This window comes from Pseudobacter sp. (assembly GCF_051955275.1).
Classification (GTDB): domain Bacteria; phylum Bacteroidota; class Bacteroidia; order Chitinophagales; family Chitinophagaceae; genus Pseudobacter.
In genome coordinates this window covers 1-100,236 of the sequence record NZ_JBQCGW010000305.1, presented here as the reverse complement: position 1 = coordinate 100,236, position 100,236 = coordinate 1, and the positions used below count along the sequence as shown (strand labels likewise).

The following is a 100,236-nucleotide window of genomic DNA, read 5'->3' as shown; positions in this document are numbered from 1 at the left end:
CGGCATCAGCCAGAAAGCAGGCCAGGAGCCACGTGCACGAGGAAGCTTTGCGCGCATCTCCGCTTTTCCATACAGGAATTCCATTTTACCAAGCGACACCAATCGTGCGGAAGACCAGGGTGCATTGGGATCACCGGTTGGAAAATCTTTTTTCCCGGTAATGATCAGGTTCCCATTTCTCACCCTCGCATTATCCCGTGCTGCATCGGTATACACCTGCTGCTCATTATTGATCCAGCCTTTCGGACGTGCATCGATCGACCATTTCGTTGGGTCCGGCAATCCATCCACTTCAAATTCATCATTATAGATCATCGTCCAGTCTGGATTTCCATCAAACACTACCGATCCCTTTGCATTGTATGCAGCTGCATTGGGGTTTTGTAATTCACTTCCATTTATGGAAAGAGAAAAAACAGTCCTTGAATAGTTAACCGCCGAATTACCTGCCAGTGTTATCCTGGCCATGGTATCATTGACCCTTGCAATACTGCCAACAGACACACCCGGTGGCAATGCAGAGCTGATCCAGCCAGCCGGATCAAGCACCGGCTTGAAAATATTACCATGCAGGTTCACGTCGATGAACTTCCCACTCTCCGCTCCCATGGGAATATTGGTGGGCGTGAAATACAGGCTGGTTGGGTTCGGCGCCTGGATCTGATCAAAATACAGAATGCCATTTGCCTTCTTACCATCGATAAACTGAATGGCGATCCTGTTCAGGTCTGTCCGGTTATTGATACCTGTGAATGTGAACACCGCTTCTTCCCATTGATTCACATTCTTTATACGGTAAGTCTGAAATACAGCCTGCGTATAATCTGTGCCGGGCTGGAGCTTGAACATCACATCTTCTTTCACATTGCTGTACACCATCATCCGGAAAGTGGCACCGGCACTCAGATCGAGCGGAGATGATAGCGTAACAGCTGCCGCCATATATGGCGAGCAGCTGGTATCTTTTGTAAATTTTGCTGTGTGTGAAGTTGAGTTTACAGAGGATGGACCTGGATTGGGCGCATTGAAGATCACAGACCCTGTTGCACCGGAGCCGGCATTATAGATCCACATACCGGATGCAGGCCCGTTTCCCTGCATATCATCAATCAACAAAAACTGTGCATCGAGCTTGTCTATGCATGCCAGGATGCAAAGACAAACCAGGAGTAAAATCTTTCTCATATGGCAATTATTTTATGTTTCTGACGAAGGAGTGAGCAGAAGCGCCTGCTCTACTGTGGAATGAACAGTATGGCATCAGCCGGAAGATATCCGTCTGCATTGGCATTACTGATCTCAATATATCCTTTCTGATCTTTTGAAAATTTATGTATGCCCAGGCTTACCCATTCACCGGAGGTCTGTCCTTCAACGATGATCTCGGCGGGTTTTATCACCATGCTTTTATTTCCAGATGCACCATTTATCTGAATGGGGATCTGAGAGCTCATTTCCTTTAATTTGGGAATGTAGATATACACCTGGTAATCGCCATCGGTGGAAATGGAAGGCGCAAACTGAATGGATTTCGCTTCTTTTCCCTTGCTGCTGTCAACCAGCATGGAGCTGCCGTAAGCACCTTTTTTCAACACCTGCCAGTTACCAATTACTGTAACGCCGGTCTTATCATCATTGTCTACCAGTACTTCCGGAACTTTTCCATTCATCAGCGGATCTGTCTTCAGTTTTGCCTGCAGCTTTTTAATATCCACCTGGTGTACGTCATTTCCATTTTCTATCGCTAAAGCAGCGGCAATAGCAGCAGACTGGCCAAGCACCATGAATACAGGTTCCATACGGATGGAGCCGTAAGCAATATGAGAAGCCGACAGACATACCGGCACCAGCAGGTTATCGCACTCTCCTTTCTTCGGGATCAGCGAGCGGTAAGAAATAGGGTACGGACCGAATCCCCCGATCTCTACATTTCCTTCATTCTTCACCATACCATTCACCACCAGTCGCTGACAGTTATGAGAGTCCATGGTGTAAGCAGCCATACCTACAGCATCTTCCGCCACTTCGCGTCCTTCACAGTTGTGCTGCGTCATCACATAAGCACCTACCATGCGGCGTGATTCGCGGACATACATTTGTAGCGACCAGTTGCCGTTATCCGTATATTCATCTTTTGGATAGCCCCATTGCAGCATCTGGTTTCTCAGGTGCTCAGGCATGCGTGGATCATGGCCGATGAAATACAGGAGGCCTTTTGTATAGTCTTCATGCTCTTTCTGGATCTTTTTCCTGGTGGCATAATCCGCTTCGGGATAATTATGGTTATAGCCGATCATATCTGTTGAGATCGGTCCATTATTATTGATATCCGTTTTATTATTCGGCATCAGGTCAAACTTCAGAAAACCCCAGAGGTCACCGGGCACTTTCTTTTGCAGGTAGCGAAGCAGTAATTCATACCGCGTACTATCGTAATTATCCGGACGGGTAATTTCAACCCGGTTCTCCGGTTTATTGCTCAGACAGATCCTGAAATTATAGGCCTGCACTTTTTTATCGCCGGCTCCTCTTTCAGCCAACTGCCCATCACTTACACCCCAGACCAGACCGCTTGACGAGTCGCCCGGAACTTTATACGGATCGATCCCATCCGGGAACTGGTGACCTTCCAGCAATTGCACGCCATTATAGGTTTCATTGTACAGACTGTTCGCTTCGCGACCCACAGTGTAAGTAACACCTGCGCGCGCCATCACATCGCCTTCGTAAGAACAATCGATGAACATGCTGGCAGCGATCTGCTTACTTGCGCCATCTTCTTTCTGAACTGTTATGCTGCTGATCTTCGTTCCTGTCTTTTCCACTTTTTCCACGCGGTGGCCATAGATCACCTGCACGCCTGCCTCCTGGATGTATTGCTTCATCACATCTTCAGCTACGCTGGGCTCGAAGATCCATTGTTCAAACTTGCCATAGTGTTTTCCTATGCGGCGATACACATCCAGCGAAAGGCCGCTGATCGCGTACTTATTGCCGATATCGGTATAACCCAGTCCACCGGTGGTCAATCCACCCAGATGAAAACCAGGCTCTATGAGAATAACTTTCTTATTCATCTTTACAGCGGTGTATGCAGCAATCACACCAGCTGCATTACCGCCATAGATACATATATCTGTTTTATCTTCTCCGGTTTTACAACCTGCTATAGATACTACTATTAAACTGCAAACAGCAAACAGAACTGAATACTTCATGATCTTCTTTTTTATTCAATACACTGGTTAGTAGCCGGGGTTCTGATCCACGGTAGGGTTCAGCGCGGTATTTCCATTGAACTCCCGCGGAGGGATCGGCCATAACATATGTTTGTCTTTGAGTACCAGGTTTTCCACCTGCTGAATCGTTTCTTTCCAGATGCCCAGTCTTTTCAGATCAAACCAGTGTTTCCCTTCTCCTACTGTTTCATATCCACGCTCCAGCACTACACGTCTCACAAAGGAATTAAGGTCCGGATAATCGGCCAGTTTCAGGTCAACAGTTGCATCAGGTGTATTCACCGGTTTACCATAAGCCCTGCGGCGGACCATGTTCAGCTTTTCAAGCGCGTCCGCCGTAGGTGCGCCATTCATGCTGGCTTCAGCTTCTGCGTAAAACAAAAGAAGATCTGCATAACGGTATAAAGGATAATCATTATTTCCCTGAGCAATGGTTGCCGAGCGGTCACTGAACTTCTTAACCAGCACCGTTGATTTGGCAGTTACACCAACATCAGAAGGATACCAGGTAAAATAATAGCGCAGATCGTTACGGTCCCAGTTTGCCAGGAAGGGATTCAGAGAATCACTGTAAATAGTACTGAAACCTCCCGGTGGAAAATGCGTGGTCTTTGCCGCATGCAGGTATGCCAGGTACTGGTAGCCCTGTCCGGATACCTTGGAGGAATACTTGAAGTAGAAGATCTCTTCTGAAGTATTGTTGGCATCCCGTCCGAATATCTTTTCAAAATCATCCCTTACAGTCACATTCACCAGTGAGTATTTCTTTGAATCGATCACTTCCCAGGCGGCTTTTCTGGCCAGATCATATTTCTCCAGTGTCAGGTATACTTCAGCCAGCACGGTTTTGGCCGTCCATTTGGAAGGCGTACCAACAAGCCGTGGATTGTCAGGAAGATTGTTCTCAGCAAAAACCAGGTCCTGCTGAATCAGGTCATAGATTTTGGCAGCACTGCTTTTAGGTACATTGATGGAATCGATATTATTCTCATCATGCAAGGGTACACCTGCCCAGTTCCTTACTACGTGGAAATAGAACAGGCCTCTCATGAAACGCGCTTCAGCAACATATCTCGCTTCTTCGGCATCCGTGATCTGTTTGGCCAGCGGCGCCTTTTTTATAATGATATTCGCATTGCGGATGCCCTTGTAAAAGTTATTCCAGGTATCGGTGATACGACCAACATTGGTATTGTCCAGTCCATCATATGCATTCATCGGGGCGAAGCTGCCACGGCCATACATATATTCAGTATTGATCTCATGCTGGATGGTATAGAAACCACCAAAGGTGGAGAGGTACCGGACCGTTTCATAGATAGCATTCAGGCCTGCTTCCATTTCCACCGGAGTATTGTAAAAATTCTCCACGGCAATCTGCTGTGGATTTTCTTCCAAGAACTTAGAGCAGGATGTAAGCGCCAGCGCACAAACAACTGCCAATCCAAAAATATTTTTCATATCGAAATGATTTAAAACTTCTGATTAAAATCCGCAACGGAAACCAATGGTAACAGACTTGTTGTTTGGATACACTGTATAGTCAACACCCTGTGCAATGGATGTTGAAGAGCCATAGGCATTCACTTCGGGATCATAGCCGGAGTAATTGGTGATCCTGATCATATTCTGCGCGCTCACATAGAGCTGGGCAGATTTCACATGTTTGATCTTCCAGTTCTGAACAGGAAGTGAATAAGCGAGCATGATATTCCTGAGCTTCAGGTACGATCCGTCTTCTATGAATCTTGTGGACACGTTGCCATTGATCTTACTGGTTGGCTTGGGATATTTTGCATTGGTGTTTTCGGGCGTCCAGTGGTTTGTATACACATCTTCGGGCTGGTTCAATCCCCATCCCATATCCAGTGTGCTGGCTTTATTGAGGTTGAAGATGTCATTGCCCTGTGAGCCCTGGAAGAACAGGGTCAGTTCAAAATCCCTGAAACGAGTAACCGAGTTCAGCGCATAGATGAAATCAGGGTTGGGGTCTCCGATGATGCTTCTGTCGAGCGCATTGATAGACCCATCCGCCACCTTGTCTTCGTATTTGATCAATCCGTTATCTGTATAACCGATCTCTTTATATCCATAAAATGCAAACACTGGCTCACCCTCACGCAGGATATTCACATAATCATTTAGGTTGCCGGTGAAGATATTGGAGCCTACAATGTCCTGGCCTTTGTACAGTTTCTCCACCCTGTTGCGGTTGAATGCGATATTACCGCCCAGCGTCCATTTCCAGTCGCTGTTATCCACCACAGTGGCATCGATCCCTATCTCCACACCACGGTTGCTGATCTCCCCTACGTTCTGCAAGGCATCTTCATAGCCGAAAGAAGTGGGCAACTGCACCTTGTTCAGGAGGTCGGTGGTTCTCTTGTAATAATAATCGGCGGTGATGCGCACTTTGTTATTGAACAGTCCAGCATCGATACCAATATCTACCTGGTCCGTCTTCTCCCATTTCAGGTTTCCGGGATATTCCTTGCGTGGCGCATAGCTGATAACCAGATCATCGCCAAAGATGGTATTATACACCTGGAGGATATTGAGGGTCTGGTAAGCATTGATGGAAGTATTTCCTGTACGGCCGTAGGATGCTCTCAGTTTCAGATCTGACACGATGCGCGAGTTCTGCAGGAACGGTTCATTGGAAACCCTCCAGGCAATGGCCGCTGAAGGGAAATTCTGCCAGCGGGAATCTTTGGAATAGGCGGAATAACCATCGCGGCGGAAACTGAAAGTCAAAAGATAACGCTGGTCAAATGCATAGTTCACACGGCCTACGAATGAAGACAAAGCTGTTCTGGAATATCCTGAATTGGGAAGGCCAGGTACGCTGGCCGATTGCAGGTTTCCTGTGTTGACGGTGTTGCTGAGAAAACCCTGGGCATTGCCTGAGCCCATATTCGAAGCTTTGTCCAGCTGATTGGCCACGCCGGCCACCACATCCAGTGCATGTTTGCCCGCAATCGTTTTTTTATAGTTGACGATATTCTCATTGAGCAGGCTGGTGAACTGGTTGGTGTTCACACTGGCATACCCTGCTGAGTTCAACGCGTAAGGCTCCCGGTTAGTGAAGTTATCATTGCGGGTATTATTGTTCATTACGTTGCCGGATACCCTGAACTCAAGGTCTTTCAACAGTTTCACACGAAGGTTCAGGTTGGCTACAAAATCATCTGATTTTGTGCCGGCAGACGCTTCATTCTTTGTTGCAACAGGGTTGATAATGGCGTTGGAAATAAAGGAATAGAGCGTATTCAATCTTACATAACGGCCATTGGCATCATAAGGACCTACAGTTGGCGGAGCGAACAACATACCTCCGAACATATCACTTCCCCTGTTACCCGGTGTGGATCCCTGGTGAGTGCGGTCACTCCTGGTATAAGCACTGGTATACGTTACGCTGAAAACCTTACTGATCTCATGGCTAAGGTTCACTCTTACTGAATACCTGTTATAGTCTGAATTAGGAATGATCCCCTGTTGAGAGAAGAGGCCGCCGGAAAGGAAAAAGCTTGTTTTATCATTTCCACCCGCAACACTCACGTTGCTGGTGTAAACAGGCGCATTGCGCAACATCAGGTCCTGCCAGTCGGTTCCCGGCATATTTTTAAAAGAATCCAGTTGTGCCTGGGAAAAATAAGGGGCTATATTATCATTTTTTGCCTGCTCATTATACAGCGAGGCATATTGGAACGGGTTCAGCAGTTTCATTTTTTTTGTGATCGACTGCACGCTATAACCCATATCCACATTCACTCTTGTCGGTTGATTCTTTTTACCGCCGCGCGTAGTGATGATCACAACACCATTACTGCCTCTTGATCCATACATGGCAGTTGAGGAGGCATCTTTCAGAATTTCCATCGATTCGATATCCGCATTCTGCAGGTAAGTGGGTGTGCTGGGAAAACCATCTATGATATACAATGGTTCATTTCCACCCAGGATGGAGTTGGCGCCGCGGATCCTCACGCTGACAGGCGCACCGGGCAAGCCACTGTTCTGCATCACCCTTACGCCGGAAGCACGGCCACTCATGGCCTGCAATACATTGGTAGTGGGAAATGAACTGAGGTCCGCTCCTTTTACCTGGGAAACGGATCCGGTAAGGTCGCCTTTCTTTACCCTGCCATAGGCCACAATAACAACGTCCTCCCCTATCTTCTGATCAGGAGTCAGAGTAATTTCGATAGAAGTACGATTCCCAACAGCAATTTCCTTTGATTCAAATCCGATAAAGGAGATCACGAGAATATCATTAGGCTGCGCTTCTATGGAAAACCTTCCTTCTGCATCAGTACTGATACCTGTCTTTTTATTTTTCACTACCACAGAAGCCCCGGAAAGCGGCTTGCCCTGGTCATCCAGTACTCTGCCGGTCACAGTGAGCGGTACTGGTGCATCTGCTTCAGTCACCTTCTCAACAGTTTTTTTTCTTATAACGATAGTGGTACCTACGATTATATATTCAAGCGGCTGATCTTTTAAACAGGCTTTCAGTACATCTTCAATGGGTGCGTTGGAAAAATGTACATCTACCTTTTTTGTTTTTGCCAGCTGATCCGCATCGAAAAAGAACACATAATTCGTTTGCTTTTCGATGGTCTGAAAGATCTTTTTCAGCGGCGCATTTTTCTCTGAAACGGAAATAGACTGACTAATGCCTGTAGCGCTTACCTGCAAGCAGGCCACCAACATGAGAAAGGCAATCAATTTCATAATAAGCATCGATTTGGCTATCGGGGATCGCTGCAGATGCCAGCGGCCCGACAAAAGATTAATTTGCATACATTTGACTTGTTTAGTGTATTAGAAAGTCTACCCCAGAATGGTGGCTTCAAAGCATTAAATGTCAAGCTGGAAGTGTTCGCTGCACTTCTGGCTTTTTTAATGCCTGAGCTTTTTTATATTTATTTGTTGATAACGGTGATTGTTTTTCCTTCGACCCTGAATTTCACATCGCTTAATTCCAGGATCCTGAGAACATCATTTAAAGGGCTCAACCTGGAGATCTTTCCGCCGAATTTTCTCTCCGGCACAGCGCCTTCAAATTTTACGGATACATCATACCAGCGTTCTATCTGACGCATTAACTGATCGAAGCGATCTGCATTGAACTGGAAATAATCATTCTTCCAGGCCAGTGCCTGCTGTATATCAGCATCATTGACCATCTTCATGCTTCCATGTTCTCCCTGCAAAGCCTGTTGACCGGGCTTCAGCAAAAGCTGCCGGGATGCTGCGCTAACACGCACTGCGCCGTCCACCAGCGTTGTTGCGGTGATGGTTTCATTTTCATAGGCCATGATATTGAATCGGGTGCCGAGAACATCCACTTTCAGGTCTTTTACTTCCACCAGGAAGGGCTGTGCAGCATTGGAAGTCACTTCAAAATATGCTTCTCCTTTCAACACCACTCCGCGCGTTTTTCCGGTAAATGCGGTTGGATAACGGAGGCTGCTTTCAGCATTCAGCCAAACTTTGCTGCCATCGGGAAGCGTCAGCCGGTATTTGCCACCCCTGGGCGTTGCGATGGTATTGAACAATACTTCGTTTGCCTGTTTATTATCTGCCTGGTATGACAATTCACCATTGTTGAGTTTGACAACGTTCACTCCCCCCTGCGTAGCGAGCACACCATCCTGCGCATCATTCAGGGCTACCACGGAACCATCGGCCAGCGTGAGCATGGCCTTATTACCACCGGGCTGGATCTCAGTAGAACTGAGTACTGAACCGGATGGCTGCTCTGCAATAGTTTGAGCGCTGTTGCTGATCACAAACCGGTAAATGCCCAAACCTGCAGCTATAAAGATTGCTGCGGCTGAGGCATATTTCCACCAATTTCTTTTAAATGAAGAGGTAATAACAGGCGCGGGAGATGTTTCCGGATGCTGATGAAGCTTTTCCCATATTTCTTTAAATGCATCGCCGGAAGAATATTCAGCGGAAATTTCCTGTTTTTGTTCGTAAACGGAATTGAGCAATTCCGGAACAAGACTGCTGTTGTCTTTATCATTGATCAGCTCTTTCAACTGCCTGAGCTCAGGAGCAGAGAGCTTTTGATCCATTACATATTTGTCCCAAAGCAGTCGTAGGGTTTCTTGTTTAGTCATATGGCTTCGTATGCGTTAAAGCCGGATTTTCCGGCAGCATGCAATCAAATGACGGATGAAAAAGAAAGAGGAATGCGTCTGTTCAAAAAAATAATTCAGGAAAATAAAAAGATGGCAATCCAGCCGGTAAGTGATTCATACTGATAGTGTGAGAGGTATTTGCGAACGGCAGCCAGTGCTCTTACCATGTATGATTTGGAAGTAACGCGTGTGATATTCATGCGCTCAGCAATTTCAGCATGACTGAGCCTTTCAAACCTGCTCAGCCTGAATACCTGCTGCATCTGTGGGGGAAGATTGTCCACGGCATTGTGAAGGAGCTGCTCCAGTTCCCGGTATTCGGCATCTTCGCCAGGCGTGGCGGCATCTTCAGCGAAATAGCCGGTCAGGTACTCTTCGTTTTCAGTGGTAAAAACCTTTTTTCGCAGCAGATCGATAGCGAGATTGCGCGACACCACATTCAGATAAGCGGAAAAGTTTTTGACTTCTTTCAGTTGTTCACGATGGTGCCACACCTTCATGAATGTGTCCTGTACAAGGTCTTTAGCGAGCTCGGGGGACTTCAGTATCTTGAGGCCTACGGCATGGATCTGCCCGGAATGCCGTTCAAAGATCACTCTGAACGCATATTGATCACCTTCAGCGAGGCGTTGGATCAATACAACTTCATTATATGATGGAAGTACAGACAAGCAGCAGCATCGTTAGTGCACTAAAGTAATAAAAAAATTAAGGTTACAAAAAAATAAAGGACCGCACCACTGCGGTCCTTTTCAGGGTTTAGGGGCCTATCGTGCAGGTCAGGGAATCAATACCCTGTACGCCTTACCTGCAACAACACATTGATAAATACCTTTACTGAGATGTCCTACGGACAACTGATGCGTGCCTGCAGACAATTGTTGCTTCAGCACCAGTGCTCCCTGGCTATTGAATACTGTTACAGGACCAGTTTGCTGGATGGTCAGCGTAAGCAGTCCACCTGTTGCTATGGTAGTGACCTTATCAGCATTCCTGCCAGTGCTCTTTACTGACACTATGATTTCTTTACTCAAGCTTGAATTATTATCAAGGTCACGCTGACGCAATCTGTATGTATTATTACCAGCTACAGGATCGGCATGCACAAAAGCATACCGCTTCACGGTATTACTTTGGCCTGCTGCAGCCACCGTTCCGGCAAGTGCCCAGTCGCGTCCTTCAGCCCTGTACTCTACCAGGAAATCACGTGTATTACTTTCAGCCAGTGTTGACCATTCCAGCAGCACTTTATCATCTTTCAGTTTGCCGGTGAAATCGCCCCAGGTGAGTGGCAGCGGGCTGTTGAAAGACATCACAGAAAACGGAGAGAAGGTTCCGGTGTAACCGGTCAGTGTCATTTTATTGGTGCCTGACACTGAGGTCCCTTCGGCTTTCACCCAGCCACGTCCGTTATGGTGCCACACCAGGGGATCAACAAGCGTAGCCGCTTCACCTTCGTTCCAGTTGAACTCAAAATCAACTCCTGCGCCGCCATTGGCAGTTTCCTTATTGATATCCCAGGTCCTGCGCACTACCATGGTTGTTTGTGCAATTCCTGATACACCATTGGGATATACACCATCGGCAACGTTCACGCTGAAATAATCTGCTGCTCCTGAATTATTGGTAATAACAAGAGGATTGTATGCAGACCTTCCGACAGGGAAAGTGGTTGCGGTACCGTTTGGCACCAGGAATCTGAACCTGCCATTGGGACCTGTACTGATGTAAGAGGTGCTTGTAAAGTCTGGCATTTCTGTGAGCGTGAGGGTACCATTGTACACCGTCAATGGATAGTCTTCACTCAACGTCAGTTTTCCTGTAATGGTAGCATCGCCGTTTACCTCATAAAAGGTTCTGTTGGCCAGCACAAATACTTTTTCTGATCCGAAGTCAGGGGGATTGTAACCACCGGATGATCCGTTTGGATTGGCCGTCCAGTTACTCAGCTGCGCCAGGTTGGTAAATCCTGTAGTAGGATAAAATGTGGGCGGGCTCTGGATGGTGTTTTTATATAACCTTACACTATTCTCACCAGGGTAGATCCCCAGGATATCCAGCGCGCCATCTCCATTCATATCCCTTACATGGAGATCAATCAGGTTATGGCCGGATGCAGTAAGCGGCACTACTTCAAAACTAAAATTTCCTGCCCCGGTGGAAGTATTTTTCAGCATCACCAAACCTGAAATACCGGAAGTGCTCAACACGATATCCGGTTTTGAATCATTGTTCAGGTCTCCGATGGCGAGGCCTGTTACAACTCCGAACTGAGCCGCAACAATATCCAGGCGTGTTCCCAGCGTAATAGTTCCGGAAGTACTGAGATTAGGGAAAACATTTACGGTAGCGTTGGAAATATTTCCAAGAATGATATCATCTTTTCCGTCTCCATCAAGGTCGGCTACTTTGAGTTCCCGCGTTCTGTTACCGGAAATGGCCACTCCATTGGATACGGTATAAGTAAAATTAGCAGCAGTGGCATTGGCAGTGGTGGTGTTCCTGGCAGTGAACAGCAGGGCATTATTGTAACCGCCTCCGATCACCAGGTCCATTTTGCCATCTCTGTCGAGGTCGGCCACACGGCCTACTTCCCATGAGGCCGATTTGCTGTTGCTTTTATTGGCCGCTGCAAATGAAAGATCATTGGCAATATTGGTATTGGTGTTTTCCAGGGCATAGATCTGGTCCTGCACACCGTACAGGCCCATCACATCTATCTTACCATCGTTATTGAAATCAACAGGATTGGGCGAAAAAGTATAGGAAGAGCCGGTAGCCACAAGATTGCCAAGCACAGGGTTTCCATTGCTCAATCCATTATTTTTCAGGAAACCGGAACCTGCGTATCCGGGAACGGCCACCATATAGTCCAGGTCGCCATCACCATCCCAATCGGCGGCGGACATGCTACCGATATTCTGGGAGGAAGTGCTGGTGAAGGTCACATTTCTTTGAGTGGACCCGCCACCCATATTTCCAGTATTAAAAGTGAGATTATTGAATCCACTGGGGATCACAACATCCGGCAGGCGGTCATTATTGATATCGCCAATAAAATATTTGTTGTTGGGAACGTTGGTATTCATCGTTCCCTGGGCGGGGAAACTGCCTGTGAGCAGGAAGGTGCCGGGCGTATAATCATATCCCCTTGCAGAGGTAAAAGTGATCAGGAATTTCCTGGAAGAATAACAGGAATTGGTGGTGCCAGTATTGGTATAATGAAAAAAATCCCATTCGGCATATTCAGGTACAGTAACAGTGAGTGAGGTTGCTGAAGCTGATGTGATGGTACATCTCATGCCCCCGAGCCAGACAATATTCCGGGAAGCAGTGGTATTGAAATTGGTACCGGTGATGGTGACAACTGTACCGGCGGGACCCGATAAAGGAGTAAAAGAACTGATCACTGGGATCTGGGAAATAGCGGAGAGACTGCATAGCAGTAAAAGAGCCGTGTAAAGTTTTTTCATAAATAACGAATTAGCAGGCTCACTAACGCAGACAGCTTGTCAGCAGTTCAGTGAACGAGGATGGGTGAAATATCAGCCGCAAAGATATTTTCACGTATCCGCTATCGTTATAAGTGTGGGGTTCTGTTGGTAGCGATTTTGTAAATCCGCACCAATGAAAAGGTATTCACACAATCGTATCCCCTTTGTCCACGGTACCTGTGTACCTACCAGGCGTATCTCCTGTAACTTTTTTGAAGGCTTTGAAGAAAGATGATTTGGATACGAAACCGGACTGTTGTCCGATGGCTTCCAATGTCAATTCGGCAGCACGGCCGGAACTGATGAGCTCTTTAGCATACTCTACGCGCAGCCCGTTCCGGTAATCATTGAAAGGTTGCTCCCTTACTTCCCTGAAATAAAAGCTGAGATGATGCGCAGGGATATTGATAAGATGAGAAAGTTTCAAAAGATTGAACTCGGGTTCCAGGAATGGTTGCTGTTGGTGCATGCATGTATCGATGGCATCCCCGATCTTATCGAGATAGGATTGTTCCAGTTGCAGCCCGGACGGTCTTGATCCATCAGTGGTTTCAATTTCTTCTTTTTCTTCACCGGGTTGTTCATTTTTTTCCGGAATAGCCGGTAACGCCGCTCCTCTCCTTTCAAAGTCAGGCAGGCCATAGAGCACCTGCGGAAAAAGGAAGGGGGTCAGCAGCAGGCCGATCAGCGCAAAAGCAGTGACGAATTCAAGGTCCGTCACTTTCAGGAACTGCAATGCGGTGCTGCCCGGCCAGCGCGCGATGAGGAAGAGCAGGAAGCTCATGAAAAGCATGAACTGAAAAATGATGAACAGCCAGATCCACCTGTTCATGATCTTTTGCTGTTTTGCCAGGTATCTTCCCGCCGCATGTTTACGTTGATGCCGGATGAACAGGAACAATATGTAAACCGTATATAAAACAGCTATCAATGGCCGGCTGATGAACACCACCTGGAGGCCCAGCCATTTGGCAAAATAATTCACGTTATGCTCAGCCATGAATTCCACGTTGGCAACAATCTGCTCAGCAATGCCCATTTTATGGGACCAGGGTGTTATCACGTAATGGAAAGCTGCCGAAAAATGGATAATGGCTGGCAAAAAATGCCAGCAGTCTTTCCACCGCAACCTGGCATCATCCTTCAGCACACTCCGTACATAAAAATAGGCCATGGGACCTGTGAGATAAAACACACTGGCCAGGTTCACATACAAAACGGCAATCCAGAAAGCGGATTTCTCGTAAACAAAAATATGATGGTAGAAAGTATATAAGCTGACCAGGAAGAAGAATACACTCAGGTAAATTGAAGATTTATATCGCCTGCCATTGAAATAAAGCAATAATAATGATAATAGTAAACCGAGCAGGGACAGATATAAAAGCATTCACATAGGTTCTGGCCTGCAAATATATTGTTGTCAATTGTATATCAGGACTATTTAATAAGTTTTAATGCAACCCTGAGCCACCAGTGAAGGGTTCGTAGCAAATAGCCTTTTAAACAATTGACCACTAGTCATATATTCATTAAATATTTGTTGGTTATTATAATAAAATACAGATTATTCCGTTCTGACATATATAGACTTACTCTCAGTTTACTGTAAGAGTAAATATCTAATATTCAATTTGTACCTTATTAATTAACCAACTATTACTGCCAGCGATAGTATTAATCCAGTATCGTATGAAGAAGCACCAGTTGTCAGCACTCCTTTTTTGCATTCTATTTCTGAACATTTACTTCAACGGAAAAGCTCAATCCCTCTCTGCAGGAGATGTTTCATTCATCTCACTGACGGCAAATATCACCCCCAAACGATTCGAGTTTGTAATCTGGAAAGACCTCGGTGCGAGTAAAGAGATCCGCTTCACCAATTGCGGATTCACGGACAACACCGGCAACACCGTTCGCTGGATGGAGCAATATGTTATCTGGACAGGACCTTCCACCGGGCTTGCGAAAGGAACGGTTGTAAGGGTAGAAGGCAATACGGCCAACTACGGCTCCGTAGCTACATACAACTGCAGCGGAAGCGGAACACCTTCGGGGCTGACCCTTGGAAATTCTACGGGGAACCAGATCTTTGCTTTTGAGGGTACGGGAGGCGCCTCTTATGCATCTTCCACCTCTTTCAGCGGAACACTGCTGGCAGGTATCCAGTACCAGTCCACCGCCGGATCTCCCTACTGGGTGACTACCCCGGGGACCGTCATTGCTGCAGCTACTTCGTTTCTTCCAACGTCGATCTCCAGCTATGCAATGGTTGTGACGGGAGCACCTGGTCCTAACGAAGGAGTTTACTCCGGACCGAGAACCGGATTTAATACAGTCAGCGACTACCGTTCCCGCGTGCTTAACATCAGCAACTGGAGTGTTCAGGGTGGTACCACCATCAATCCGGCCATGAAGGATAATACACCGTTTACTTTCGCTGCACCTCCAGGTATTACAGGACACCCATCCAACAGCACTGTTTGTGCTGGTTCAAATACCACTTTTTCAATTACAGCCTCCAATGCTACCAGCTATAAATGGCAGGTGAGCACCAACAATGGCGGTAGTTTTAGTGACCTGAGTAATACAGCCCCTTATTCGGGAGTAACTACAACCACATTAACCATCACAGGTGCAACAGCCGGTATGAACGGATATCAATATAAATGTATAGCATCCGGATCTGCCTCTCCTGATGCTACCTCCAATGCAGGGACACTGACAGTAAACCAGCCAGGCACCTGGCTTGGCGTATCCAGTTCATTATGGTCTAACACGGCTAACTGGAGTTGCGGCATATTGCCAACGGCCAGTACCAACGTTACCGTCAGCAGCAGTGCCCCCTACATGCCTGTGGTAGATATTACAAGCGCCATCTGCAATGATATTCTGATTCAAGCAGGTGCTTCTGTTTCCATCAACAGCGGCCAGACATTGACCATCAAAGGATCGGCTACCAATAACGGAACGTTCTCTGCTGTTGGAAAAACAACTTTTTCAGGAAGCAATCAAACCCTTCCTGGAGGCAGCTATGAAGACCTGGAGATTTCAGGTACCGGCACTAAAACACTTGGCAATTCAGCTACTGTGAGTGGTACGTTTACAATTACTTCCAGTAAACTTCAACTGGGAAACAATGACCTTACAATTGGTGCAGGTGGTGGCATTACCGGTGGCAATGCCTCCAGCTATGTTATTACCAATGGTTCAGGATCATTAAAGCAGCAGGGCATTGGCACAGGTGGAACAACAAGCCCGGTCATCTTTCCGGTAGGCACCGCTACTTCCTATGTACCGGTTACGCTCACCAATGCAGGTACATCCGATGCATTTGGTGTTCGTGTGATACAGAGTGTATTTGCTTCATACGATGCCAATGATATACCAACCGGGGTTGCAGAAACACAACACAGTGTGAGTAAAACATGGATGATAACAGAAGGCACTCCCGGTGGTTCCAATGTTACGCTGACCTTTCAGTGGAACAGTGGTGATGAACAATCGGGCTTTAACAGAACTGCGGCTTTCCCATCCCACTACAAAGGAGGAGCATGGGTTAAAGGTGCTACCAGCGCAGCAACAGGTTCTGATCCTTATACCATTTCCATGAGTGGCATTACCTCTTTTTCTCCTTTTGGCGTAGGAAGCACAGGAAGCCTGTTGCCTTTAACACTGGTGTCTTTTACGGGTAAAGCAACAGCTGCCGGAAATACATTGCAATGGGTTACTACAAGTGAGATCAATGTGGCTTCTTTTATTATTGAGAGATCAGTGAATGGTGCAGATTTTTCAACTACCGGTAATATACAGGCTAAAAACGCGTCAGGTCAGCAACAATATCAATTTATTGATACCGATGTGAAAACAACTACTTATTACCGTTTAAAAATGATTGATAAAGATGGCACCTTCAAATATTCACCTGTCATTATAATAAATAACGCAGCTACAACAGGACAATTGAGTATTTATCCTAATCCCCTTGTGGGCGCTGAATTGAATATCAAAACAAGCACTACGCAAAAGGAAGATATCATGTTTACCATTACTGACGCAACAGGCAGACAATGGCAAACAGGAACCCTGTCTGCAAGCGCTATCAATAGCGGGAAAGCGCGTGTGATAGTAAGAGCACTGCCTGCAGGTTTATATTATGTACAAGCGCAAGGCGTTAAGAGCCAGGCAATAAATATTCTGAAGTTTCAAAAGAAATAATACACTCCATTAAAACAGAAAAGGGTGCCTCAACAGGCACCCTTTTTCTACATTATCTCCCTGATTATGATAAAAATGATACATTTAGGCCGCTGAATCTGATCTACCCGCTATAATAACAGGTCATTTTCAACCATTGAATCTCCAAAATGATGCACCATTGAAATGGATTTCTCCTGATCGCTTTTACATCCGTTTAGTCTTGGTTTTAATACTTGTTTTTGCAGACAGGCATGAACTCGAAGCACAACCTGTTCAATACAGGTTCAACACCATCGGGCTCAACCAGGGATTATCCAATACCCGCATCACCGCCATCATCAAAGACCAGCAGGGTTTCCTCTGGTTTGGTACCGCAGACGGCCTCAACAGATACGACGGTTATACGTTCAAAGTTTTTCTGCACAAAGAACGGGACAGTACCACCATCAATGATAACTTCATTGACAAGATAGTTCCCGGCCCGCTGCAATCCATCTGGGCATACACACCCAAAGGATGGAATAAATATGATCCAAAGACGGAACAATTCGTTTCCCGTCCCAAACAATTTCTTCATTCCATCGGCATTCCGCATGAATGGTTCTCCAGCATCGTGCCGGACCAGCAAGGAAATTTCTGGTTTATTTTTCCGCACGATGGCCTGTACCGCTACAATGCCTCCACCGGTAAAACCGATCTCTTCAATGATAAGCAGGGAGCCTGGCCCCTCTTCTCCAGCAATGTAACCGCCATTGCCTTTGACAGGGATGGCAACTACTGGATAGCATACGAAGAAGGAGTTTTTGAAAAAAGAAACTTCACTAGCAACCAGTTGCTCCACAGGAACAAATCATTACAAAATATCGCCCGTGGCAATGGCCAGCAGTTCAGATTATTCATTGATAAAGAAAATGAGGTATGGCTCTATATCGCCAATCAAAAACACGGTGTATGGTGGTACCAGCCTGAATCTGACAGGCTCACGGCCATCAACAGCAGTTCCGGCTCATTCAGGCTGAACAACGATATTGTAAATGGTATCATCCAGGACAACAGGGGTAATATCTGGGTAGCCACCGATCACGGAGGCATTAATCTCATCGATAAAAAGAACAATACTGTAAACTATCTCTACAGCAACACAGGCGGCAACAGCAATAATTTCGAGAATGCCATCAATGCCATTTATAAAGATGAGCTGGGTACCATCTGGATGGGAACTTTCAAAACAGGCATCAATTATTTCAACGAGAATAAATCTTCCTTCTTACTCTTTCAACACAATGCCTCCAATGCAAAAAGCCTTCCCTTCAACGATGTAAATTGTTTTGCAGAAGATAAAAAAGGAAATCTCTGGATCGGAACCAATGGCGGCGGCCTTCTCTATTTCAACCGCACCACCAATACTTACCAGCAATACCTGAACAATCCGGCCAATAACAACAGCCTTTCCAACAATGTAATCACCAGCCTGTACCTCGATAAAGAAAACAAACTCTGGATCGGCACTTATTTCGGAGGACTTAATTGCTTTGATGGAAAAAACTTTATCCGCTACAGGCATAACGACAATGACACGTTCAGTCTTTCAGACGACAGTATCTGGGAGATCTATGAAGACAGCCAGGGCCGCCTCTGGATCGGTACTTTAACCAATGGCCTGCAATTATTCAACAGGCAGGAAAATAAATTCTACAGCTATCGCACACAGCATGCCTATACCCTCAGCACCAATTCCATCATCGAGGACAAATATGGCAATATATGGGCAGGAGGGTCCGCCGGTATTGAGTTATACAACAAACAGGCAAAACTTATCAGGCAATTCACTTATGATGAGAACATCCCCAACAGCTTAAGCAATACCACCGTGCTGGATATCCTGCAGGATACCAGTGGCCTCATCTGGATCGGTACCCGTGACGGACTGAATATGTACAACCCGCAGCTGGACCAGTTCACACGGTATCGCACAGAAGACGGCCTTCCCCATAATACCATCCTGAGAATCTTGAAGGACCATAACCAGAACCTCTGGGTAAGCACCCCCAACGGCCTCTGTAATATCAGCATCACGAAAAATGGAAATAACATTGTTCCCCAGTTCAAAAACTACGACGAGACCGATGGCTTGCAGGGACGTGTATTCAATGATGACGCTGCCTTCGTTACCAAAGCAGGCGAACTGGTTTTCGGAGGAAGCAATGGTTTCAATATTTTCTTTCCACCAACGCCGGTTGCCAGAACTTTTCATCCTCCTCTTGTATTTACTGACCTGCAATTATTCAATAACAGCGTTCAACCGGGCAAAGAATATGGTGGAAGGGTGATATTGTCTCAAACCATCGCGGCCACTCAGGAACTTGAGCTCAGGCATGATCAGAATGCGTTTGCCATTGAGTTTGCTGCATTGCAGTTTGTGGATGCAGGCAAGATCAAATACATGTACCAGTTGAAAGGTTTCAATGATACATGGATCAACACAGATGGCAATAACCGTAAGATCAGTTTTACCGGATTGAATCCGGGTACCTATACGTTATCCGTCAGAGCCCGCAATGAGAACGGGGTGTGGCTGCCCGGCACCGCCGATCTTCAAATCCGTATACTGCCGCCTTTCTGGCGCAGTACGCTTGCTTACTGTCTTTATGCCTTGCTGATCACCGGCGCTTTATTGTTTGGCCGCTATCGTATTATCCGCCGCACAAAACTGACATTCAAAAAAGAACAGCAGGAACTTGAAGCCAGGCGTAACCAGGAACTGAACGACATGAAGATCCACTTCTTCACCAATGTAAGCCATGAGTTCAAAACACCGCTGTCACTCATCATCTCCCCCATTGAAAAACTGATGCAGCAGCAGCACCCGGAAAATGACAACAAACAGTTCAAACTGATCCACCGGAATGCCCGACGCCTGCTGAATATGGTGAATGAACTGCTCGATTTCAGAAAACTGGAATTGAGCGAACTGAAACTCCATAAAAAACCAGCCGATATCTTCCTTTTCTGCAAAGAGGTGTTCGATTCCTTTTCCGATTTGGCCGAAAGGAAAAATATCCATTTCTCTTTTCATGCTGAACAGGAAAACCTGGTGATGGCCTTCGATGCAGACAAACTGGAAAGGATCCTTTTCAATCTCCTGTCCAATGCCTTCAAATTCACGCCGGAAGGCGGTTCCGTTTCTTTACAGGTCAGCCGGGATACAGCGGATTTTATCGAAATTAAAGTACAGGATACCGGCATCGGCATCCCAGCCGATAAACTGGATAAAATATTCGAGCGCTTTTTCCAGAATGAATTGCCCACCTCTATCATCAACCAGGGAAGCGGCATCGGCCTGAATATCTGCCGGGAATTCGTACGCCTGCATGTAGGTACTATCCATGCCGAAAGTGTACAGGACGAGGGATCTGTATTTATTGTAAGGCTGCCAGTGCAACTGCCGGAAGATATTACTGTAAATGCGGCCACTCCTGCAAGCGCTAAGCGAAACAGTCCCACAACCAAAACCATCCTCCTGGTAGAAGACAATGAAGATTACCGCTTCTACATTAAAGACAATCTGAAAGAACATTTCACCGTCATTGAAGCCTCCAATGGAAAAGAAGGATGGCAGAAAGCATTGTCTGAGCACCCCGACCTCATCATCAGCGATATCAATATGCCCGAACTGACCGGCATAGAGCTCTGCGAAAAAATAAGGAACGATAAGCGGACCAGCTTCATTCCGGTGATCCTGCTCACCGTGCTCAGCTCAGAGATCAGTCAGCTCAAAGGATTGGGAACAGGCGCCAATGATTATATTACGAAACCCTTTAATATAGAAGTATTACTGTCGAAGATCCGGAACCTGCTGGCGCAGCAGGATAAGTTCAGGGAAACCTACCAGAAGCAGGTGACCGTTGCCGCCACGGAGATAACCCCGGTTTCCACGGACAGGGACTTTGTACAAAGAGCACTTGCCCTGGTAGAAAAAAATATGTCGAATCCCGATTTCTCTGTGGAAGAACTGAGCCGGGAATTATTACTTGGCCGCCCCACCCTCTATAAAAAACTCTTCAGCCTCACCGGCCAGACACCCATTGAATTTATCCGGACCATCCGTTTGCAACGCGCCAAACAGATGCTGGAAACCGGAAAATGGACCATCGCCGAGATCGCTTATGAGGTTGGCTTCAATGATCCGAAATACTTCACCAAAGTGTTCAGAGAGAACTTTCAGCTGACGCCTTCCGCCTACCAGGAGACATTCAAAAACCAGAAGGATTCTTGAATTCTAATTGATTATTAACCATATACGCTCCCGCAGGAAACATTTCACCCCCTATTTTGTGCAGAATTTCGCCCTTCCCCCGTGCAGGTGAATTTAATTTTGACCCGTTCTATCCCTCGCGATTTCCTGGGATAATTCCGTTTTATTATCATTCTAACTGATTAGATTATGATCTGCTTGCCAATCGACAGTCCTCCCCCCTGTCCATCAAAGGTTACTATACCTTTTATGAAAAAAGTGCTCTTTTTATGGCTGCCCTCCCTGCTCCTGGTTACCATGGCAATGGCCCAGAACCGGGTCAGCGGAAAGGTGACCGACAATCAGAACCGCCCGCTGCCCGGGGTGAATATTACCGTAAAGCACAAAGGCACTGCCACCTTTACGGATACCCTGGGCCGTTACTCGCTGGCCGTTTCCCTCAACGACACATTGGTATTTTCTTCCATCGGTTACCTGAAACAGGAAGTAAGGGTAAGGTCCTTCGATGGACTGAACATCCTGCTTTCCCCGGAAAGTATCCAGATGGACCAGGTAGTGGTGATCGGTTACGGAAGACAAAAGCTTCCCACCGTTACCGGCTCCGTGAGCGTTGTAGCCGGTAAAGACCTGGCACAAACGCCCGTTGCCAACGTCACCAATATGCTGGTAGGTATGGCTCCCGGTATCACCGGTATCCAGAACAGCGGTGAGCCCGGACAGAACGGTACCACGCTCCGCATCAGGGGCCTTGCCACTCTCAATGGCTCCAACCCACTGGTAGTAATTGACGGAGTGCAGCAACCGGCAGAGAACCCTTTCACCATGCTGAATGCCATCGACGCCAATGACGTTGAGAATATCAGTATCCTGAAAGACGCCTCCTCCACGGCTGTGTACGGTATCCGCGGCGCCAACGGCGTGATCATCGTCACCACCAAAAGAGGCAGGTCCGGCCGCCCCTCCTTCAGCCTCAATATGAACAGGGGTTTTACCAGTCCAACTTCCCTGATCCCCCTGACCAACTCTCACGACTTTGCACAATCGAGAAATGAAAGCATCAGGAAACTTCAGTCCTCCGGAAACGGTGCCTATAATAATATGCTGTTCTCGGAAGACGAATTATGGAAATTTCAGAACAACAGGGACTATACCCCCGGCGAAGTGGATGCCATGAGCAACCTCAGCGCAGAACAGAAAGAAGCGCTGAAAAACAGTCCGGCACTGTATTATACCAGCCACGACTGGTATAAAGAACTCTTCAACGGTACCGGTATTCAAAACCAGTATAACCTCAGTGCCTCCGGTGGAAATTCCAAATTCAGGTACTCCAGCTCACTCGGTTATTTTGATCAGACAGGCATTCTGCGATACACCAAAGCGGCTGGTGCGGATGTAGAACCGAAATTTTCCCGCTACACATTCAGGAACAACTTCGATATCAATATCACCGGTAACCTGCAACTGAGTGTGAACCTCAGCGGACAGTTCCTGCGCAACAAAACCGCCAATCCCAAATCAGATAACTTCAGCAATGTTGAATCAGGTGATCTGGCCGCAAGGTACCAGGCCATCCTCTTCAGCCTTGGATACGGGCCATTCATTTCTCCCGGCATTGTAGATGATCGCATCGTATTGCACTTTGTTGGGTCAGACGGCAGCCCCACCAACCCTATCGGAACCATCAGAGGCGGAAACGGGGGTTATCCCAGCCAGGTGATCAACCCGTTGAACCTTGTAACCAGAGGGTATGGCATTACGCAGGGAACCAACCTCAGCTCGCAGCTGGTGCTGAAGCATACTATGGATTATTTTACTCCCGGATTGTCGTCACATGTTACAGTAGCTTATGACGATAACTACAACAAGGGATACGCCATCACGCCGGGAGTGCCTACCTATGCGGCTTACAGGGATCCCAACAATCCAGGCAAAATAGTGTACATCGGTGGTGCGGTGAATGCGGATAACAGCATGACCGATTATCTCTTCAACTCCAACTTCCGCAGAACTTATTATGAAGCAGGACTGGATTATGCAAGAAGTTTCGGAGGCCACAACGTATCCGGACTGATCCTGGGCAATGCGCAGAAATATGTAGACAACAGACTTGCATTCAATACCCCATCAGGGCTGATGAGCCTGGTTGGTCGCGCTACCTATAATTACCGGGAGCGTTACCTCGCAGAGTTCAACATGGCTTACAACGGTACAGAGCAGTTTGCTCCCGGCAGCCGTTTCGGTTACTTCCCGGCCGTATCTGCTGGCTGGATCATTTCCAATGAATCATTCTTCAAAGAAAACCGCTGGCTCAGTTTTGTAAAACTCCGTGGTTCTTATGGAGAAGTAGGTAATGATCAGATCGGCGCAAGACGTTATCTCTACCTGCCCAATTCCTGGAATATGGCCGATGGTGGAAACGGATATTATTTCGGCAATACCAACGGCTCCAATGCCAATCCACTGATCTCCGGCGCAGTGGAGTCTTCCCTCGGAAACCCTGTGGTGACCTGGGAAAGAGCGCAGAAGACCAACCTACAGCTCGACCTGCGGTTCCTGGAAAACAAACTCTCCTTTTCGGGTACCTATTTCAGTGAGAAGAGAAAAGATATCCTGGTGCAACCATCCATCATCCCAGCCAGCTTTGGCGTTGCAGGAACGCCTGTTTCCAATGTAGGCATGGTCAGCAATAAAGGATGGGAATTTGAACTGGGGTGGGATGATAAGATCGGAAAAGACTTTGGCTACTTCATCAAAGCCAACTTCTCTTATGCCCGCAACAAGATCGATTATATGGCCGAAGCACCTTTCCCTTACTCATGGATGAACCAGACCGGTTTCATGATCGGCCAGCCCAAAGGATTGATCGCCGATGGCTTTTACAATACACAGGAAGAATTGTCGAACAGACCTTACAACACTTTCAGCAACCTGGTTGATCTGGGTGATCTCAGGTACAGGGATATCAATGGTGATGGAAAGATAGACAACAGTGATATGGTGCCAATCGGTTATCCAACCTTTCCATTGATCGCGTACAACTGGCGCGTAGGGTTCTCCTACAAAGGATTTGATGTATCGGCCCTCTTCATCGGAACAGCAAAAGGCTCCTATGATATCAGCAGGACCTACTACGGTGGTAACAGGATCGTACAGGCGGTGAATGACGGAAGATGGACGCAGGAGAAATACCAGAAAGGAGGCGAGATCACCTACCCTGCCATGAATGCCATCGATGGAGCGTCGCAGGCTTCAAAAACCGTGAGCAGTTTCTGGCTCAGGTCCACCGATTTCCTGCGTCTTAAAAACCTTGCAGTAAGCTACACCTTCCAGCAGAATGCTTTATTCAAAAGAGCTGGGATCAGGGGAGTCAGCCTGTTTGCGAACGGAAATAACATCATTACCTGGACCAACCTGGTAGAAGGTATCGACCCCGAGTCAACCAGCCAGAACAGCAATGGTTACATCTTCCCGTTGATCAGGACATTCAATTTCGGTCTTAATGTTTCATTTTAAAAACCTGCACAATATGACTAACAATAAAGAGCAGCGTTGGTACAAAAGATTGTTTGCCACAGCAGGAATTGCCTGTGTGATAAGTTTTGCATCCTGCGAAAAAGAATTTCTTCAGGTACCTCCCGGCGGTAGCCCCACCATAGATTCAGTATTCAATCGTTCATCGAACGCATACAACGCCATTGCTTCGGCGTATTTCTCCTGTCTGCGTCAGGGCCTGAACTACACCGGTTATTACTCGCCCAGCACAGATGATCAGCTGGCTGGCAGCCAGGCTTTCTGGGTGCAGATACCCGGTAGTGTGGCAGCTGTATCCATTTTAGGAGGAGGTTTTACACCCAACTCCAACAGCCAGGATATGGGCTCCAACGGCGGATACGGCAATGATGGATACACCGATAACTTTCAGTGCATCAGGAAAGCATATCTCGTAAAAGAAAATATCGACAAGGTGCCCGATATGTCCGATGCGGACAAAGCCATTGTGAAAGCAGAAATGCAGGCGCTTGTGGCTTACCGTTATACGCAGATGTTCATCATGTATGGCGGCGTTCCGCTGGTCCCTGAGAGCTTCCCGCTTTCTTCCCTCAATGATCTTGCATCACTGGCAATACCACGCGCTACTGTAAGGGAAGTGCTGGACGCCATTGTAAGATGGTGTGATGAATCCGCCAGTGTACTGCCATCACAATGGCCCGGCAACTCGCTGGGGAGAATGACGAAGAGCGCTGCACTTGCCATCAAGGCAAAAGCACTGATGTACGCAGCACGACCTTTGTTCAACTCATCCACTCCTTACCTGGATCTGGGTGCTAATAATCAGATGATCTGTTTGGGTTCTTATGACGCCAACCTGTGGGACAGGGCGCTGGCAGCCAGCGAAGCAGTGATCACAGAAGCAGAAGGCCCCGGCGGACTTGGCATCATCGATACCGGCAATCCGCTTGCGGATTACGGCACAGCCACTTCCACTCCCAGCAACCGGGAAGTGATCCTTGCATTCAAACAGCAGGTTTCCTCTACAGGAGGTCAGGGCCCTTACAATATCTTCAACGTCACCAACTACCACTACCAGGCCAACGGCGCGGTACTCGCCAGCAGCATGCTGGAGAATTACTACAAAGCCGACGGCACCAATCAGACATGGCCAGGCATTGGTCAGACAGAACCTTTCTCCTCCTACACTACCAAATTCCTCGACATGGAGCCCAGGCTACAGGCCGACTGGAACGGATGGGAAATGCAGGCAGCCAACAACCCCGGCGATCCTAACTGGCATATGACAGCGCACTACAAAGATGTGAATCACTTTGGCGCCGGTCAGCCTACCAAATTCTGGTACCTGGCAGGCAGCAGGCAATGGTTCGACTTCCCCATCTTCAGACTGGCGGCTTATTACCTGAGCTCCGCAGAAGCATACAATGAAAAAGGCCAACCGTCGCTGGCGCTCAACAGGCTCAACAAGATCCACGAGCGTGCAGGTCTTCCTCCTGTTACAGAAACAGATCAGGCTAAACTGAGGGCTATCATTCACAGGGAATGGGCCATTGAGTTCATTCAGGAGAAATACAGGTTCAACGACCTGAAGCACTGGAAAGACCCCAACATCAACAATGGCATTATCGGTGGCCCGATCAGATTCCTGGCCTTCAACAATGGTGGAGATGCATTGCCCACCGGCAATACAAACTTTACCACCATCGTACGGTATGATGGATTCTGGCATCCCAGGCAGTTCCTCAATCCTTTCCCACAGGGTGAGGTAAACAAAGGATACCTGATCCAGAACCCGGGCTATTAATGTGCACACTTATAACTATAGAAGACTAGCTATATGATAAAACATTTCACAACAAAAGCAGGTTCCATTCTGCTGGCAGCATTGACAGGATGTATGCTGTCCGCCAGCGCCCAGACTGCTTCCAAAGATACTTCCGCTGATACCGGACCGGTGTACGAACCCGGACCACTCTTACTCCTTTCCAAAGAAAGGTCCATCACCTCTTACTCCACCACTACAGGAAATGTGCTGGGTAAAACACCCGTTGCCAACCTCACCAACACCCTGTATGGAAGACTCAACGGGTTAACGGTGATGCAGAATAACGGACAACCCGGTTATGATCAGGCCTCGATGTTCATGCGCGGCAGAGGCACATACGATAACCCGAATATCGTTTGTTACGTGAATGGATTCCAGGTGGACATTTCCTTTTATTTTCAGTACCTGGCCGCCGGTGAAATTGAGAGTATCACGCTGCTGAAAGATCCTGTATCGCTGGCAACATTCGGTATCAAGGGCGCCAACGGTGTATTGTGGGTGACTACCAAACGCGCCGGCTCCGGAAAATTCAAAGTGGATGCACAGGTGGTTTCCGGATTCCAGCAGGCCATCGATATTCAGAAGCCTTATAACTCCTACGACTATGCGCGTTTGTATAACCAGGCAATCAGTAACGACAACTATTCATTGAATGGTCATCAGTATGCCTGGACGCCAGCCTACAGCGACGCACGCTTACAGGAATACCAGAATGGTACCGGCACCAATGTGGACTGGTTCAAAGAGGCCCTGAAAAAAACGGCCCGCTTTACAGAAGCCAATGTAAACGTACAGGGCGGCATCGCAGAAACAGCCAAATACAACCTGTTTGTGGATTACATGAACCAGACCGGTCTGTTCAATGCGCCGAAGGACGGACTGCTCGGCAGCAATACAGGCTTACAACGTTTTACCCTTCGTTCCAATATCGATCTTAAGTTCTTCAAAATATTTGAAGGCAAGGTAGACCTGGGAGGAAGGATCGAGAACTACCGTTATCCATTCAGCAATAACACCTATGATAATGCAGCGGCTTACTGGAGGCAACTCTCTACCTACCCTGCCAATATCTACCCGGTAAAAGATCCTGCTACCGGCAACTGGTCGGGCAATACGCTGTATCCCAACAACCCCGTTGCACAACTGAATGCACTGGGCAATTATACTTCGCACGACAGGACCCTGCAGGGAAATTTCCAATTGAAAGAAGACCTCGGATTCATCACGCCTGGTTTCTACATGAGCCAGTCGGTTTCCTTCAATACATGGTCAAGGGTCATTCAGAATAAAACGGCTACCTACGCGCGCTTCTTTGGAGGCAGTCAGGCTACTGCAGACAGGACCACGCAGATCAATTTCGGCACCAACCAGCCTTACGGCCAGCTGACCTGGCGCCAATCCAACCTGGTAGCGGGTTACGACAGAACCTTCAATGACCATGCGATCTCCGCAGCTGTCAACTACTACGCCAGCGATATGATCCCCGATGCCAATGAAGATCCTTCCAGGATCACCTACCGCTGGCAGAACCTGGGCGGGCGGGCCAACTATGCCTACAAAGGAAAATATACCGGTGAGATCGGCTGGGGTTACAGTGGCTCCGACAACTATGCGCCGGGCAACCGCTGGAAATTCTATCCGGCAGTGTCACTGGGCTGGATCATTTCCGATGAATCTTTCCTGAAAGAGAACAAATGGATCAGCCAGTTAAAACTGAGAGCAGCTGCCGGTAAATCAGGCAACGACCAGACTTACCAGGGCCGCTATCTCTATCAGCAATACTATCGTTATGTACCGGGAAGTATAACGGGCAACAATAGCCTTAACTACAACAATGGCCTCAGCCTTGGCAGGATCGCCACTCCGGATATCACTGCCGAGCAAAGCACGAAATATGAAGCAGGCTTCGATCTTTCTTTGTTGAATAAGATCAGCATCAACGCCAGCTGGTTCCTCGACAAACGCAGTGGTATCATTTCCCGCAACAACCTCATCCCCGGTTACCTGGGATACACGGGTTCAGATATGCTGCCTTTGCAGAACATCGGCAAGGTTACCAACAGGGGTATTGAAATGAGCATCAGCTACGCAGACAAAGCAGGAGAATTTCATTATGCAGTGGATCTCATGGGCACCTATGCGAGCAACAAGATCAACTACCAGGCAGAGATCCCCAACAAGAATAATTTCAACAACACTACCGGCCTTCCTATCGGTACCCCCATGGGATTGATTGCCGACGGCCTTTACCAGCTGGAAGATTTCAATACAGACGGCACACTGAAAACCGGCATTCCTGTTCCCGGTTTCGGTCCGGTGCAGCCTGGTGATATCCGATACAAAGACCTCGACAATAACGGCGTGATCGATAACACGGACATCACCAAGATCGGCAACCCCGGTTATCCGAAATTCTACTACTCTTTCAACCTGGCCTTCTCTTTCAGGAATTTCGATTTTGCAGCATTGTTCCAGGGTGCATCCGGTATGAGTGTAAACCTGCTGGGAGCAGCCTACAACCAGGTGGTGCCATTTGTTGGCAATACCACCATCTATCCCATCGCAGGCAATGCCTGGGCCTATTATCCTGATCAGGGGATCGATACACGCAATGGAGCAACGTTCCCAAGACTTACCACAGTGAGTAACGCCAACAATTACACCAACTCCACCTTCTGGATGAAAGATGCCAGCTTCCTGAGATTGCGCTCTGTTCAACTGGGTTACAATTTCCCTGAAGCAATGATAAGAACCTTGCACCTCAGCAAACTCAGGGTCTTTGCCTCCGCCGTGAATCCTGTGCTCTGGTCTTCTTTCTACAAAGAATACAACCTTGATCCGGAAACTCCTGCCGGTTATCCTGGTATCAAATCATTCAACGCAGGGATTTCATTATCCTTCTAAAAACAGCAGTCATGAGCTTACTATATAAAAGATCATCAATAGCAATCGCAGCCCTGGCTTGCATCGGGCTAACTGGCTGTAGCAAAACATTCCTGGATACAAGGTTGGATACGCAGCCTGGCCAGCATAATGTGGATGAGAACTATACCACACTGATCCAACTCTCCAATGCACCTTACGCATATTTCCAGCAGGTGAATGAATTTTCCATCCTGGATGGGAACCTGTTCGCCGCCGTGACCGATGAAGCGGTACAGACCAATGGCGTGGGCGATGTCTATCTTTTCAACAATGGCAACTGGAACCAGTTCAACAATCCTGCAGACAGGTACAATCATTATTACGCCGGTATTTATTCTGTCAATTTCTTTTTAGAATACCTGGCAAAAAACGGAGGTGATTACAGAACCCTGCTCGCTACCAACCGGGATACCATCACAGCGGACACCAGGCAGAACTACCTGAATGATGTGGCGCTGATGGCCCGCGCCATTCCTGAAGCACATGTACTCCGTGCCTACTTCTATTTTGAACTGGCAAAACGTTACGGCGGTGTTCCATTGATCAATAAAACGTATGCAGCATCGGAGAAGCCTGCCATTCCAGCTTCCAGCTTTGATGAAGTAGTCACATATATCATCAGTGAGATCGACACTTACAAAAACGATTTACAGCCCAACTGGAAAACCTCTGCCTTTACAAACCAGGATGGTCGACTTACCGTTGGCGCTGCGCTGGCTTTGAAAGCGCGTGTATTGCTCTATGCAGCAAGTCCCCTGCATAATCCTGCCAACAGTGCAACTAAATGGCAGGCCGCCGCTGCTGCAGCCCGCGAAGCGGTTGTATTTGCACAACGCACGGATGACGCAGGCGGTAAGAACAGTCTTGATCCTAACTACCGGAATTACTTCCTCAGCAACAATACCATTCTGAGCAATGAAACCATATTAGCCATCAGGTACCCGGCCAGCAATGACCTGGAGCGCGTCAACTATCCCATTGCCACACCCGGCGGTAATAGCGGCATCACGCCTACTGATGACCTGGTAAAAGCATATGAATATACCGGCGCTCCTGTACCGGGTAATCCGTATGCCAACAGGGACCCGAGACTGGAATCAAGCATTGTAACCAATGGAAGCAGCTGGAATGGCCGCATGATCAACCAGGCACCCGGCGGCAGTGACGACAGAACAAGGGTCAACGCCAGCAAAACAGGTTATTACCTGAAGAAATTCCTGAATGACAATGTTGACCTCGTCAACAATGCCCTCAACCCTCATAACTGGCCTGTATTCCGTTACGGGGAACTGTTACTGGTATATGCCGAAGCGATGAATGAAGCATACGGTCCGGATAACGATAATGGTACCGGGCTCACTGCCCGTCAGGCTTTGAATATGGTGCGCGCCAGACCAGGTGTGAACATGCCGGCCACCACCGCAACAGCACAGACAGCATTCAGAGACGCCGTAAAACATGAGCGCAGGATAGAACTGGCTTTTGAAAATTACAGATACTGGGACCTCGTTCGCTGGGGCGATGCCGTTACCGTTCAGAACAAACCGGTAACAGGTGTTGAAGTGAACCAGAGCAGTCCCGGTGTATTCACTTACACGCCCAGGAATGTGCAGAACAGGGTATTCATCGCACCAAAGATGAACTACTTCCCTTTCCCGCAATCTGAGATCAATATTTCAAATGGAGCGCTGATACAGAATACAGGCTGGTAACGGTCACACGATTTGTAAAAGCAACTAAAAAAATTTGGTTATGAACGCTACAAAAACAACAGCTTCGATATTGATGGCATTAGCCGTATCATGGCTCCTGCCTTCCTGTGAAAAGGACGACTCGGCCAAAGAATATGGGAATTCCCTTATTTACATGCCGCAGAGCGTGAACGTATCGCTGGGTCTCAACGCGGTTTATCCCGTACCCAGTTCTTCCAATGGCACCAGTCCCACCGGTTTCAATTATGTGGTGGACGAAAAGAATGGAAAAGTGAATATCATACTGGGTGCTGCACTGTCCGGCACTTCAACCGGATCTTATACTGTTGATATAAGAGTGAATAACGATACACTGCAGCAACTGCTTACCAACGGAACATTCGGCCCTGACTATGTGGCCATGCCGGCTTCCGCATTCACCCTTCCAGCAAAACTGGAAGTGCCGGAAAATGGCGCAACCACTTTCTACCTTGCAGTGGACAACAGTGTGATCGTTGATCCTGCTTACCTGGGCAAGCACCTGGTATTGGCGGTGGAGCTCACCAACGCCAGCAGGTATACCATCGATAAAGCAAGGGCCACTACTATTGTTGACCTGAATATAAACGGCCTGTTCCCTTCCGCAACAGCCACATCAGAATTGAATGTAACCGAAGGCGTAACGGTAACCTTCAGTGGTCAGAACCTGGATAAAGTAACAGCGCTTAATTTCTCGGGCACCACTATCAACATTCCCATTGTATCGCAAACCGCTACCAGTTTAGTGGTCACCATGCCCGCCATGGATGCCATCAACAGGAGCAAAGTGGATCTGGTAACGCCATTCGGCACAACACAATCCGCATTTGAACTGACCAATGTAAACAACGCCTACCAGGTATTCACCGAGAATTATGGCACCAATATCGGCCCCAATAATGATGGTGATGATTATGGTTCTTCCAAAGCCATCTCCAACACGGTTTCCAAACGTGGTACCAGTTCGCTGGCCATCACCTACTTTGGCAACAACTACTCTCCCGGCGGGCTTGTGAACTCCATGAACTTTGTTGATGACAATTACCAGTACATCACATTCTGGGCCAGGAGCACCACTAATGGAACAGGGAACGAAGGCATCCAGATGTCGTTGATGGGCGATGGTATGCCCGAAGGGTATGGAAATGATTTCGCGGGAGTGGGAATCATCGTTTCTCCTACCTGGACCTACTACAAGATCCCTATCGGATCCACTGCCGGCAAGCCAATGTGGAGTAAAGGAAATTCATTCAGGAAGTTCGGCTGGAGACTGAACAACTGGAATGTGCCCAATAATGAAGTGGTTTATTTCGATGATATCCTCTTTGTAAAATAGTTATTCAAGGAAGCAAGATTTGAAAATGAAAGCAGCAATAACACCCGTAATTATGATAAAACTATTTCTTTCCGTGCTGGTTGGGCTCGGTGCATCCAATTGCAACAAGAGCGCCGCAACACCATCAACACCCGAAGTACAGTTACTGAACGGAACTGCCGTGGTAGTGTCTTCCGATCCTGTGGCTGGTACTGCCTTTACAGGAAAAATGTACATTTCCTATTCAGGAGGGAACGGCGCAGCATTTGAGGCAGGTAATGAAATACCCTCCAGCAATGTTACGGGGCTGAAAGCAGTGTTACAGAAAGGCGTGCTGGAGCGCGGCATCGGACATCTTGTTTACAGTATCGCAGGCACGCCCGGTGCAGCAGGCAATGCCCGTTTTGACCTGACTTTCGGAGGCAAGTCAGTAACAGCAAGCATCAAAGTAGCGGAACAGCAAACCACTACAAAAATGTTCTGGGGTTTCTTCGATGACTCAGGCACACCCATGTCGTTCTATGACGGATTCGGAAAGAAGCCGAGTACCGTGATGATGTTCAATCTCTGGAATGAGACCGGCAGCAGGGACTTCCCCATCGCATTCTGCAATAACGCAGATGCAGCAGGTTACCTCCCTTATATCACCCTGGAGCCCATGATGGGACTGGCCGAGCTCACCTCCGGCAAATACGATAGCGATATAGAAAAGTATGCGCAATCTATTGCAGCATTCGGCAAACCCATCCTGCTTCGTTTTGCACATGAGTTCAATGGCGACTGGTATCCCTGGAGCATCTTCAACGGCACACTGGTCCCATCATCCACTTATGTACAGGCCTTCAGGTATGTGCATGATAAAATGAAAGCGGCGGGCGCAACCAATGCCCGCTGGGTATGGTGCCCCAACAATGCCAATGGCACCAACAATCCGCAGACACTGGATACTTACTATCCCGGTGATGCCTATGTTGACCTGATTGCCATGGATGGATATAATTTCGGAACCTCACAATCATGGTCCAGGTGGCAGAGTTTTTCAGAATTGTTCGGAAATGTATATGGCTGGATAACATCCAACCATCCCGATAAACCTCTCTTCATCGGAGAGATGGGAAGTTCTTCAACCGGTGGCGATAAAGCGGCCTGGCTGAACGATATGTTCTATCAGCTGGAAAACAACTTCACGAAGGTCCGCTTCTTTGTATGGTTCAATATCAACAAGGAAACCGACTGGAGATTTACCGATAACACCGGCAACACCGATGCTTTCAAAGCCGGTCTGGGTAATTCTCGCGTGCTGACCGACCGTACCTTAGGAGGAATAATAAAATAAAAACAATTGAGAAACATGATGAGGATCTTACCCTTTGCTTTGCTGGTTTGCACAACGGCCTTCGGCCAGTCAGCAAAGAAAGCAGCCTACCAGCGCAATGATATAAAAACAGAAGAGCGCGTAAAGGACCTGCTGAAGCGAATGACCATTGAAGAAAAAGCCGGGCAATTGAATCAGTGGGCAGGTGATCTGAATACAGGTCCAGCTTCCGGCAATGCCGACTGGAAATATAAACTGGAATCCATCAAAAGTGGAAAAGTTGGTTCCATGCTGAACGTGGTGGGTGCAGCAAAAACCCGCCAGGTACAGGCTGCAGCCATGCAAAGCAGACTCGGCATCCCATTGTTATTCGGATATGATGTGATGCATGGATATAAGACCATCTTCCCTATTCCACTGGCAGAAGCCTGCAGCTGGGATCTGGAGCAGGTGGAGCGCAATCATATTGTTGCCGCCAATGAAACGTCTTCCGCAGGTGTTCACTGGACCTTCGGACCGATGGCAGATATCAGCACAGACCCACGCTGGGGCCGTGTTATGGAAGGCGCTGGTGAAGATCCCTGGTTAGGCGCACAGCTCGCTGCAGCGCGTGTAAAAGGCTTTCAGGGCAACCTGGACTCTAACCATATTCTTGCCTGTGTAAAACACTTTGCAGCTTATGGCGCTGTAGAAGCCGGTAAAGAATATGCATATACCGATCTCTCCCGCGAAGCATTATGGAACAAATACCTTCCTCCTTACAAAGCCGCCGTCGAAGCGGGCGCTGCCTCTGTAATGAACGGGTTCAATATTTTTGAAGGCATCCCCGTTACCGGAAACAGATACCTGGTAACGGATGTGCTGAAAAACAAATGGAACTTTAAAGGATTTGTGGTGAGCGACTGGAACTCTATCGGGGAAATGGTGAACTGGGGTTATGCCACCGACAATAAAGATGCAGCCTTCAAAGCCCTTGCCGCAGGCAGCATGATGGATATGGAAACGAATGCTATCGTTAAGTTCCTTCCTGAACTGGTGAAGGAAGGAAAAATAACCATGAAGCAGGTGGATGATGCAGTGGGCAGAATACTCTACTACAAATTCAAGCTTGGCCTCTTTGATAATCCTTATGCTTATTGTAACGAAGAAAGAGAAACCGCTACTTTATTCAACGCAGCAAACAGGAAACAGGCGCTGGAAGCTGCAAAGCGATCTGTAGTTCTGTTGAAGAACGACAGCAAAACACTACCGCTGAAAAAAGATGGCCGCAAACTGGCGTTGATCGGACTCTATGCAAATGACAAAGCACATATGTTTGATTTCTGGAAAGGCCAGGGTAATCCGCTGGATGCAGTTTCTCTGAAAGAAGGTTTGACTGCTGCTTACGGCGAATCAAACATAAGTTTCAGTGCAGGTTATACCGTCAATCCGGCCACTATGGATCAGGTATTGATCGCAGAGGCCGTGGAGCGTGCCCGTGCTGCTGATGTTGCGGTAGTGAATATCGGTCTCTCCGGAGACCTCGCAGGGGAAGACAGGGCCCTGGCTAATACAGCCATTCCACCCAATCAGGTTGCATTACTGAAAGCATTGAAAACAACCGGCAAACCGGTGATAGCCGTAGTATCAGCAGGCCGTCCGATGATCCTCACGGATATCACGGATCTCTGTGATGCAATTCTTTACACCTGGATCTTAGGCACTGAAAGTGGCAACGCCATCGCACAGGTGTTGACAGGAGAATACAATCCGTCCGCCAAAACAGTGATGAGCTTTCCAAAAGCAACCGGACAAATCCCTGTTTACTATAATCATTTCAAAACAGGCCGCCCCAACCCTACGGATGGCAATGGCAACTGGTACAGCCGGTACCGGGATGTTGAGAATCATCCGTTATATCCGTTTGGTTATGGTTTGAGCTATTCTCATTTCACATACAGCAACCTGACGCTGAGCGATAGCAGCATGACAAAAACCGGCACCATAAAGGTGAAGGTTACAATCACAAATGATGGTGAATATGATGGAGAAGAAGTAGCCCAGTTATACATCAATGACGTTACTGCATCTTTGATCCGCCCTGTAAAAGAGTTGAAAGGTTTCAAAAAGGAGATGTTGAAAAAAGGAGAATCAAAGGTGATTCAGTTTACTCTTACAGGGAAAGATCTTTCTTTTTTTGATGGATCCGGGAATAGCGTACTGGAAGCCGGTACTTTCGAAGTCTTTGTTGGCGGTAATTCAAGAGATGTTCTAAATGCAAAATTCCGGCTGAAATAATTGACACGGGGATAGCGCAAAAGCGCCCCTGATGGATTCTGAAAATCTATCAGGGGCCTTTTTATGTAATGCTGTTTATTAAAAAAGCCTGACCTCCACCAGTGATCTGAAATCTAAAAGCTCCAGAACAGATTGGCAAATAAATCCCTTCCCATAGCCGGTAAACGGTTCCAGTCGGTAAAGTCGCTGTAACGCTTTTCCAGTAAATTTCTGCCCGGTTTTCGCCAACAGGGAATGCTGTCTTATCAAGAACAGCTGTTATTTGCTGGTTGGAGTTGTAAGTTTTTGAAGTCTTTTTTCTTCTTTCTCGATATTTTTTCTGAGTTTTTTGAGTTTTTTCTCAGATGAGTTCACGGAGCTTTCAGCCTTCCTTACTCTTTTAGCGGCTTTCCTGGCGGCGCTGCTGGCTTTATCCGCTCTTCTGGAAGCAGCTTTGCTATGGGCATCGCGCTGGAGATTTTGTGCATGCTCATAATTCTTATCAGCCAGGCTCTGCGATTCAGCTCTCAGTTTATTAAGCTCAATTCGTTTTTCCTGAAGGTCTGTTGCCACTTTAAGGGAATCGGTTCTATACTCAATGATCCGTTCTTTCATTTTCAGGATTTGCTGTTCTTTTTTCACTGCGGCGAGTGAATCAAGAGGGGAAGTTTGGGCAAAAGCGCACACTGATAACACCAAAAGGCACAGAACAACCAGAGTAGTTTTTTTCATACTTGTTATTGATTGATTTACAAAGATGAGGATAAGTAAGCGTCCGGTTGTCAGGGAAAGTGGGTAAAATTTTACATCCGTTATTACGGCCCAAATTCCTTCACTCCCTTAACATGTTATTTATCAGCAATTTACCATTATTTTTTTTGCCGAATATAGTTTTTGAAAGTGGTAAATGTGACTGAAAAAGGATCCAATATAAAAAGAGGCTAGCCAAGTACGGCTAACCTCGTTGTCACTTATCTTCAAACTCAAACTTGCTATAATCAATGTATCAGCAGCTTTCCATTTTCAGCGGAGAGCCTTGCTGATTTCATGTGTTCTCCACTACCATTTTGCTTCATTTCAACCTGCATACCTTCCAGTGATTGATAAACCAGATTCTTCATTTCTTCAAGACTGCCACTTCCAGCTTTATTTTCAGCCAACCCATCAATCCTCAGTACATACCCGGCATCTTCCCGGAAACAAATCCCTTTCAAAGATATATTCAACTCCACCGGCGCAGCATTGCTCTCCTTCTTAACAACCACTGGCAAACTGAGACTGAAGTTTTGCGCTTCATCTATTTTCACCTGCATTGATTTATTCAAATAAGCAGCAGACCAGTTACCTGCCATATCATTCATATCAATCTTATTGAGTTCTCCCCCGTTCTTCTTACAGGAAAAAAGGGAAAGCATTACCATTAAAAGCATTATTATATTTTTCATTTTACTCAGTTTAATTATTGACAATCGATGAATTCAAAGCTGGTATATCCACCTGAAGCCGGCAGTTTAGACTGTGTTACCCAACTACTCATATCTTTATAACTCACACCTATCGTACTGCTTAAAGATGTAAACGCAGATCTGTTGATGCTCAGTTCCGTTACCGTCTGCGATTTATTCACAGTCACTGTTGCAGTCACTCCGGTCCAGGACCAGCCACCTGAGCCTGTATACCTGTACAACGCGCCATTCTCTATCAGGTAATCCGCACCGGAATTGGAATACGCAGCATCCTGGTAACCGGTTGCAGTATTATTATCTGTATTAAGGAATATCTGGTATTGCGTATTATCCATGCCGCTACCTGCTATTCCGAAGAAGATCGATTGCGAGTTGTTTGTCATCTTCAGGCTCAGTGAGGTCTGGCCGCTGGCGGTAGCAATGGCTGTTATGGCACTCCAGTCTGACAAATTTCCATTTATTGTAATGGACGGACATGGATCCAGTCTGGAGGCACTTCCGGTTTCGTCCACACCAATATCAACACGGGAACCGATCAGCCTTGCCTGTCCGTCATAATCCACTTCTCCCGTAAATGGCGTAAACCCTATTTTTCCTGCATTGATACCGGGAGAGCTTCCGGTGAGATGCGGATCAGGGCTGGTTTCGCTGGCGCTGGTGATCAGCGGGTCTGTAAACACGGATTGATCTGTGCCGTTATCATTGGTGAGAGTTTTGAAACTGGCCAGGTTTATACCCGTCCAACTGCCACTAACATACTGGCTGGTAGAAAAAGAACCGGTACTGTTATGATAAATATTAGCGCGGCAGTTGATAGTTGATGCCCCCGAACCATATGTGAACATCTGCGTATATCTTCCATACACCACATTGCTGAACACATCGATATTGTTTGCATTCTGCAGTACTATCTCACTGGCCCACTGACTGGAAGAGGCATTTTTGATAAGCGTATTACCCGTTATAGAACCGTAAGTGACCATACCCTCCGTACTTCCATTATTCACGCCATTAGAGCCATACTGAATGCCTGCCAGGGAATTATTGTAGATCAGGTTGTTCCTTACATGTATACCGGTGGAATTCGCGTTCGGCTTATTGATCTGGTTCTCGCATCCAATGGTGATGCCATACTTATTGTTATACACTTTATTATTACTGATCAGAACATCTATAGCTCCATCTGCGTAAATAGCACCATTGTCTGTATAGTTACAAATACAATTGTTAGCTATATTGTTCTTAATGGTTCCGTTAGACGGCTGGTTATTGGTACTGATATTCGGATAATCCGCCAACCCTAATGCATCGATCCCGATATTGGTGATATGATGCACATTATTCCCTTCGATATTGAAATTGGTTACATTGCCCTTGAATGCAATTCCCTCACTCCAACCGGTGATGCAATAGCTCACTTCATTATTGATAACAGAAATATTGGTAAGTGATGAGGAAGCATTATCGCCAATCACAGCAATGGCATTGGCCCCAACTCCACTGCCACCGGGATTATCAGTGGGGTCCCAGCTTTTATTCACATAGGAGATCTCCGTAACCTTGTTACCGGAAATTGTAATACCGCTGCCAGCACCGATAACAGTGATGCCTGTTGACCAGGCCTGTTTACGGCTGTTCTTGACAGTTAAATTGGAAATAGTGAGGTTACTGCAGTTCTCCACATAAATGGTATGTACGGAACTGCCATTGCCCGCAATGGTAACCGTGCCATCACCTGCACTGGTCAATGTAATACCCGTTTTACTGGCAATTACAAGTGCCTGGTTATAAGTTCCAGCATGAACGATTACTTTATCGCCTGCGCTGCAGGAATCGATACGGGACTGAATGGAAGCGGGAGCATACACATGCCTGTCTGTTGCAAACAGGTGCAGGCAAAGCAATAGCATGGCCGCAAGAAAGGAAAGTTTCCTTTTTTTCATATGACAATGATTTAGGTTAATGATAAATTATCCAACTGATCAATCGGGTATGATCATACTACGTTTGCCGGGATGGGCATCCCCCAAAGCAAGGGAAAACTATTTTGACCTATTTCCTTAGCAATGTATACCAACAGTTCAGCAAACTAGTACACACTTTGGGTGAACCGGAAACCTGTAACGAATTATCACTATTTACTTTTGAAGATTAATAAGTTATACTGGCAATGAAACAACAACTTTTTATTCTCATATTCGGATTAATGCCTTTTTGCGGTTTTACGCAAATAGCTGCAAACGCTGAAGAATGGAGCGGAACAGCAAAATTTATCAGAACTACAGATAGCGAAAACAGTGATGGCCGAAGCAAAACAACTTACACCATAGATATCAGCATCACGAAAGGATATGGAAAAGCATCTGTCTCCTATTCTGTGGACAGAAGAATTGCCTATAAGAACGCAGGCTCTTATACTGAAAGAGGAGTTTGTTACAACGCTGAATATACAGAACTGGCATTGACCTTATCGAATGACGGAAAATATTACGACATATTGATGGCTGTACCCTATGTTGAGGGGATGATGGATATCAATAACGATGGCAGTATCTCCAAAAAAGTTTTCGGAATGGGAGAAACCGTTTTCCAGCTGGAGCATAAAGAAAGAGGCGAAGATATTCATGTTCTATCCGGCGAGGAAACCACCAAAGTACCTGTGGAAGGTGGCTCCAGCATAGAAACGTATATTTGGCATTTCACTCGCGGAACCATGCCTCCTGATCTATTGGTCCTCAGCCCGGAATATGAAACCTGGATGCCGGAACCCGGAAAAGATGAAAAGAACTTTGGAAATGTAATTGCAGTTGGACTGGAGCTGAGGCGGAAAGACGGGAAGCCGCTGGATGTTAAAGCAAAAGAATTCTTTGTACAACTGCTGAATACTTCCAGAGAACCTGGAGTTACCATCAACTATCCAACCAAATCAATGCTCCAGGGAGCATACGATATGTCTCTGATGACCGAGAAAGTGAAAATGGCTCCTTACTTCGATGGACAAAAATTCACGATTCCCAGTGAAGATGGAAAATCAGGCGGCTTTTATATCGCCTCATTTGATGGAGGCGGATATACTACCCTTGAAGTGAAAGCCATTATGGAAGACGGTTCTGAAATAAAAGGACATTATGGAAAGCCGGGAGGCCCTACATCCATTCCCTATCCCTACAGAAAGGCCGGCAGTAAAATCGCTAAAGCGTGGCTGGATGCAAATGGAAATCCGAATGAAACGGATGATAACGAAATAATACCTGGCTCACCCGAAAAGGGTGATGGATTATCTGTTTATGAAGAATACAGGGGTGTACAGTCTGAAGGCGTATTCATGCGGCTCAGTCCGAGACTACAGGAATTGGGAATACGGGTAGACAAAGCGAACATGCCGCTCTTCACGGAAGGCATTTCGCTTTTTTCTTCATTCACCAATATAGCCCCGGTCATCTGTTATGCGGATGAGATGGATGAGTCGCGCATATTCAATGCAAACAGCATGACGCATAAAACCGGCAGCCAGTATGGCCTCTACCTGAAACCCAAAAACACGGGTAATGTAAAAGGAGAAATACTTCCGGCGTCGGATTTTAAAACAACCAGGAACTCGGATGTGATAAATATAAATACTGTTGGTATCATGAAACTATACGACAGTATGGCCCTGATCAAAAAATTACCCTACAGTGCAGCAGATGATCTCAACAGCACCGTAGCACATTATTTATGCCGGGGCGTAGGCATGCGTCCACACGGCGCTTCTGGCAAAGGAGAGATCATTGAAGCCACCACTAGCCTCAGTGTAAAATACCTCCAGGAAAACGGCACACCCATTACTGCTGTACCCAAATTCATTCCACACCTGGTAGGTGGCCAGGCCAATGATGCCAGTGGCGATGCAGCCTGTATCATGTGCATGAACAACAAATATGAGTGGGTATATATCAGGAACGGGAATAATATCACTTACAGAAAAGTACCGATCCTGGCGCCCGGTAAAAAACTATGCACATCTGCACTGGGAACCATGATCAACAATAACGGGGAATTCTTCGGAAACGCACAATCCGGCAGAGGCAACTGTGCGTCACATATGAAAATAAAAAGCTGGTAAGGCTCTGTTTAACAATACAGCCCCTTCGATCAACGGGAGATCAGGGGCTGTATTCACTGAAACGGGATCAGGCTAAGGCTTATCTGTTCATGGCTGTTACTTTCCCGGTGCGTTATTTTTATTGCTGATCAGTTCCAATGTATAAGTCACTTCCGGGTCCTGGCTTTCCCGGACATAACCCACAAATTTTTCGATGGGCATTGATCTGTCGGGCAATACCCCGCGGCCATTATCACTGCTGGAATTGAAGAAATACAATTCAGACATGGGCACCGTGAGTATACTCCTGGTCTTCGGCAGTTGATAGGTCAGGAACCAGGCCGCAGTAGTGGATTGCTCGCCACTTCCGGTTTCCTTGCCCACGATCAGCCCTCTTTTATTACGTTGCACGAGTGCTGCAAAATAAGTGGCGGCAGAAACGGTGCCACCACCCGTGAGAACATATACATCTCCTTTGAAAGCATCTTTATCAGGTGGGAAGTTTTCCAGTTGTCCTTCTTTAAGTCGCGCATTGCCGATGTAGAATCCGGAAGTACTGTCTTTATCAAAACGCTGATACAGGAAATTCCTGTTATTGCTGATATCTTCCTCGCTCATCCTCCTGCCCTGCGCTACCGCATATTCAGCATAGCTCATATCGATGGTGCGTGTACGGTAGTTATATTCATTCCGGAAAGACTTATCCGAGAGGAATGAATACAGCAGTGCAGAGATAGCAGGATTACCGCCACCATTGCTGCGGATATCGATGATCACATTTTTATACTTCAGCTTGTTCAGTTCTTTGAAGAACTCGCTGAACTCCTTGTAAGCATAAGCTTCCTGCAGATTGAAGGAATTGACGGTAAGGATACCAGTCTGCGTTGCCGGTTGAAAATCGCTGTAAATGAAATGCGCCCTTTGCAGCTGGTTCAAAGGCATTATCGACTGCCTGCCTGAATTGAACGCCTGCGAAGGTGTGGCTGAAGGCATAGTTACTTTCTTTATATTCTTGCTGCCGGGAGCCAGGAAACTAACCTCATGATTTTCCTGTTGTACATTTCGCAGGCTGAAACGGGTCTGAAAATCAGCATAACTCCTGTCGTTTCCGGTATTGATCCAGCCATCGCTGTAACTGAGATTGGTGGCGAAACGGATCAGTTCTTCTGTTTTGAGCCCGTTTATACTGATGATCTCTGAACCGAAAGGCAGTTGCAGTCCTTTTGCATTCACCAGCATCTTATCCCTTTCAATGATCACAGGAAAGGGAAGAAATCTTATCTTACTGTACATATCCCGGCTGCTCTCATCAGAATAAGCAAGATTAGTGTGAACGTCGCGCAGCAGGCCTAAAGGCGAATACTGGTTGCAGGCAAATACATCAGACTGCTCTTCCATTTTCCGCAGCAGAGAATCCGATTTTCTCTGATAAGAAACAGAGTCGATGAACTTATAAGGATTGGGGTGTTGCTTTTTCAGGATTTCCATCGCTAACTTCATATCATCGATCAGATCCTGTTTAGAGAATTTGGTGAAGCTTTTGTCTTGTGCCGATACAGTCATTGCCATAGAAAGCAACGCTGCACCAAAACTGAATTTGAATATAGTATTCATGGCTTTTTAATTATTGATTAGCTCCAGGATGCCTTCATTACGGATGATCATCATACCCTGTCTGTCTTCCGTAATACCGCGTTTCAGTTTATAAGTGTATTGAGGAACCGCCCCTTTCATCACAGTAGGCATATAGGTGAGCTGAACATTACTCAAGTTCATTAACACCTCTCCTACCTCAATGATATGGGTACTAACAATGAACAGACAGTTCTTATATTCAGCGAATGCTTCCGTAACTGCCAGTGTGCCATCATAAGCATCCTTTACATTGGTGCCTTTGAAAAGCTCATCAAACATCAGCAGCAGGTGCTTGCCCGTGGCTGTGGCATCTGCCGCGTTTTTCACCCGCACCACTTCTGCATAAAAGTGGCTGTAACCAAGCCCGATATTATCAGCTACGTTGATGCTGGAATAAATGCCTTCTCTAATGGAAAATTCCATCTGCTTCGCAGCCACGGGAAACCCTATATGCGCCAGGTACATACCAATGCCGATCGATTTCATCCAGGTGGATTTGCCAGCCATATTGGCTCCCGTAAGGAAGATCATATTGCTGCCGGCTTTCATGTCAAGGTCATTGCCCACAGCATTGCTGATGCAGGGATGTTTAAGATCGATAGCATGGAAACAGTTGGCAGTGCGCGGCAATGCTTTCGCATAGGTGAAGCCCCTGCTGGCGGCCACATTACCCACTGCTATGTACACATCGGCTTCTGCAATGAATCTGATAATCTCATTGATATTATTGTTCTGGCTGTTGCGCAGCAGGTGATCATAACGGGCAATGGACCCCAGAGAAATGCTGCGATAGATATCTATGTTCAGCAGGTCCTGCAATTCAGGCGAATCGAGGATCTTTTTGATAGCACTCACGCGTTCAGCAAATGGTCCGCCTAAGGAATGCAGGGTGATCACGAAGCCATAACATTTTTTCAAGGTAACGATGGTGGCCTGCAAGCCCTGGATGATGGCCTTATAACGTTCATCGCGCGTGATCACGGAAAGTGATTTCTTCAATATAGTATTGAAGTAAGTAGCGGGTAATCCGCTTCCGTTGCCTGCATCACAGAACTCACGCATCAGCGTGTACTGCTGCACATCAAAAGGGAAGCTCAACCGGGCCTCCTGGAAGAACCGGAAGATAGCAGTTCGGTCATTGATGCTGGTTTCATCCGTGAGAGGTTTTTTGAACAGTTCATCCAGCAACTGTTCTCCACCGCGCGTTTTCACGGTATTGAAGAGATTGTACACGGAACCCTGCCGGAATTTTCCGGGCAGGTTCAATTCTTCCTGGGATTGCCTGTCTATATTGAAACTCATAGTCTGATTTTTATCAAAGTGTGCACACGCTGCGGTTTACGCTTTCTTACCGTTTTTCAATGTTTCCAGGATGCCTTCATTCCTGATGATGATCATGCCATGGCGATCATCAGTGATGCCTTCTTCCAATGTATACGTGTACTCGGGCGTGGTGCCGTTCATGCGGGTTGGCAGGTAATGGAAACCTATATTGGGTTTCTGCCGCAGGGCATCACCGGCTTCCACGATATGGGACGAAATGATGAACATGCTGTCCTTCCTTCCCGCAAATGCATGCGTGATAGCCACGGTTCCTTCATGTGCGTCCTTTACATTGGTACCGCGGAACAATTCATCGAATAACACAAAGAGAGACCTGCCCAGACTCAGTTCTGCAGCCATCTTTTTTACCCGTAATACTTCCGCATAGAAATGGCTGGCACCAATGCCTAAGTTATCAGGCAGGTTGATAGTAGTATACAGACCATCCATCACGGAAAATTCCATCGCACTGGCCGCTACAGGGAACCCCATATGCGCGATGTAGAGCGCTGTACTGAAACTGCGCAGGAAAGTGGATTTACCCGCCATGTTTGCACCTGTAAGGAACACCACTGTTTTACGATGATCCATGGTCAAACTATTGGGCACAGGCTTCTTCAGTTCCGGGTGATAAACACCTTCCAGTTTCAGAATGCCTGTTCTTTTAGGGTGTGCCGACGGGAATACGAATTTCCGCTGACTGGCAACCGTTGCTACGGACATATACACATCCATATCGTAAATAAAATCCAGGATCTGCTTCAGTTTTGCACGCTCCCTGTTACGGAACAGCAGGTCATAAGCGGTAACTGCTCCAAATGAAAGTTTATTATCCGGTTTCTCATTAAAAACCGGTGTGAACACAGGATCGGCGAGCAATTCAATGATCAGCTTCCTTTCGGCGGAGAGCTCAGGTATATTCCTGATCTCCCCATCTTCTGTAAATGACTTCACGGAATGCATCAGGGTAATCACTCCGCTGACGCCGTTGCTGATCTCTTTTTCTCCCATCACAGGTTTATGGCCATCTGTTTGCTCATTGGCCTGCGACATATATTTTTCCACCGTATCCAGCATACCTCCCTGGAAAGGGAATTTTGCACCGGAGGCAGCAAATGCGCTCAGTATTCTTGCCCTGCGCATGATGGCATCACGGTCGGCGAGCGGGTGCCGGAACATTTGCTCCAGCACTGCTTCGCCTCCACGGGTTGAGGTGTTGTTATAGATATCGTAGATGCCAGGCTGATCGCGTTTGGAGAATAACCGGAGATCTTCGATGGTTTGTTCATCTGTGTGTAATAGCATATCTCTCTTTTTTATTTGCGCTTCCTGCGGATCAGCAGGATGATGCCCGTAAGCATTATAATGGACGGAATAATGTAAATGAATATGGGTTTCAGGATCTTCCCGGTTTCTTTACTCACGGTCATGAAGTTGTCTTTGGGAACAGGCTTCGGATGATACACCGGGTATTCATTCCTCATGATCCAACTGTAGCCGGCATTGAAAAGGGAGCCTCCAAAAGCACGCTGGTTGCTCATGAAGTCCGCATCACCGGAAACGATGATCCTTTGTTCCCTGCCATTGATCTGCCTGTACATCTTGATGCCCGTGATATACCTGTCCAGTTTAACATCGCCTTCTTCCGCTGAAAAGACCGGTGCTGCGGAATCCACCACCAGGATGCCCTTCTCTATCCATCTGTCTTTCCTGCCCGGCAGGTTGAGGATCGGTTCAATATGAAAACCATCGATGGCCTCGTAGTTCAGGTTCACACTGCCTACGTTGTTAACCACTAACTGCATATCCGCTCCATTCTGTACCATGAACAATGGATCTTCTTTTGCCAGCCAGATGGCAGTATCTGTAAGGATACCAGAAAAATAATGCGGCATTTCCTGTTTATTGAGGGTAACGATCATTCCCTTTTCTGCAGTTACACCAATGGTTTGAAGGATAGGCTGCAGGATTTCCTGTTTACCAGGCTCAGCATAGAATACAGCGTCCCTGCCCTGTTGCAGCCAGTTGATGATCCTGTTTTGTTCGGCGGGCTCAAATGCCGACTTGGGATCTGCCACTACCAGGATATCTGTTTTGGAAGGAATATCATTATGCAACAGGGAAACAGTATCGATGTTCACACCTTTGTTGATCAGAGACAGCCGGGTACCTTTATCAGTGGTATGTCCTGCATATTCACGCTCCCCTCCTTTATACGGGTTTCTTTCGTAATGGCCTGTGGTGAATACCACTTCCGGTACCGCGCTGCGGGTCAGTCTTCTGATGGTGCCCGAAACATGGTTCTCGCTCGGCCATATTTCCGCATCCGGGAAAGTCCGGAGAAATTCCTTCTTTCCTTTGTATTCCACCTGCATTACCAGTCCGTAATCCTCTCCGCTCAGGTCTATCTTCTTTCTCATGTCAGCCGGTTTCTGGAAAAAGGAGAAATCCACTCCTGCGTATTCCGCAAACTTGGCCGCTCCCGAATCCAGGTCTTTTACACGGAAATAATTCATCAGGGAACTGTCTCCATCCTTTACATCATAGTAATACTCATATTTCAGATCGACATTAGGATAGAATCTCACGATCTTATCCCAGAAATTCCATACGTAATTATTGCGTGCATCGGGCATCCCCGCTCTCAGGTTCTTTCCCACCAGGTTGGTATACAGGGTTACGGTAATGGGAGAACCATCCAGTTCCTTCACTACTTCCTGTGTTGCCGGATGCAGGGTATTGAGTTTCCTTTCGGTGATATCCAGGTAGCCGATGTATCCCGGGCGTGAACTTAAATACCCCAATGCAAGCACCACCATAAAACAGCCCAGGTACCGGAAAAAAGAAACGCGCCAGTGCTTCGACTCCTGTGTACTCTTCAGTTTTATCAGGGCAAAGGCCAGGAAGAGCGCAGTGATCAGGATGAAGTAAGCAATATCGCGTGTGGTGATAAGGCCATATAATATACTTCCCGTTCTTCCTGAAATAGAAAGGAACCAGGTGAGGTCCCTTATAAAATCATACTGTTGCCAGAGCCCCTGAATAGCGTACAGGATAAAGAACACCACAAAGGTGATGATACCGGCCACTATCTGGTAATTGGTGAGGGCGGAAATGAAGAGCCCGATCGCTGCATAGGTGTTGGCCAGCAGAAAAATGGCAAACATAGCGGACAGGAACCATTTCCACTCCGGATTGAGGATGGAAAAATAACCGGTGAAAAGGAGTATTCCCACGCAAAGCAGCAATACGCAATTGAATACTACCAATGCCAGGTATTTTCCGAAAACGATATCGCGTGTGCGGATGGGACTGGAGTAAAGCAGTTTGATGGAACCACTCTGCATTTCCCGGTTGATGATACCCATCGTAAGCAGGGGAATGAAGAGATAGAGTTTATCGATCATCTGGCCATAGCTGCCGGCAAAAAGATCCCAGCTCAGCCCTACGTCAAAGCCATGCCAGCTGGGATCGGAATCCAGCATTACATGTTGTATACGGGAGAAGTTTTCGATAGGTGACACAAACTGAAAACCGCACAATACAAAGAATACTACGGTCAGCAACCATGCGATAGGGGAATAGAAGAGGTTGCGCAGTTCCGCCTGCGCCACTTTAAATATGATATACATGGAAATTTATTGTTGTGAGTGGTGAGACAATTGTTTGAAAACATCGTCGAGCAGCGACTTCTCAAGGCTGATCTCTGTCAGGGCCCAGTTGTTTTCAATACTGGCGAGGATTATTTTCTGCGTGATGCCGGAACTGCCGCTGAAATACAGGCGGCAGGAGTTATCTGTAAGGATCTCTGCTTTGGTGATGCCGGGGATCTTCAGCAGTTCAGCTGTTGCGGGCATATTATCCATTTTCACCAATACGGTTTGCGGTTGTGCATAGCTGTTGAATGCATCCATGGAATCAGCGAACACAATTCTTCCACCTTCGATCATGATGATCTCCCGGCAAAGCAGGTTGATCTCGCTCAGTACGTGAGAGCTCAGCAGAACCAGGTGGTCAGTGGCGATCTCGCGGATGAGTTTTCTCGCTTCTATCACCTGGTTGGGATCGAGTCCGTTGGTGGGCTCATCCAGTATTACCATGGCTGGTTTATGGATGATGGCCTGCGCAATACCTACCCGCTGCTTGTAACCACCGGAGAGATTTTTGATCAGCCTTGAACTGAAATGGGTAATGCCAGTTTTATCCATGGCTTCGTCCACCGCTTTTTTAATGCTGGTCTTTTCAATGAAACGAAGTGTGGCCGCATAGGTAAGGTACTCATTCACGGTGAAGTCCGCGTACAGCGGCGGTGTTTGGGGAAGGAACCCCAGTTGCCTTTTAGCGCCCCTGGGATCCTCTCTTTTATTGATGCCGTTCACATATACTTCTCCTTCAGTCTGGTTCAGCACGCCACAAATGATATTCATAGTGGTGGATTTGCCGGCTCCGTTGGAGCCGAGCAAACCTACCACACCGCGCTGGTTGATCTCGATATTGATATCCCTGATGGCCCAGGAGGCGGAGTACCGGTGGGAAAGGTTTTCTACTTTTAATAATGTACTCATATGGATCTGTTCTTTATGAAATCGGTTATGGGTTATTGTTACTGGTAAGAAACGGGGGTGAGCCGCTGCATATCCTGGCCTGTTCCCCCGGGTTTGCCGGTAAGCACCAGTGTGATAGCCCTGTGCAGGTAGGAATTGCCATTGATATAGAGGTTCATATCAATGGTGGTATGTTCCGCTATCAGATCACCGGTGGCCGCATTTCGCACCTGATACGTAATATTGTTGACAGTACTGTTCATAGGAATTTCTGCATAAGATGAAATCCCCTTGAAGTTAAGACCGTTCACCAGTGAGCCATTGGGCTGCCCTTTGATGTTCACGCTGATTGCAGGTCCATTGCCCATATTTGCGAAGCGCATGTAGGTAACACTGTCTGCTTTGAAGCCGGGAACATTTTCCTCCTGGAAAACATGTTCCCCTTTATTCGATCCGTTCACAATGAAGAGGCTGTAGATCTTCCCTCTCTCCAAAGGCAGATCACCACTCCAGACAGGCGCATCAGCGGGCATCGTGTCAGCCGATGCAAAGAAGGCAACGGGCTGAACGGCCAGATCCGAATAAACCTTACTATAGTTACGGGCCTGCAGCGGCAATGCCGTGATGTATTTGATGGGATGACTGCCTGAGAGATTTGCTCTTACCATTGTACCGTTCTCGAGGGCATTGAATAAAAATATAGTGGCCGGATTTCCTTCCGGTGTTTTCTGTTTGGTACAGGCGCTCATCAGTACTACAGCAAGCAGCAGTAAAATGAAACACTGCCTGTGTTTGAGGTGATGTATGAATATTACTTTCATAGTTTCTTTTTTTTAACGATGGAGTTGTTTACAGGTTGGTATACCCTTCGTTCTGTTTCAGGTTCGGGTTGTCCCTGAGATCATTTACCGGGATGGGGTAAAGCAACTGGTAATCTCCCTTCCATGGCTGTTTGTATGAAATTGCAGAAAGCACTTCCGTGGCCTTACCCGTACGTTTCAGATCCAGCCAGCGATGACCCCATTCCGCGAATAACTCCCGCCGGCGCTCGCTGGCAATAGCTTCCGTTACCTGCGCAGCCGTAAGGTCATCAGGAAACAGCGTGGCATTGGACCTTCCTCTCAGTTCATTCAGATCATTGATGGCGCTGGTGGTATTGGATGCAGAGAGCAGCATGCTGGCTTCTGCACGGATCAGGTAGAGCTCAGACAGGCGCATCACCACATAATATTCATTCATGTTGTTATACGCATTGTATGGCCCGAGTTTGTATTTGTCGGGATACCAGTTATTATTCTCAAAGCGTGTCCAGGATATCTTCCTTTTATCATTTGCCTCGAAGCTGTTTATCAGGCTCTCAGGCAATGTAAACGTGGTTCTGATACGGTATCCTTCCGGAGTGGCATAACCATACCCACTTTCAAAAGTTTGCTTCAGTTGCAGGATGGCTTCTTTGCTGGTGTTGAAGAAAGCGTTGGCCGGGTCTTCCAGAGAATACAACTGCGTATGACCTATTACAGCACCGGCGCTGGTGATGGCCTGCTGGTAATCGCCGGAATAGAGGCTGACCCTCGCGAGCAAGGCTTCGGCAAACCACCTGTTGATACGAACGCGCTCCGATTTACCGGCGGCATAATCCGTTTGCAACAAAGGGATGGCCTGTTTCAGATCGGCGGTGATCTGTTCGTACACTTTGTTCACCGGACTGCGGCTAAGGCTGGCCGTTTTGTTGAAATCGGGAGAGAGTGCCAGCGGCAATCCGCCATAAAAGTTCACCAGGTAGAAATAGGCAAAGGCACGGATGGAGAGCGCTTCCCCGGTGAGCTGCCTGCGGGCGCTGTCTGTCAGGTATTGCCCTTCCGATGCTGCTATTCCTTCTATGATGGCGTTGGCATCAAAGATAGATTTGTACGCCGTGGTCCAGAGAGGCACCGTGATGCCGGCCTGGAAAATATTGAGATTATTGGTGCTCACGAACCTGTAGTCCACGGTGTTCGCAGGAGGTTGCAGATCGTCGGATGACAAACCGCCCAGGATGGTGCATAGCCCCGAAGAATAATTCGCTTCAGCCACTACGGTATAGTTTCCGCTGAAAAAACCATTGATCAGTTTGCTGTACAAACCTGTCACAGCCCATTCAGCTTCTTTATTGCTGGCAAATATCTGTTTGGTGGTGATGGTATCCACCGGTCCGTCGATCTCAACCAGTTTCTTACAACTGATGAGCAATACCGCCGGCAATATGATGAAGAGTACAGGGGTTATAATTCTTTTCGTATACATATTACCGTTTTTTAGAAGTTAAAGGTGAGGGATGTGCTGATGACTCTTGACAATGGCGTTGCACCCAGCAGGCTCTGCACTTCCGGATCGATGCCTTTGTAAGAAGAGATCACGAACAGGTTCTGCGTATCTGCAGAGAACCTGCATCCATTCATTTTTATCTTTTTCATCCACCTGGCCGGCAGGTCATAACTGATGCTGAGTGTATTCAACCGCAGGTAAGAACCATCTACCCAGGCCCCATCGGAATTGGAAAACGGACCGAGGATACCGCCTGTAGTGTACCTCGGATAAATAGCCTGGTCTCCGGGTTGCTGCCAGTGGTTGTTCTTAATTTCATCAGGCATTTCAAAATTCACCATAGTACCTACCATCAGGTTGAGGAAGGGATCCTGCGCGGGCTGTTTCTTGTAAACGAAATTCAGGTAGAGGGAGAAGTTCTTATAATTAGCAGTGGCGCCAAATCCGCCCTGCCATCTGATGGCGCGGTCGAACTCGATGTACCTGTCGTCTTCCTCATTAACCGGTACTTGTCCGAAGCCCTGCGAAACCCATCCATCTTTGTTGCGGTCTTCAAAAGTGTAACTGCCGGTTAGCGGATCAATACCCGTATAGCGGAACAGGTAGCTTGTGGTCAGTGGTTTACCCACCTTGTAAGTGGAAGCATATGATGAGTATTCGAGCCCGGGATAGGAATGCAGCTTGTTACGGTTCCTGCTGAAATTGGCATTCACGGAAACAGTCCAGTCTTTGGTATTCAATACGCGACCGGTGACGTTCAGTTCCAGCCCGGAATTCTGAACTACTGCATCCCAGTTAGCCGTTACTGAAGGCCAGCCGGTATATGAAGGAGTGTTCACAGGCGTGATCTGATTACCGATGCGGTTCCGGTACCACGACAGATCAACGCTCAGCCTGTCTTTGAAGAAAGAGATGGTGGAAGCCAGTTCCAGTTTGTTGGCAGACTCCCAGCCATATTCCGGGTTGATGGACCTGGCTATACTGAAACCACGGCCCCCATTGTAATCATATATCCTGTCGTAACCATTGAGGTCGTAAGAGCTTGCCCAGCGCGTGATATAACCATAATCCTCACCTGCATCCTTTCCGGTTACCCCATAACTGCCACGAAATTTGAGGAAGCTCACAAAATCAGGCAGGAAGTTCTGTATCCATTTTTCTTCAGACGCGATCCATGAAAGTCCTACCGATCCGAAATTCCCGAACTGGCTGCCTGGACCGAACCTGGAAGAACCATCCCTTCTGGCACTGAGGTTAAGAATATATTTATTGTCCCAGCGGAAATTGATGATGCTGTACACACCGTGTTGTTTATATTCGCCCCATGCATCTCTGGGTTCCTTGATCAATGCATTGTTCACACTCTTCATCATATTGTCGTTAGGAAAGCCCATGGCCAGTGTGGTGAGGCTTTTGGCAAACGCACGGGAGGCATTGGCGCCCAGGATAACACTCAGGTTGCCTTTGCCGAAAAGTGCGGTGTATTGCAACTGCGGTTCCACGATCCAGTTGTTGTTGTTCGAATTCCCATAATACGCCTGGCTCATAGCGAAAAATGCAGGGTCCATCGATGCCTGTGGCGAGTACGTGGCATTGTTATTCTGCGTTACATTGTACCCTACAATAGTAGAAGCAGTAAGCCCCCTGAAAAGTTCATATCGGATATTCACGGACGTATTCAGATAAGTGGTTTTGCTTTCGCTTGGTCTTTTCAGTCCAGCCAGCGGGAAATTAGTCCCGAACTGTCCTCTCCAGAGTTCCCATTTAAAATCACCATTTTCATCGTAGATGGCAGGTGCATTGGGAGGAAGGAATGAAACCTCACTCACCCTGTATGCATTGATTTCGGAGAGGCTCAAAGTGCTGGACACATCCACAGAGAGCTTTTGATTGAGACCGGTATGATTGATGTTCAATTGCAGGCCGCCTACATTATTCTTGCCGCCATTGTTCATGATCTCCTTCCGGGTACGGTAGTTGGCTGACAGGCTATAGGAAGTACCAGCCACACCACCGGATAAACGGGCGTTCAGGGTAAGCAGGTTGCCGGTACCGATGAGTTCACGCTGCCAGTCGGTATACCTTGTCTGGTCCCAGATGGTAAGATCAGGCGCCAGTATTTTTTCAGGCTCCAGCCTGTCGTTACGGTATGCTTCCCTGCGCACGGCCAGGTATTCTTCCGTGTTCATCAATTTCATTCTTCTCGGCATCATGGTCACGCCATTGTTGATGGTCATATTGAAACGAGTGGGGCCCGTCTTTGCTTTTTTGGTAGTGATGAGTATCACACCATTGGCGCCGCGGGAACCATAGATGGCGGTAGCATCTGCATCTTTCATTACCTCAACACTCTCGATGTCTCTTGGATTGAGGAATAACAGCGGACTTTCTCCTGGCGTGTTCACCAGGCCGCTCTGGATAGAGCCGGTAGATACATCACCTCTTTTAGTGTATGGTCCGATCTCGAGCGTGGTGAGCGGAACGCCATTGATGATATAGAGCGGCTCAACCAGTGCACCGGGATTGATGGAGCTTCTTCCCCTGATCTCAACTTTTACGGGCGCAGCGGAGTTACCGGACAGGCTGGTGATGGTCATGCCGGGCACCTTTCCTTCCAGCGCCTGTAACACGTTCATCACAGGTTGTCTTTCTATATCTTTCGCTTTGATACTGGTGATGTTACCGGTGGCAAAACGTTTGGAGGTTTGCCCGTAAGGAATGATCACCACTTCATCCAGTTGTGAAGTGGAGCGTGCCATCATGATGAAAAGGCCTTCTTTATTAGCGCCCAACAGTTGACTGGCAGGTATTTTACCGGTACTGTCTGGCTGCATATTGCGTGTAACGGATCTTTCCAGTGGTACAACCTGGAACTGATCTCCGTTCAGTTTTATAGCAAGTGGTGCAAAGCCTACAGCGGATATATCCAGGATTTCTCCATCCTTCACTTCAATGGAGAAGTTTCCGCTTGAGCCGGAGGTGACGCCTTTTTGGGTGCCCCTGATCCGGATGCTCACATTGACCAGGGCCTGATCACTCATATCCCTGATCACCCCCCTCACGGAAGGCGCATCCACGATCAGTCTTTCAAAAACAACCGGTGCAACTTCCCGTTGCGAAAGAATGATGGTCTTTTCCTGGATGGTAAAACTCACCGGCTGGTCTCTGAACACCAGTTGCAGCAATTCCTGCAATGGCATATTGTAAGCCGAGAGTGTTACAGGCTTTGTGTTGTTGAGGATCTCCTTATTGTAGAAGATGCCATAACCTGTTTGTTGTTTGATGGCCGTGAATACGGTCTTCAGCGGGATCTCCTTTCCTGAGATCGTTACATTTTGTGCAGTTCCAGCAGCATGTACCTGCAGGAAAAGAACGGTCATAAGCAGGGCGGTTAATTTCATAACCAGCAGAATTTTGGTGAAGGGGCTCAGTCTTCCCCGCTGGCCGAAAGGCATAAGCGGACAGGATCCGGACCCGGAAGCAATTTTTTGCATACCTTTAGTCGGAGTTTTGGTTGGTGAACAATAAGGAATAAGCGCCATGTTGAAGCCAATGAAACTTGCTGCCGGGAGTGGTACAAACACTTCCGGCTTTTTATTGGCCCCGGTAAAAAATCATCAGGAAAGTTTAATGGTTGCCGGAATTGCACCGGCTCTAAGTATCAATGAGGAAAGGTTCAGATGTTTATCCAGGCAGGTGGTATTAATGTATTTATTCAGGCAGCACTATCAGTCTTCTTCCTTCCAGTTTGTACCGGATCCCTGCTTTCTCAAGGGCTATCAGCACACCGCTGAGCGACATATTCCGGGTAAACTCCCCACCAAATTCTATTGCAGGAATTCCATCGGCATATACTACTTCAATATCATACCAGCGTTCGATCTGCTTCATCACTTCTTCCAGTGAAGCGCCTTCAAAATTGAAGAAGCCGCGTTGCCAGGCCATCACCTTATCCGTATCTGCATTGTTTACAACCCGCACCATATCTGTTACCTGGGCTTGCTGCCCGGGTCTGATGACGGTACCGTTCACTTTTACGGAGCCATCGATCAAAGTAGTGTTGAGGCTTCTATCATTCTTGTAGGCACTTACATTGAAACTGGTTCCCAGTACTTCTATTTCAGATTTTTTCCGTGCATCTACAATGAAGGGCTGCTTCGCATTCTTCACTACTTCAAAATAAGCTTCGCCATCCAGTTCAACTTTTCTTATAGTACCGGTGAACGCGGTGGGATAACGGATGGAGCTGGCTGCATTGAGCCATACATGGGAACCATCAGGAAGCGTGATCTCGAATTGTCTTCCTCTTGGAGTGGTCATGGTATTATAGAGCACCTCTGTTTTGCCCGCTGCTGCAGGATCATAAACAAGGCGGCCATCCTGCATGATCACTTCTGAACCGTTCTGCTGTGCCAGTGAGCCATTATTCAAACTGTCCAGCACAACCTGCGAGCCGTCCGCCAAAGTGAGGATGGCGCCGGATCTGCCAGGGGTAATGGTGGAATCAGTGGTTGCTGATACTACCTGGTGAGGAGTTGGGCCTTCACTACGGTTCAGCCATATATATGTTCCTATTCCCAATACTACCACCGCCGCAGCAGCATATCTCATAAAGCCCCTGCGCAGGAATGGGATCCGTGGAGCAGCTTCATCAGCTACGGGCCCCGCCAGCTCAGGGATCTGTTCCTGTATTTTGGCATAGATGCTCTCCCCTGCCCCGGTTATCAACTGCATTTCCCGGGCAATCACCGCAGGGTCATCCAGTTTCTGAAGCATGCTCCTGTTCTCTTCAGCTTCGGCAAGCCATTGCTCCAACTGCACTGTTTCTTCAGTGGTCAATGGCCCCTGCAGGCGTTTTTTAAGCAGCGATACGATACTATCGAATTGTGTAGTATTCATGGTTGATAATGTAAAACGACAGTGGGATCATTTTGTATTGATGAAAACCAGGAAAAAAGAAAAAAGATTTTCCTTTTTAAGGATTTCCATGCGGAGTGTCTTGAGGGAACGGGCCAGGTGGTCCCGTACAGACTGGTTATTGATGCCCAGTTTCTGAGCGATCTCTTCATTGCTGAACCCATCGATATACCTGAGTTTGAAGATCTCTTTTCCCCGGGGGGGCAGTTGTTCTATCTGGTGGTAGATCTCCTGCAATAGCTCCGCATAGATGTCGGCTGCGGTAAAGTCTGCCTGCGGGTAAGTATGTGCGGCTATTTCAGTTTCATTCCGGCTTATTACTGATCTGTGCTTCAGCAGATCAAGAGTGGCATTTTTAGTGGTGCGCCTGAGCCAGGAGGCTGTTTCAGGAAGGGAAGTGAATTGCTGGCGGGATTTCCAGAATTTGATAAAAGTGTCGGCTACAATGTCTTCGGCTTCAGCTTTATTGTTCAGCAACTGAAAGGAAAGATGGAAAAGGGAGGGAAACATCTTTTTATAGAAAAATGCGAAAGCCTGCCGGTCAGCGTTTGCAATCAAAGGGAGCAAGTCCTCTTCATGATATGGTAAGGGGCCGGACAAATCGGGGTTTGTTGTGAATAGTTCCCCGCAAACTAAGGAAAATTCCTAAATGAGCGGGAAAACTGTGTTTCCAATGAATAGAAACACAGTTTTCTTTTTTTCCGCTAAAGTGTAAATGCTGATTTATGCTTTACATGTCTTCTTTCCTTCTCCATTATATTAATGCAGCACCTCTTCCAGCTTCTTCTCCAGATCTTCCCCTTCAATATTTTTGGCAATGATGATGCCGTTGGGATCTATGAGGAAATTGCGGGGGATGGCTTTGATCCCATAAGTTGCTGCTACTTCGTTCTTAAACCCTTTCAGATCACTCACCTGGATCCAGGGCATGGCATCCTGCTCAACGGCGCGCAGCCAGGGCTCTTTCTTATCATCCAGCGAAATGGCCACTATCTCAAAATTCTTTTCTTTGAATGCTTTATACGCCTGCAGGATCATCGGGTTCTGCGCCCGGCAGGGACCGCACCAGCTTGCCCAGAAATCAACCAGCACAAACTTGCCCCGCAGGGAAGAAAGCGTAAATGATTTTCCATCGATGGTCTGCTGTGTGAAATCGATGATCGGTTTACCAATATCAGTTAGCTTTGCGATCCTGAGCGCTTCGCGCAGCTTCAATCCTGCGGCTGAATTTTTCAATGAAGCTGAAAGCCCTTCAAACAAAGGCTCAAAACTATCAGGCTGTATATGTGTCTGTCTCTCCAGCAGCAGATCCAGACTCACATAAGAGTTGGGATTGGTCCTGATAAAACTATCCAAGGTCACAGTCCACGCAGTATTAATGACATCCATCTTTTTGAACAATATACTGCGACCCGCAGTATCAGAACCTTTCATCATTTTTACCAGCTCGCCGGTAATTGGAGCACGTTGTGCTTCCAACGGTCTCAGCCTGGTGTTCAACCTGTTTAAATCGGACTGTGCGGGACCTCCCATGATGCTGGCGCTTTTCATCTTCTTACCGGCCACTGTGATAGTTCCTGCTTCCAGAAAGAACTGCTGTCCATCCCATGCATCATAACCACGAACTGGTCTGGACGTTTTTATTTCAAGCGAAGCTTTTACAGGTCCTGAAATAGTTCCGCTGAAACTGAAGGCACCGTTCTTCAAAACTGCAGAATCCGTTACATTAACATCATTCTCCCTGTGATAGAAGAATACTTTTGAATTGGGTTCCGCAACTGTGAGTTTTCCTTTTATAATAAACTTCTGTTGAGCCAATGCAGTGGCCATCACCAGGCAAAATGCCATGGTGGAACAATATTTTTTATTCATTCGGATTATTTTATTCCCGTTAAGGAGTTATGGGCATATAAGGATTGAAAATGGTAGCATATAATGGTATCTGCAAAGTATACCTGGGGCTTTTCGGTGGAAGCGTTGCCAGTAATTTCCCGAATTGATCATAGCGGTTCACTGCCGCCATTCTTCCTTCCATATCCAGCCGGCGCATATCAAACCAGCGAAGCCCGTTGAGCGGCATCTCATGACGTCTTTCGCGCAGCACCCAGTCCAGCACTTGCTCCTGGCTGGAGGAACTCAATGGCTGATAATCTGCCGGGGCAAACCGCTTGATGCGGATCTCATTCAATTGCTGCAGCGCATCATCCGGAAGATTATTCCTGGCAGCATTCTCTGCGATCATCAGTTTCATCTCAGCAACGGTAGTACCCACTTCCGAATCATAATAACCATTTCCGAAGGCTGCGAAACGCACGTAGGTAGAAGGAATCACATTCTCATAATCAAAATCACCAAACCCGTATTGGCCACCGTAAAAGAACATGCCCGTTCTCAGGTCTTTGGGTGAATAGGTTTTGATAAAGGCGCTGTCGGCAAATCCCAGCATGGACCCGGCTTCCGGATCACTGCCACGTGCATAGATCATTTCGTTGATCCGGGTATCCCTGGGAAACGTTCCTTTGATCAGACCATTATAATCTGTCACAGAGGCGCCGCCCGGCCGCTGCAAGGCCATTGCTGCATATTTCGCAGCCTCGCTGTAATTGCGCATATAGAAATAAGTACGCGCCAGTACACTGTATGCCGCATGCACCGATCCGCGAAAACGGTTACTGGCATTGTCCTGCGGCAGATCCGTAACAGCTGCATTTAGATCACTGATGATATGATCGTAGATCTCCTGTACGGTAGCCCTGGGTGGTGTGGCAGTGGTGATATCTGAAGAACTCACAAAAGGAATTGCCAGGTCTTTAGCCGCAGTAGCCGCATCGTAAGGCTTTCCGTACAGGTTCACCAGGTAGAAATATTCGTTGGCCCTGCCCAGTAAGGCCTCCGCCTTTAACTGCTTTTTCTGCTGCTCACTGCCGCCGGAAGCAGCATCTATATGCTCCAGTACGGTATTGAAATAATAGATATGATTATAAGCACCCGATAACATCCTGGGAGATGTAGTTGCATCTGTCAGTTGTTCCATCCACAGATAAGCCCGTTCATTTTCCCCGATGCTGGCATCTTGCCAGGGGATCTTCTGAGCATGGTCAGTCAGCCAGCAGATCTGTGGGATGCCACTGATCTCACAGAGTTTCTGATTGCTTAGCCAGAGATCGAAATCCCCTACTGTATTCAGCGTGGTTTTTCCTTTAGGGGCTACATCCAGGTATTTATTGCAGGCGGCCAGTGTGAAGCAAAGCAACAGTACAGGCCAGCTTTTATATTTTTTCATGCGTTTCTTTTTTGTTGGATACAAGCTCCATTAGAAATTGGTAAAAAGTCCGATGGTATAAGTAGGTGTGAGAGTGCGCTTGAGGTAACTGCCCGTAGCCACACTGTATTTCTCCCTGTTAAAACCGACAGTATAGATATTACTCGTCTGCAGCTTCACCTCAAAATTGCTGAACCCGGCTTTCTGTATCGCCGCCAGCTTGTTCAGGTTGTAAGAAACAGTGATATCGCTTACAGATAAATACCCGCCATTCACAACATAGCGGTCAGAGTTTGCCAGGTGTGAACTACCATACACACTCATATAGAACACGGAGGGCAGGCTCACACTGGTTTCATCTCCCTGTTTCTTCCAGTAATCGCCCGCACCCTGAATGGGCCTGGGATCAGCTGCGCTGGGAATCGGAAGCCTCACCACAAAACCTCCGTAATAATTGATCATGCAGAACACATAGAAATTACCGATATCGATCCTGTTGCTCAGGCCAAGATTGGTGGTAGGAATGGAAGTGCCCCTGCTTGTCAGGGAAGCAAAACCTTCATCATTCTGGGAGTTCAGCTGCACCTTATTGTCCTTGCTATCATAATACAATGCATTGCCATTATCGCTGATGCCTGCATAGCGGTATGTATAAATATTTCCTACCGGCTGCCCTTTCATATATCCTTTGGCAGCAGAAGCAATAATGGTTTGAGAGAAGCCATCCCACACTGAACCATCTTTCAGCTGGGGTACATAAGCCTCCAGCACCTTGCTGGTATTGTAGGATACAACCAGTCCGGTATTCCAGTTGAATTTCTTTCGCCTCATCCAATCTGCATTCAGCGTGAACTCAAGTCCTTTATTGCTGATGCTTGCCTGGTTCACCAGTGCGGATGTAACACCTTTGAATGGATCAATATCGATATTACCCAGCACATCCGTACTGCGCTTGCTGTAGTAATCGATATTACCGGTGATATTCCTGAAAATGGTAAAGTCCAGCCCCACATTGAAGTTGTCTGTTTGCTCCCAGCGTAAGCCGCTGTTGGCTGGTGATAAAAGAATGAGTGATGGTTCCGGCGTAACCGGCACATCGTTCAACCCGAACTGTGAGATCACCTGCGGAAGGCTGGCCTTGGATATATTCCCGTTGAAGCCACGGGCAATACGCAGTTTCAGCATATTCACCCAATCGGCCTGCATGAAATGCTCGCGGTCGATATTCCAGGCTGCACCAAGCGACCATAAAGGCTTGTAGCGGTATTTAGGATCTGTGCCGAATAGATTCGACTGATCTATCCGGATACTGCCTGTCAAAGAATAACGGCTCTTGTAGGAATACACTGCATTCATATAACCAGACAAGAAGCGGTCATCGTTGTAAGACTGCCCGAAGAGATCAGCATATTTCAGCCCCGGGTTGAAAAGGAAGCTGTAATTATAACGGGTACCTGAATTCAGCAATCTGTTATAGTCAACGGGTAATTGCAAAAGTGTTTGATCATTGTACCCGAAGCTGGCGGATTTGGAACCCTCCGTTACAGCTTTCCTGATCTCCGCACCAAGAATGGCATTCACAGAATGATTAGATGCGATGGTCTTATTATAATTCAATTGCGCTCTTGTGGTATAACTTCTCAGTTGTCCATACTGCTCCTGCAGGTAGCCGCCTTTGGGAAGATGGTAGATGGCCGCTGCTGAACCTGCTGCCGGCTGTACAAATCTATTGATCAGCGTTTTGGCGAGAGATGAATGTTCACTGGCAAATCGACGCTGCTGTGTCAGAGAGCTTTCATAGATACCGCCCATTATAACATCAAAGCCAGCTCCTATTTTGTATTTCAGATTGGCCGTGATCCTGTAATCCGTTATGCGGAGTTTGGTATTCACTTCATTCATTTCCGTTACAGGCCTCAGCCGTTGGTCTAAAAAGCCCATCGGTAAGGTTGCATTGGTAAAGAGGCTGCCCACTTTGGAAGAACCTGTTACTACCGGCAACGTTTCTCCGTTCTGATCAACAAAACGTTCATCAGCATAAAGATCGTTGATATCAGGGATGGGAGCTGTATTGCCGCTGGATTCATTGTAATCTGTCAACAGTTCAAAACTCAGTTTGGGGCTCATCGCCAGGTTGAGGCGACCAGAAAGTTGAACTTTATGATTCTGGTTGTTCTGCTGGTTCAAACGGTTGCCCAGGTAATTACCGGTGAGATAATAGATAGCGTTACTGTTGCCACCTGAGATATTCAGGTTGTACTGCTGAGTAACGCCGGTGCGCAGGAAATACTTTTCATAATCCTTTGCATTATTATATGCTGACAATTCAGATAATCCCTCCTCCATCTGCTGCTGGCTGATCTTTCCGAGGAATTTGTCCACCAGCAGGCTGAGTGCCGCATCGGATGAATTGCCTGACAGATAAGGTAATTCCCCCGTCACTTCGGAATTAACATAATAATCCAGGCTTGGATCATTACCATCCATCCACCGGTCTCTGAAATAATTCATGGCAACCGATCCATCTTTTTCATAACGATACCTGCTGTAATTCTCGTGTGGCTTTACACTCACAGTGGAACGGAAAGCGAACTGCGGTTTACCCGCCACTCCTTTCTTCCTGTCGATGATGATCACGCCATTGGAAGCACGCACACCATAAATGGCCGCTGCAGCTGCATCTTTCAGAATAGTAACAGTTTCTATTTCGTTGGGATTGACATCTGTCAGGGCTAGGTCCGTTGGATAACCATCCACCACTATCAGGGGTTTGGGATTGCCCGTCATGGTAGAGATACCCCGGATCTGGAAGAGATTGTTTCCCTGGAATTGCACATCGTTATTGATCAGCAGACCGGGCAAACGGTTTTGAAGCCCGGATAAAAAATCAGTGCTGATACGGGATTCAAAGGCTTTTGTTCTGATCTGGGATACAGCGCCTGTTACCTGTTGCGGAAGAATTCGCTGGTAACCTGTGTTCACAACAACGGAGACAGTAACGGAATCGATGGAAGCATTTTTTTGCTGCATAGTGATCACCAGGTTGCTTTCATTTCTGATGGTGATTTCCTGGTTCTCATAACCAACATAACTCACCACCAACACATCACCTCTGTTAGCAGTTAAATTGAATACCCCTTCATCATTGGTGGTTGTATATAGTTGCCTGCCTTTGATCCGGACAGTGGCGCCGGATAACCGTCTGCCATCAGCCCCCCGAACGGTTCCTGTGACAGGGAATGGGAGATCTGCTTCACGTAAAGCCAGCTCATTACTGCCGGTCTTGTTTGCAGGCTGCTGCGCAATGATGATGGTAGTACTTTCGATGGTGAAGCTCAGCCCCTGCCCTTCCAGTATTTTACGGAGAAATTCAGTCAGCGGCTCATTGACGGCTTTTACAGACACCGGTTTGGTTTTGTCCAGCGCTCCACGTTCATACGCCACAAAATAGCCCGTCTGCTTTTTGATGGCCTGAAAGACCTCCTGCAGCTTCACATTCTTTCCGGTGAAGGTGACTTGCTGCGACAGGCCTTTGGCCTGAACCGTGAATAACCCCAGTAAAAGAAAAAAAACAGTCAGTTTCATAACCAGCAAACTTTTGGTTAAGAGATAGTATGCCGCTCTACCTGGATTTTGCTGTTGGATGCCAGTAACAGAGAGCCTGCAACCATAAATGGTTTTTTGCATAAATTGCATCAGTTTTGGTAGTTAAGAATTGTGCTCAGAATACATTTTTTATCACCTGAACTATCCGCCGGGGATGCGCTAACATTCCCGGTTTTTTATTCAGCTGATCACATCTTTTTTTGTAGTGTGAATGGTTTTAAAGTGATGAATGAATTACAGGAGGAGGATAAGGTGGTTATCAGGGTAACACTGTCAGCTTTCTGCCTTCGAGCCTGCAGTGTATCTGCATTCTATCCAGCGCCCTGATACATTGTGCAAGGCTAAGGTTCATTCCAATTTCACCTTCGAAGGTTCTTGTCTGAACAGCTCCTTCATAGATGATCTCCAGGTCATACCAACGCCCGATCTGCCGCATCAGTTCCGGAAGTGTTTTATTATTGAGATTGAAAGCTCCGTTTTTCCAGGCAAGGTCCTGCTCCAGATCGGCTGTGATGATCTTTCCATTCATCAATGCCTGTCCGGGTTGCAGACGGGTATTATTCACGTTGATCGATCCCTCCACCAGTGTCACTTTGGAAGAAGGCTCATCAGCATATACATTCACATTGAAACTGGTGCCCAGCACCTCCACCTGCATGCCATTGGCATGAACGATGAATGGTTTTGATTTGTTCCTCGCTACTTCCAGGTACACTTCACCGGTAACCGTCACGGTACGTTCAGCACCGAAGGCTGCCGGGAAACGGATGCTGCTGGCGGCATTGAGCCAGACCTTACTGCCATCCGGCAGGCTGACCTGGTATTGCCCTCCTTTGGGAGTGGAAATGGTATTGAGCAGTGCTTCGCTTTGTTGGTTATCTTTCACATCATACCTCACTGCTCCATCGGCGAGTTTGATGATACTGGCATTTCCCTGCCGGGCAATGGCCCCATTGGCGGCACTGTCCAGCGTGATCATGGAACCATCGGCCAGCGTCAGCACCGCTTTTTCTCTGAACGGAATGATGTTGGAGGAATCGGTTGTTTGAGACAGGGGCTGAGGATCAGATATTGGTTTGTTTTTAGTGAGGAGGATAGCGGTAATTGTTCCGATGATCAGTACGGCAGCGGCTGCCCATCCGCCCCAGCGCCGCAGGAAATGCACCCGGTGTGTATAGTTACCCGAGCCGGTATCATCGCTGGAGGCTGACACTGTTTCATGATCCGGAATACGCTGGTCCCTGAAGCCTGCAGCCTGCATGAATTGTAGTAGTGCCTTATCATTCTTGTTCTTATCGGAAACGAAAGCCTGGTATTCCGCAAGCCCCTGCTCCCAGTGGCCTTCACTCATAAAATGCCCTTCCCGCTCCGCAGCACTGAACCACTGCTCTAATGCGGATCGCTCCTGCTCAGTTAATTCCTGCCGGCTGAGCCGCTTCTGAATGATATGAAGAATATGTTGTGGAGTTGCCATGGGCTGCGTCCTTTAGATATATGTCAGTTGAGCTTGGCGTTTCATCACAGGAAATAGAAAAAAAGTATATAAAGAAGACGAAAAGCTCGCCAGTCAGCACTTTTCTCAGCCGTTCGATAGCCCGGGCTTTATGATTCCTGATATTATTATCGGTAGTATTCAACCGCTCTGCTGCTTCAGCTACAGACAGTCCTTCGTTATAAAGAAGCTGTACAACCTGCACCTGTACGGGTGTCAGGTGGTGGAACTGACTGCTCACGCGATGGTAAACTTCTTCCCTGAGGGCCAGTTCATCCATCTGCTGCTGCCATTGTTCCTGCGTATGCCTGATCACCGATTCTTCTTTCTGCGCCAGTAGTTGCTGCCTTTCCAGGTAATTGATGCAGCGGTTCCGTACCATGCGGTAGAGATAGGCCTGGATATTTTCAGGAACAATATCCTTACCACTGACATTCAGCCAGAAATTCAGCAGGGCTTCCTGTACAATATCCTCGGCCTGCTGCAGGTTCCCGGTGATCTTAGAAGAAAAATAATGAAGACGGGGATAATACAACCGGAAAATCTCCTTCATGGCAGCTTCATCTCCCAGTTTGAGAAGCCTGATCAGATCGCGTTCATGATGAGTTTTATTATCCAAATAAAAGAGGTGTAAATATCAAACTTAGAATAAATTTCTCAATCCGGTTTACCGGTATGATTCCGGGAGGAAAAACCTCTCTTAAAAGCCGATATCATCTCCCCGGGGTTTTCACTTTGGTCCTGTCTTTATTACGAAAGCCTTCAATTCGGCCATCTTTCCATCCCGGAACCGCCAGACATCGCAGTAGGCATAATCCACCATCTCTCCATCGGCATCCTTCATACTGATGGTACCGATGGCCGTTACAAACTCATCGCCGGCAATCAGGTTTTCCACCATGAACCGCGGTGGCTCCAGGTAGGTGGCTGCCATATATTGTCTGACTGCATCTTTTCCCTCTAAGGTTTGGTCACCAACAAATATCCATTTTACATCGTCTGTACAAAAAGACAAAAAGCCTTCATTGTCGCCGGCAGCCACAGCGGCATTCGCCCTTTCCAGGATTTCTTTATTATTTATGTTCACAGCATTTCCCATTTTATAAAGTTTACAGCTAATCAGGCAAATCTCATACCTCCGTTGCCCACACTAAATGCAGCGTCCTTCATCCATGGCAAACCATTGTTCGTCAAAAAAACATTTCCGTAAACTAACTGAAAGGCAAACTTTGGCAATACAGATCCCTGGCAATAATTATACGCCTGGAAATAAAAAATCGACAATCCGGACTGATACCAGTTACCTTTGGTGCCTGTTTTAAGAAAAAAGAATGATAAAGAAGTGCAGGATATGATAAGTTTTGTTTTAGGGAAAGTGTTCAAGTACCGTTTAAGTGTATGTACCCAGAACCTTTCAAGGTCTTTTCCGGATTACACCTATAGAGAGATCCATGTATGTACGGCAAAGTTTTATAAGAATCTTGGCAGGATAGTATGGGAAACTTTATTCCCGTCAAGAGCGAAGCTGGAGATCCACCAGTCTGCCAGAAATAAGATAATGGACCTGAGCAACCGTAAGCGCCCCACCATATTTTTACTGGGGCACTATGGGAATTGGGAAGTGCTCAACAAACTCCCGCAATATACAGCTGCTCCTGTACAGGCATTGTATAAACCTTTAAAGAATACACTGGCCGATTACCTGGTCCGTAACAGAAGAACCAGGTACGGAGTACAACTCCTCAAATCCGGGCAAGCTCTCAGAACATTATTGAAAGAAAAGACCAACAATTCCATTATTCTCTTTGTCGCCGATCAATACCCCGGAAGCGACAACGGAATACCCGTGAATTTTCTGAATCAGCAAACCCATATGTTTAGCGGCGCGGAACAACTTGCCAAACGGCTCGGAGCTTCTGTTGAATATGCAGAGCTGTCTTCAAAACCCAATCATACCTGGGAATTGAATATTCAGGGCATCTGTGAAAATGCTGCCGATACAACTGATGGGTATATCACCAGAACTTATACCAGCATGCTGGAAGCAAGCATACATAAAGCGCCTGCATTGTGGTTATGGTCTCACAGGAGATGGAAATGATTTTGAAGATTTACAGACAGGTCAAACATGAAACAGATCAAATAATCAGACATTTCCGCTCAAAACATTTAAACATCATTTGTTTCCTCCTGCTTTTCAACTGCTAGTACGGCTTTTTACTAACCTTCTCCCATTTCTTGATTTTGGCTGAAGCCCTTCAGCCAACTCCACTATAAAGCCTACGCGATTATTTTTACTGGCACCATGAAGTATGTATTTACTCTTATCCTTGTGACGACTATGATTTCCGGAAATGCTCAACCAATATTCGGCTGGGCCAGAACCATCGGGAGTACAGCTAATGAATCTGCCAGGACAACTGCAAAAGATGCAGCAGGAAATGTATATGCCTGCGGCACTTTTCAAAGCGCCTACCAACAATACACCACCGGATACCTCAGAAAAGAATACAGTTTTAAAACCGATGGCACTTACACTTTTCGCAAAAAGAACTTTCTATCCAATTCAATAGAAATATATTTTGTTTATGAAACCGGTACTTATACCGTAAACGGCAACCAGCTTACCATCACGCCCCAAAAAGGAAGCACCGGATTCTGGAACAAACCAAAAAGTTTAAAAAACAATGAATGGGGCGGTTTTGTAAAGCCGGAAAACCATAAACTGGAAAAAGTCACCTACACTTTTGATTTAACAGAAGACCCTAATTACAGCAACAGCATCGTTCTTAAACCAGGTAAAGCAACGGTTAGAGACGGAGGGCAATTCAATGCAACGGATGATCCGTATAAATTCCATTATTCCTTTCGCAAGCAGGATTCACTCATTGACAACCCGCCGGGATTCAAGAAATAACATCAACAGTATGCATGAAAAAGGACCGCCTTTTGAGCGATCCCTCTTTCTTCAATCCATGGCTATTCCGGATAAGGATTCAGCGGTTTATATGCATTATTTTCTTTTTCTTCTTACCAGTATAAAGATCCCGGTCAGCAGCATCAGCCCGGGAATCACATATACATATGCATACCACATCAGTTTTGCGCCATTCTTGCTCACGGTAAGGAATTTATCCTGCGCAAATTTCAATGTTTTATATACAGGGTATTCATTATACAACAGCCAGCTGTAGAAGCCCAGTTCTATTTCCTGTCCGTTTCCACGCGCCCTGCTCATAAAGTCCGACTCACCCATTACCACGATCCTTTGCTCTTTGTTGTTGATCTTACGTGTGATCTTTACGCCGATCACGTAATGATCCCTGCGCTGGTCTCCTTCAGCAGCATTGAAAGTGGAAGCTGCAGAATCGGCTACATAGATTCCCTTCTCTATCCAGGCAGACTCCCGCCCGGGAACTGAAAACAGGGGCTCTATCCTGAAGCCATTGGTATCCTTGTAATTCAGCACACAGGCAGTAACAAACCCAGTTGGTGTTGGCGGCATACCGCTTAAAGACGCAGCCTGCATGGCGTCTGTCCTTGCCATACCATATGCAGCAGGGGTCATTGGCGTTAAAAACTGATCGCCGAGCGCATTCCTGTAGTTCATCAGCAATATGCCAGGCTCCAGGTCAACGCCCATGGTGTGCAGAATGGGGTTCAGCATCTGTTGTTTGCCTGGCTCGGCATAGAAGATGGCATTGCCGCCATCCTGGATGTAACGGATCACTTTTTGTTGTTCGGATTCCTGCAGGGCAGACCTTGGATCCGCCACCACCAGCAGGTCTGTTTTGGCAGGAATGTCTTTATCCACCAGGGAAATGGTATCGCTTTCCATGCCATGGTTGATCATGGCCTCCACTTCAATGGTATTGTTGACATGATTACCATATTCCCTTTCTCCATTACGCCATGGACTGCGCTCATAATGCCCTGACAGGAAACTCACTTTCGGCATTTCCTTCCTGGCCAGCTTTCTGAAAGAGGCAGACACATTCGGTTCTTTGGGCCATATAATGAAATCGAATGTGCGGAGCAGTGCCTTACTGTCTTTATACTGCATGTCCATGATCAGTCGCAACGGCTCGCGGCTCAGGTCTACCATACTGTTGATGGTACCGGGCTTTCTGAAATCAGCCAGGTTCACTTTGAACACCCTTCCTACCTGCCGTGCAATATGATGGATGCTTTTCCCTTTGAAGCCTTTGTACAACAGGCTGTCACCTTTTTGAATATCGTAATAGTATTCATACTTGAGTTTGATATTCGGATAAAAACGGACATACTTATCCCAGAACTGCCATACATAGATATTCCTTGCAGAAGGCATGCCTGCCTGGTAATTATACCCCAGCAGGTTTGCATACAGGGTAACGGTCACAGGTGAGCCATCCAGCTCTTTCAAGGCAGCCTGTGTGGCGGAATCGATGGTATTGATCTTGTTCCTGGTAACATCCAGGTAACCAACATATCCTGGTCTGGATGTAGCATACCCCAGCATCAGGATCAGGGCCAGCCATGCCATATTCCGTCCCGCGGGCACTGTCCATTTCTTTGTTTCCTGTTTACTCTTCAGTTTGATGATGGTGAAGCCGAGGAAAAGTGTGATGATCAGCAGGAAGTAGCACAGGTCCCTGGTAGTGATCAACCCGCCGATCATGGACTCTGCTCTTCCGGCAATGGCCAGGAACCAGGTCAGGTCCCTGATAAAATCATACTCCTGCAATAAAGAGCCGCAGATACTGAGCAGGAAGAACACCATGAATGTAACGATGGCAGCCACTATCTGGTAACTGGTGATACAGGAAATGAAAAGTCCGATCGCCAGGTAAGCGCTGCCCAGCAGGAAGAATCCAAGCAGCATGCTGAGATACCATTTCAATTCCGCATGCTGGATGCTGAAATAACCGGTGAGCAGCATCAGGGCAAGTGCGCCCATCAATGCAAGGTTGAAGGCCTGCAGGCCCAGGTATTTTCCGAGCACAATTTCCCTGATCCTTACCGGAGAGGAGCTCAGCAGTTTCATGGAACCCGAATTCTCTTCCCTGCTGATACATCCCATGGTGATCAGCGGAATGAAAAGGTAGAGATAGGTCCCTACCTGCTTTAATGTACCGAGGAATATTTTAAGCGTCAGCGGTCCCATGAAACCTTCCCAGTTGGGCTGATTCTTCTGGGATACTTCCTGTACCCGGGCGCCATCCACCAATGGACCAACAAACTGTGTGGCGCCGATCACAAAGAACACCACCATCACTATCCAGGCAACGGGTGAGTAGAACAACGTTCTGAGTTCGGCCCTTGCTATTTTAAAGATTATTTTCATCGCAGATCTTATTACGAGTGATACAATTTTATTGATAAGGTAACGGTCACTAATGACCGATCATTTCAAGAATCCCTTCATTTCGGATGATCATCATACCCTGCCGGTCTTCCGTAATGCCTTCACGTAAACGGTAGGTATACTGGGGAACACCGTTCAGGATAGTGGTAGGCATAAACTGGAAACTGATATTCTTCCTGCCTTTCAGCGACTCTCCCACTTCAATGATATGCGTGCTCACAATGAACAGGCAATTCACGTATTCAGAAAAGGCTTCCGTTACAGCCAGCGTTCCATCGTAGGCATCCTTTACGTTGGTGCCTTTGAATAATTCATCGAACATCAGCAACAGGTGCTTTCCGGTAGCAGTAGCGTCGGCAGCATTCTTTACACGTACCACTTCCGCATAGAAATGGCTGTAGCCAAGCGCGATATTATCCGCCACATTGATACTGGAATAAATGCCTTCGCGAACAGAAAACTCCATGCTGGCGGCGGCTACGGGAAAGCCCGTATGGGCGAGGTACATGCCAATGCCGATGCTCTTCATCCAGGTGGACTTACCGGCCATATTTGCGCCGGTGAGAAAGATCACATTGCTGCGTTCGCGCATTTCTATATTGTTGCCCACTGCCCTGTCTATGCAGGGATGCCTCAGGTCTGTAGCCTTAAGCAGGTTCATACTTTTAGGCAACGCCCTGGCATATGTGAATCCCCGTTCCGCTGCCACAGTACCCACAGCGATATACACATCCAGCTCATAAATGAATTGAAGTATATCCTTTACCTGCTGGTTGTATTTATTGCGAAGCAGGTAATCATGTGCGGCAATGGTGCTTACGGAAATACTGGAATAGATATTGGTGTTCAGCAAAGCTGACAGCTCTCCTGTATTGAGCGTATTCACTATTTCATCCACTCTTTTTCTGAATGGACCATCCGCCTGCTGCAGCATCACTGCCGTATGAAAACATTTTTTCAGGGTAACGATGGTTGCCTGCAATCCCTGGATCAGGGCTTTGTAGCGGTGATCCCTTGTGAGGGAACTCAATGTTTTCTTCAGCAGTATATTTACATATCCACTGAGTTGCCCCTGCGCCGCTGCTGCATCGATGTATTCCTGCATCAATGCCACCTGCTGCGGATCGAAAGAAAAGGGCCAACCTCCATGCTGGAAGAACTGAAAAATGGCGGCACGTTCATTGATGGCCTGATCATCCATCAGTGGCGATTTGAACAGTTGATCCAGCAGGTGTTCTCCTCCCCGCGTTTTCACACGATTGAAGAGATAATATACAGATCCCTGCCGGAATTTACCCATCAGGTTCAGTTCATCCTGGGATTGCCTGTCTATATTGAAACTCATAATTTATTGTTTTATCAGTGTGCGCCCAGTCGCTCGCGTCCCCGCGAGTGACGTTTATTCCGTCGCCTCCGGCGACACGGTGTTCGCCGGAGGCGAACCAATAGAAGTCACTCGCCATAGGCAAGCGACTGGGCACACACTGCGGTTTATGCCTTCTTCCCGTTCTTCAGGGTCTCCAGGATACCCTCATTACGGATGATGATCATACCATGACGGTCATCTGTGATGCCTTCCTCTAACGTATACGTATATTCGGGAACAGTGCCGTTCATCCGTGTAGGCAGATAATGGAAACCGATATTCGGCTTTTGTCTGAGCGCATCACTGGCCTCAACAATATGCGATGAAATGAGGAATAGACTGTTCTGCTTGCCGGCAAAGGCATGGGTAATGGCAACCGTTCCTTCATGCGCGTCTTTTACGTTGGTTCCCCTGAACAGCTCATCGAATACCACGAAGAGGGCTTTGTTGGCGCCGAGCTCTGCAGCTACTTTCTTTACACGCAATACTTCGGCGTAAAAGTGACTGGCCCCGATGCCCAGGTTATCGGGCAGGTTGATGGTGGTGAAGATGGCATCCATTACAGAGAACTGCATGCCGGCAGCAGCAACAGGGAATCCCATATGCGCAATATACACGGCTGTGCTGAAGGCCCGCAGGAAAGTGGACTTACCCGCCATATTTGCACCGGTTAGGAATACAACGGATTTAGCGCTGTTCATTCCGAGCGTGTTGGGAACCGGGTTCTTCAGCTCGGGATGATACACTCCATCCAGATGCAGCACATTGGTTCCTTTGGGATGTACCACCGGAAAAATGAATTTTCGTTTTGTGGCCACCGTGGCTACAGAGATAAACACATCCATCTGGTAGATGAATTGCAGGATGCTTACCACTTTATCCTTTTCCTTTACACGGATCAGGATATCGAAGGCAGTTACTGCGGCATAACTGATCTTTGCACGGGGCTTTTCTTTCTGTACAGGCTCCAGGGCAGGATCCTGCAACAGGGCCATCAGCTTATTCCTGTCATCCTGCAGTTGCTGCACATTCACGATAGTGCCGGATTGCAGGAAGTTCCGTACAGCATGAAACAACTCTATAAAAGCGCTCACGCCGTTGCTGATCTCTTTTTCTCCCAGGCTGGCGCTGCCACTCTGCCCATGCTCCTCTTTCTGTGTGATATATTTCTCCACGCTGTCCAGCAAAGCCGCTTCAAAAGGAAATATAGCCTGCTGGCCGGCAAACGCTTCTATGATGGCAGCCCGCTTGCGAATGGCATCCTTATCTGACAATGGATTCCTGAACATTTCTTCCAGCAACCCTTCTCCGCCTCGTGTAGAGGTATTGTTATAAATATCGTAGATACCGTTTCTCTCCCTTTTGGCAAAGAGCCTGAGATCTTCAATGGTTTGATCATCCGTTTGGAGGAACATCGTAATTGGGTTTATTTTCTTTGTATGCTTTTCTATTTCCTTTTCCTGCGCACCAATAGTATGATGGCTCCCAGTATCAGAATGGCCGGTACCAGGTATACCATTACCAGCTTTTGTTTGATAGCATAAGAGCTGTTGATATTCAGGAACCTGTCAAATGCCTTGGGATAGTTGGCGTATACGGGATACTGATTGTACAGCCCCCAGCTGTAAAGGCCCAGGTTCAGGCTGCTATTCACCATTCTGCGCAGTCCCATGAAATCGGCATCGTAACAAACCACAATCCGTTGTTCTTTGTTATTGATCTTGCGCGTGAGTTTTACGGCCACTACATATTGCTCTTTCTGAATATCTCCCTCTGCTGCGGAGAAAACAGGCGCTGCAGAATCCACTACCAGTGTTCCTTTCTCCAGCCAGGTTTTGTGATCTCCGGCCTGTACAATAACAGGTTCAATCTTAAACCCGTTAGTGTCTTTGAAACTGATATTGCCTGTTCCTTCATTCTGTACTGATGCCCCCATGATATTGTAGTCCTGGAACACCTGCATTTTCGGCTCCTTTGCCATAAAGTTTCCTGCCCTGGTAAGCAGGTTACTTGAAATATGAGGCATTTCATGTTCATTGGGAGAAACGATGATACCATTATCCAGGTACACGCCCAGACTATCGAGAACAGGCTGGAGAATGAAGTTCTTAAGCGGTTCCGCAAAGAATATGGCATTGCCTCCCTCCCGGATGTATTTTGAAATACGCGCCTGTTCCTCTGTGGTGTATGCCGAACGAGGATCGGCGATCACCAGCAGCCTGGTATCGGAAGGGATACCGGCATTCAGCGAGATGGTATCTACATCCACCCCTTTATTGATCAGGGCTTCCTTTCCTGATTTACTGGAAAGATGGCCCGCATAATCGCGTTCACTTCCCTCCAATGGATTTCTCTCAAAGTGGCCGGATACAAATTTCACCACTACATCCTCTGTGGCCAGCAATCGCTTGAGAGTGCCTGAAACATTCACCTGGTCCGGCCATACTCCAGGTGGCTTGTATGCCCTGAGCAGTTCCTTCTTTCCTTTGTATTCCACCTGCATCGTCAGTCCCATGTCTTCCTGCGACAGATCGATCTGGTTTTTGATCTCATCAAATGGCCTGAACAGAGACGGGCGGACATTGAAGATCTCAGCATGAATATCCACGATCTGCTTCAGCGTTTTTCCGGGATACTGCCGGAACACTGAACTGTCGCCCGGTTTCAGGCCATAATAATATTCGTATCTGAATTTTATATTGGGATAGAAGCGTAAATAGGGTTCCCAGAAATTCCAGACATATTCGTTACGGTTCTGCGGAAGTCCGGATCCGGAGCTTCTTCCGAGCAGGTTGGTATACAAGGTCACTGTCAGCGGCGATCCGTCGAGCTGCCTCAGCATACCCTGCGTGGCAGGATGCAGCGTATTCACCTTATTGCTGGTAACATCGGCATAGGCCACAAACCCGGGCCTTGAGCTGATATATCCGAGCAGGCTCACTATTACCAGCAGTCCCGCATACTTCAAAAAGTTCACTGTCCATTTTTGCGGTTGCTGAGTACTTTTCAGTTTGATCAGTGCAAAGCCCAGGAACAGGATAATGATCAATACAAAATAGATCACATCCCTGCTGGTGATCAGTCCACGCAACATGAATCCAGCCTTGCCATTCATGCTGAGCGCATACGTGATATCGCGGAAGAAATCGTATTGCTGCCAGATAGCTGAAATATGGTTCAGCACAAACAGCACCGCAAAAGTGAACACCGCGGCTACGATCTGGTACTGGGTCAGACAGGATATGAACAGGCCTATAGCAGAAAAACTGTTGATCAGTAAAAAGAAGCCCAGGAACATGGAGAAGAACCACTGAAACTCTGCGCCACGGATATTGAAATAAGCGATCACCATCACCACAGCAGTAATGGCAAGCGTCATCATATTGAACAAAACCAGGCCCAGGTACTTTCCTAATACGATCTCCCTGGTGGTAACAGGTGAAGAATACAGCAACCTGATGGTGCCATTGCTGATCTCCCTGTTGATCACTCCCATGGTGAGCAGGGGAATGAACAGGTAAATATGTTCCGCCACCTTATCGATGATGGGATTGAGCATGAGGTTACACAGGCTCTGGGCAAAGCCCACCCAGTCCGGTTGTTCTTCCAGGTATACTTCCTGCACAATGGCATATCGCTCTACCGGAATGGCAAACATGATGGCTGCAAAAAAATAGAACAGTATCAGCACCAGCCAGGCTATGGGAGAATAGAAGAGGTTCCTCAGTTCCGCCCTGGCTATTTTAAGTATTATTTTCATGGATAGCAGGTTTAGGATTGCCTCGATAATTGTTTGAACACATCATCCAGAATTGATTTTTCCAGACTGATCTCCTGCAGCTGCCAGTTGTTCTGGATGCTGGCCGTAATGATGGCCTGGTTAACAGGTGCATTTTCATTGAACCAGATGCGGCATTGCTTATCGGTTACCCATTCAATTTTGGTTACACCGGGTATCCTGAGCAACTCCGCTTCAACAGGAGGATTGTCCATCCGAACCAGCACGGTGGTGGGTTGCAGGTAGTTGTTGAAACTTTCCATGGAATCCGAGAACACCATTCTGCCCCCTTCGATCATTATGATATCCCGGCAGAGCAGGTTGATCTCGGAGAGCACGTGTGAGCTCAGCAGAATGGTATGGTCCACTGCAATTTCTCTTATCAGTTTCCTGGCTTCGATGATCTGGTTGGGATCGAGGCCATTGGTAGGCTCGTCGAGGATCACGATGCTGGGCTTGTGGATGATGGCCTGTGCAATACCTACACGCTGACGGTAACCACCACTGAGGTTTTTAATGAGCCGGTTATTGAAGTGGCTGATGCCTGTTCTTTCCATCACTTCCTGTACCGATCTTTTGATCGACTTTTTTTCTATGAAGCGCAGATCAGCAGCATAGGTCAGAAATTCTTCAACGGTGAAATCTGCGTATAATGGTGGCTGTTGGGGCAGAAAGCCCAGTTGCCTTTTGGCCAGCCTGGGATCTTTCTTTTTGTTGATGCCATTGATATATACTTCACCTTCTGTCTGATTCAGAACGCCGCAGATGATATTCATGGTGGTGGACTTACCTGCACCATTGGAACCAAGCAGGCCGATAACGCCTGATTGGCCGATCTCGAAGTTCAGATCACGGATAGCCCAGGCACTGGAATACCTGTGGGAGAGGTTCTCCACTTTCAATACTGTACTCATATGTGTTTGCTAAATATTAAGAATAAAGTTTACTTGCTTTACCTGTTGTTCATTAAGTACACCACCTGCAGGTTGGTGCCCGTTCCGCCCTGTTTGCCGGTAAGCACCAGGGTGTTGGCCCTGTTGTACCAGCGCGTTGTAAAACTGGTTCCGCCAAGGCCATCGAACTTGTCAGCGGTATACGTGGTGATGAGATTGCCATTCGCCTGGTCCCTGATCTCGAATTCATATCTGATCACTGATTTGCGGGCACTCATTTCTCTGAAGACTGAAAAACCTTTTGGCGGAAGGTTCTGGATGAAAGAGCCCGGTGCTTCTCCTTTGAGATTCACGCTGATGGTCTGACCATCACTGAAGTTGGCGAAGCGGATATGAGTGGTACTATCTTCCTGGTTGAACACAGGGATCTCATCCTTGTGCAACACATATTGCGGAGCCGCATTGCTGCCTGAAATAAAAAGCGAGTACAGCCCACCTTCTTCCAGCTGGAGCCTGGTATCCACCAACGGCCCCTGATGACTCAACGTATCCGGAAATGCAAACAACTGTAATGGCTGACTGCCGTTAAGTGTGGAATACAGTCCGGTGGTAACGGCGTAGTTTGCTTTGTTGTTGATCCTCCTCAGAAAGCTGAAAGGGGCCGGACGGGTTGTATCCCAATGTGCGAGCAGTACAATACCATCGTCCATGGCATTAAAAACCTGGCAGGTGGCCGGGATACCGGCAAAGGGCTGATTCTTTTTGCAGGAACTGATCACTGCGGTCAGCAGCAGGCAGCAGGCAATGAGCAACCCGGCCCGGCACCTGCTGGTGCGGTATAATAATGGAAATACCATAAATGAGTTTTATTGAATGATGATAATATTTATGTCTGTATTGTCAGATCAATAGTTATTATATTCAGGATTCTGCAACAGAAAACTGTTGAACTGGATTTCCTGCACGGGGATTGGATATAACAATTGAAAATCTCCCACCCATGGTTGTTTGGCAGCTATCTGCGACAACACCTGGGAGGCTTTTCCGGTGCGTTTGAGATCGAACCACCTGTGGCCCCATTCAGCAAACAACTCCAGCTGCCTTTCTTTGGCAACCGCTTCCACCACCTGTTCTGCAGTAAGTGATTTACTGAGCTCATCTACATCGGCCCTTCTTCTCAATACATTGATATCATCGATGGCATTGTCTTTATTGCCAGGCTCTCCCAGCGCAATGGCTTCTGCGCGGATAAGATATAATTCCGCCAGGCGCATCACCACGTAATATTCGTTTTGCGGCCCCCTCACAACACTGTTGTACTGCGAGATCTTATACTTTGCCGAAGTGAAAAGTGATGCATAGGGTGAAGTCCAGGAAGCCTTGCGATTATCACCTGCCTCAAAGGCATTCAGGAGCTCATTGCTGAGACTATAAGGGGAAGGCAGGGTGGCTGACGGGAAGCCCAGCGAGCTTAGTCTGTAGCCTTCCGGTGTGGCATTCCTGAGTTGTGGATTTTCATTGTTTGGCTTCAGCTGAAAAATGGCTTCTTTGCTGCCACTGAGGAATACATTGGCAACATTTGGCTCAATGGAGAACATGCTGGTTTGACTGATCACGTTCGTAGCATGTGTGATGGCCTCGCTGTATTCTTTCGTATACAGGTAAACGCGGGCCAGCAATGCTTCAACAAACCACTTGTTGATCCTCACCCTTTCTCCCTTGCCTACAGAGAAGTCCGCAGCCAGCAGAGGAAGTGCGTTCAGGAGATCCGTTTTGATCAGGTCATAGATTTTTGAAACAGGAGAACGGCTCAGCTTGTTGGTCTTGTTGAAATCAGTGGTAACTACCACGGGCAGTTCTCCGAAAAAGTTTACGAGATAAAAATAGGAGAAGGCACGGATGGTCAGGACCTCTCCCAGGAGTTGGTTGCGGACACTGTCAGTCAGGTTCCGGGCTGCATCGGATTGCAGTCCTTCTATCACGGCATTGGCATCATAAATGGTTTTGAAACCGGAATCCCACAGTTCCCCTGAACCGCCGGTATTGCGGACGGAGAGCTTGTTCTGATTGACAATAACATTGATATCCCCTATTGCTCCACTGGTGAAGAAATCATCAGAAGACAGACTGCCCATGATGGTAGACAAGCCTGCGGCAAAAGACCTGGTAGCCGAGCCTGCCGGATTCAACGCATCCACACTGTGGATCATCTTGGTATATATGCCGTTGACGGCCAATTCAGCCTGCTTATTGGTAGTAAACATCTCTTCCGTGGTAATGGTACTGATAGGCGGATCTACCTCCAGGAACTTTTTGCATCCGGATAAAAGAAACAGACCGGACAATGTGCAGATCATATATCGGAATAATCTTGGCATAGTTGTTTTTTTTAGAAATTAACACTCAGGTCCAGCGTGATGATCCTTGGAATCGGGCTTGTTGAAGCCAGGTTGGTAATGTCCGGATCATATCCTTTGTAGTTGGAAAAGGTGAACAGGTTAGCGGTACTTACCGACAGTGTGGCCCTTTTCATTCCTGCTTTCTTGTAATATTTTTCCGGTATCTCCCAGCCCACATGCAGGTTAACCAGCCGTAGATATTTGAGGCGGAAATATGCAATGTCCGAGTCTGCAAAAGGCCCCAGGGAAGTCGGATCATTGGTATAGCGGGGGAACAGGGCAATATCACCCGGCTTCTGCCAGTGGTTGTTCCTGATCTCGTCCGGCAGGATAATTGCGCCCATCCTGCCCGGTATTACAGTAAAGAGGGGGTTCTTATCCATCCTGTTTACAAACTGCCAGCCCGTGCTTACAGAAATGCTCTTGTAATATGCATTCAGGCTCAAGCCCCCGGTATATCTCGCATTGGTATTTACAGCGATGTAACGGTCATCCTCATCCGAATAAGGGAGTTCTGCACCGAAGACGGATATTTTTCCATCTTTGTTATGATCTTCAAAAGTGAAATTGCCGGTGAGCGGGTCTATTCCTGTAAACTTCAGCAGGTATTTAATATCCAGCGATTGACCAACCCTGTACCTGTTCTTATCCTGCGAATATTCAAGGCCCGGATATTGTACAATCCTGTTTCTGTTGGTATTTAAATTGAAGGACGCACTTACTCCCCAGCTCTCTTTCTGCACCAGTCTGGCAGACAGGGTAAAAGAAAGCCCTTTGTTCTCTATAGCTGCCATTGAATTCCCCACAGCGGATGTAAACCCTGTGTAAGAAGACATGCGGATCCCTCCCAGCTTGTCTTTGGAAAGGTTTTTGTAACCATTCACCAACAGCGTGATCTTGTCTTTCAGGAAGCCGAATTCCACAGAAAGATTGGTCGCCTTATTGTCCTCCCAATGATAATCCTGGTTCAACGGCTTCAACACATGAAATACACTCATCCCATTATATTTCAGCAATTGTGTACCGCCTGCTGAACCGGTGCTGCCCCATTGCGACAGATACTCATAATCTCCCACACCATCTCCTCCGGATACACCGGTATTACCGAACAACTTCAGGTAGGACATCCAGGAAGGCATTACCTTATCCATCCATTTTTCGTCTGAAATATTCCATGCCAGTCCAACAGACCAGAAATTACCGAATTGTTTTCCGGGACCGAACCTGGAAGAACCTTCCCTCCTGCCGTTAAGACTGAGGATATATTTATTTTCCCAGTTGTACTTGATTACGCCTGCACCCGAAATGGTCCTGTATTGTTTGGCAACATCCTGGAACTGCCTGGTGTCTGCATTATTGGCGCTTTTCATCAATGCCTCATTGGCAAAATTCACTCCCGTGATGGTATTGGCTGCAGTGGTAACGCTGTTGGCTGTACCAATCAGTGTAGCCGTCAGATCACCTCTTCCCAGTCGCGTGTTATAAATAAGTGTTGGTTCAACCTGCCATCCCTTATTGCGGGTGGTACCGAATACGGCAAAAGAAAAACTGTTGTAGAACGGATCTGCTGCCGATGCGGGCGACAGGTTCATGTTTTCATTATTATCGAAATTATAACCAGCATTCAGGTTCACACTAAGCCCCTTCAGCAGGGCATATTCAAGCCTGATATAGGACTGGGAACTGGTAGTGTTACTGTAGCTTGGCTTCTTAAAGGCACTGAAAGGGAAATTGCTGTTGAATTGCCCGCGGTAAGGCACAAAATTAAAATCGCCCTCTTTTGTGTAGATATCCGGCGAGTTGGGGGCCAGTCCGTTTGAAATGGAACCAAGCGCATAAGCCTTGACATCGGTGAGGGAAAAGTTACTACCCACCGAGAGTTTGAATTTCTGATTGGGGCTGGAATGGTTTAATGATATCTTGAAATTGCCCATGGTGTTCTTACCACCATTGTTCAGCAGTTCTTTGGATGTTCTGTATGAGGATGACAGGAGGTAGGTCGTCTGCCCCGTTCCTCCGCCCACAGATGCATTTATATTCATCACATTTCCCACACCTGAGAGCTCCCTGTTCCAATCCGTGTATTTTGTAGAATCCCATAATTTCAGGTCCGGCGCTGTATAAATATCCGGATCGATACCGTCATTTCTGAAAGCCTCCCGCCTCACGGCCAGGTACTCGGCAGTTGCCACCGTTCTGGGAAATTTCTGATTGAATTTGATCCCGTTGTTTATGCTGAACCCAAAGCTGGTAGGACCCGGTTTGGCTCTTTTAGTGGTGATCAGCACCACGCCATTTGCACCACGGGATCCGTAAATAGCCGTTCCGTCGGCATCCATCAAAACATCTATACGTTCAATATCCCTCGGGTTTATGCTGAGCAATGGATTTTCGCCAATGGTATTGGTCAGACCACCCTGTACAGCGCCTGTGGAGAATCCCAGTCCGCTTGTAGACGAGGATGCATTCAATACCACCAGCGGGATGCCGTCCACTACATACAACGGATCCTGCGGCAACCTGGGATTCAGACTTCTTTTACCCCTGATATCTACCCTCATAGGAGCTGCACCATTACCGGACCATTGCTGGATCACCACTCCCGGTACCCGGCCGATAAGCGCATCCAGCGCTGTAGTGGCCGGCATCTTTTCAATATCCTCTCCCTTGATGGTAGCAATATTACTGGTGGCCAGTCTCCTGGAAGTTTTACCATATGCTGTCACCTGCATTTCATCCAGCTGGCTCACTGCTTTGGCAAGTTGGATCATCAGGCTTATCTGTCCGGGGGTATTAGTATTGGCTACAAAATGCAGCTTTCCTGCACTGGAAACGCGTAATACGTTATCTACCTTTTTTATTATGATCTCGCCGCCATCGTACCCGATCATACTCACCTGGAGAACAAATGATTCATCATTGGTCTTGAAAGAGAACTCCCCCTTACCATTCGTACTGGTTCCGTTTGACTTGCCCTTCACACTTACAGACACCCCCGAGAGGTATTCTCCCTGGGCGTTCCTGATCATACCATTGATCACCAGCGATACCTGCTCCGCCTGCAGGAATTCGGACAGCGGATTATTGATAACAGCTTTCTTTTCAGAAAGGATAATGGTTTTGTTTTTGATGCTGTATTGAATCGGCTGATCCTTCAATACCAGGTTCAGTAATTCTTCCACATCCACCTGGTGGACGGTAAGGGATACTTTGTGCGCTTTGGTCAGAAAACTTTCATTGGAGAAAATAACATAATCCGTTTGTTTCTCGATGGCTGCAAACACCTGTTTGAGGGTGATCTCCTTGCCTGAAAGGGTCACCTTCTGGGCATAGGTGTTGGCACGTGCCTGGAAGAGCGCAACAGAGAGCAGAAATATAGCCAGTTTCATGACTAAAGTTTTGGTTAGTGTTCCGGACCATCCGCTCCTTGTTTGCTGACCGTTCTCATCATGGGGATGATACGGTGGTAAGGACAAATGATTCCCGGGCTCAAAAGCAGTAATTGTCATACCTTTGGTAAGTTTGGTTTGAGAATAATGTGAACGCGATTTCTATTTATGATCAACTGAACAACCTCCGGGAGTGGTACGAACACTTCCGGTTTTTTTTGATCATTTCATAAGCAGGGCTACTTCTATAATCAGCAATTTTTTTATGAATAATTATTGTTTTACAGTCAGTGTCTTTCCATTCAGTTCAAACTTAACTTTCGATTTATCGAGCGCTTCCAGGAGATCCTTCAGGGAAAGGTCTTTCCCCATCTTTCCGTAGAACCTGATGACCGGAGGTTTTCCTTCATACACAACATCTATATCATACCATCTTTCCAGTTCTTTCATTACCTGCACCAGGCTCAACCCTTCAAAATTGAAGATGCCTTTTTTCCAGGCGGTTATTTTTTCTATGTCTGCATCCTGTTCCAGCGTTATGGCAGGAGATAATGAATTGTTGCCGGTGGATACAATAGCCTGCTGGCCTGGTTTCAGCACCAGTTCTTTATTGACCGCTTCCGGTATGCCCTGTGAAATATTCTTCACTTTCACCATACCATCTTCCAGTGTGGTTCTGATATCGCCTTCATTTGAATAGGCATTGATATTGAAAGCTGTGCCCAACACCTGAATTTCAACCTGTTTATCCACTGAAACAATAAAAGGTTTGCTCACATCCTTCGCCACATCAAAATAAGCTTCCCCGGAAATATACACCTGCCTTTGCTTTGCCTTGAAGGTGGTGGGATACCTGATTGAACTGGCAGCGTTCAGCCAGATCTTTGTACCATCGGGAAGCGTGAACTGAAACTGCCTTCCTTTGGGTGTGGTCATGGTATTGTAAACAATTTTGTTATCTGCTCCTTCTTTTGCCTGGTATGTCATGCTACCGTTGGAAAGATGGATGGAGCTTCCATTCTGGTCAGCGATCTTTCCATTTTTCATGGAATCCAGCACCAGTTGGGAACCGTCTGCCAGCGTAAGGATGGCGCCTTCTTTTCCGGCAGGAATATCCACTGCAACAGCAGCAGCAGGAGCTTTTTCCGTTTTGTTGTCCATGGAAAAATAGAACATCCCCGCTCCTGCCAGGATGATGGCGCCGGCTGCAGCCCAGTACCATGGCCTGATACGGCGCAGCGGTACAATGGGTACTGACTCAGACTCAGGCTCATCAATTCCTTCACGCATTTGCTGTAATACCTGTTCACGGATGGCCAGGCCGGCAGCTTCATCTGGCTCCAGTTCAAAACGTCCGTTCCTCAATTCCTCTTCAAGGATTGACCTGAAAGCATTGGCATGCTGCTCTTCATTCAGCATATTCGCCAGCAAGGCCTTATCGGTGGCTGTGATGCTTTCATCCAGGTAACGTTCAATCAGTATTTTAAGCTGGTCTGTTTGCATTGATAAGAGGGAATATGAGTACCCCTGCTATTAAAGTACCATTGCTGGCGCAACAGGGTTACTCGTTGAAAAAAAATTTCAAAAAAAGATAAAACGGGATATGCGTGCGGATATATATACGGAGAAAAGAGAGGGCTTTCACCATCTGTACCTTTACGGTTTCCCGGCTGATGCCCAGCTGTGCGGCGATGGCTTCATAAGTAAGGCCTTCATTCCTGCTCATTTCAAAAATACGTTTGCGTTGGGGCGGCAACTGACTAATGGCCGTTTGTATGAGCGTATTGACCTCGTTGTGATCAAACTGCCTGTCAGGCTGAAGATATTGCTCCGCATAGTATTGCTGAATATTATCAGTAAGCGGCTGCGCAATTTTCTTCCGCACTTCATTGAAGATTTTGTTACGGGCTATTATGAAGAGATAATCATCCGGACTTTCCACCGAACCTAACTTTTCCCGGTTCTTCCAGATGGCCAGGAAAACTTCCTGAACTATGTCCTGTGCTTTGAATTTATCCTTTAAATAGGCCAGGGACTGGCTGTAGAGCAGGTTCCAGTATTTGTCCATCAGCAACGTAAAAGCAGCTTCATCCCCTTCCGCTATCTGGAGGAACAATTGATTGGGTGTGTATAGGGTGCCGTTGCTCAAAGCAGTCAGTGATTGCTTAAAAATGGAACAATAATTTGATGGAAACGTACAGGAAAGGTTGAGAGCCCTTTGCCTTCCTGCCCGGACTGAGGTTGGCGGCAAATGGAAAGGAAAAGTTGAAAACAATATTACGGGATTTAAATAATATTCTCTTTTATTATTGCCAGGAAGCATTTCAGCGGAGATCACTTGCTCGCTTCAGGCTGGTGTGAGATACATGTTCGCCTCTGGCGAACCCTGGGCCCGCCGGGAGGCGAGCCTACAGAAGTCACTCGCGGACACAAAAGCCCACGGGCACAGCAAAAGAAAGGGGTTGACCTTTGATGTGCCCCAAAAAGTCAGACAATTTTGGAGGGGCACATCACACAAGGTCAACCCCATTAATAGCAGATATTATTACAAAGGATTCTGTTCTGTGATCTTCGGATTGTAATTTAACTCGATGGTCAGCGGGATCTGAAGAGTGAACAATTTCCCGGGCGCCACCACCAGTTGATTGGTATGATTGGCTGAACCGGCGCGATTCACACCTATCCCCCATCGCTTATTGTCGAAGAATTCAAATCCACCTTCACCCCAGAGCTCGATCCTGCGCTGCAGTTGGATCTCCTTCAGCAAGGCATCGCCGGTGCTGGTGGATTTCACATAAGCGGCATCTCGCTCATGGGCCAGGATATAGAGTGTTGTCTGCGCATCTTCATCCTGTCCTGCACGGGCCTGGGCCTCTGCTTTGGTGAGGATCATTTCGGATGTACGCATATAGATCTCGTCCTGGTTGTAATTGGGCGTATTGGCATCAATCGGGGGCGCTGCAAATTTGTAGCTGAAGTATTTGTAGTGTTTATCCGGCTGCTGTGCACTGGCATATTTGTATTCTACAAAATCGTCCTGTACAAAATTCTTCTTTCTGTAATCAGTGGCAGCGATCTGATCATTCAAGCGCTGATCGATGGCCAGCCAGCCACCCTGACTTCCGCCATAACCACCTTCACCTTTGATATTCACCCAGCCGGGGAATGAGCTGTTGCCTTTACCGGTGGCCGTTGAAAAGTCATATCCGAATATGGTTTCGGGCAATGAAATATTGCTCATGCCCATAGTGGTGTACTGCGTTTCGTTGATGAGCGTGGGATATTGCTGCATTACGTAATCCGCAGCGCTGATGGCTTTGGGCCAGTCGCCAATGGTGAGTGCTGCACGCGCCAGCACCACTGATGCCACAGATGCATCGAAATCCGTTTTGCTGGCGGTATTCAACAGTCCTGATTTCTTGAACAGGTCTACTGCTTCCGTTGCATCGGCAATGATCTGGCTCCATACTTCCTGTGAAGGCGCACGGTCTTCTTCTCCGGCAACTGTGGTGTAAAGCGGCACTCCTGGTTTGGCGTTTCCGCCATGCATATAATCATCCTGGTAAAGCCACATCAGGTAGGTATAACTCATGGCGCGCATAGTGAGTGCAGCAGCCTTGTATTTCATGATGAGCTTGTTCACATCCGTAGCCTGATTGGGATCAAAGTCCGGAGGGATCAGATCCAGGATCTGGTTGGCAAAGAAGATCCATTTGTAATAAGTGCCCCAGTAAAGGGTAACACGCCCCTGCGCTTCCTCCCGGTAATTCAGCATCTGATAATCCGAGACCATCCAGCCACCATTGGGCTGTGCCAGTACCATATCGTTGCCTTTGAGATTGAGCAGTAGATTGATCACTGAAAAATTTCTGGAGTCAACAGAATTCGCATAAGTGAGACCGTTAACCTGTGCCACCATACTGGTAACCATCGGCTCCAGTACCGTTGCTGGTTTGGTTTTGATGATCTGCTGTAATTCTTCCCTGGTCATGGCTCCGTTCGGGTCAATGTCCAGTTTTTTGGAGCAGGAGCTGAAGATGGTAAGTATGCTCCCTGTTATGATGAGTAATTTTTTCATGATTTTCTTTTTAGAGTGTCAGGTTAAGACCCAAAGTAATGGTACGCGTTTGTGGAAAACCAAAGGCCGACAAGGTGGTGCCTCCATCAAATGATTGCCTGGGGTCCAGTCCTTTTTTGGCAGAGAACAAATGGAGATTGTCTACGCTGAAGAAAAGTCTTGCAGCTACAATACCATTTCTTGCTGCCATCGCCTGTGGCAACCTGTAGCCGAAGGTCACGTTCCTGATAGCTAAATAAGAAGCGTCGAACAGGGCCCAGTCAGAGTACTGGCCGGCAGCACCGCCAACGGGTCTGCTGAAATAGTTCTGTGCACCCACCTGGAACATCGGAATATTGGAGTTGGGATTCTCAGGGCTCCAGCCATAGGCCAGGTCTTTATGGATACCACCGATCCTTTGTTGCGTGAGGTTCTGATAAGTGAGAGAGATGGTCTTGCCACCGATCTGCCAGCTGGTAAGTACGGACAGATCAAAGTCTTTGTATTGCAGCGATGTATTGAATCCTCCCACCAGGTCAGGAGATGCAGTGCCGAGTTCAAACTTGGTACCATCATTTCCTTTTGTGGTAACGATATCCCCTACTTTTTTACCGGGATAGTTGGCCAGGTTATCGGTTGCTTTCAACTCTTTGTAAAGAAGTCCTTCACCTGTATTGGGATCTACACCGGCATATTTGTACATGTACAGATTGTAGTAGTCTTTGCCTTCTCCACGGAGGAAGTTACCTTCCTCATAATTCCCATTAAGTGCTTTAGAACCTACGCCTGGTGGAATTTCCAGCAGTTTGTTCTTATAGTGCGAAGCGCGGAGGTTTACCGTCCAGTTAAGATCTTTTTTACGGATCACATCCACCCCTAATTCAATTTCATAACCGGTATTCATCAGGGAAGCGATGTTCTCCAGTTTGGATGCCTGTCCGGTTGAAGCAGGTAATGGTTTTGCCCAGATCATATCGATGGTCTTGCGGCGGAAATAATCCACAGTACCATAGAAGCGATCGAAGACGCGGAAGTCGATACCTGCATCCCAGATATTATTGCTTTCCCAGGTGAGGGCTGTATTTCCCCATGAGGTTTGTGCAATAGCCAGCACGGGATTATCGAGCGTGCCAGCATTGGAAACACTGTAGATATCTGTCCAGCGGTTGGCGCCTACATTCTGGTTACCGAGGGTACCATAACTGGAGCGGATCTTCAGTTCATTGAGCCATTTGGAAGTACTGCTCATGAACTTCTCTTCTGTAACACGGTAAGCACCGCCTACAGACCAGAATGTACCCCATTTGTTATAGCGGAAATTGGAAGAGCCATCCGTCCGCACACTGGCAGTGAGGTAGTATTTACTATCGTAATTATAAGCCAGTCTTGCCAGGTATCCTTCCAGCGCTGTGCTGTTGCCGTTACCTGTCAGGCTTTTGATGCGGATGGCATTAGCCATGTCCGGATCATTGGGTGCAAACATGATACCTTTTGTTCCACTCATATAATCGCCGCGTGTCCAGCGGTATTCATGACCAGCCAGTACATCGATCGTGTGAACCCCGATCTCCTTGAAATAGTTTACTGTTTGAATGGTGTTGATGGTCATTCCCTTTGCCCAGTAACCGGAAATAAGGCCCTGGTCATCCCTGGCGGAAGTACCGCTTTCGTTATTGCCGTAGGTTTTATTGTAGGTATAAACATTATCCATGGAGAAGTCCAGCTTTACCCGGAAATCTTTCCTCACAGTGGCTTCGAGGAAAGCGCGACCGGAGAAATCATCAGAGGTTTGCTCGGCAAGGTCTTTCTCAAAATAAATCGCGGGGCTGTACCCAGTGAAGCTGGAACGCCTGGTGGCTCCGATGGGGCTATAGGTTTCACCGGTACCCAGGTCATACATGGGCCTTCCATTGACATCATATTTAATACTGCCATCCTGGTTATGTGCATATAGCGCGTAAATGGGCGCAAAGAAATCTTTGAACACAAATACGTTATTGTTTACAGTACCACCCGAGTAGTTGGGAACATTTGAGTAGCGGCGTGTATAGCTCAGGTTCATACCGGCTTTCAACCAGTTGGTAACTGCCGTGTTCACTTTCAGACGGGCGTTATAACGGTTGAAATCCGATCCCATCACGTAAGACGGATCGCTCATATAACCTGCAGAGAGGAAGTAATCAGTTTTTTCATTTCCACCGCTGAGGCTCACATTGTACTGCTGGCTCAATGTTTTTTTGATGAAGTAATCATTCCAGTCGTCATGATACAACAGTTGAGCGTCAGGCCTCATTTTGCCGGTAGCAGGATCAATCAGTGTAGTGCCATCGGGAATTTTGTAAGGCATGTAGTTGCCGAGATTGTTAAACGCGCCGAGCGTTGAGCCGTTTGCCCTGAAAAGATTGTTGCTGGCATATTGCCTGGCATCCGCATCATTGAGGCGTGGAGCGGTAGCATCGTTGCTGTAGCGTACATAGTTATAGATCCCTTTCCAGACAAGTTCATAGAACTCCTTCGGATCCTTCACCATATCGAAGTCCGGTACCCCCTGACTATTCTGTCCTACTCTTATATCGAAATTGATCTTCGTTTTACCCTTTGCTCCCTTCTTGGTGGTTACCAGGATCACACCATTGGAGCCACGGGACCCGTAAAGCGAGTTGGACGCCGCATCTTTTGAAACCACAATAGACTCGATATCTGAAGGGTTATAAGAGGCCAGCGGGAATGCAGTGGGCACACCGTCCACCACTACCAGCGGATCAGAACCTGCAGAGAGGGAGCCGAGACCGCGGATGCGGATCGCTGCTTCGCTGCCAGGCTGCCCTGAGCTGGTTACCAGCTGTACACCGGATACCATGCCTTCCAGGGCCCTTGACACGGTGGATACGTGTTGCTGGCTGATGGTCTGGGCACTCATGGTACTCACAGAACCGGTAAGGTCTTTTTTCTTCGCTGATCCGAATGCCAGTACCACCACTTCATTCAGAGCGGCAGGCAATGCTTTCAGCTGGATCACGAAACTGGCTCCTGTTTTTACGATATTATTATCACCTACCGGTAAACTACCAGCATCAGGAATGGCTATCAGTTGCGATACACGGACCTCCAATGGCGTGAAGCCAACAGAGCTGATCACAATGATAGCCGATTCCGGAACATTGGACAGGGTGAACTGTCCCGTTGCTGTAGTGGTTGTACCTTGTTTTGAATTCTTTACTGAGATGGACGCGCCGTTGATGGGCTCCTGCGACTCTGCGCTCAGCAGTTGACCGGAGATGGTCACTTCCCGTGCCATCACACTGTCTGCGGGCTTCCCGTTTACAGAGAGCTTACGCATCAGCACGATGGTTTTGTCTTCAACGATATACGACAATGCTTGTCCGCTGAGCACATTTTTCATGAATTCCTGCAACGGCATATTGTTCGCTTCTATGGACACCGGTCTGGTATTTACCAGCAGGTCCCTGTTGGCAAAAACGATAAAGCCTGTCTGTTTTTTCACAGCAGAGAATATTTTCTCCAGGCTCAGATTTTTACCGCTGATTGAAACGGTCTGTGATTTGGCATTGGCGGACACCTGCAGACAAAATGCAAGTGCAAAAATTGAACTTAGTTTCATGACCTTGATGATTTTGCTTCCTGTACTGCCGGAGGAATGGAACTTTTCCGGCAGCAGGCAGAAAATCCTTTTCAGGAAGCTGTTAGTACGCTTCATGGGAGGATAGGCAGTTTCTTGCATAGCTTACGAGAGTTTTGGTGGTTAAAAAGATCCGTTAATCCACTATTTATATACAACCAGCCGGCGCCCGGCCTGGATCTTGAAATGCACTTCGGATACCTTTAATGCCCTGATCAGTGCGTCCAGGGTCATATTCCTGCTGATGCCTCCATAGAAGCTGAGATCAGGCACACCGTTCGCATAAACTACTTCGATATCATACCAGCGTTCCAGTTGTTTCATCACTTTTTCAAATGACATATTCTCCAAATGGAAATATCCATTTTTCCAGGCTGTAGCGGCCTCACTCTGGTTTTCGAGCACGGCCATTGATTGCTTACGATTGTCGAGCATTGCCTGTTGCCCCGGCCCTAATATGGCATACAATTGTTTGCCTGTGGAAAGGGTCACTTTCACACTACCCTCCACCAGGGTTGTCTGTTCTGCAGTTTCATTACTGTAAGCATGAACATTGAAGCCTGTGCCCAATGCCTGCACCACCTGATGCTGCGTTTGCACCAGGAAAGGCCTTGCCTGGTCTGCGGCTACCTCGAAATAGGCTTCGCCCTTCACCTCCACCTTTCTTTCTGTTCCACGGAATGCAACAGGATAGCGGATGCTGCTGGCTGCATTGAGCCACACACGGGAGCCATCGGGCAACAGTAGCTGAAACTGCCTGCCTTTGGGTGTGGACATAGTATTGTATGTAATGGTGGCTGAATCCATATCATCTCCGGCCTGATAAATAAGTTGGTTGTTCTGAATTGCGATCTCTGTTTTACCCTGTGTGGCAAATACTCCATTATTTGTACTGTCGAGCAGGATCTGCCTGCCATCAGAGAGGGTGAGGATAGCCCCATTCCGGCCCGGCGCTATTACTTCCGGTACCGGCGCCACTGTTTTTTGTACTAGTTCTGTTGTATCCTTGTTGGTGAATTGCCAGATGGCTACGCCGGTCAGCAGTATAACCACAGCGGCTGCAACCCAACGCCAGTAAGGGATCCGGCGCCGTATACGGATAACAGGCTCAGAAGGCCACTGGCTGAGAATATTGTCAACCAGACGGTCTTTCTGCCGGGAAGAAAATGAATGATCATCTTCCAGGCCGGTCCAGAATTTTTCAATACCAGGCATCAGCTGTTCCCTGGAAGCACCTTCCTGCATCAACTTCAGCAACTCCTCCATTTCATCGGGAGTCGCTGTGTTGTTGATCCACTTTGTATACAATTCTTCCAAGCGCGTATTGCCAGCCTGCATAATGATGATTGTATATCCAGAGACAACCGGAGTTGAAAAAAGGGGATAGAGAAAGAAGAATATTTTTATAATAAGGCAGGATCAGGGATGATAGATGGGCAGTTTACCAGAGACATACTTTTTGATGGCGCTGTTGGCATACTGTAAATATTTTTTTACTGCGTCGCGCGACACCTGCATTTCGTGGGCAGCCTGTTCATATTTCAGTCCACCCTGCCGGCAGAGCTTCCAGGCTTTTTGTTGCTGGGGAGGTAGTTGTTCAACGGCTTCTTCTATGAGGAGGAACAGCTGTTCTTTCTGAAGTGGATCATCTTCACCGGACTGACCAATATTCTTGTCATGATCCCAATCCCATTCCCTGTTCCTTTCCCTGACCATTTTTTTGATGGCATTGAAGGCGTGGTTACGGCAAACGATGAGGAGGAAAGAGCGGAAGCTGTCGATCTGGGAGAGAGTTTCCCTGGTAAGCCAGAGTTTTACAAAGATATCCTGAACGATCTCTTCGGCCTGCTGCCTGTCGTTCAGGTGTTGATGGATGAACTTGAAAACAAGGCCGGAGTACTGATGTGTCAATGCTCTGAAGGCCTGTTCATCACCGGCTGCTACCTGTAACAGCAATATTCTTTCCTGCGATGATTGTTTGGATATCACTCAGAGGGTCAGTTGTTTTGGTGCGCTTTATTGCAATTAACGAGCCAAACAAATTTAATTAAAATAGACAAATGGATTTTTAATTTCCATGGACGGAAAGTATTTTATCCATCACCGTAAGTAGATCAGGAACCCTTTTTCAACGCGCTGAACACAAGATGCTGGAGAAACTGAACTACCCCTGCATCATCCTTCGCATTGGCAAAATCCGTGAGGCCTGGCAAATTCTTCTTGAAGAAAAACTGGTAATGCGCCATTTCCAGCAGGGTGCTGGAGAGGGATCTCGGATATTTGTACGAGGGGTTGTACTCCCTGAAGATTTCCGCGATCCGCGCACAAAGGTCTTTGTATGGTTTGAAGAAATGGTCCTTGTTATCCTGGGTTACATGTTTGGTAAGGTAAGATTTACTGCCTTCCGTAATAGCGATCTCATACAAGCGGTTCCGGTCTATATGACTGAAAGTGAACTGATCGGGCAATTGAAATGCCAGTAAGCGGATCACCACCTGTATCTTCTCTTTGGGTGACTTTACATTGTTGGTATGATATAATAACTGGTATTCCAGCCAGGTCCAGAACCAGGCAATGACATAAGTCAGCAGTTTATGCTTGTTCTCGAAATACCGGTAGATACTGGCTTCCGTGGTTCCTACTTCAACCGCCAGCTTCTTGAATGTAAAATCCTCAAATCCAATTTTCTGGATCATAAGGATGCTATGCTGAATGATATTACGCCCAAGCGGGGATTGCTCCGGATCACGCAAATACAACTTGGGGTTCATCTTGATCTGTAACTGGAGTTCCATAATAGCAAAAATCGAAACTTTTTGTAAGTTACGCTATTAAGCCGGATATTTTCACATAACATTCTAATAGTATTACTATCATTAAATAAAGCATATATATTATTTTTGCCTGACATCCAAGCAATGTCAACTCAAGGCAAATGGCAGACAATAAACTTTCTCTGGTAAAATCGCTGTTGAAACTGAACAGGATCCTGATGCTCGAAAGAAAAGACTTTGCAGCAGCCTGCGTCTTCGCATTGCTGGCGGGCCTGGTCCAGCTTTCGCTTCCCCTCGGTATTCAATCCATCATTAGCTTTGTACTGGCAGGCACCATCTCCACTTCAATTGTGGTATTGATAGGCATGGTGGTCTTTGGCGTCTTTATCAATGGACTGTTACAGGTCCGCCAGTTACAGATCATCGAGAAAGTAAAACAGAAACTGTTTGTGAGATATTCCCTGGAATACAGCGACAGGATCCCGAAACTGAATATCGAGAAGCTCGATCATGAGTATCTCCCGGAAATGGTCAACAGGTATTTCGACAGTGTTTCCCTGCAGAAAGGAATAGATAAACTGATGATAGAACTGCCCGCCGCTGTGATCCAGGTAACCCTGGGGCTGCTGTTGCTTTCGTTCTACCATCCTGTTTTCATCGCCTTCGGCCTGATGCTCATCCTCATTGTTTTTGCCATCATCCGCCTCTCCTCTACCCAGGGCCTCCAGGCTGCTTACCGGGCCAGCACTTACAAATTTGCCGTAGCCGCCTGGCTGCAGGAAATAGCACGCAGTATCAAATCCTTTAAATATACAAAGGGCACTTCCCTGCACATGAATAAAACAGATGCACTGGTGAGTGACTACCTTTCTTCACGCACCAGTTACTTCAACATATTGCTGATACAGTTCTGGAGCCTTATATCCTTCAAGATCCTGATCACTGCAGCCATGCTGATCATCGGTGCCTACCTCCTGGTTGACCAGCAGATCAATATCGGGCAGTTCATCGCCGCGGAAATTGTGATCATCGCCATCATCGCATCCATAGAAAAACTGATCGTGAACCTGGATACCGTATACGATGCCATCGTGTCGGTTGAAAAATTAAGCGCCATCGCAGAAGCTGAAACGGAACAAAGCGGCAACCTGGAGTTACCCGCAGAAGCGGAAGGAGTTTCCATCGAATTCAAAGAAGTGACCTTTGCTTATGGCAATAACAAACCGGTACTGAAAAATATCAGCCTCAATATTGCAGCAGGTCAGATGGTTCAGGTCACTGGTATGTCGGGCTCCGGTAAATCCAGCCTGCTTCGCCTGCTCACTGGCGCTTTTAAAAATTATTCCGGGAATATCCTCATCGATGGTGTTCCGGTGGGTAACTACCAGGTGGCCAGCCTGCGCAAACTCACGGGCATCCTGCTTGGCAGCCAGGACATTTTCCAGGGAACACTCTGGGAGAACCTGACCATGGGAAAACCCTCCATCGAACTCAGGCAGGTAAATGAGCTCTGCGAGATCACAGGCCTCACCAGCTATGTAAAATCCCTGCCCAACGGGTTTGATACGGTATTGCTGCCGGTGGGGAACAAACTGGCTGAAAAAGTACGCAAAACCATTTTGCTCATTCGTGCATTGCTTGCCGAACACCGGCTGCTGCTGCTGGAAGATCCCTTTACCCATCTCTCCCCGGAAAACAAAATGAAAACCATCAACTATGTGAAGGCCAATAAAACCTCCACTATATTGATCGCATCGCAGGACGAAACACTCGGTCAGCACTGTGATCAGATCATTGGATTAGACCTTGACGGAACATTGAATACCATCATAAACAAGCAATAACATGAGCAGGTATCTGGAATCCGAAATAGAAACGATCGCTGCGGAAAGCAGGCTTCACAGCTTTTCCAACATCTACCAGTTTTACAAAAGCAGCCGGATCAGAAAATGGTTATGGGGAATGCTCCTGCTCATGGTGGCAATTCTATTTCTGCCCTGGACCCAAAATATCCGGGCAAGAGGAACCGTTACCACATTACGGCAGGAGCAGCGTCCGCAACAGGTGAATACCCTGATTGCCGGAAGCATCGCCAGGTGGTATATCAAAGAAGGTGATTTTGTGAACGCAGGTGATACGCTGTTACAATTGGGAGAAGTGAAAGTGGAATATTTCGATCCTCAACTGGTACAGAGAACGCAGGAGCAGATCGAAGCCAAACAGCAATCCATGGAAGGATACCGCAATAAGGCTTCAGCTACCAGTGTGCAGTCGTCAGCGCTGGAGCAGGCCAGGGAACTTAAGTTGCAGTCGCTCGACAATAAGATCACCCAGCAACAACTGAAGATCAGAACGGAAGAGGCCGACCTGGTTGCTGCAGCCAATGAACTGGAAGCTTATAAACGGCAGATCGAGTCGGCCCGCATCATGCTCGACAGCGGCGCCATCTCCCTCACTGATTTTGAAAGAAGAAAGATCAACCACCAGAATGCCCTGGCAAAATGGAACAGCGCCGACAATAAACTGCAGCAAAGCAAACAGGAACTGATCAACCTGCGCATCGAACAACAGTCCGCACGCCAGGAGTATGCAGACAAGATTGCTAAAGTGAGCGGCGACAGATTTTCCTCTTTATCGGATGCTGCCACCACGGAAGCGGAATTGGTTAAACTGCGTAATCAACTGGCCAACTACGATGCACGAAGTAAACTCTATTATATCATCGCGCCACAGAGCGGCCAGATCACAAAAGCCCGTAAGGCAGGGATCGGTGAGTTCCTGAAAGAAGGAGATATGATTGTGGAGATAGTGCCCGACAAAATCCAGTACGCAATAGAGTTATTTGTAAAACCCATGGACCTCCCCCTCGTTAACCGGGGCCAGAAAGTTCGTTTTGTTTTTGACGGCTTCCCCGCCATTGTATTCAGCGGATGGCCCGGCGGCAGTTACGGAACTTTCGGAGGAAAGGTGATCGCTGTTGAAAATTCAGCGAGCGTCAATGGCATGTTCAGGGCTTTGATAGTGGAAGACCCAGATGACAGGAAATGGCCGGCCCAGCTACGGATCGGCGGAGGCGCCGAAGGTATCATGCTGCTGAAGGATGTACCAGTGTACTATGAATTATGGCGGAATGTGAACGGTTTCCCTCCAGAGTATTACAAACCTGAAACCGTAGAACCAAAGAAAAACAATCAGTCAAGCAGTTATTAATCACCTATGTTACCTGCCGCATTGAAACATATCGTACTCATCAGCCTGATTGTGCTGGGGTCCACCCTGCGGGCCGGGGCACAGAACCAGCAAGTACTCACAGAAGAAGCCTTTGTGGCGCAGGTGAAACAATTCCACCCGGTTGTTAAACAGGCCGACCTGTTGGTTCAGAAAGCCGCGGCCGATCTGCTCACCGCCCGCGGTGCATTTGATCCCATTGCAGCAGCAGGCACCACTTCCAAAACACTCGATGGTGTCAACTATTATCGCTATATCAATCCGGAACTGAAAATTCCTACCGCCACAGGAGTCAACCTGAAAGCCGGTTACGAAAAAAGTGATGGTAACTATATCAACCCCGAACGTACGAGAGGCGTGGCCAGTTATCTTGGCGTTGAAATCCCTCTCCTGAATGGCCTGCTTACTGACAAGAAGCGTACTACGCTCCGGCAGGCTGGTATCTATCAGCAACTGACGGATCAGGAACGTGAACTGATGATCAACGACCTTTTGTTTGAAGCCCGTTCATCGTACTGGGAATGGGCCGGCTCCTGGTATCTCTACAATGTGTATACTAAGTTCATTGAAGTGGCCAACGAACGAAACAGGTTAGTGGTGTTGTCGTATAAAAACGGCGACAGGGCTTTGGCTGACACCATTGAAGCATGGGCCCAGTTGCAGTCGGTACAACTCATGCAATCGGCAGCTTTGATGGAGCTGAATAAAAAATCGATCGCACTGTCATCCTTCCTCTGGAGCAGTGAAGGAGCTCCTTACCTCCTTCCTGAATCTTTTTTGCCGGATACCGTGAATCTTCCCGCCATGCAATTGCTGCCGGATACCAGCCAGTTGATTACCCAGCTGAACCTTGACCACCCGGCATTGCAGATAGGCCGCTTTAAATCCGGTATCCTGGAAGCTGAACGCAAACTCAAGCTGCAAAACTTTTTGCCCGTGGTAAATCTTCAGGCCAACCTGCTCAGCAAGGAGTACTACCAGTTCAAGAATATTTCATGGCCCTACTTTGAGAACAATTACAAATTCGGCGTGAATGTTCAGCTGCCGTTATTATGGAGACAACAACGCGGAGAATACCGGAATGCGCTGATCAAAATACGCGATAACAATTTTGATCTGCAGCAAAAGCAATGGACACTGCAGAATAAAGTAAGACAATATTTCACGGAAGCTGTTCAACTGCAATATCAGCTACAGGCTGCCCGGGAAACCAACCGCTCCTATGAATTCCTGCTACGGATGGAAGATCTGAAATTCAGTCAGGGAGAAAGTTCCATCTTCCTGATCAACGCACGGGAAAACAAGCTGCTGGAAATGCAGCAAAAGCTGATCGAGCTGCAGGTGAAATACCGGAAAGCAGTGTATGGGATACAATGGTCGGCTGGTTTGATGGCCAACCTGTAGATTTTTGCTTTAGGTAATACTTCTTACCTGTTTTTGCGGGTTCACCGATGCTATTCGTCCTCCAGCAGGATCCTCACCATCTGCTCATGGTTATTGATAAAACCTGCCGTGACTTTGTAATTCTCCGTTTCTGTATAACTGCATTGCCGGATCCCGTTTTCCTGCAGTTCATAAATAATGGATCCGGGATAAGCCATTACGATCGGGGAATGCGTGGCAATGATGAACTGAGAACCCTGCCTGATCAGCTCATGCATCCTCGTGAGCATGGCCATCTGGCGTGAGGGCGATAAGGCAGCTTCGGGCTCATCCAGGATATACAGTCCATCCCCCCTGAAACGGTTCATGAACAAAGCCCAGAAAGATTCTCCATGAGATTGCTCATGCAGGGATTTACCTCCATAGCTATCAATCAATTTACCGCCGAAAGAGGGCTCCTCATCCAGCTTTTCAATATTGGTAGCTACATTGAAGAAGCTTTCACTTCGCAGGAAGTAGCCGTCCTTATGTTTTCTTCCCCGGCCTACCGTAATATATTCATGCAATGCGGAATGTGATGACCTTGTATTGAAGTTGAAATTCTTAGAGCCTCCTTCAGGATTGAATCCGCAGACAATGGCGATAGCCTCTATCAAAGTAGATTTACCCATGCCATTCTCTCCTGACAGGTAAGTCACGGCCGGGTGGAACTTCAACCGGGTAAGCCCCCTGAGCGCCGGAATATTGAACGGATATTTTCCGGGCTGCTCAATCCTGTCCCGGTGAAAGCTCATATCATTTAACCCTTTGGATAACGCTGTCATGGTTCATTTTTTTGTAAACCTGGATACAGCGTTAAAGATACGATTTAGGTTACACGGCAGCAGGAACCGGGAAAAATCGACAGGCCGATCTTATGGAAGTAATTCTTTCAGCTTTTCATCCAGTTCATTGCCATGCAGGTTCTGTGCTATGATCATGCCCGATGGATCTACCAGGTAATTCTGAGGGATGGACTTCACCCCGTACAATTGCGCTGCACTGTTTTTCCAGTATGCCAGGTCCGACACGTTCGTCCACACCAGCCCGTCATCAATGATGGCCTTCAGCCATTTTTCCCTGTCACCCGGACGATCCAGTGATACGCCCAGCACGGTGAAATTTTTGTCTTTGTATTGACTGAAAAGCTTAACCAACCCGTGATTATCCGCACGGCAGGGCACACACCAGCTTGCCCAAAAATCGATCAGTACATATTTTCCCCTGAACGAAGACAGCTTCACCGGAACACCGCCCGTATCATTTTGTACAAAGTCCGGCGCCAGCGAACCCACGCCGATTGTTTTCATCTTCAGGATATGCTCCGCCATCTTTTTGCCGGACGGCGTGTTCCTTACAGCCTCGGTCAGCGCGTTAAATGCAGGCTCCAGTTCCTCCAGTTGGTAAGGCCAGGAAACCGCCACCGGCATCATCTCCAGGCTCAGATACGATCCCGGGTTTTCAGCAATGAATTTCTTTATGACTGCCTTTTTTTCGTTGGCCACTGCCGCCCGCTTTTCCGCCAATCCGGGCATCGTATCTTTTGCATCGCCCCTTTCCGCAGCGTAGCGGTCATTGGCTTCACTCAATGCCATCAACCGTTGATTGAACGGCTGTAAGGCTGCCAGCAGGTTGGAATATTGCTTATTTAACAGAGAGCCCTTAACGGTGGCCCTTTTTACAGCATCTTTACTGATCACTGTGATAGGATGGCCATCCAGATACAGTGTGATGATATCCGGCTGCTCCATCGTAGCAGGCTCTCCGGGTTTATACAGCAACAACGAAGCCCTGGCAGGATAAGCTATATTGCCTGAAAAACCAAACCGGCCATTTTTTAGTGTACCCGTATCCGTTATGAAATTATCGCTGCTGTCAACATAGCTCAACACTATCCTGGCCGGCGCGTTTAAAGTTCCGATCTTACCGGACACCTTGAATGGTATCTGCGCATGCAGATAGAAAGGCGCACTAATTAATAAAACGCCTGCAAGCTTTCTCATATGTCTTTACTTCTTTATCAATAAGTATTCTGCTGAATGGCTCCATTACTGGAGATCGTTTCTGTTCTTGGCAGCGGCGCTGCGAACCGGCGGGAGTTTACAGGCATCGAGTAAGTCTTTACAGGCTCGCCAGACAATACCGAGGATAAGGTATACGGGTAAAAAGTTTTAGTCATTACCACATCATCATTCGGATCATCGTTATTATTATAGCGCCGTACATCATACCAGCGATGAACGAACGGCATTTCCCTCCTTCTTTCTTCCAGCACCTTCTTTATCGCATCGTCCTTACCTGTGGCAGTAAGATTTACCCAGGCGCCTGGCGTCATGCGCTTTGCACGCAGGGCGTTCAGTGTAGTAACAGCACCGTTGAAGTCACCGGTACGGGCCTGCGCTTCTGCCTTGATCAGCCATATTTCTGCGGTGGTGGGGCCAGACGGGATCCTGTCTTTATAGAAGAATACATAACCAGGATAATTGAAAGAGGGGTTGGTCATATCACGATCATAGGAATATCCCTCCACATAATGATATCGGTAACGCAGGTCATGCGCCTGGTCGTACAGATTCAGCAACGCAGTGCTGGGCATATACCACCACCTGCCATAGTTCAGCATCCTGAAATAAAGGAATTCGGGCCAGGCCATCATATCAGTGAAGTCTTCCTGGTTATTGTGCGTATACGGAAATTTCAGGGTAACGCTTTGTGCATTGGGGCCTGGATTGATGGTTACCACTTCATCGCGGCCGTACTGCATCTGCGTATTGTAGTCCACCAGCGTGCTGTACTCCTGCAAGGCCAGGTTGGCGTATTTCAGTGCATCGGTATATTTGTTCATTGCCAGGTAGTAGCGGGCAGCAAATCCATTCACTGCTGCCGTGTTCGCGCGCCAGTGACGTGACCTGCCGTTTTGCATCAGCGGTAGCTTAACAGCCAGCGCTGCTGTCAGATCGGCCTCTATCTGCTCATATAATTTCGACAAAGGCGCACGTACTACAGGTTCCTCGAAAGAAACGCTCAGTTTAAGCGGCAAGCCGGGTTCGTTCTCTTTACCAGCTGAATACGGCAGTGTGAAAGTATTGGC

The 100,236-nt window shown here is 47.4% G+C and carries 60 protein-coding genes; 15 read left to right on the top strand and 45 right to left on the bottom strand.

The window, feature by feature from the left end:
• From ACTHMC_RS27335 to ACTHMC_RS27300, 8 genes are all read right to left on the bottom strand, one after another.
• Positions 1-1,185, bottom strand: a 1,185-nt coding sequence (locus ACTHMC_RS27335; protein WP_440418219.1) for a glycoside hydrolase family 16 protein, incomplete at its 3' end; no start/stop codon positions are given.
• 50 nt (positions 1,186-1,235) lie between these two features.
• A complete protein-coding gene (locus ACTHMC_RS27330) occupies positions 1,236-3,218 on the bottom strand; it encodes an FAD-dependent oxidoreductase (RefSeq protein WP_440418217.1) in 1,983 nt (660 codons plus the stop codon).
• A 27-nt stretch (positions 3,219-3,245) separates the two neighbouring features.
• On the bottom strand, positions 3,246-4,700 hold the full coding sequence (locus tag ACTHMC_RS27325) for a RagB/SusD family nutrient uptake outer membrane protein (protein WP_440418215.1): 1,455 nt from the start codon (positions 4,698-4,700) through the stop codon (positions 3,246-3,248).
• A 24-nt stretch (positions 4,701-4,724) separates the two neighbouring features.
• A complete protein-coding gene (locus ACTHMC_RS27320; RefSeq protein WP_440418214.1) occupies positions 4,725-7,976 on the bottom strand; it encodes a TonB-dependent receptor in 3,252 nt (1,083 codons plus the stop codon).
• A 191-nt stretch (positions 7,977-8,167) separates the two neighbouring features.
• A complete protein-coding gene (locus ACTHMC_RS27315; protein WP_440418212.1) occupies positions 8,168-9,373 on the bottom strand; it encodes a FecR family protein in 1,206 nt (401 codons plus the stop codon).
• 95 nt (positions 9,374-9,468) lie between these two features.
• The gene (locus ACTHMC_RS27310; protein WP_440418211.1) at positions 9,469-10,032 is read right to left on the bottom strand and encodes an RNA polymerase sigma factor; all 564 of its coding nucleotides are present in this window, start codon (positions 10,030-10,032) and stop codon (positions 9,469-9,471) included.
• 141 nt (positions 10,033-10,173) lie between these two features.
• Complete coding sequence (locus ACTHMC_RS27305) at positions 10,174-12,867, bottom strand: FG-GAP-like repeat-containing protein (RefSeq protein ID WP_440418209.1); 2,694 nt, start codon at positions 12,865-12,867, stop codon at positions 10,174-10,176.
• 166 nt (positions 12,868-13,033) lie between these two features.
• A complete protein-coding gene (locus ACTHMC_RS27300; protein ID WP_440418208.1) occupies positions 13,034-14,278 on the bottom strand; it encodes a helix-turn-helix domain-containing protein in 1,245 nt (414 codons plus the stop codon).
• Positions 14,279-14,580: 302 nt separating this feature from the next.
• Here ACTHMC_RS27300 and ACTHMC_RS27295 point away from each other — a divergent pair, with 302 nt between their 5' ends.
• From ACTHMC_RS27295 to bglX, 9 genes are all read left to right on the top strand, one after another.
• Complete coding sequence (locus tag ACTHMC_RS27295; RefSeq protein WP_440418206.1) at positions 14,581-17,106, top strand: T9SS type A sorting domain-containing protein; 2,526 nt, start codon at positions 14,581-14,583, stop codon at positions 17,104-17,106.
• A 202-nt stretch (positions 17,107-17,308) separates the two neighbouring features.
• A complete protein-coding gene (locus ACTHMC_RS27290) occupies positions 17,309-21,364 on the top strand; it encodes a two-component regulator propeller domain-containing protein (protein ID WP_440418204.1) in 4,056 nt (1,351 codons plus the stop codon).
• Between the two features lie 228 nt (positions 21,365-21,592).
• A complete protein-coding gene (locus ACTHMC_RS27285) occupies positions 21,593-24,856 on the top strand; it encodes a SusC/RagA family TonB-linked outer membrane protein (RefSeq protein ID WP_440418202.1) in 3,264 nt (1,087 codons plus the stop codon).
• Positions 24,857-24,869: 13 nt separating this feature from the next.
• A complete protein-coding gene (locus ACTHMC_RS27280) occupies positions 24,870-26,657 on the top strand; it encodes a RagB/SusD family nutrient uptake outer membrane protein (RefSeq protein WP_440418201.1) in 1,788 nt (595 codons plus the stop codon).
• 33 nt (positions 26,658-26,690) lie between these two features.
• Positions 26,691-29,582 carry a SusC/RagA family TonB-linked outer membrane protein gene (locus tag ACTHMC_RS27275; RefSeq protein WP_440418199.1) on the top strand — a complete coding sequence of 964 codons (2,892 nt, stop codon included), beginning with the start codon at positions 26,691-26,693 and terminating at the stop codon, positions 29,580-29,582.
• 11 nt (positions 29,583-29,593) lie between these two features.
• The gene (locus tag ACTHMC_RS27270) at positions 29,594-31,315 is read left to right on the top strand and encodes a RagB/SusD family nutrient uptake outer membrane protein (RefSeq protein ID WP_440418198.1); all 1,722 of its coding nucleotides are present in this window, start codon (positions 29,594-29,596) and stop codon (positions 31,313-31,315) included.
• A 40-nt stretch (positions 31,316-31,355) separates the two neighbouring features.
• Positions 31,356-32,669, top strand: coding sequence for a DUF1735 domain-containing protein (locus ACTHMC_RS27265; RefSeq protein ID WP_440418196.1), 1,314 nt, complete (start codon positions 31,356-31,358; stop codon positions 32,667-32,669).
• Between the two features lie 52 nt (positions 32,670-32,721).
• A complete protein-coding gene (locus ACTHMC_RS27260) occupies positions 32,722-33,984 on the top strand; it encodes a glycoside hydrolase family 26 protein (protein WP_440418195.1) in 1,263 nt (420 codons plus the stop codon).
• A 15-nt stretch (positions 33,985-33,999) separates the two neighbouring features.
• Entirely contained in the window at positions 34,000-36,240 is a 2,241-nt protein-coding gene (gene bglX / locus ACTHMC_RS27255; protein WP_440418193.1) for a beta-glucosidase BglX, read from the top strand.
• Between the two features lie 258 nt (positions 36,241-36,498).
• Here bglX and ACTHMC_RS27250 read toward each other — a convergent pair whose 3' ends face one another.
• The 3 genes from ACTHMC_RS27250 to ACTHMC_RS27240 form a co-directional block, all read right to left on the bottom strand.
• Positions 36,499-36,834 (bottom strand): hypothetical protein, encoded by a 336-nt coding sequence (locus ACTHMC_RS27250; RefSeq protein WP_440418191.1) that lies wholly within the window; start codon positions 36,832-36,834, stop codon positions 36,499-36,501.
• Between the two features lie 383 nt (positions 36,835-37,217).
• Positions 37,218-37,664: a hypothetical protein gene (locus ACTHMC_RS27245; RefSeq protein ID WP_440418189.1), complete on the bottom strand. Its 447-nt coding sequence runs from the start codon at positions 37,662-37,664 to the stop codon at positions 37,218-37,220.
• Positions 37,665-37,678: 14 nt separating this feature from the next.
• Positions 37,679-39,628, bottom strand: a complete 1,950-nt coding sequence (locus tag ACTHMC_RS27240) for a hypothetical protein (protein ID WP_440418187.1) — start codon at positions 39,626-39,628, stop codon at positions 37,679-37,681.
• Positions 39,629-39,855: 227 nt separating this feature from the next.
• Here ACTHMC_RS27240 and ACTHMC_RS27235 point away from each other — a divergent pair, with 227 nt between their 5' ends.
• Positions 39,856-41,790, top strand: a complete 1,935-nt coding sequence (locus ACTHMC_RS27235; protein ID WP_440418185.1) for a hypothetical protein — start codon at positions 39,856-39,858, stop codon at positions 41,788-41,790.
• A gap of 96 nt (positions 41,791-41,886) precedes the next feature.
• Here ACTHMC_RS27235 and ACTHMC_RS27230 read toward each other — a convergent pair whose 3' ends face one another.
• The 16 genes from ACTHMC_RS27230 to ACTHMC_RS27155 all read right to left on the bottom strand — a co-directional run bounded on the left by ACTHMC_RS27230 (position 41,887) and on the right by ACTHMC_RS27155 (position 65,939).
• Positions 41,887-43,383: a S41 family peptidase gene (locus ACTHMC_RS27230; RefSeq protein WP_440418183.1), complete on the bottom strand. Its 1,497-nt coding sequence runs from the start codon at positions 43,381-43,383 to the stop codon at positions 41,887-41,889.
• A gap of 6 nt (positions 43,384-43,389) precedes the next feature.
• Positions 43,390-44,706 carry a MutS-related protein gene (locus ACTHMC_RS27225; RefSeq protein WP_440418181.1) on the bottom strand — a complete coding sequence of 439 codons (1,317 nt, stop codon included), beginning with the start codon at positions 44,704-44,706 and terminating at the stop codon, positions 43,390-43,392.
• A 36-nt stretch (positions 44,707-44,742) separates the two neighbouring features.
• Positions 44,743-46,032, bottom strand: a complete 1,290-nt coding sequence (locus tag ACTHMC_RS27220; protein ID WP_440418179.1) for a MutS-related protein — start codon at positions 46,030-46,032, stop codon at positions 44,743-44,745.
• Between the two features lie 11 nt (positions 46,033-46,043).
• The gene (locus ACTHMC_RS27215; protein WP_440418177.1) at positions 46,044-48,359 is read right to left on the bottom strand and encodes an ABC transporter permease subunit; all 2,316 of its coding nucleotides are present in this window, start codon (positions 48,357-48,359) and stop codon (positions 46,044-46,046) included.
• Positions 48,360-48,365: 6 nt separating this feature from the next.
• Positions 48,366-49,292 (bottom strand): ABC transporter ATP-binding protein, encoded by a 927-nt coding sequence (locus tag ACTHMC_RS27210; RefSeq protein WP_440418176.1) that lies wholly within the window; start codon positions 49,290-49,292, stop codon positions 48,366-48,368.
• A gap of 38 nt (positions 49,293-49,330) precedes the next feature.
• Positions 49,331-50,092: a hypothetical protein gene (locus ACTHMC_RS27205; protein WP_440418174.1), complete on the bottom strand. Its 762-nt coding sequence runs from the start codon at positions 50,090-50,092 to the stop codon at positions 49,331-49,333.
• 28 nt (positions 50,093-50,120) lie between these two features.
• Positions 50,121-51,554: a RagB/SusD family nutrient uptake outer membrane protein gene (locus ACTHMC_RS27200; protein ID WP_440418172.1), complete on the bottom strand. Its 1,434-nt coding sequence runs from the start codon at positions 51,552-51,554 to the stop codon at positions 50,121-50,123.
• A gap of 11 nt (positions 51,555-51,565) precedes the next feature.
• Positions 51,566-54,976, bottom strand: coding sequence for a SusC/RagA family TonB-linked outer membrane protein (locus tag ACTHMC_RS27195; protein ID WP_440418170.1), 3,411 nt, complete (start codon positions 54,974-54,976; stop codon positions 51,566-51,568).
• A gap of 310 nt (positions 54,977-55,286) precedes the next feature.
• Entirely contained in the window at positions 55,287-56,474 is a 1,188-nt protein-coding gene (locus ACTHMC_RS27190) for a FecR family protein (RefSeq protein ID WP_440418168.1), read from the bottom strand.
• Positions 56,475-56,501: 27 nt separating this feature from the next.
• On the bottom strand, positions 56,502-57,050 hold the full coding sequence (locus ACTHMC_RS27185) for an RNA polymerase sigma factor (RefSeq protein WP_440418222.1): 549 nt from the start codon (positions 57,048-57,050) through the stop codon (positions 56,502-56,504).
• A gap of 201 nt (positions 57,051-57,251) precedes the next feature.
• Positions 57,252-58,364, bottom strand: a complete 1,113-nt coding sequence (locus ACTHMC_RS27180) for a redoxin domain-containing protein (protein ID WP_440418166.1) — start codon at positions 58,362-58,364, stop codon at positions 57,252-57,254.
• 19 nt (positions 58,365-58,383) lie between these two features.
• Positions 58,384-59,775 (bottom strand): RagB/SusD family nutrient uptake outer membrane protein, encoded by a 1,392-nt coding sequence (locus tag ACTHMC_RS27175; protein WP_440418164.1) that lies wholly within the window; start codon positions 59,773-59,775, stop codon positions 58,384-58,386.
• A gap of 30 nt (positions 59,776-59,805) precedes the next feature.
• Positions 59,806-63,339, bottom strand: a complete 3,534-nt coding sequence (locus ACTHMC_RS27170; RefSeq protein ID WP_440418162.1) for a SusC/RagA family TonB-linked outer membrane protein — start codon at positions 63,337-63,339, stop codon at positions 59,806-59,808.
• Between the two features lie 280 nt (positions 63,340-63,619).
• Complete coding sequence (locus tag ACTHMC_RS27165) at positions 63,620-64,834, bottom strand: FecR family protein (protein WP_440418160.1); 1,215 nt, start codon at positions 64,832-64,834, stop codon at positions 63,620-63,622.
• Positions 64,770-65,471: an RNA polymerase sigma factor gene (locus tag ACTHMC_RS27160; RefSeq protein ID WP_440418158.1), complete on the bottom strand. Its 702-nt coding sequence runs from the start codon at positions 65,469-65,471 to the stop codon at positions 64,770-64,772. The genes ACTHMC_RS27165 and ACTHMC_RS27160 overlap by 65 nt, the downstream gene beginning before the upstream one ends.
• A gap of 111 nt (positions 65,472-65,582) precedes the next feature.
• On the bottom strand, positions 65,583-65,939 hold the full coding sequence (locus tag ACTHMC_RS27155) for a nuclear transport factor 2 family protein (RefSeq protein ID WP_440418156.1): 357 nt from the start codon (positions 65,937-65,939) through the stop codon (positions 65,583-65,585).
• 222 nt (positions 65,940-66,161) lie between these two features.
• Here ACTHMC_RS27155 and ACTHMC_RS27150 point away from each other — a divergent pair, with 222 nt between their 5' ends.
• Both ACTHMC_RS27150 and ACTHMC_RS27145 read left to right on the top strand, forming a co-directional pair.
• Entirely contained in the window at positions 66,162-66,953 is a 792-nt protein-coding gene (locus ACTHMC_RS27150) for a lysophospholipid acyltransferase family protein (protein WP_440418220.1), read from the top strand.
• Between the two features lie 231 nt (positions 66,954-67,184).
• Positions 67,185-67,769, top strand: a complete 585-nt coding sequence (locus tag ACTHMC_RS27145) for a hypothetical protein (RefSeq protein ID WP_440418154.1) — start codon at positions 67,185-67,187, stop codon at positions 67,767-67,769.
• Between the two features lie 96 nt (positions 67,770-67,865).
• On the opposite strand, the gene ACTHMC_RS27140 is transcribed toward ACTHMC_RS27145, so the two are convergent.
• The 15 genes from ACTHMC_RS27140 to ACTHMC_RS27070 form a co-directional block, all read right to left on the bottom strand.
• The gene (locus ACTHMC_RS27140; protein WP_440418153.1) at positions 67,866-70,178 is read right to left on the bottom strand and encodes an ABC transporter permease subunit; all 2,313 of its coding nucleotides are present in this window, start codon (positions 70,176-70,178) and stop codon (positions 67,866-67,868) included.
• Between the two features lie 49 nt (positions 70,179-70,227).
• Positions 70,228-71,544 carry a MutS-related protein gene (locus ACTHMC_RS27135; RefSeq protein ID WP_440418151.1) on the bottom strand — a complete coding sequence of 439 codons (1,317 nt, stop codon included), beginning with the start codon at positions 71,542-71,544 and terminating at the stop codon, positions 70,228-70,230.
• Positions 71,545-71,690: 146 nt separating this feature from the next.
• Positions 71,691-72,980 (bottom strand): MutS-related protein, encoded by a 1,290-nt coding sequence (locus tag ACTHMC_RS27130; protein WP_440418149.1) that lies wholly within the window; start codon positions 72,978-72,980, stop codon positions 71,691-71,693.
• Between the two features lie 32 nt (positions 72,981-73,012).
• A complete protein-coding gene (locus tag ACTHMC_RS27125; protein ID WP_440418148.1) occupies positions 73,013-75,325 on the bottom strand; it encodes an ABC transporter permease subunit in 2,313 nt (770 codons plus the stop codon).
• A gap of 11 nt (positions 75,326-75,336) precedes the next feature.
• Positions 75,337-76,257 carry an ABC transporter ATP-binding protein gene (locus tag ACTHMC_RS27120; protein WP_440418147.1) on the bottom strand — a complete coding sequence of 307 codons (921 nt, stop codon included), beginning with the start codon at positions 76,255-76,257 and terminating at the stop codon, positions 75,337-75,339.
• A gap of 38 nt (positions 76,258-76,295) precedes the next feature.
• Positions 76,296-77,093 (bottom strand): hypothetical protein, encoded by a 798-nt coding sequence (locus tag ACTHMC_RS27115; protein ID WP_440418145.1) that lies wholly within the window; start codon positions 77,091-77,093, stop codon positions 76,296-76,298.
• Positions 77,094-77,141: 48 nt separating this feature from the next.
• On the bottom strand, positions 77,142-78,614 hold the full coding sequence (locus ACTHMC_RS27110) for a RagB/SusD family nutrient uptake outer membrane protein (protein WP_440418143.1): 1,473 nt from the start codon (positions 78,612-78,614) through the stop codon (positions 77,142-77,144).
• An 11-nt stretch (positions 78,615-78,625) separates the two neighbouring features.
• On the bottom strand, positions 78,626-82,024 hold the full coding sequence (locus tag ACTHMC_RS27105) for a SusC/RagA family TonB-linked outer membrane protein (RefSeq protein WP_440418141.1): 3,399 nt from the start codon (positions 82,022-82,024) through the stop codon (positions 78,626-78,628).
• Between the two features lie 273 nt (positions 82,025-82,297).
• The gene (locus ACTHMC_RS27100) at positions 82,298-83,527 is read right to left on the bottom strand and encodes a FecR family protein (RefSeq protein ID WP_440418140.1); all 1,230 of its coding nucleotides are present in this window, start codon (positions 83,525-83,527) and stop codon (positions 82,298-82,300) included.
• 58 nt (positions 83,528-83,585) lie between these two features.
• On the bottom strand, positions 83,586-84,173 hold the full coding sequence (locus ACTHMC_RS27095; protein ID WP_440418138.1) for an RNA polymerase sigma factor: 588 nt from the start codon (positions 84,171-84,173) through the stop codon (positions 83,586-83,588).
• A 396-nt stretch (positions 84,174-84,569) separates the two neighbouring features.
• Complete coding sequence (locus ACTHMC_RS27090; RefSeq protein WP_440418137.1) at positions 84,570-86,102, bottom strand: RagB/SusD family nutrient uptake outer membrane protein; 1,533 nt, start codon at positions 86,100-86,102, stop codon at positions 84,570-84,572.
• A gap of 10 nt (positions 86,103-86,112) precedes the next feature.
• Complete coding sequence (locus ACTHMC_RS27085; RefSeq protein WP_440418135.1) at positions 86,113-89,823, bottom strand: SusC/RagA family TonB-linked outer membrane protein; 3,711 nt, start codon at positions 89,821-89,823, stop codon at positions 86,113-86,115.
• 42 nt (positions 89,824-89,865) lie between these two features.
• The gene (locus ACTHMC_RS27080) at positions 89,866-91,059 is read right to left on the bottom strand and encodes a FecR domain-containing protein (RefSeq protein WP_440418133.1); all 1,194 of its coding nucleotides are present in this window, start codon (positions 91,057-91,059) and stop codon (positions 89,866-89,868) included.
• 81 nt (positions 91,060-91,140) lie between these two features.
• Positions 91,141-91,710 (bottom strand): RNA polymerase sigma factor, encoded by a 570-nt coding sequence (locus tag ACTHMC_RS27075; RefSeq protein ID WP_440418131.1) that lies wholly within the window; start codon positions 91,708-91,710, stop codon positions 91,141-91,143.
• A gap of 125 nt (positions 91,711-91,835) precedes the next feature.
• On the bottom strand, positions 91,836-92,516 hold the full coding sequence (locus ACTHMC_RS27070) for a TetR/AcrR family transcriptional regulator (protein ID WP_440418130.1): 681 nt from the start codon (positions 92,514-92,516) through the stop codon (positions 91,836-91,838).
• 140 nt (positions 92,517-92,656) lie between these two features.
• Between ACTHMC_RS27070 and ACTHMC_RS27065 the strand changes: the two genes are divergently transcribed.
• Genes ACTHMC_RS27065 through ACTHMC_RS27055 form a run of 3 tightly spaced genes read left to right on the top strand, consistent with a single transcriptional unit; the run spans position 92,657 to position 97,127 of the window.
• Positions 92,657-94,339 (top strand): peptidase domain-containing ABC transporter, encoded by a 1,683-nt coding sequence (locus tag ACTHMC_RS27065; protein ID WP_440418128.1) that lies wholly within the window; start codon positions 92,657-92,659, stop codon positions 94,337-94,339.
• Position 94,340: 1 nt separating this feature from the next.
• A complete protein-coding gene (locus tag ACTHMC_RS27060; RefSeq protein WP_440418126.1) occupies positions 94,341-95,705 on the top strand; it encodes an HlyD family secretion protein in 1,365 nt (454 codons plus the stop codon).
• Positions 95,706-95,711: 6 nt separating this feature from the next.
• Positions 95,712-97,127, top strand: coding sequence for a TolC family protein (locus ACTHMC_RS27055; RefSeq protein ID WP_440418125.1), 1,416 nt, complete (start codon positions 95,712-95,714; stop codon positions 97,125-97,127).
• A gap of 50 nt (positions 97,128-97,177) precedes the next feature.
• On the opposite strand, the gene ACTHMC_RS27050 is transcribed toward ACTHMC_RS27055, so the two are convergent.
• From ACTHMC_RS27050 to ACTHMC_RS27040, 3 genes are all read right to left on the bottom strand, one after another.
• Positions 97,178-97,930 carry an AAA family ATPase gene (locus tag ACTHMC_RS27050; RefSeq protein ID WP_440418123.1) on the bottom strand — a complete coding sequence of 251 codons (753 nt, stop codon included), beginning with the start codon at positions 97,928-97,930 and terminating at the stop codon, positions 97,178-97,180.
• 90 nt (positions 97,931-98,020) lie between these two features.
• Positions 98,021-99,148 (bottom strand): redoxin domain-containing protein, encoded by a 1,128-nt coding sequence (locus ACTHMC_RS27045; protein WP_440418122.1) that lies wholly within the window; start codon positions 99,146-99,148, stop codon positions 98,021-98,023.
• A gap of 17 nt (positions 99,149-99,165) precedes the next feature.
• Positions 99,166-100,236: RagB/SusD family nutrient uptake outer membrane protein (locus tag ACTHMC_RS27040; RefSeq protein ID WP_440418120.1), on the bottom strand; the 1,071-nt coding region annotated here is incomplete at its 5' end.

What these genes read in the sequence shown, in the direction of transcription:
- ACTHMC_RS27330 (WP_440418217.1), bottom strand. Translation starts at nt 3,218, where the DNA reads ATGAAGTATTCAGTTCTGTTTGCTGTTTGCAGTTTAATAGTAGTATCT.
- ACTHMC_RS27325 (WP_440418215.1), bottom strand. Translation starts at nt 4,700, where the DNA reads ATGAAAAATATTTTTGGATTGGCAGTTGTTTGTGCGCTGGCGCTTACA.
- ACTHMC_RS27320 (WP_440418214.1), bottom strand. Translation starts at nt 7,976, where the DNA reads ATGAAATTGATTGCCTTTCTCATGTTGGTGGCCTGCTTGCAGGTAAGC.
- ACTHMC_RS27315 (WP_440418212.1), bottom strand. Translation starts at nt 9,373, where the DNA reads ATGACTAAACAAGAAACCCTACGACTGCTTTGGGACAAATATGTAATG.
- ACTHMC_RS27305 (WP_440418209.1), bottom strand. Translation starts at nt 12,867, where the DNA reads ATGAAAAAACTTTACACGGCTCTTTTACTGCTATGCAGTCTCTCCGCT.
- ACTHMC_RS27300 (WP_440418208.1), bottom strand. Translation starts at nt 14,278, where the DNA reads ATGCTTTTATATCTGTCCCTGCTCGGTTTACTATTATCATTATTATTG.
- ACTHMC_RS27295 (WP_440418206.1), top strand. Translation starts at nt 14,581, where the DNA reads ATGAAGAAGCACCAGTTGTCAGCACTCCTTTTTTGCATTCTATTTCTG.
- ACTHMC_RS27285 (WP_440418202.1), top strand. Translation starts at nt 21,593, where the DNA reads ATGAAAAAAGTGCTCTTTTTATGGCTGCCCTCCCTGCTCCTGGTTACC.
- ACTHMC_RS27280 (WP_440418201.1), top strand. Translation starts at nt 24,870, where the DNA reads ATGACTAACAATAAAGAGCAGCGTTGGTACAAAAGATTGTTTGCCACA.
- ACTHMC_RS27275 (WP_440418199.1), top strand. Translation starts at nt 26,691, where the DNA reads ATGATAAAACATTTCACAACAAAAGCAGGTTCCATTCTGCTGGCAGCA.
- ACTHMC_RS27270 (WP_440418198.1), top strand. Translation starts at nt 29,594, where the DNA reads ATGAGCTTACTATATAAAAGATCATCAATAGCAATCGCAGCCCTGGCT.
- ACTHMC_RS27265 (WP_440418196.1), top strand. Translation starts at nt 31,356, where the DNA reads ATGAACGCTACAAAAACAACAGCTTCGATATTGATGGCATTAGCCGTA.
- ACTHMC_RS27260 (WP_440418195.1), top strand. Translation starts at nt 32,722, where the DNA reads ATGATAAAACTATTTCTTTCCGTGCTGGTTGGGCTCGGTGCATCCAAT.
- bglX (WP_440418193.1), top strand. Translation starts at nt 34,000, where the DNA reads ATGATGAGGATCTTACCCTTTGCTTTGCTGGTTTGCACAACGGCCTTC.
- ACTHMC_RS27250 (WP_440418191.1), bottom strand. Translation starts at nt 36,834, where the DNA reads ATGAAAGAACGGATCATTGAGTATAGAACCGATTCCCTTAAAGTGGCA.
- ACTHMC_RS27245 (WP_440418189.1), bottom strand. Translation starts at nt 37,664, where the DNA reads ATGAAAAATATAATAATGCTTTTAATGGTAATGCTTTCCCTTTTTTCC.
- ACTHMC_RS27240 (WP_440418187.1), bottom strand. Translation starts at nt 39,628, where the DNA reads ATGAAAAAAAGGAAACTTTCCTTTCTTGCGGCCATGCTATTGCTTTGC.
- ACTHMC_RS27235 (WP_440418185.1), top strand. Translation starts at nt 39,856, where the DNA reads ATGAAACAACAACTTTTTATTCTCATATTCGGATTAATGCCTTTTTGC.
- ACTHMC_RS27230 (WP_440418183.1), bottom strand. Translation starts at nt 43,383, where the DNA reads ATGAATACTATATTCAAATTCAGTTTTGGTGCAGCGTTGCTTTCTATG.
- ACTHMC_RS27225 (WP_440418181.1), bottom strand. Translation starts at nt 44,706, where the DNA reads ATGAGTTTCAATATAGACAGGCAATCCCAGGAAGAATTGAACCTGCCC.
- ACTHMC_RS27220 (WP_440418179.1), bottom strand. Translation starts at nt 46,032, where the DNA reads ATGCTATTACACACAGATGAACAAACCATCGAAGATCTCCGGTTATTC.
- ACTHMC_RS27215 (WP_440418177.1), bottom strand. Translation starts at nt 48,359, where the DNA reads ATGTATATCATATTTAAAGTGGCGCAGGCGGAACTGCGCAACCTCTTC.
- ACTHMC_RS27210 (WP_440418176.1), bottom strand. Translation starts at nt 49,292, where the DNA reads ATGAGTACATTATTAAAAGTAGAAAACCTTTCCCACCGGTACTCCGCC.
- ACTHMC_RS27205 (WP_440418174.1), bottom strand. Translation starts at nt 50,092, where the DNA reads ATGAAAGTAATATTCATACATCACCTCAAACACAGGCAGTGTTTCATT.
- ACTHMC_RS27200 (WP_440418172.1), bottom strand. Translation starts at nt 51,554, where the DNA reads ATGTATACGAAAAGAATTATAACCCCTGTACTCTTCATCATATTGCCG.
- ACTHMC_RS27195 (WP_440418170.1), bottom strand. Translation starts at nt 54,976, where the DNA reads ATGAAATTAACCGCCCTGCTTATGACCGTTCTTTTCCTGCAGGTACAT.
- ACTHMC_RS27190 (WP_440418168.1), bottom strand. Translation starts at nt 56,474, where the DNA reads ATGAATACTACACAATTCGATAGTATCGTATCGCTGCTTAAAAAACGC.
- ACTHMC_RS27180 (WP_440418166.1), bottom strand. Translation starts at nt 58,364, where the DNA reads ATGAATAAAAAATATTGTTCCACCATGGCATTTTGCCTGGTGATGGCC.
- ACTHMC_RS27175 (WP_440418164.1), bottom strand. Translation starts at nt 59,775, where the DNA reads ATGAAAAAATATAAAAGCTGGCCTGTACTGTTGCTTTGCTTCACACTG.
- ACTHMC_RS27170 (WP_440418162.1), bottom strand. Translation starts at nt 63,339, where the DNA reads ATGAAACTGACTGTTTTTTTTCTTTTACTGGGGTTATTCACGGTTCAG.
- ACTHMC_RS27165 (WP_440418160.1), bottom strand. Translation starts at nt 64,834, where the DNA reads ATGGCAACTCCACAACATATTCTTCATATCATTCAGAAGCGGCTCAGC.
- ACTHMC_RS27140 (WP_440418153.1), bottom strand. Translation starts at nt 70,178, where the DNA reads ATGAAAATAATCTTTAAAATAGCAAGGGCCGAACTCAGAACGTTGTTC.
- ACTHMC_RS27135 (WP_440418151.1), bottom strand. Translation starts at nt 71,544, where the DNA reads ATGAGTTTCAATATAGACAGGCAATCCCAGGATGAACTGAACCTGATG.
- ACTHMC_RS27130 (WP_440418149.1), bottom strand. Translation starts at nt 72,980, where the DNA reads ATGTTCCTCCAAACGGATGATCAAACCATTGAAGATCTCAGGCTCTTT.
- ACTHMC_RS27125 (WP_440418148.1), bottom strand. Translation starts at nt 75,325, where the DNA reads ATGAAAATAATACTTAAAATAGCCAGGGCGGAACTGAGGAACCTCTTC.
- ACTHMC_RS27120 (WP_440418147.1), bottom strand. Translation starts at nt 76,257, where the DNA reads ATGAGTACAGTATTGAAAGTGGAGAACCTCTCCCACAGGTATTCCAGT.
- ACTHMC_RS27115 (WP_440418145.1), bottom strand. Translation starts at nt 77,093, where the DNA reads ATGGTATTTCCATTATTATACCGCACCAGCAGGTGCCGGGCCGGGTTG.
- ACTHMC_RS27110 (WP_440418143.1), bottom strand. Translation starts at nt 78,614, where the DNA reads ATGCCAAGATTATTCCGATATATGATCTGCACATTGTCCGGTCTGTTT.
- ACTHMC_RS27105 (WP_440418141.1), bottom strand. Translation starts at nt 82,024, where the DNA reads ATGAAACTGGCTATATTTCTGCTCTCTGTTGCGCTCTTCCAGGCACGT.
- ACTHMC_RS27100 (WP_440418140.1), bottom strand. Translation starts at nt 83,527, where the DNA reads ATGCAAACAGACCAGCTTAAAATACTGATTGAACGTTACCTGGATGAA.
- ACTHMC_RS27090 (WP_440418137.1), bottom strand. Translation starts at nt 86,102, where the DNA reads ATGAAAAAATTACTCATCATAACAGGGAGCATACTTACCATCTTCAGC.
- ACTHMC_RS27085 (WP_440418135.1), bottom strand. Translation starts at nt 89,823, where the DNA reads ATGCAAGAAACTGCCTATCCTCCCATGAAGCGTACTAACAGCTTCCTG.
- ACTHMC_RS27080 (WP_440418133.1), bottom strand. Translation starts at nt 91,059, where the DNA reads ATGCAGGCTGGCAATACGCGCTTGGAAGAATTGTATACAAAGTGGATC.
- ACTHMC_RS27070 (WP_440418130.1), bottom strand. Translation starts at nt 92,516, where the DNA reads ATGGAACTCCAGTTACAGATCAAGATGAACCCCAAGTTGTATTTGCGT.
- ACTHMC_RS27065 (WP_440418128.1), top strand. Translation starts at nt 92,657, where the DNA reads ATGGCAGACAATAAACTTTCTCTGGTAAAATCGCTGTTGAAACTGAAC.
- ACTHMC_RS27060 (WP_440418126.1), top strand. Translation starts at nt 94,341, where the DNA reads ATGAGCAGGTATCTGGAATCCGAAATAGAAACGATCGCTGCGGAAAGC.
- ACTHMC_RS27055 (WP_440418125.1), top strand. Translation starts at nt 95,712, where the DNA reads ATGTTACCTGCCGCATTGAAACATATCGTACTCATCAGCCTGATTGTG.
- ACTHMC_RS27050 (WP_440418123.1), bottom strand. Translation starts at nt 97,930, where the DNA reads ATGACAGCGTTATCCAAAGGGTTAAATGATATGAGCTTTCACCGGGAC.
- ACTHMC_RS27045 (WP_440418122.1), bottom strand. Translation starts at nt 99,148, where the DNA reads ATGAGAAAGCTTGCAGGCGTTTTATTAATTAGTGCGCCTTTCTATCTG.